Annotated in this window: 62 protein-coding genes, 1 pseudogene and 1 riboswitch (1 of these 64 running past the window's edge); of the genes and pseudogenes, 34 read left to right on the forward strand and 29 right to left on the reverse strand. The window is 59.6% G+C overall.

Annotated features, from left to right (window positions below; translation table 11 throughout):
• Nucleotides 1-1,624 carry the 3' portion of a BatD family protein gene (locus tag CKW30_RS05280; protein ID WP_095180189.1) on the forward strand. The gene continues 8 nt to the left of window position 1, outside the view, so 1,624 of the gene's 1,632 nt are visible here — the last part of the coding sequence; its start codon lies beyond the left edge, outside the window; it ends in the stop codon at nucleotides 1,622-1,624.
• 89 nt (nucleotides 1,625-1,713) lie between these two features.
• On the opposite strand, the gene CKW30_RS05285 is transcribed toward CKW30_RS05280, so the two are convergent.
• From CKW30_RS05285 to CKW30_RS05295, 3 genes are read right to left on the reverse strand one after another with little or no spacing between them, the layout of a single operon-like run.
• Nucleotides 1,714-2,016 carry a hypothetical protein gene (locus CKW30_RS05285; RefSeq protein ID WP_095180190.1) on the reverse strand — a complete coding sequence of 101 codons (303 nt, stop codon included), beginning with the start codon at nucleotides 2,014-2,016 and terminating at the stop codon, nucleotides 1,714-1,716.
• A gap of 59 nt (nucleotides 2,017-2,075) precedes the next feature.
• Nucleotides 2,076-2,495 carry a hypothetical protein gene (locus tag CKW30_RS05290; RefSeq protein WP_143497886.1) on the reverse strand — a complete coding sequence of 140 codons (420 nt, stop codon included), beginning with the start codon at nucleotides 2,493-2,495 and terminating at the stop codon, nucleotides 2,076-2,078.
• Between the two features lie 5 nt (nucleotides 2,496-2,500).
• Nucleotides 2,501-15,424, reverse strand: coding sequence for a hemagglutinin repeat-containing protein (locus CKW30_RS05295; RefSeq protein ID WP_095180192.1), 12,924 nt, complete (start codon nucleotides 15,422-15,424; stop codon nucleotides 2,501-2,503).
• 445 nt (nucleotides 15,425-15,869) lie between these two features.
• On the opposite strand from CKW30_RS05295, the gene CKW30_RS27450 reads away from it, so the two are divergent.
• The 6 genes from CKW30_RS27450 (at nucleotide 15,870) to CKW30_RS05320 (ending at nucleotide 26,133) form a co-directional block, all read left to right on the forward strand.
• Nucleotides 15,870-16,514: a toxin VasX gene (locus tag CKW30_RS27450; RefSeq protein WP_256584161.1), complete on the forward strand. Its 645-nt coding sequence runs from the start codon at nucleotides 15,870-15,872 to the stop codon at nucleotides 16,512-16,514.
• A gap of 48 nt (nucleotides 16,515-16,562) precedes the next feature.
• Nucleotides 16,563-19,460, forward strand: coding sequence for a hypothetical protein (locus CKW30_RS05300; protein WP_256584162.1), 2,898 nt, complete (start codon nucleotides 16,563-16,565; stop codon nucleotides 19,458-19,460).
• Nucleotides 19,450-20,580 (forward strand): hypothetical protein, encoded by a 1,131-nt coding sequence (locus CKW30_RS05305; protein WP_256584163.1) that lies wholly within the window; start codon nucleotides 19,450-19,452, stop codon nucleotides 20,578-20,580. The genes CKW30_RS05300 and CKW30_RS05305 overlap by 11 nt, the downstream gene beginning before the upstream one ends.
• Nucleotides 20,581-20,657: 77 nt before the next feature.
• Nucleotides 20,658-21,902: an exonuclease SbcCD subunit D C-terminal domain-containing protein gene (locus CKW30_RS05310; RefSeq protein WP_095180193.1), complete on the forward strand. Its 1,245-nt coding sequence runs from the start codon at nucleotides 20,658-20,660 to the stop codon at nucleotides 21,900-21,902.
• The gene (locus tag CKW30_RS05315) at nucleotides 21,899-25,540 is read left to right on the forward strand and encodes an AAA family ATPase (protein ID WP_095180194.1); all 3,642 of its coding nucleotides are present in this window, start codon (nucleotides 21,899-21,901) and stop codon (nucleotides 25,538-25,540) included. Before CKW30_RS05310 ends, CKW30_RS05315 begins: the two co-directional genes overlap by 4 nt.
• Nucleotides 25,537-26,133, forward strand: a complete 597-nt coding sequence (locus CKW30_RS05320; protein ID WP_095180195.1) for a glutathione S-transferase — start codon at nucleotides 25,537-25,539, stop codon at nucleotides 26,131-26,133. The genes CKW30_RS05315 and CKW30_RS05320 overlap by 4 nt, the downstream gene beginning before the upstream one ends.
• 109 nt (nucleotides 26,134-26,242) lie before the next feature.
• On the opposite strand, the gene CKW30_RS05325 is transcribed toward CKW30_RS05320, so the two are convergent.
• From CKW30_RS05325 to CKW30_RS05360, 8 genes are all read right to left on the reverse strand, one after another.
• Nucleotides 26,243-26,500 carry a hypothetical protein gene (locus tag CKW30_RS05325; protein WP_056789426.1) on the reverse strand — a complete coding sequence of 86 codons (258 nt, stop codon included), beginning with the start codon at nucleotides 26,498-26,500 and terminating at the stop codon, nucleotides 26,243-26,245.
• On the reverse strand, nucleotides 26,497-26,709 hold the full coding sequence (locus CKW30_RS05330) for a hypothetical protein (RefSeq protein WP_039763920.1): 213 nt from the start codon (nucleotides 26,707-26,709) through the stop codon (nucleotides 26,497-26,499). Before CKW30_RS05330 ends, CKW30_RS05325 begins: the two co-directional genes overlap by 4 nt.
• A gap of 418 nt (nucleotides 26,710-27,127) precedes the next feature.
• Entirely contained in the window at nucleotides 27,128-27,307 is a 180-nt protein-coding gene (locus tag CKW30_RS05335; protein WP_016775003.1) for a hypothetical protein, read from the reverse strand.
• Between the two features lie 156 nt (nucleotides 27,308-27,463).
• Nucleotides 27,464-28,639, reverse strand: coding sequence for a lactonase family protein (locus CKW30_RS05340; protein ID WP_095180196.1), 1,176 nt, complete (start codon nucleotides 28,637-28,639; stop codon nucleotides 27,464-27,466).
• On the reverse strand, nucleotides 28,626-28,937 hold the full coding sequence (locus tag CKW30_RS05345) for a DUF5629 family protein (RefSeq protein WP_056789420.1): 312 nt from the start codon (nucleotides 28,935-28,937) through the stop codon (nucleotides 28,626-28,628). Before CKW30_RS05345 ends, CKW30_RS05340 begins: the two co-directional genes overlap by 14 nt.
• A 206-nt stretch (nucleotides 28,938-29,143) precedes the next feature.
• Nucleotides 29,144-30,724, reverse strand: coding sequence for an aldehyde dehydrogenase (NADP(+)) (locus CKW30_RS05350; protein ID WP_095180197.1), 1,581 nt, complete (start codon nucleotides 30,722-30,724; stop codon nucleotides 29,144-29,146).
• A 9-nt stretch (nucleotides 30,725-30,733) separates the two neighbouring features.
• A complete protein-coding gene (gene araD1 / locus CKW30_RS05355; RefSeq protein WP_095180198.1) occupies nucleotides 30,734-31,726 on the reverse strand; it encodes an AraD1 family protein in 993 nt (330 codons plus the stop codon).
• Nucleotides 31,727-31,870: 144 nt separating this feature from the next.
• Nucleotides 31,871-33,193: an MFS transporter gene (locus tag CKW30_RS05360; RefSeq protein ID WP_095180199.1), complete on the reverse strand. Its 1,323-nt coding sequence runs from the start codon at nucleotides 33,191-33,193 to the stop codon at nucleotides 31,871-31,873.
• A gap of 192 nt (nucleotides 33,194-33,385) precedes the next feature.
• Between CKW30_RS05360 and CKW30_RS05365 the strand changes: the two genes are divergently transcribed.
• Together CKW30_RS05365 and CKW30_RS05370 are read left to right on the forward strand one after the other, a co-directional pair.
• A complete protein-coding gene (locus CKW30_RS05365; protein WP_041480068.1) occupies nucleotides 33,386-35,122 on the forward strand; it encodes an IlvD/Edd family dehydratase in 1,737 nt (578 codons plus the stop codon).
• Between the two features lie 187 nt (nucleotides 35,123-35,309).
• A complete protein-coding gene (locus tag CKW30_RS05370; RefSeq protein ID WP_024013185.1) occupies nucleotides 35,310-36,029 on the forward strand; it encodes a FadR/GntR family transcriptional regulator in 720 nt (239 codons plus the stop codon).
• 264 nt (nucleotides 36,030-36,293) lie between these two features.
• On the opposite strand, the gene CKW30_RS05375 is transcribed toward CKW30_RS05370, so the two are convergent.
• A complete protein-coding gene (locus CKW30_RS05375) occupies nucleotides 36,294-38,678 on the reverse strand; it encodes an RND family transporter (RefSeq protein WP_042606775.1) in 2,385 nt (794 codons plus the stop codon).
• Nucleotides 38,675-39,718 carry a YCF48-related protein gene (locus tag CKW30_RS05380; RefSeq protein ID WP_056789409.1) on the reverse strand — a complete coding sequence of 348 codons (1,044 nt, stop codon included), beginning with the start codon at nucleotides 39,716-39,718 and terminating at the stop codon, nucleotides 38,675-38,677. Before CKW30_RS05380 ends, CKW30_RS05375 begins: the two co-directional genes overlap by 4 nt.
• Before the next feature lie 461 nt (nucleotides 39,719-40,179).
• Between CKW30_RS05380 and CKW30_RS05385 the strand changes: the two genes are divergently transcribed.
• From CKW30_RS05385 to CKW30_RS05415, 7 genes are all read left to right on the forward strand, one after another.
• Nucleotides 40,180-40,770 carry an amino acid synthesis family protein gene (locus CKW30_RS05385; protein WP_007968626.1) on the forward strand — a complete coding sequence of 197 codons (591 nt, stop codon included), beginning with the start codon at nucleotides 40,180-40,182 and terminating at the stop codon, nucleotides 40,768-40,770.
• A 32-nt stretch (nucleotides 40,771-40,802) separates the two neighbouring features.
• Nucleotides 40,803-41,636, forward strand: coding sequence for an alpha/beta fold hydrolase (locus CKW30_RS05390; protein WP_071172700.1), 834 nt, complete (start codon nucleotides 40,803-40,805; stop codon nucleotides 41,634-41,636).
• The gene (locus tag CKW30_RS05395) at nucleotides 41,633-43,114 is read left to right on the forward strand and encodes an aldehyde dehydrogenase (RefSeq protein WP_056789392.1); all 1,482 of its coding nucleotides are present in this window, start codon (nucleotides 41,633-41,635) and stop codon (nucleotides 43,112-43,114) included. Before CKW30_RS05390 ends, CKW30_RS05395 begins: the two co-directional genes overlap by 4 nt.
• A 12-nt stretch (nucleotides 43,115-43,126) precedes the next feature.
• Nucleotides 43,127-43,612: a flavin reductase family protein gene (locus tag CKW30_RS05400; RefSeq protein ID WP_095180200.1), complete on the forward strand. Its 486-nt coding sequence runs from the start codon at nucleotides 43,127-43,129 to the stop codon at nucleotides 43,610-43,612.
• A 131-nt stretch (nucleotides 43,613-43,743) separates the two neighbouring features.
• The gene (locus CKW30_RS05405) at nucleotides 43,744-44,133 is read left to right on the forward strand and encodes a carboxymuconolactone decarboxylase family protein (protein ID WP_024013190.1); all 390 of its coding nucleotides are present in this window, start codon (nucleotides 43,744-43,746) and stop codon (nucleotides 44,131-44,133) included.
• 57 nt (nucleotides 44,134-44,190) lie between these two features.
• Entirely contained in the window at nucleotides 44,191-44,955 is a 765-nt protein-coding gene (locus CKW30_RS05410) for a GntR family transcriptional regulator (protein ID WP_042606770.1), read from the forward strand.
• A 1-nt stretch (nucleotide 44,956) separates the two neighbouring features.
• Entirely contained in the window at nucleotides 44,957-45,520 is a 564-nt protein-coding gene (locus CKW30_RS05415) for an NUDIX hydrolase (protein WP_024013191.1), read from the forward strand.
• A gap of 123 nt (nucleotides 45,521-45,643) precedes the next feature.
• Here CKW30_RS05415 and CKW30_RS05420 read toward each other — a convergent pair whose 3' ends face one another.
• Entirely contained in the window at nucleotides 45,644-45,940 is a 297-nt protein-coding gene (locus tag CKW30_RS05420) for a DUF1330 domain-containing protein (protein WP_095180201.1), read from the reverse strand.
• A 68-nt stretch (nucleotides 45,941-46,008) separates the two neighbouring features.
• Here CKW30_RS05420 and ribBA point away from each other — a divergent pair, with 68 nt between their 5' ends.
• The 5 genes from ribBA (at nucleotide 46,009) to CKW30_RS05445 (ending at nucleotide 51,358) form a co-directional block, all read left to right on the forward strand.
• Nucleotides 46,009-47,118 carry a bifunctional 3,4-dihydroxy-2-butanone-4-phosphate synthase/GTP cyclohydrolase II gene (gene ribBA, locus CKW30_RS05425; RefSeq protein ID WP_095180202.1) on the forward strand — a complete coding sequence of 370 codons (1,110 nt, stop codon included), beginning with the start codon at nucleotides 46,009-46,011 and terminating at the stop codon, nucleotides 47,116-47,118.
• A gap of 321 nt (nucleotides 47,119-47,439) precedes the next feature.
• Nucleotides 47,440-48,465 (forward strand): ABC transporter substrate-binding protein, encoded by a 1,026-nt coding sequence (locus CKW30_RS05430; protein ID WP_016775018.1) that lies wholly within the window; start codon nucleotides 47,440-47,442, stop codon nucleotides 48,463-48,465.
• Nucleotides 48,462-49,370, forward strand: a complete 909-nt coding sequence (locus CKW30_RS05435; RefSeq protein WP_041480060.1) for an ABC transporter permease — start codon at nucleotides 48,462-48,464, stop codon at nucleotides 49,368-49,370. The genes CKW30_RS05430 and CKW30_RS05435 overlap by 4 nt, the downstream gene beginning before the upstream one ends.
• 6 nt (nucleotides 49,371-49,376) lie before the next feature.
• On the forward strand, nucleotides 49,377-50,186 hold the full coding sequence (locus tag CKW30_RS05440) for an ABC transporter permease (RefSeq protein WP_095180203.1): 810 nt from the start codon (nucleotides 49,377-49,379) through the stop codon (nucleotides 50,184-50,186).
• A 17-nt stretch (nucleotides 50,187-50,203) separates the two neighbouring features.
• Nucleotides 50,204-51,358 carry an ABC transporter ATP-binding protein gene (locus tag CKW30_RS05445; RefSeq protein WP_095180204.1) on the forward strand — a complete coding sequence of 385 codons (1,155 nt, stop codon included), beginning with the start codon at nucleotides 50,204-50,206 and terminating at the stop codon, nucleotides 51,356-51,358.
• A 203-nt stretch (nucleotides 51,359-51,561) separates the two neighbouring features.
• On the opposite strand, the gene map is transcribed toward CKW30_RS05445, so the two are convergent.
• Together map and CKW30_RS05455 are read right to left on the reverse strand one after the other, a co-directional pair.
• Nucleotides 51,562-52,353, reverse strand: coding sequence for a type I methionyl aminopeptidase (map, locus tag CKW30_RS05450; RefSeq protein WP_073471133.1), 792 nt, complete (start codon nucleotides 52,351-52,353; stop codon nucleotides 51,562-51,564).
• The gene (locus CKW30_RS05455; protein WP_007918027.1) at nucleotides 52,350-52,577 is read right to left on the reverse strand and encodes a ParD-like family protein; all 228 of its coding nucleotides are present in this window, start codon (nucleotides 52,575-52,577) and stop codon (nucleotides 52,350-52,352) included. The genes map and CKW30_RS05455 overlap by 4 nt, the downstream gene beginning before the upstream one ends.
• A gap of 120 nt (nucleotides 52,578-52,697) precedes the next feature.
• Nucleotides 52,698-52,890: riboswitch (cobalamin riboswitch) on the forward strand.
• A gap of 138 nt (nucleotides 52,891-53,028) precedes the next feature.
• On the opposite strand from CKW30_RS05455, the gene CKW30_RS05460 reads away from it, so the two are divergent.
• From CKW30_RS05460 to CKW30_RS05470, 3 genes are read left to right on the forward strand one after another with little or no spacing between them, the layout of a single operon-like run.
• On the forward strand, nucleotides 53,029-54,042 hold the full coding sequence (locus CKW30_RS05460) for an ABC transporter substrate-binding protein (RefSeq protein WP_095180205.1): 1,014 nt from the start codon (nucleotides 53,029-53,031) through the stop codon (nucleotides 54,040-54,042).
• The gene (locus CKW30_RS05465; protein ID WP_095180206.1) at nucleotides 54,039-55,055 is read left to right on the forward strand and encodes an iron ABC transporter permease; all 1,017 of its coding nucleotides are present in this window, start codon (nucleotides 54,039-54,041) and stop codon (nucleotides 55,053-55,055) included. Before CKW30_RS05460 ends, CKW30_RS05465 begins: the two co-directional genes overlap by 4 nt.
• A complete protein-coding gene (locus tag CKW30_RS05470; RefSeq protein WP_095180207.1) occupies nucleotides 55,052-55,816 on the forward strand; it encodes an ABC transporter ATP-binding protein in 765 nt (254 codons plus the stop codon). Before CKW30_RS05465 ends, CKW30_RS05470 begins: the two co-directional genes overlap by 4 nt.
• Before the next feature lie 211 nt (nucleotides 55,817-56,027).
• Here CKW30_RS05470 and metE read toward each other — a convergent pair whose 3' ends face one another.
• A complete protein-coding gene (gene metE / locus CKW30_RS05475) occupies nucleotides 56,028-58,316 on the reverse strand; it encodes a 5-methyltetrahydropteroyltriglutamate--homocysteine S-methyltransferase (protein ID WP_095180208.1) in 2,289 nt (762 codons plus the stop codon).
• A gap of 364 nt (nucleotides 58,317-58,680) precedes the next feature.
• Here metE and CKW30_RS05480 point away from each other — a divergent pair, with 364 nt between their 5' ends.
• From CKW30_RS05480 to CKW30_RS27270, 3 genes are all read left to right on the forward strand, one after another.
• Nucleotides 58,681-60,057, forward strand: a complete 1,377-nt coding sequence (locus CKW30_RS05480; RefSeq protein WP_095180209.1) for a pyridoxal-phosphate dependent enzyme — start codon at nucleotides 58,681-58,683, stop codon at nucleotides 60,055-60,057.
• Nucleotides 60,054-61,226 carry a cystathionine gamma-synthase gene (locus CKW30_RS05485; RefSeq protein ID WP_095180210.1) on the forward strand — a complete coding sequence of 391 codons (1,173 nt, stop codon included), beginning with the start codon at nucleotides 60,054-60,056 and terminating at the stop codon, nucleotides 61,224-61,226. The genes CKW30_RS05480 and CKW30_RS05485 overlap by 4 nt, the downstream gene beginning before the upstream one ends.
• Before the next feature lie 249 nt (nucleotides 61,227-61,475).
• A complete protein-coding gene (locus CKW30_RS27270; RefSeq protein WP_177434189.1) occupies nucleotides 61,476-62,123 on the forward strand; it encodes a hypothetical protein in 648 nt (215 codons plus the stop codon).
• Nucleotides 62,124-62,173: 50 nt separating this feature from the next.
• On the opposite strand, the gene CKW30_RS05495 is transcribed toward CKW30_RS27270, so the two are convergent.
• Entirely contained in the window at nucleotides 62,174-63,802 is a 1,629-nt protein-coding gene (locus CKW30_RS05495; RefSeq protein ID WP_095180211.1) for a HAMP domain-containing sensor histidine kinase, read from the reverse strand.
• A 113-nt stretch (nucleotides 63,803-63,915) separates the two neighbouring features.
• Between CKW30_RS05495 and CKW30_RS05500 the strand changes: the two genes are divergently transcribed.
• Complete coding sequence (locus CKW30_RS05500; protein WP_095180212.1) at nucleotides 63,916-64,518, forward strand: response regulator transcription factor; 603 nt, start codon at nucleotides 63,916-63,918, stop codon at nucleotides 64,516-64,518.
• 6 nt (nucleotides 64,519-64,524) lie between these two features.
• On the opposite strand, the gene CKW30_RS05505 is transcribed toward CKW30_RS05500, so the two are convergent.
• Nucleotides 64,525-65,523: a bile acid:sodium symporter family protein gene (locus CKW30_RS05505; RefSeq protein WP_041480047.1), complete on the reverse strand. Its 999-nt coding sequence runs from the start codon at nucleotides 65,521-65,523 to the stop codon at nucleotides 64,525-64,527.
• An 82-nt stretch (nucleotides 65,524-65,605) separates the two neighbouring features.
• On the opposite strand from CKW30_RS05505, the gene CKW30_RS05510 reads away from it, so the two are divergent.
• The 3 genes from CKW30_RS05510 to CKW30_RS05520 all read left to right on the forward strand — a co-directional run bounded on the left by CKW30_RS05510 (nucleotide 65,606) and on the right by CKW30_RS05520 (nucleotide 68,271).
• Nucleotides 65,606-66,394 carry a helix-turn-helix domain-containing protein gene (locus CKW30_RS05510; protein ID WP_073471141.1) on the forward strand — a complete coding sequence of 263 codons (789 nt, stop codon included), beginning with the start codon at nucleotides 65,606-65,608 and terminating at the stop codon, nucleotides 66,392-66,394.
• Nucleotides 66,395-66,589: 195 nt separating this feature from the next.
• Nucleotides 66,590-67,054, forward strand: coding sequence for a hypothetical protein (locus CKW30_RS05515; protein ID WP_095180213.1), 465 nt, complete (start codon nucleotides 66,590-66,592; stop codon nucleotides 67,052-67,054).
• A 242-nt stretch (nucleotides 67,055-67,296) separates the two neighbouring features.
• Nucleotides 67,297-68,271: a TerC family protein gene (locus CKW30_RS05520; RefSeq protein ID WP_095180214.1), complete on the forward strand. Its 975-nt coding sequence runs from the start codon at nucleotides 67,297-67,299 to the stop codon at nucleotides 68,269-68,271.
• A 124-nt stretch (nucleotides 68,272-68,395) separates the two neighbouring features.
• Here CKW30_RS05520 and CKW30_RS05525 read toward each other — a convergent pair whose 3' ends face one another.
• Together CKW30_RS05525 and CKW30_RS05530 are read right to left on the reverse strand one after the other, a co-directional pair.
• On the reverse strand, nucleotides 68,396-69,496 hold the full coding sequence (locus tag CKW30_RS05525; RefSeq protein WP_016775035.1) for a polyamine ABC transporter substrate-binding protein: 1,101 nt from the start codon (nucleotides 69,494-69,496) through the stop codon (nucleotides 68,396-68,398).
• 249 nt (nucleotides 69,497-69,745) lie between these two features.
• Complete coding sequence (locus tag CKW30_RS05530; RefSeq protein WP_016775036.1) at nucleotides 69,746-71,152, reverse strand: cytosine permease; 1,407 nt, start codon at nucleotides 71,150-71,152, stop codon at nucleotides 69,746-69,748.
• A 323-nt stretch (nucleotides 71,153-71,475) separates the two neighbouring features.
• Between CKW30_RS05530 and CKW30_RS05535 the strand changes: the two genes are divergently transcribed.
• Entirely contained in the window at nucleotides 71,476-71,961 is a 486-nt protein-coding gene (locus CKW30_RS05535; protein ID WP_016775037.1) for a flavin reductase family protein, read from the forward strand.
• Nucleotides 71,962-72,101: 140 nt separating this feature from the next.
• Here the strand turns inward: CKW30_RS05535 and CKW30_RS27810 are convergent, their stop codons facing one another.
• Nucleotides 72,102-72,869 carry a methyl-accepting chemotaxis protein gene (locus CKW30_RS27810; RefSeq protein ID WP_370593578.1) on the reverse strand — a complete coding sequence of 256 codons (768 nt, stop codon included), beginning with the start codon at nucleotides 72,867-72,869 and terminating at the stop codon, nucleotides 72,102-72,104.
• Nucleotides 72,870-73,007: 138 nt separating this feature from the next.
• A pseudogene (locus CKW30_RS27815) lies at nucleotides 73,008-74,048 on the reverse strand (cache domain-containing protein); the annotation flags it as partial.
• A gap of 203 nt (nucleotides 74,049-74,251) precedes the next feature.
• On the opposite strand from CKW30_RS27815, the gene CKW30_RS05545 reads away from it, so the two are divergent.
• Nucleotides 74,252-75,295: an LLM class flavin-dependent oxidoreductase gene (locus CKW30_RS05545; RefSeq protein ID WP_095180216.1), complete on the forward strand. Its 1,044-nt coding sequence runs from the start codon at nucleotides 74,252-74,254 to the stop codon at nucleotides 75,293-75,295.
• 54 nt (nucleotides 75,296-75,349) lie between these two features.
• Here the strand turns inward: CKW30_RS05545 and CKW30_RS05550 are convergent, their stop codons facing one another.
• Nucleotides 75,350-75,862: a hypothetical protein gene (locus tag CKW30_RS05550; RefSeq protein ID WP_371857529.1), complete on the reverse strand. Its 513-nt coding sequence runs from the start codon at nucleotides 75,860-75,862 to the stop codon at nucleotides 75,350-75,352.
• A gap of 120 nt (nucleotides 75,863-75,982) precedes the next feature.
• Nucleotides 75,983-76,438, reverse strand: a complete 456-nt coding sequence (locus CKW30_RS05555; protein ID WP_159894627.1) for an Imm42 family immunity protein — start codon at nucleotides 76,436-76,438, stop codon at nucleotides 75,983-75,985.
• 351 nt (nucleotides 76,439-76,789) lie between these two features.
• Between CKW30_RS05555 and CKW30_RS05560 the strand changes: the two genes are divergently transcribed.
• A complete protein-coding gene (locus CKW30_RS05560; RefSeq protein WP_095180219.1) occupies nucleotides 76,790-77,209 on the forward strand; it encodes a hypothetical protein in 420 nt (139 codons plus the stop codon).
• A gap of 581 nt (nucleotides 77,210-77,790) precedes the next feature.
• Here the strand turns inward: CKW30_RS05560 and CKW30_RS27455 are convergent.
• The 4 genes from CKW30_RS27455 to CKW30_RS05580 all read right to left on the reverse strand — a co-directional run.
• Entirely contained in the window at nucleotides 77,791-79,185 is a 1,395-nt protein-coding gene (locus CKW30_RS27455; protein WP_256584164.1) for a DUF637 domain-containing protein, read from the reverse strand.
• On the reverse strand, nucleotides 79,106-80,047 hold the full coding sequence (locus CKW30_RS27460) for a hemagglutinin repeat-containing protein (protein ID WP_256584165.1): 942 nt from the start codon (nucleotides 80,045-80,047) through the stop codon (nucleotides 79,106-79,108). Before CKW30_RS27460 ends, CKW30_RS27455 begins: the two co-directional genes overlap by 80 nt.
• Before the next feature lie 139 nt (nucleotides 80,048-80,186).
• Complete coding sequence (locus CKW30_RS05575; RefSeq protein WP_237143779.1) at nucleotides 80,187-80,669, reverse strand: hypothetical protein; 483 nt, start codon at nucleotides 80,667-80,669, stop codon at nucleotides 80,187-80,189.
• Nucleotides 80,670-80,773: 104 nt separating this feature from the next.
• Nucleotides 80,774-83,285, reverse strand: a 2,512-nt coding sequence (locus tag CKW30_RS05580; protein ID WP_177434190.1) for a DUF637 domain-containing protein, incomplete at its 5' end; no start/stop codon positions are given.

Genomic DNA, 83,285 nt, shown 5'->3' on the forward strand with positions numbered 1-83,285 from the left:
CTTCACCGCTCTCTTGCTGCCCCTGCTGATCTGCACGACTACCGCTCAAGCGGCCGTGCTGACCGCCAGCGTGGATCGCAGTCGCCTGAACTCCGGCGAGACGGTCGAGCTCACCCTCGAAACTGACGACGTCACCCAGTTCGGCAAGCCCGATCTTTCGGCGCTTGAAGCGTTGTTCGAAGTGCGCGGCACGCGCCAGGTCAACCAGCTCAACACCCTCAACGGCGACAACCGCGCGACCACACGCTGGATCATCACCCTGCTGCCGAAAGAGAACGGCAGCGTAGTGATTCCGCCGCTGCAACTGGGCGAAGCACAGAGCCAGCCGATCACCGTGCAGGTGATCGCCAGCGACAACCGCGAAGACAACAACAGCCTTGATCCGGTGTTCATCGAAGCCAGCCTCGACCAGACCAGCGTCTACGTGCAGGCCCAGGCCATCCTGACCTTGCGCATCTACCACTCGGTTTCGCTGTACGACGACAGCAGCCTGAGCCCGCTGCAAATCGCCGATGCGCGCATCGAACAACTTGGCGACACGCGCACCTACGAAAAAGACATCAACGGTCTGCGCCACGGCGTGATCGAGATGCGCTACGCGATCTATCCGCAACACAGCGGTCTGCTGACGATCGCCCCGCAGACGTTCAGCGCCACGCTGGTGGATACCGCGCCATCGGCAGACGCCTCGGGGCCGAAGCCCGGCAAACTGATGCGCGTCAGCTCGGCGTCGATTCCGCTGACGGTCAAACCGAAACCGCTGACCTACCCGGTCGATGCACCATGGCTGCCGGCGCGCAACCTCAGCCTCAGCGAAAGCTGGAGCCCGGAACCGGATCACACTCAGGTCGGCGACTCCCTGACCCGCAGCCTGACCCTGAAAGTCGAAGGCCTCGCCAGCTCGCAACTGCCAGCCCTGCCCGCCACCGACGTCAACGGCCTGCGCCGCTACCCCGACCAACCGGTGCTGAGCAACCAGAGCAGCGACCGCGGGATCATCGGCAGCCGCGAAGAACGCGAAGCCCTGGTGCCAAGCCGCAGCGGCGCGATCGACCTGCCAACCGTCGACGTGGTCTGGTGGAACACCTTCGAAGACCACCTCGAACACAGCAGCCTGCCCGCGCGCACCCTGCAAGTGGCGAACAACCCCAGCCTGCAAATCGACACCCCGGCCGGCACCCTGCAACCGAGTACGCCCGACAACGACACTTTGTGGTGGTGGAAACTCAGCACCCTGATCCTCGCCTGCACCACCCTGCTCGGCTTCGGCCTCTGGTGGCGCGCCCGCTGGCAACCGGCAATCCACCGCGCCGCCCAGACCGGTCCGAGCCCACGCACCCTGCTCGACGACATCAAACGCGCCAGCCAAGCCAACGACCCCCACGCCACCCGCCAGGCACTGGACGCCTGGGCGCGACAGCAGCCGGAGACGCTGGCAGACATGGCCGCGCGGTTTGTGCCGTTATCGGACGCGTTGGATGGGCTGAACGGCGCGCTGTACAGCGAGATCGGGCAGCATTGGCAGGGTGAGGATTTGTGGCGGGCGATTCGAACGATTCCAGCCGCCGAGCGCGTGCAGGATCCGGTGGGTGAGAGTGGGTTGCCGCCGCTTTATCCGAAGTAAAAGCAAAAGATCGCAGCCTTTGGCAGATCCCTACGGATTGTGTGTAGGAGCTGCCGAAGGCTGCGATCTTTTGATCGGAAAGTCCGGAATCAATACTCGAATTTCGTTTTGACTTGTTCGCCTTCTCGATAGGAGAGGACGAATGACTTCCATGGCTCGCCACGCTTGACTGCGTTTTCCTGAAGCTGGTCGACCAAACGAAGGATAATCGCCCCGTTAATATCAGTTTCAGCGTTCCAGTCCTCGACGCCGTCTTTCTCAACGCATAGCTCCGTCTCGATGTAGCCCTCCCCCAACTCCACGCCATAACGGAACGCGTCATAGCCATGGACGATGCCGGCTTCGACCACCTGAAAAATCTCTTGGATGATCTTTATGTCTTCGGTAATCACTGTAAAACCTCCGGAGTGCGGTGGAAGTGGAGTTTCCTCAGAGCCATGAAAATGGAGGATTACCTATCGGTACGCAGGTTGATGTACAGGGATTTGATCAATGCGTCCTCACCGTCCTCGATGTCCGGTACATAAAAGCTCATACCAAATTCGCTAACGTCAAACCCGTCATCGTCAATGACAGGTTGAATGCCGTTACTGCGGAACAGGCTCAGTATGCGAGACAATTTTTGTCCCACAAGTTTGTGCCCCATCCAGGTGACGCCGCTTCTTTCGAAAAACTCCGCACCTTTCACAACATCTCGAGGGTCATAAAAGACATGTAAGTCGTATCTTACAAACGCATCCGTCGTATTCAACGAGGCAGCCGTTTTCTTAAACTCCTCAAAATCACCACCCAAAATGCTACGCACCTGCGTTCTGGACAAGGTGCCATTCAGAGGTCCTACCGTTCCAAATACCTGGAATGAAAAATCCACCGTCATTACCTCCTGAAATCGTTCGGATCTAGTTTGGAGGCGTACTCCAACATTTGTCTGATTCCTTCATCGTACTTGTTGCCAAACTGACTTCTGATGTCATTGATATCCATCTGAATAGCATCCATCAGGCGCCCCTCCTCGAGCAGCTCTTGTTGCTTGTCTCGATAAGCCTTGGCCTCTTCGGAACGACCAAAACTCGCGGTCTTTTTGTGATCCTCTGGATCCATCTTGATGGCAGGACCATCACGACTGCTGATTGGCGCACCTTTGTAGCATTTCTGAGCAGGGCAATGGTGTGAATCCAATCCATCATTCACCGGTTTGCTGGTTTCCTTGTGCGGACCGCCCAGTACATCGGCCGGATCTTTTTTTACAACCGCGACGGTTCTGGTGACAGCCTTGATTCCGAGGGACTTGAATTCCCCAAGTACCGCATCGATCAGGAAACGCGTAGCAACTACATACCCATCGCCGTCGTATTTGTACTCCTCATTACCGCCGTTGTGCTCCTGCTTGGCGGTCTCGTGAAGCTTCGTCAGCTCTTCTTCTGACTCACCGAGCAATTTCGCCGCCAGCTTGATCGCGGCCAGATCTTTCAGCTCATCGATTTTGTCGCCATACGCAGCGTTGAGTAGTCCATTGGCGGCCATGCTCAACAGGAACTTCATCGGGCCCATCACCGCTTGTACAGCGATAACGGTGGCCTGAATTTTCTCTGTCGGCATATCCTTGGTCAGATCAATCAAGTCCAGTACTTGATTCAATGCCAGCTGGCCATGAGTAACCAGGCTTGCAGGAACCGGAATAGGCGGCAGCGTCATTGTTCCCGGTTTATCCGGGCCGCTTGATGGGTCAGCCGTCATCTGCGGGCAGGTATTATTTGCGGTACAACTCTCCACCAGCTTTTCGTAATCAGCCGCTTGTTTCGCAAACTCGGACAGCCCTTTCAGGACTGCCTCAGGCAATGATTTTATCTGGGCGGGGTCCAGTCCCTGTCTAACGAAGTTTTTGGTGACTGCCAGTGCACGCTCTTTACCCAGTTCATCGATAAGTGTCGGGGAAACATCATCAATATCGACAAGCTGAGCATTGATCGCCTGGTTCAGGTTCTGCAGGAAACTCGCCCCGGCTTTAGCCTGATCAAGCATGTTCTTTTTGAAATCAACGACGTTATCGCTCCAGCCCTCGACAGTTTTTACCGGATGGGTAACAGCGTCGATTGAGGAACTGCTGGCGTACAACGTCGTTCGATGTTCGTCATCCTTAGTGATCTCATACGCCCTGTTGACGTCGCGATTGAGTCCGGATGTCGAGTCCTGCCCCGTGGCCTTGTCGTTACGCACAACGATCTGACCTTCACCCACGGTGGCGTTCAGCGTCTGCTGACGATCCTTGTCGTACTTGTAACCCTCTACCGCCCAGCTATTTTTATTCTCTCCTTCCATGCCTTTATTCGGCTTGTCAGCCTGGGCGCCGCCGTTATGGTTATAGCTGCCGCTGACATTGAGGTAATAACCATGCTCGTTATCCTTGCCGGTGATGTTGCGATGGCCGAGGGTGTCGGTATCGAGTTTCAGGTTGCGGTTGTCAGCGCTAATGACCGAGCCGTCGAGTTGTGTGTGCTTCTCGGTGTGGATATCGACTTTGCTCTTGCCACTGATCACCGTCTGGTTTTCGACCCAGTTGGTTTTGCCGCTGGTCTCCCCATACCCCAGTGAACCGCTGGCTGTTACACCGATGCTGACTGCAACCGTGAGGCTGGCGTCGAACTCTTTACCTTCGACCTTGCCGGTGTTCGGCACAGACGTCACGGTGAGGTTGCGGCCGACATCGCCGATGACCTCGTCACCTCGAAGAGTGGCGCCGGCGATCGTTGTGTCACGCCCGCTTTCGAAGCCCAGCTTATTGCCGGCATACAGGTAGGCTTCCTGTTGCTTCACACCTTCGCGGTTGAGATCGCCGATGCCCACGTTCCCCGAACCGTAGATACCAAAACCGTCCTGGCCGGCGATGATTCCGCCTTCTGCGCCCCAGCTACGCCGATCATGGGAACTCTCATAGGCATTTTGTGCGGAAAGGATATTCAGATCGTTGGCGGCTTTGAGGGAAATATCCCGCTCCGCGGTGGCACGGGTACCAATCAGCGTCAGGTCGTTTTTCGCATCCAGATTGATACTGCCGCCAGCATTCAGCTGAGTTGCCGTCGAAGTGCCTTGATTCGATTTGTCTTCAGTCCCGGCGTTACTGACACCCACGCCAAGTTTGAAGCCACCGGTGGTGCCACCTTTGACTCCGCCCTTGCTCTGGGTTGAATGCCCATCGCTGCTTTCGGAACCGTGCGCCACATCGAACGTGATGTCTTTGCCTTTGACGTTGATGTCACGCCCGGCATTGAACTGGCTGCCGCTGACGTTGACGTTGTTCCCGGCGTCGAGCGAGACGTCGCCACCCGCTGAAAGCGTCGATGGACGTTGTGTCACCGAGCTCTGCGTGCTGCTGGAGCTGACACTGGAGGCGCCAATGTGGCCGTCGAACTTTGGTCCGCTGAAGAACTGGTCCAGTGTATCGACCGCTTTCAGTACGCTGGATCCTTTGCTGACCCCATCCTCGCCCTTGCCAGTGCCTTTGAGGCCATCAATGGTGTTGCCGATGTTGTAGGCCGTGGTCACGGTGAGGCCGTTACGCTTGATGATGTCACGGATGGTGACTTCGCTTGCCTCCTCCTTGGCATCGATGTTGATGTCGCGATCAGCTTTGAGGTTAATGTTGTTCGCGGCTGACAAATCCGAGCCTTGCTGATTGATGTCGCGACCGGCGTTTACCTTAAGATTCATCCCCGCATCGATGGAGCTGCCCGCTGCGGTGTAGCCCGTGCTGTTAACGCCATGTTGAATGGTTTCACTGCCGGCGAAGGTGGTGAAAGCATTGCTGTCTATGGTCTGTTTTATACCGACGGTCTTATCTGTATCCCAACTAGTGCTGCGGTGATTGTCGATCGACGCGACCACATTGACATCGCGACCGGCATTGAGAGACGCATTGTGGTCCGCGCTGATCCCACTGCCGATGATATTGATGTCTCGGGAAGCATTCAGAATTGCATCGTTGCCTGCGTTGACCTGGCTTCCGATGCTCTCGGAACTGACGACCTCCCGCACACCCTTGTGCGAAGTAGCGAATGTCATATCGGCGCCGAAACCCGGCGTACCGACGGCCCAACCGATAGCATCCTTCAGCGAAAGCCCGACTTTCTTCTTATATTCCTCAGCCCGGCTATACGCTTGGTCATCAGCTGACGACAGAGTGATATCGCCGGCCTTGTCCACAAGGCCGGCATTCAGTTCTGCGTTATTATCCGCGTTGACTTCACTGGCATTCAGCCGAACATCACGCCCGGCTATCACTACCGCATCGTGACCGGCGTTCAACTCACTGCCAACCTGAGTCACCGAGGTTTGCAGATGGCTGCTGCCACTTTTAGACATACCAAACAGGCCAGTCTTGGTTTTTTTGCTGTAACTGCCTGACTCTTCGGTGCCAGAAAGTACCGCGACATCATTGGTCGCACCGATTAGCAAATCGTTGCCGGCGCTCAATTGACTGCCGATGATCGTGACGTTGCGCCCGCCATCGAGGCTGACGCCATCATCTTTACGCTTCGAGACGTTCATCGTCAGGTCACGACCCGCCTCGATTACCGAAGCGACGTTTTCGCTTTCATAGCTTTCCGACTGTGTGGTTTTGCTTCGTCCGAACGAACCCTTCTTTTTTCTGTAATAGTACGAAGAGGTTTCGTCTTTCGCCGATGCTACCGTGATGTCCTGTACCGCATCGAGGCTGACATCGTCCTGCGCCTTTATACGACTGGCAATAACGCCCAAATCATTGCCCGCGTTCAGCGCGATATCGCGTCCGGCGTTCAATACCGACGACTGTTGCGTGATGCTGTGGGTTTCGTTCGCGCGCTTCTTGCTGCGCGAGAAGTAGTCACTCTCGTCGGCGGCCGAAGTAATGACAATGTCATGGCCTGAATCGACGCTGAGATCGCGCTTGGCATCCAGTCGACTGGCCACGATTGCCACGTCGCGATCGGCACTGATCGACAGATCCCGTCCGGACGTCACTTCAGCGCCGTGCTGGGTGATGGTCTGGTTGAGGAAGTTGCTGCCGCGCGAGTCGGTGCGGCGATCCTGGACCGAGGTGATGTTGACGTCGCGTCCGGCATCGAGCGCCATGTCCTGTCCGCTGCTCAGGACACCACCGATGTTGCTGATGTCGCGACCTGCGCCAATGTTGAGATCATTGGCGGCTTCGATCCGCGCGGCGTTGTTCAGTACGTCGCGATGCTGCAGCGTGCCGCCGTAACTGGAATCGTAGCCATACACGTCGCGTTGGTTGATCACATCGCCGCGAGTGGCGGTCAGGCTGACATCGCGCCCGGAAATAATGCCGCCACCGCTGTTGACGATATTGTTGCCGGCCTTGAGCGTCAGACGCTCGCCCGCCTCGATCAATCCTGTATTGGAGAGGTTGTTGCCGGCTTCGGCCGACAGGTTATTGGAGGCGCGAAGCGTGCCGGCGTTGGTCAGGTCCGTACCGGCAATCAGTGTTACGTCGCCGCCCTGGATGAGCGCACCGTTGGGTGCCAGGCGGTTATTGGCCTGGGCCAGATACAGCACCGGCACTAGCACTTTCTCGCCATTCACTTCGTGCTCTTCGAGCCAGACGATGTCGTGGGTCAGGGCTGCCACTTGCTGAGCGGTCAGAGTTACGCCGACTGACAGGTTCAGTTCATTCTTGCTGGCGACGGCGTTATTCATGAGGTACTTGAACATAGCCTCGTCAGAGGTCTGCCCATCGATGAAACGCTGGCCGGTACGGGCGACAACGGCTTGCTGCACCAGGCGCTGTTCGAACAAGCCGTCGCCCAGACGCTTGGCGCTGTTGTCGGGGTCATAGCCGAGTTTATCGAGCAGGTAGTCCGAGCTCATGAACTGCTTGAGCTCAGTGAGCGCCGGGTTGGTCTCGATCAGGTATTTGTGTGGATTGGAACGCACGCTGGTGTCGGGCAGGCCCTGTACCCGCGGCACGTCGAACGAAACGTTGCCACGATTGGGCAGCAACACGCCGACCGGGCCATCCCCGGCGGCCGCGCTGACATTGATCAGCGTCGCCTGATCGTTGAGATTGAGCGATGGCCGGGCCGCCAATGCCAGTTCGCGGTTCTTGATCGATACAGGATCGCTACCGTCGAACTGAATATCCGTGGCCTTCCTCACTGGCATGCCGCCCGCATGACTTAAGGGCGCAACGGCGATGGAGCCGATTGTCCTCGACGGGCCAGATGCTAGTGTCGGATCGCTGCCGCCTTTACCGCTGAGTCGGAACAGACCGTTGTCGCCGGTTGGCAGCGTGAAGCCAGGCAGTGCCAGCGGGTTGACTTGTTGTTGAGCCAGATCTGGTGGCAACTGCGGGTTCAGAAAAACCACGGTAGGTTTGGCGGAGTTTTTCACCCCGGTGTCCGCGGTGCCTTTGACGGTACCGCCGAAGTTTGTGTACGGGTTCAGATTGCCGTTGTTGATCGTGGTTTTAGCGTTGATCTCTACGGCCTGGCCGGCCTGGACGATAGAGGAAACGCTTGAGCCGCCGTTGGTGAAAACGCGGTCGTCTCGTTGCTTTGTACCGGCAAGGATGGGTGACGGCACTGCCACTTCGGCGCCGATACCGAATTTTGTGTTTACGTCAGAGAGCGCCTGTTTATTCAGCGGTTGGTATTCCCAAAAAGATCCTCCTTTGTCGGGCTCGTGCCAACCGTGAATGTAGCTGTATTTGGTTTTTGAATTGCGCTCCGCATATTTTTGCAGATCCTCGGTTATCCAACTTGGTCGCTTGCTGGGCAAACCGCCGAGTTGATAAACACGCATCCGCGTGAAATTACCCGACTGCAGACCAAAGTTATCGAACGTATCGACATCGAGCTTTATGTTCTTGCCGGCCGAGATCAGCGACGCGGTATTGGTGAAAGCTCCAACATTGGCGGTCAGATTACCTGCTACTGAAATCGACGCTTGCGGCCCGGTAATTGTCGATGTCGATTCAAAATTTTCATTAACGTAGAAAGTCGTACCGCTGAAGGTGATGTCCCCGGAAATAAATTTCTCCTCGCCAATCACCCCTTCTGTCTTGTTATTGAAGCTATTGGCCGACAACGAAAAATCACCGTCGACATTGATCGAAGCCGCGAGGTTATTCACGCTGTTCGCACGGCCACCGCTCATGCCGGCAATTGTCAGATTGCCGATGCTGTAAACATCGCCCGTCTGGTTGGTGAAGTCATTAACCAGCAGGTTCATGTTGCCGCCGCTGAACAACAAGCCGTGATCGTTCACCAGACTTGCCGTCTTGACTGTCAGATCCTGAGCGGCTCCCAGCGTACCGGTGTTGCTGACGCTGCCCGCGTTGATCGTCATGCCGTAATTGGAAGTCAGTCTTCCGCCAGTGTTGTTCAGCAACCCGCCAATGTTGAACGTACCCAGGCCGCCACTGCCGATGCTGGCGAGACTGGTCAGGCCCAGTTGCGCAGCATTGAAGGTCATATCCCCCAGACTGCTCACTCGCCCATTACCGCCGTAAGTCCCACTCAACTGAATATCAAGCCCGCCATCACTGGCTATCAACCCCTCGTTCGTCCAGTTCCCGCCACGCCCCACCAATTGATTCGAGGCGAGCAATTGCCCGCTCGCGGTCTGCACGAAATTGCCGACATTCACCGTCAACCGCCCCGCCTGAATCACGCTGCTGTTGGTCCAGCTGTCCGCGTTCAGGGTCAGGCCGCCACGGGTCACCAGTGAGCCGCCGGCGTTCATTACGTTGGTGGTGGAGATGCCGAATTCACCGAGGCCGACATGGGTCACTGTGCCGCCAGCGTTGAGCAAGCTCGGTGCAGCGAGGGAGAAGTCGGTGTTGGCGGTTTCCACCAGGCCGTTGCGGTTGTCGAACTGGCTGCCGATCTGGAAATCGGTTTTGCCGCTGCCGCCGAGGGCGCGCAGTTTGCCGCTCTGGTTGTTGAGGTTGGCGGCGCGAATCGCCAGGGTGCTGGCGCTTTCAATCAGGCCGCCGTTGTTGGCGAGATTACCGCCGAGGCCAATGTCGATGAGGCTGCCGCTGACCTGGCCGGCCGTGTTGTTCATCGAGCCGGCGATGACGTTCACCTGGCCGCGGGCATAGATGCCGCCGCCGCTGTTGTCGAGGGCGTTGCCGCCGGCGTTGAGCAGGATGTCGCCGCTGTTGGCGGCGATGCGCCCGCCGTCGCTGTAGATGCCGCCCAGCGCACGCAGGTCGAGGCGGCTGCCTTCGATCTTGCCTGACTGGCCGTTGCGCAGGACACCGGTCAGACGGGTTTGCAGCAGACCTTTGAGGCTCGACAGCACGCCGCCTCGGCTGTCGAGGCTGGCGGCAGTGAGGTTCAGGTCGCCGTTCTGCGCAATGATCTTGCCGCCCTGGTTGTCGATTGCGCCGTTGCCCGTGTTGATGGTCAGCGCGGTCATGCTTTGCACCGCGCCGCCGGCGTTGTTCAGCGCGGCTGCGGTGAGAGTGGCGTCGGCGGCGCTGCTGGAAATCAGGCCATCGCCGTCGTTGCGCAACAGGCCGCCGGCGGTGAGATTCAGTTGGCTGCTGGCGGCGATGGTGCCGCGCTGGCTGTTGTTCAGATCGCCGCTGGTGAGCAGTCTCAGCAGACTCTGGCTGATCATCTGGCCGCCACGGTTGTCGATGCTGGCCGAACGCGTCAGCACCAGCGGCCCGGTGCTGCCGAGCGCGCCGTTGACGTTTGTCAGCGCGCCGAGCAGGTCGAGTGTGACGCGATCATCGCCGACCAGGCTGCCGCCGTTGTTGTTCAACGCACCGCCGGTGAAGGTCAGGGCGTTTTTCGCATTCAGGTTACCCGAGGCATTGTTCAGGCTCGCCGCCCGGATATCGAGGGCGTCGGTGCTTTTGATCAAACCACCGGAGGTGTTGTTGAGTTCGCCGCCGAGCACAGTCAAGGTCTGCTTGCCGTCGCTGGTCAGCGTGCCGGCGCTGTTGTTGAGGCTGGCGGCCTTGATGTAAAGCTCGCCCTTGCTGCCCACGCCACCCTGGCTGTGGTTGATCAGTGCGCCGCTGAGGTCGATGCTGACATTGCCGAGCTGGCTGGAGATCGCGCCTGCGAGGCTGTTATCGACGCTACCGCCGGACAGAGTCGCGCCGGTCCAGCCAGAGACCAGTCCGCCCTGATTTTTCAGCTCGGCCGCCGTGAGGGTCAGTTGCTGATTGCTGATCAGGTTGCCGCCGCGATTGTCCAGGCTGTTGGCGCTAAGGCTGAAGCTGTTGACGCTGGAAACCTCACCTTTCTGGTTATTCAGGTCACGCAGGGTGGCGATGCTCAGCACGCCTTTGCTGTTGATCACGCCGTTCTGGTTATTGAGGTCACGCAGATGCGCAATGCTCAGCGCGCCTTTGCTGCTGATCACCCCGCCCTGGTTGTTGAGGTCCTGCGCGGTGACGCCGAGGTCGATGGCAAGGCCAGCGGCACCCACCAGCGTGCCCTCCTCATTGTTCAGGCCGGTGCTGTTGAGGGTCAGCTGCTGCGCGGCGCGGATGCTGCCTTTGTTGTGATTGTCGAGCAGACCATAGACGGTCACCGAGATATCGCTGTCACTGAGCAATACGCCGCCATCGCTGTTGTCGAGACTGGCCGCGCGAACCTGCAACGCTGCCGCCGCGATCGTGCCTTTGATCGAGGTCAGGGCCTTGTCGAGGGTCAGGCTCAGTTTCTGATTGCTCAGCACTTGGCCGCCGCTGTTGTCCAGCGATTTGGCGATCAGTTCAAAGGCCTGCTCGCTGGAAATCTCGCCGCCACGGTTGTTCACCTCAGCGAGATTCTTCAGCAGCAACTGCCCCGGCGCATTGATCACCCCGCCCTGGTTGTTCAGCGCACCGCCATGCAGGTCGACGCTGACGCCGGCGTGGCTGCTGAACAGCTTGCCGCCCTGCTGATCGAGGCCCTGAACATCTGCGATCAGCGCATTGCCAGCGCCGAGGCTGCCAGCCGTGTTGGTCACTTTGCCGGCGCTCAACTCAAGCTGATCGGCGGCGTAAATGCTCGCCTGACTGTTATTGAGTTCGCCGGTAGTGATGTGCAGATTGCTTTTGCTGCTGATCACGCCTTTCTGCTGGTTGTCCAGCGCGCTGCTGGTGAGCGTCAACTGGGCATCAGTCAGCAACTGGCCGCCCCGGTTGCTGACCGCACCGCGTGTGTCGACGCTGAGCGCTTTGGCGCTGGACAGCGTACCGCCATCGTTATTGAGGCTTTGCGCATCGATCGCCAGCGCACCTTCGCTGAACAGACTGCCCTGCGCGTTGTTCAGCTCGCCAGAGAGGGTAATCGCGAGGTCTTGTTGCGTGGTCAGGCGAGCGCTGTTTTCCAGACTCTTGCCGACCAGCGTCAGGCCGGTAGCGCCGGACAGCACGCCGTTGTTGCGGTTGATCACCTCGTTGACGGTCAACGCCAGATTGCCGCCCGCCAGCATGTAGCCGCTGTCGCTGTTGTCGAGCCAGGCACCGATCAGGCTCACGCCGGCCTTACTCGACAGTTCACCGCTGCGGTTATCGACACGGTCGACGACCAGTTGCAGCGCTTGGGTCGAACCGACCAGGCCCTCGCGACGGTTATCCAGACGCGCCGCCGTGAGCGTCAGGCCCTCGTCGGCGATGACCACGCCAGCCTGGTTGTCGAACAGATCAGTGACGGTGAAATCGACCGCGCCACGCCCACGAATCTCACCGCCGCTGTTGTCGAGGCTGGCGCTGCGCGCTTGGAGGCCAGCAGAGGCGATCAGGCCTTTCACGTTGCTCAGCGCACGGTCGATGACCAGGGTGAGTTTTTCATTGCTGAGCAGCTTGCCGCCGTCATTGTTCAGGCTTTGCGCGCTCAGATTCCAGGCTTTGGCAGCGGAGATTTCCCCGGCGCTGTTGTTCACATCCTTGAGATTTTTCAGCAGCAGTTGGCCCGGCGTATGAATGTTGCCGCGCTGGTTATCGAGCAGGCCATTGTTGAGGTCCAGGGTCAGATCGCCGTTGCTGAACAGCTCGCCGCCGTCCTGCTGCAGCGAGGTGACGGAAGCCTGCAGGGTTTTCTGGCTGCCGATGATGCCGCCGGAGTTATCCAGGTGCGCGGTGGTCAGCAGCAGCGTGCCGTCCGTGGCGAGGCTGCCGCCCTGCCGGTTCTTGAACTCACCGGTGGTCAGGGTCGAATCGGCCTTGGCACTGAGGATGCCGTCGTCGCTGTTATCGAGACTGCCGCTGGTGAAGGTCAGGCCCTTTTGCGAGGCGATCAGCCCGCCCTGATTCTGCACCCCGGCGACGCTGGTCAGTGCCATCGCTTCCAGGCTCGACAGCTTGCCCAGGCGATTGTCGAGGCTGCCGAGATTCAGGGTCATCTGCCCTTCACTGCTGATCAGGCCTTGCTGGTTGTCGAGGGCATTGTCGAAGGTCAGGTCCAGTGTGTTCTGGCTGACGATCCGCCCCCCCACATTGCTCAAGCCGATACCGCTGAGCGTCGCCGCGCCTTTGCTGAAAATCAGGCCATTGGTGGCGTTGATGATCTGCGCGACTTTCAGGCCCAGCGTGGTGTCGGACAGCACCTTGCCGCCCTCGCTGTTGTCCAGGCGTGCGCCATTGATATGCAGGTCGAGTTGACTGGAAAGCGTACTGGCGCGGTTGTCGATCTGGTCGACATTGACGGTCAGGGTCTGGAGCGACCCGACCAAGCTGTCCTGGCGGCTGTTGAGGGTTTTGCCGGTGAGTTTCAGATTGCCTTCGGCAACCAGTTCGCCCGTTTGCTGAGTCAGATTGTCGATGCTGGCGTCGATATCGCCCTTGCCGGAAATCCGTCCGGCATCGTTGGTGACATCCCGGGCTTTGAGGCTCAACAGTCCGGTCGAGGTCAGCAAGCCGCCGTTGCTGTTGTTCAGTGTGCTGCCTTCGAAGGTCAGCGCTGCCTTGCTCTCGGCGCGGCCCTTGTCGCGGTTATCCAGATTATCGATCAGCAGCGTCGTCGCTTTGTCGGCGCGCAAAACACCCGCACGGTTGTCGGTGGTCGCGCTGCTGACGGTCAGGGTGTCGAGACCGGAAATCTTGCCGGCGCGGTTATCCAGGCGCGTGGCCTGCACGTCCATCGCACCGTTGGCCTGGATCAGGCCCTTGTTCTGGTTGTTCAACTGGTCGCTGATGCGCGTGGTCAGCGTGCCTTCGCTGGTCAGCTGGCCTTGCTGGCTGTTGTCCAGTTGTTGCGCTTTGATCGCTACGGCCTGTTTCGCGCCGATCCGTCCGGTGCGATTGTTGATGGCGCCGAGGGCGGTGATGTCGAGCAAACGGCCAGCGGTGATCAGGCCGGCGACGTTGTCCAGCGAGGTGAGCGTGAGCACTACGTCGCTCTGGCTGCCAAGTTCACCGTTGCTGTTGATCAACTGACCGATGTTGCCGGTGAGTCTGCCATTGCTGGTGAGCGTGCCTTGATTGTTCAGCACCTGATTGGCAGTGAGGGTCAGGCTGTTGTTGCCCAGCACTTTGCCGGCGTTGCGGTTGTCCAGCGTGCCGGCGGTGATGCTCGTGGTCTGGCCACTGAGCAGGCCATTCTGGTTGTTGAGGGTTTGCGCGGCGTTGACGGTCAGGTTGCGGCTGGCGCTGAGGCTCTTGCCACTGTTGTTCAGATTCTGTGCGCGAAGGCTCAAATCACCGTTGCTGTTACGGCTGCCGTCAGCATTGACGCCGGCTTCGATGGCGCCGGCATTAGTCAGTTGCCCACCGGCGCTGAGCACCACGCTGTCGCGGGCGGCCAAGGTCTGGCGGTTGGTCAGGTTGCCTTGGGTCTGTACGTTGAGCGATGTGCCGGCGTAAACCGGAGCTTGCGCGTCGAGGCTGGCGGCTTTGACGTTGACCGCGCCGGTAGCCGAGGTGTCGGCCAGGCTCAGTTGCCCGTTCGCATCAAGCTGAATATCGCCGCCGCTGGCGATCAGTTTGCCGTCGAGTTTCACCCCGACGCCGGCCTCGGTGCCGACCAGTTTGATCGCTCCGGCGTACATGCCGCCGAGGGCCGAGGAGTCGATGGCCAGTTGCGGTTTGGCGCTGCCGTCGTCGGCGCGGGCCGTGGCGTTGAGGGTGTCGGCGTTGACGTCGTTGCGACCGGCGACGATGGTCAGGTTCTGCGCTTGAATCTGCGCATTGATCTTGGCGCTGCGGGTGATGATTTCGAAACGGTCGATATTGGTCGCGTTGATGCCCGCGCCTTCGATAGCCACGCTGCCCTGATCGACCTGAAAGCGATCCAGCCGACCGTTTTCCAGCACTGGTTTACCGGTAGTCAGCGTCACCCGAGGTGCGTTGATGAAACCGCAGCCATTGCAGGTGATGCCATAGGGGTTGGCGACGATGACCCGCGCCGACTGCCCGGCCACTTCGGTGTAGCCGCGCAACTGACTCGGGTTGCCGCTGATGACTTCGTTCAGAATCGCCTGCGCCGAACCGCTGTTCTTCAGATTCGGGTTGCCAATGACGTGGCCGCCCAGTTGCGTGTTCGAAGTTTGAGTCGCGCTGTTGTTGAGGATGACGCCTTGTGCGCCGACGTTGTAATCGTGGAACTGGTTGTGCGACAGGCCACTGGCGTTGGGCGTGGCGATGTTGACGATCGGCACGCCGTTGCCGGCACGGTCCAGCGTGGTATTCGGGTTAGCCACGACGATGCCGTCGGCCTGCGCCCACAGCGGTTGCCAGAACATGACGTTGGCCAGCAGGAACGCCAGTCCGCGCTTGGGCATGCCGAGGAACAACTCACGGTTTTTCACGACCGCACTCGGCTGATCTGCGAGGAAGGCAAACTGGCGAACGTCCATGTGAAGATCCTGCAACGGGCAATAATCGGTCTGATCAGGTGCCATGCTCCGCAGGTAAGCGGCGCGGATGAGCGCAAAGAGTCGCTGGCATCCCTGCAATAGCGCACTAGCATCAAAATAGTGGCGCGATATTAGATGGCCACTATTTTGGCGTCAATTAATGGATGCGTTGAAAAATCGATTTCGATGAGCGGTACGGCTCAAATCCGTAGGCAATGAGCTTGTTAACGGATCTATTTATCAGCGTAGGTTTGCGAGCGCGGGTACGCCTTCAGGGTTACTCACGATTCATCCGAAGCAACCTCTGTAAGATTTCAGACGATCCCTTGTAGGTTTCATCCCGAGTGTTCGATTCCTACGCAAAACACAGAAAGATCTGACTGCTGTCGTTTTCCAGATACACGCACATTTCTCTGTCACAAACAGATACAGGGAAATGTGCTCAATGATGCACCCCGCCAACCTCGCGGCAGCCGCCGCGTCCAAAGCCCCGATCATCGGCCCCGCCGCCTGCCCCTTGCGCAACACCCACGTGCAACTGTTGCCCCTCGCGTACGGCCTTGTCGAAAAATCCTTCGACCCCAGCACCGAACTCACGCTGCCGTACACCCTGACCACGCGCCCCATGGGTATCCGCCGCCTGCGCGATGGCTGGCTGTACATCGTCGACAGCCTCAGCGGTGAGCTCTATGAATACCGCGTGCTGGAAGGTGTCATCAGCGCATTGCTGCATCGCGGCAAAAGCGTCAGCGAGGATCAGCGCAGCGCCATCGAAGAACGTCCGGCGTTGATCTTCTCGCGCAAAAGCACCCTTTACGTGACCTTCGCTGATGTGCAGTTGAGCGCGGCGAAGTGCCGACAGGTGCTGGACAGTGCGCAGGAGCGCGAGCACTTCATGCAGGCGGTCGATCTTGGCCCGGTGCATTGTCTGATCGGCGGCGAGCATCTGCTTACCGTGGCCCAGGCCAAACAGTGGCTGGCGGAAGTGGCCTGCACAGCGAAACCGCTGGCCGAGGCGGACGCCACGCGGATGCCGACGGTGCAGGTCAGCGATGCGCCGGAGCACGAACGCGAACCTTATTTGTGGTAAAACCCGCGACGTTTTCGCGAGGCGCATATCGGCGAATTTCTTGGTCGGGTGCGCGGGCCTTATCAGGACGACACGCTGTTTCTGCTGGTCAACGACGACCTCGGCGTGATGCGCGATCTGGCTGATTATCAGGACCTGGTGGTCGGCTGGGTCGAGCAGTGGAGCAACACCGACAACAACGAGCGCGACTATCTGCTGGCCAGTTACATCGAGTCGCTGAGCCAGCTCGGATCTCAGGACTTCGACACTTTGGCCAAGGCCAGCGACGATCCGCGCGCCCAGGCATTGTTTGCTGAACTGGAGCAATTGCCCGAACCGGATCGGGAAAATACCCGGCAGGCGCTGCTCGAGTATTTGAACAAGGGTGGTGAGCTCGAGCCAGTTGCAGGCGAAGCCACGCCTGAGTTGCAACAGCTTCGCGAAAAGGCACTGGACGAGTCGCTGGCGCTGAACCGTTTCGACGGCGTCGCCCCGGATTTCACCGCACATGCTCGCGTCACCGCCGAGGCAGATCGGCGCTTTTACACCCGTGAATATTTTGTTGAAGTGGCCCCGGCCGACTTCGTCGAGCGCCACCTCAGCACACTGGTCGAGCTCGGCAAAGATCAGAGTCGGCGCATGAAAGACGTGCTCGACGGCCCGCTGCTCAGCGGCAAGCGCGGCATCAACGACCTGATCGACCGCCCGGCGATGGACGAGGTGCTGAACAATCATCGCGACAACCTCGGACGCTGGAATCGCCTGCTCGAACGCATCACCGCCGATCGCGCGCAACTGCTGTGCGCCGGGCGTTTCCATCGCTCGGCGTGGTATTTCGACGGGCAACTGCCAGCGCAGATCGATCAGGCTTTCGCCAGCGAATACGCCTGCCTCAAGGACATCGGCCGCAGCGACGCGGCCAACGAGCAAATGCTCGATTACCTCGAACAACACCCGCAACTGACCCGCCCGTTGTTCTACACCTTGCCGCTGCGCTTGCAGACCGAGCAGGCCGGGCAATATTCAACGCTGTTCAACGCCGGCATGGCGATGTTCAACAACCTGCCGGACTGGCTGGCCAAGTTGCAGAGCATCGAGCAGCCGCAGCTGCCCGCGCTGGACGACCTGCCCGCACACAGCCGAGTCCTCGCCGATGCCGTGCAAGACACCTACAGCCCGGCGCTGAACCTCGGCCTGAGCCGGGCGCTGGAAGGCTTCGATCTTGCCGGCGAGAAAATCCCCGACCTCGACGAACTGTTCCAGCGCTTGCCCAAAGCCCTGCGCCTGCGCGTCTTCGACGCCGCGCGAACCAGCGGCGTGACCTTCACCGTATCCACCCCGGCGGAACAAGCGGCGCTGCAAGCCACGATCAAGGAAGTGCTGCGCGAGCGCGACTACCTGAAAACCCTCAACCGCGAACGCAACCAGCTCACCCACAACAAAAACCGCCAGGGCCACAAAACCGCCCGGGCGGTGGAATTGCAGGAAGAAATCGTCCGCGTGCGCACGCAATTGGCGCTGTTCGAAGGCCGCCTCGCGGCGGCGTTGAGCCCGATTGATGAACTGCCGGATCGCTCGGCCCGGCTGTATGGCGCCACACCGGCGAAAGCGGGCGTGACGGTGGTGTTTCCGCCGGCGCAGCAAGGGGAATTGCGCGGGTTGCTGGAGAATATTCGCGCGGGGGTGGCGGGGGTTTCGAAGGCGAGTCTGGTGCGGACGGAGGGGATGGGGTTGTTGGTGGTGTTGGTGCAGGTGGTGAATTTGGTGGGGGTTTATCGGGAGCTGCGCAGGCAAACCGCGAATAAACGGGTTTGGCAGCCATTCGCCAATGCGATTGTCGCTACTGGGGCTGCAGGATTTACTGCCGCGCAAAGTCTCGGGGATACAGCCTTGAAAAACCGCAGTTCATTTCTGGCGACGAATCTTCAGCAGGCGGCGCTGAAAAACGTGCATGTGCAGTTAGGGAAACTGCATGTGGGATTAGGTTTTTTCACCTATTTGGCAGGGTTGGCATCGTCTGCGAACAGTCTTGTCACGCAGCGCAAAAATTGGGAGCAGGCGATTCGTAGTGGAAGCCATTCGGCGGGTAATGCAGCGGCACTGGGCACCTTGGGTTCCAGCGGAATGACAACCGTCAACGCATATGGTTTGGGTCACACCCTGTACGCAGGTTATACCGTGATTGTGGCGCCAAACGGTGCTGCACGAACTGCCGCGTGGGCCGCTGCGGGTACACGCCTTTCTACGGTGTTCTTCCGTTTCAACTTGGCGGGCGCGCTATTTACGGTCCTGGAGCTCAGCGGCAGTTGGTTGTATAGCCGCTTCAACCTCAGTGCCCACGATAAATGGCTGACAATCACACCATGGAGCAGGGATGGCGAGATGCGTGGTGACCACTCTCTTGATGACTATCAAAGTTACTTGGCTTTTTTAATTCACGCGCCTTACGCGCAACTTGGGAGAAATCCGCATGACTACTGGCTGAAAGATCTGCTGGTCAGAGCCAAGACCAGCGATATTCATCTGGTGCTGCCTCGACTGACGCTGAATGACTTGTTGCCTTCCCTTGGCAGTGAACCAAGCTGCCGGCTAGGTATCGGCGCACACCGCATTTCCAATCCGCTGCACAGTAGAGGAGTTCCACGGGAGCGGAGAGATGTCATCAGCAACGAAATTGTGAATAGCCTGCGCATCGTCAAGTCCAATTCGGAGGGACTCGTGCTCTGTCTTCAATACCCCAAAAATTCCGACTCTGAATTCGTCCCGGCGAAAGAAACACTGGAGTTGGCGGTTTGCATTCAGGCTATGAACAAAAAGGGTGAGTGGCAGTCACGAACCCGAGTAATCCATCTGGATCCTCGTGGAGACGGACACTACGCCGTAGTTGCACCTCAGTTTGTCAAAGAAAAGCCACCACTTGTTAAGGTCGAAATCCAGTATCTGGAGCGAGCCGACCATGCGCAATAGCAACGACAAACAAACACCAAGAGTGGCATTTGTACTGCCGAAACAAGCGGGATTTATTGAGCCGTTTCCGAGTGGAAAAATTACCTATCTCGCGCCCTTGCCATTACCAACACAAACGCCACCCTACGGGCCTCATATAGGGGTACTAAACAGTGTTTACATGGACTTCGGGTTGGGAAACCCGCAGGTATTCATGTGGCAGGTGACTTTAGGAGGACCGTTCAGTGGCACATTCATGATCGCGTTTCTATATCCACTGGTGGGAGGCTTAATTGGGCTCATGTTTGGAGATAACTGGGAGTTCATTAAGGAAATTATTGAGGGTGTTTTTCTTGCCCTTTACAAATTGGCGTTATTAACGGGTTTTATGGCCTTGGGTATCGGCCTGGCCGTCTGGCACCACGTCCACAAAAAACGTCTCTCCCTCATCCCAACCCGCTTCAACCGCCAACGCCGCGAAGTCTGCTTCATGCCCGAAGGCGCCACCGAACCAGTCTTCGTTCCATGGGAATCGCTCAGCGCCTGGATCATCGAAGCCAAAGGCGCCACCCAGTTTGGCATTCACCGCCAATACGGCATGGGCATCGGTTTCTACCAAGGTGAAACCCTCATAAGCCAGGAATTCCAATGCGCCGGCCTGGAGCTTGCGATCAGCCACTGGGAAGCGATTCGCGGCTACATGGAGTACGAGGTCAACGACCTTAAATCGATCCAGGACCTGCAAGACCTGCAAGGCCCGGACGACCCACCCCACGAAGGCCTGCATACATTCCACAATGCCCGCGCGCGGATGCATCAGCAGATCCATGAAGGCCGCCGCTCGCGGTTGTCGGGGTTCTTCTGGTACCTGTATCACGTCATGACCCTATGGACGATTCCCAACCGTCTGCTCGAATGGGAAATTCGTCGGCTGGAAAGAATCGGCAAGCAGGCGCTGCCGGAAGTCATGCGCGAATGGTCCGAGCCATTGCCAAAAGAGCAATGGGCCAAGCCGAGCGAAGAGTTGTTGCGGATGAGCGAGCTGGTGCGGCAGATGCACAGACGCCAGCCGCATCGGCCGATTACCGAAATATTCGCCGCTGCCGGTGCAAGCAGACACACGACAAGGCAAGGGGCGTGATTTGCCAGTAAACTCCCCTCCTCTCGCCGCCCGTTCTTCTTCGCGGCCACCCTCTTGATCAAAATGCGGAGTCCACCTTGCGTTTGTTCCACACCTCCGACTGGCACCTTGGGCAAAACCTGCACGGCCAGGAGCGCGATTTCGAGCACGCGTGTTTTCTCGAATGGCTGCTGCGCCAGTTGCACTTGGCGCAGCCGGATGTGCTGCTGATTGCCGGCGATATCTTCGATACGGTCAATCCGCCAGTCAAAGCTCAGGAACGCCTTTACGACTTCATCGTCAGCGCTCACGAACAGCAGCCGTTGCTGACCATCGTGATGATCGCCGGCAACCATGATTCCGGCTCGCGGATCGAGCTGCCGGCGCCGTTGATGCGGCGTTTGCGCACTCACGCGTTGGGTCGGGTCTTGTGGCTGGATGACGGGCAACTCGATGCCGAGCGCCTGCTGCTGCCGCTGCCGAATGCCCAAGGAGAAATCGCCGCGTGGTGTCTGGCGCTGCCGTTTTTGCGCCCGGCGGAAGTCACTGGCGCGCATCTGGGTGACAACTATCTGCGCGGCATCGGTCAGGTGCATGAATGGCTGATCGCGGCGGCGAATGCCAAGCGTCAACCCGGGCAGGCGTTGATCGCTATCAGCCACGCGCACATGGCCGGGGGCTCTGTGTCGGAGGATTCCGAACGCAGCCTGATCATCGGCAATGCCGAAGCGCTGCCCGCCAGCCTGTTCGGCGAAAGCATCAGTTACGTCGCCCTCGGCCATTTGCACAAGCCGCAGAAGGTCAACGGCGAGGAGCGCATTCGCTACAGCGGCTCGCCGATTCCGCTGTCGTTCTCCGAAATCGGTTATCAGCATCAGATTCTCGATGTGGTCCTGGACGGTGAAACCCTGGTCAGCGTCGAGCCGAAACTGATCCCGCGCTCGGTCAATCTGCAGCGCATCGGCCCGGCGCCGCTGGCCGAGATTCTGCTGCAACTGGCCGACCTGCCGAACATCGATCTGCTCGCCGAAACCCAGCGCCAGCCCTGGCTCGAAGTGCGCGTGCGTCTGGATGAGCCGCAGCCGGATCTGCGCCATCAAGTGGAAACCGCACTGCAAGGCAAAGCCGTGCGACTGGTGCGCATCGCCGCTGAATACGCCGGCAATCGTGGCGCCGATGGCAGCGATGACGGCAGCACACTGATCGAACTCGACCAGCTCACCCCGCAGGAACTGTTCAGCCGCGCCTGGCTCGACAATTACGGCAGCGAGGTCGACGACCAGACGCTCAAGGACTTCGCCGAACTTCTGCAGGACGTGCAACTGGAGGGCGAGCAGCCGTGAAGATTCTCGCCATTCGTTTGAAGAACCTCGCCTCGCTGGCCGGTCCGTTCGAGATCGATTTCACCGCCGAACCGCTGGCCAGCGCTGGTCTTTTTGCGATCACCGGCCCGACCGGCGCTGGCAAGAGCACGCTGCTTGATGCGTTGTGTCTGGCGCTGTTCGGCGCCGTGCCGCGCCTGAACAACACCGGTCGCGATGCGAAAGTCCCCGACGCTGACGGTGAAATCGCCACTGGTGACCCGCGCACCTTGCTGCGACGCGGCACCGGTGAAGGCTATGCCGAAGTGGATTTTGTCGGCGTCGATGGCCGCCGCTATCGCGCGCGCTGGGAAGCCAATCGTGCTCGCGAGAAGGCTGGTGGCAAACTCCAGGCCAGTCGGCAGAGCCTGCGCGACATCGATCAGGATCAACTGCTCGCCAGCCAGAAAGGCGAATACAAAACCCAGCTGGAAGCCGCGCTGGGCCTGAACTTTGAACAGTTCACCCGCGCTGTGCTGCTGGCGCAGAGTGAGTTCAGCGCGTTCCTCAAGGCTGACGACAACGACCGCAGTGAACTGCTGGAAAAACTCACAGACACCGCGCTCTACACCCGCCTCGGCCGCCGCGCTTTCGACAAGACCAAAGAAGCCCGCGAAGCGCACAAGCTGTTGCAGGATCAGGCTACCGGGGTAACGCCTTTGGCGCCGGAAGCGCGCGCCGAACTCGACGAGCGTTTCAACACCGCGCAGCAACATATGAAGGCGCAACAGGCGCAGCTCAAACAGCTTGAGCAACAACACGGTTGGCTGAAGGATTTGCGTCAGTTGCAGGACGCGCAAAAAGCCGCCAGCGAACAACTGCAAACCGCGCAACAGCAATGGCAGGCACTGGCCGGCGAGCGGGTGAAGCTGACGCGTCTGGAACAGCTTGGCCCGCAACGCCATCAGTTCGCGCGCAAGGCCGAGCTTGATGCGCTGCTGACGCCACTGACGACGCAGATTGCCGCGCACACCCAACAACACGCCGCGTTGGGCGAACGCCAGACGCAACTGGCGCAAAACCTCGATACAGCAAAAGTCGCCCTCAGCGAAGCACAACAACGCCAGAGCGAAAACGCGCCGTTGCTGCGTCAGGCATTCGAAGAGCAAAGCACCCTCGCCCGTCTGATCAAGGACACTGCCAGCAGCGCCGAAGCCCGACAAACCGCCGAGCAAGCGTTCAAGGATGGCCAGAGCGCGATTCAGGCCTTGCAGGAAAAACAGGCTGAGGTCGCCGAGCGTTTGCAACGCATCGCCACCGAGCTTGAGCAGAGTGCGCATCTGGCGCCGTTGAGCGATGCCTGGAGCGCCTATCGCGACCGTCTGCAACAGCTGATGCTGATCGGCAACCGCATGAACAAGGGCCAGAGCGAACTGGCGTCCCTCGAACAGAACGCCGCGCGCAGTGCTGAGCAACTGGCCTCGCACAAGCAGCAACTGGAAGTGCTGTTCAAAGAGGCCGGCGCCGAGCCCGACGCGGTTGCGGAACAGATCGGCCTGCTCGGCACTTTGCTGCAGGACAACCGCAAACAGCTGCGCGCAGTTGAAGACCTGTCGCGCCTGTGGGCGTCTCAGCAGGATCTCGACAAGCGCAGCGCCGAGTTGCAACAACGTCAGCTCGACGCGCAGCAGCAACGCGAACGCTTGACCCAGGACGGTGTGAAAACCAAGGCCGAACTGACCGTCGCCGAGCAGACCCTCAATGTCACTCGCGAACTGCTCGAGCGTCAGCGGCTGGCGCGCAGTGCCAGTGTCGAAGAGTTGCGCGCGCAGTTGCAGGACGATCAGCCCTGCCCGGTCTGCGGCAGCAACGAGCATCCCTATCACCAGCCCGAAGCGCTGTTGCAGAGCCTTGGCCGTCACGATGAAAGCGAACAGGCCAACGCCCAGCAAGTGGTCGATCAGCTCAAGGAAAAACTGATCGAGCTGCGCGGCGAAGTCGGTGGCGTGATCGCGCAACAGAAAGAATTGCTCCAGCAACAGGAACAACTGGCGGCGCAACAACAAGCCCTGGCCCCGAGCCTCGACGCGCATCCGCTGGCCGCGCAACTGTTCAATCAGAACGCCGACAAACGCGACGCCTGGCTCAGCCGCCAGACCGAGCAGTTGAACCAGAGCATCACTCAAGACGAACAACGGCAAAGCGCCCTGCTCACCTTGCAACAGGACGCGGCGCGCTTGTCGCAACAATTGCGTCAGGCCGAAGTGGCTCACCAGCAAGCGACGCAACAGCTGAGCCATCAGCAGCATGAACTCAACAGCGACCGTCAGCGTCTTGAAGAAGAACTCGCCGCGTTTGGCCCGCTGCTGCCCGCCGACACGCTTGAGGCCTTGCGCCTTGAGCCGGCGGCAACGTTCATGCAGCTGGATCGGCAGATCGCCGAGCGTCTGGCCCAGCTCGAACAGCAAAAGGAAGAGCTGAGCGAACAGCAGCAACGCCAGCAGACGTTGGAGAAAGAACAGGATCGCCAACAGCTGCGCACTCAGCAACTGCACAGCGCCGAGCAACAATTCACCGCGCTGACCGAGCAGCAGCAAAGCTGTCAGGAAAAACTCGCGCAGTTACTTGGCGAGCACAGCAGCGCCGAGCATTGGCAGCAGCAGCTGGAACACGCGGTGGAACAGGCGCGCGTCGCCGAAACCAGCACCGCTGAGGAGCTGCAAAGCGTGCGCACGCAGCTGGTGCAGACCGCAGCCGAACTCAAGTCTCAGCAGGATCGCCTGCAAGCATTGGAGGCTGAAGAACAGGCACTCGCCGGCAAGATCGCCGATTGGCGCGCCAGCCACCCGGAACTGGATGACAGCGGCCTGGAAAACTTGCTGCGCTTCGACGACGCGCAAGTCGCCGAACTGCGCCAGACCCTTCAGCACAACGAAAAAGCCATCGAACAAGCCCAGGTCTTGTTGCAAGAGCGCGATCAGCGCCTGCTCGATCACCAGGCCCGGCAGGACGGCAAGCTCGAGGCCGCACAACTGGACAGCGCCCTCGCTGAGCTGCAAAACCAGTTCGCCGTCAGCGAACAGCAGTGCGCCGAACTGCGCGCCGAACAGGCGGAAGACCAGCGCCGACAGAACGCCAATCAGGCGTTGGCCCGGCAGATCGCTGACGCCTACGCCGAGTATCAACGCTGGGCGCGACTCAGTGCCTTGATTGGCTCGGCCACCGGTGACACCTTCCGCAAGATCGCCCAGGCGTACAACCTCGACCTGCTGGTGCACCACGCCAACGCGCAGCTGCGCCAACTGGTCAAACGCTATCGCCTCAAACGTGGCGGCAGCATGCTCGGCCTGCTGGTGATGGACACGGAAATGGGCGACGAACTGCGCTCGGTGCATTCGTTGTCGGGCGGCGAGACGTTCCTCGTATCACTCGCCCTTGCGCTGGGTCTGGCCTCGATGGCGTCGAGCACGCTGAAAATCGAATCGCTGTTTATCGACGAAGGTTTCGGCAGCCTTGATCCGGAATCCTTGCAACTGGCCATGGACGCGCTCGATGGCTTGCAGGCACAGGGACGCAAGGTGGCGGTGATTTCCCACGTGCAGGAAATGCACGAGCGGATTCCGGTGCAGATTCAGGTGCGGCGCCAAGGCAATGGTTTGAGCACGCTGGAGGTGAAATGAACACGCTGTATTCCTTCCGCCGCTGCCCTTACGCCATGCGTGCGCGAATGGCGTTGCGTTATGCGGGCGTGCCGGTGGAGATTGTCGAAGTCAGTCTCAAGGACAAACCGGCGCAGATGCTGGCGCTCTCGCCCAAGGGCACCGTGCCGGTGCTGAATGCCGATGGCGTGGTGATCGATGAGAGTCTGCAGATCATGTGCTGGGCGTTGGCGCAGAATGATCCGGATGATTGGTTGCTGGCCGGTGATTCGTTCGCGGCACTGTGGATGGAGAAACTGATTGAAGGCAATGATCAGATTTTCAAATCGGCTTTGAATCGCTACAAGTACGCCGAGCGTTACCCTGAGCAGCCGATGGAAGCTTATCGGGCTGAAGGTGCGTTATTTCTGCAGAAACTGGATGAGCTGCTTGAAGGACGTGAGTACTTGCTGGCCGATCATCCGAGCCTCGCCGACATCGCCCTGCTGCCCTTCGTCCGGCAGTTCGCTCACGTTGATCGCGAGTGGTTCGCGCAGACGCCTTATGTTCGCTTGCAGGTGTGGTTGCAGCGTTTCCTCGAATCCGACCTGTTCACCTCAATCATGAAAAAATAACCCTCTGTCCCTTTGATCGTTCCCACGCTCCGCGTGGGAATCGCTCTGCGTCCCAGTGGAACGCGGAGCGTCCCTTGAGGCATTCCCACGCAGAGCGTGGGAACGATCATTAGGCCAGTGCTTGGCACATGCCCAGCGCCATGCAATCCACTTCAAACGGCCCGAGAAAATCCAGCGCGACCTTGACCGGTGGATTGCCGGCCATCAACCCCAGCGTGTTGGCTCTTTCAATGTTGTGGGCGATGTTGTGGTTGGCCTCTATGGCCCGGGCCAAGCCGCCCACCGAGCCTTGGCCAAATCCCAACAGTGAGGCGCCGTTGGTCATCAGCGCGAGGCTGGCGATGACCCAGAGTCTGTAGCCTTTCATGCGCCGCCGACTCCTGCGAGTTCGGCCCTGTCGACCATCGCGCTTTGCGAGCGCAGTTCGAACTGGATGCCGGGGTGGGCGACGTCGATCGGGGCGTCGAAGCTGTGTTCCATTTGTGCGCCGATGCTGACAAACAGCACCACGGCCAGGTACAGACCGATGGCCAGGTAGGCGCCGCGTTTGGCGGAAGTGAGGATTGCGCTGGCCATGGTGTTCTCCGTGGGCAAAGGTTTCGATGGCCACAGAATCAATCAAAAAAGCCGAAGCAACCACTCAGGGTTTGCAATGGTGAATATCAGCTTCGTTGATTATTTAGCGGCTCTATTTGCCCGCGAGAGAAAACCTATGAGTGGAGAACGCGTACGCGCGTAGGAGCTGCCGAAGGCTGCGATCTTCTGATTGATCGTTCCCACGCTCCGCGTGGGAATGCCTCAAGGGACGCTCCGCGTTCCAATGGGACGCAGAGCGTCCCGGGCTGCGTTCCCACGCAGAGCGTGGGAACGATCAGGTGACGCTCGCGCGTAGGAGCTGCCGAAGGATGCGATCTCTTGTTTGATCGTTCCCACGCTCCACGTGGGAACGATCAAGATCGCAGCCTTCGGCAGCTCCTACAAGGAGACGGGAATTTCAGGCTTGGGTTTTGTGATCCAGCGCGGCGTAGAAGTTGGCGCTTTGTTGCAGGTATTTCTGGGTGTAGCTCTGGGTGTGGGATTTTTTGCTGGCGATTTCGACGTTGGCACCGGCTGGCAATACCACGGTGGCAGAAATGGCGGAAGCGGCGATGACGGAGAAGAGATTGAAATTCATGGCGGTAACCCTCGTGTTCGTTTGCTTGGTTTGCCCGGTCGGGCTGTGAAACAAACGTAACGCTCGAGGGTTGCTCGCTTGAAATCTTTTGTAGCATTAGCCGATATCAGTGCAATTAATACAACGATGCAGGCCCCGCAGACCGGGGCCTGTGGCTTATTGTCGCACTACAAACTTCAGATCGCTTGGCGCGTCCATCGGCAGTTTTTGCACGGTTTTACCGAGCAGACCCGTCTTGGCATCGCGCTCGACGACGACAATCTGGTTGCTCTTCTGGTTGGCGATCAAGACGAATTTACCGCTCGGATCGAGGGCAAACTCGCGCGGGTGATCACCCTCGACCGAGCGCTTTTGCAGCTCTTTGAGCTGACCGGTCGCAGAATCAATGCCGAACACTACGAGCTGATTGGCCGTGCCGCGATTGCTCACGTAGAGAAACTTGCCGTCAGCCGAGGCATGCAGCGCCGCGCCGGCCTTGTCCGAGGTTGGCTGGCCCGCCGCCAGATCGACCAGTTGCGTCTGGGTCAGTACGCCGTCCTTGTAGTCGAACACCGCGACCTGTGCACTCATCTCCATGGTCAGCCAGGCGTGTTTGCCGTCAGCGCTGAACAGCAGATGACGCGGGCCACTGCCGGCCGGCAAGGCTACCGAGGCGGTTTTTGCCGGGGTCAGCGGCAGGTGTGGATTGGCCTTCGGGTCGTACTGATAGATGAAAACCTTGTCCGCGCCCAAATCATTGGAGAACACATAGCGCCCGTCCGGCGACGACACCGTCGAGTGCACATGATTGGAAGCCTGACGCTCAGGGTTGACCCGACTGGCCGGGTGGCCGCTCATCTGCACCACCGGTTTCAACTGGCCGTCGGCATCGACCGGCAATACCGCCAGGGTGCCGCCCGGATCTTGCATCACTGAGTAGTTGCTGACGAACAGGTGTTTGGCATCGGCGCTGAGGCTGGAATGGGTCGGCTCGTTGCCCAGGCTCTGCACCTGATTGATCAGGCTCAGCGCATGGGTCTTCGGGTCAATGGCGAAGCTGCTGACGCGGCCGACCGGATCGGTCTGGCCCGGGCCGTTTTCGTTGACCACGAACAGGCGTTTCTGGTCTTTCGAGAGGGTCAGCCAGGACGGGTTTTCGGTCTTGACCACTTGCAGCGGCTTGGCGTCGATCTGGCCGGTGGCGCTGTCGAACTGCATGCGGTAGATGCCCTGGCTGGAACCGGCGGTGTACGAGCCGACCAGCAACTGCAAGGTGTCGGCGCTGGCGCTGGAAAGCCCCATCGCGCCGACGCTGCCGGCCATCAGCAAAGGCCAGAAATTACGCATCTTCATTATTGTCATCCTCATCGTCGCTGCTGCTGACTACGTCGCCGAGGCACACCAGACGATGCTCGCCCGTGGTCTTGGTGTCGCTGGCGTAACCGACGATCAGCCAGCTCTGCAGCGTCTCATCGAACGTCGCTTGCGCGACCTGCGCCGGGGTGAATTCCCAGTGCTTGGCTGCACGGCCATCAATGCATTCGATGTGCAGGTTATCGTCCTCGTCGAGGGCGAATTCGAAGGCGTGCAGGCCATCGATTTCGACCATATCGCAGTGTTCGAGGGCGTTGAGAAGGGTTTGGGCAGTCATGGCAAACAGTCTTTCTAGGGGGGAAAGGGCCAATGATAGCCCAATGTGATCCAGAGGCCCCTGCTGGAACCTCTGTCTGATCGTTCCCACGCTCCGCGTGGGGATGCCTCAAGGGACGCTCCGCGTTCCAGTGCGACGCAGAGCGTCCCGGGCTGCATTCCCACGCAGAGCGTGGGAACGATCAACACAAAAAATCGCGGTGTTGGCTAGATCGCCTCACGCGATGGCTTGCCATCCACCAGGCGCTGAATCCGCAGCGGGTTGGCGTTTTTCAGTGGTTCGGGCAGCAAGCTGTCCGGGTAGTTCTGGAAGCACACCGGGCGCAGGAAGCGATCGATCGCCAGCGTGCCCACTGACGTGCCGCGCGCATCGGACGTCGCCGGGTACGGGCCGCCATGCACCATCGAATCGCACACTTCGACACCAGTCGGATAACCGTTGAGCAGGATGCGCCCGACTTTCTGTTCCAGCAGCGGCGTCAGTTCGGCGAATTGCTCGAAGTCAGACGGCTCACCAATGATCGTCGCGGTCAGTTGACCGTGCAGGCCGTGCAGCGCTGCGCTCAGTTGTGCCTGATCGGCCACTTCGACGATTACTGTGGTCGGACCGAACACTTCTTCCTGTAGCACTTCGTCGCCGTTGATCAACAGGCTGACATCGGCCTTGAACAACTGCGGCTGCGCCTGATTGCCCTGCTGCGGATTACCGGCCAGATGCTCAATGCCGCTGTGCGCCAGGAGCTTTTCCAGGCCTTTACCGTAGCTGCCGAGGGTGCCGGCGTTGAGCATGGTTTGCGCCGGTTGATCACCGATCGCAGCGGCGACTTGCTCTACAAACGCGCTGAACTGCGCAGAGCGAATACCGATCACCAGACCCGGGTTGGTGCAGAACTGACCGCAACCCTGCACCACCGAAGCGGTGAGGTCGCGCGCGACGGTTTCCGAACGCGCAGCCAGTGCCTGCGGCAGCACGATCACCGGGTTGATGCTCGACATCTCGGCGAACACCGGGATCGGTTGCGGACGTGCAGCGGCCATGTCGCACAAAGCGCGACCGCCCTTCAGCGAACCGGTGAAACCAACGGCCTGAATCGCCGGGTGCTTGACCAGCCATTCGCCGACGCCACCACCGTAGATCATGTTGAACACGCCAGCGGGCATACCGGTTTTTTCTGCGGCACGAATGATCGCGTCGGCGACCAATTCAGCGGTGGCCATGTGGCCGCTGTGGGCCTTGAACACTACCGGGCAACCGGCGGCCAGCGCTGCTGCGGTATCGCCACCGGCAGTGGAGAACGCCAGCGGGAAGTTGCTCGCACCAAACACCGCGACCGGGCCGAGGCCGATGCGGTACTGACGCAGATCCGGACGTGGCAGCGGCTGACGATCCGGCAGTGCCAGATCGATCCGTGCGCCGTAGAAATCACCGCGACGCAGGACTTTGGCGAACAGACGCATCTGCCCGCTGGTGCGACCACGCTCGCCCTGAATGCGTCCGGCCGGCAGCGCGGTTTCGCGGCAGACCACGGCGACGAAATCGTCGCCAAGCGCATCCAGCTCATCCGCGACTGCGTCGAGGAACTGCGCGCGACGTTCGGCGCTGAGGCTGCGATACGTCGGGTAAGCCGCAGCGGCGGCCTTGGCGGCGGCGTCGACTTCTTCGGCCGTGGCCTGAATGAAATCGTGCGGCAGGGCCTCGCCCGTGCTGGCGTCGACCGAGTGCAGTTTGACGCTGCCGGCGGCGCTGCGCTGACCGCCGATGTAGTTGTGACCGAGAATCTGAGTCATGGGATCTCCTTAAAGGGTGCCGATGCTGTCCGGTTCAAAAGCCGCCTGAACCGGTGCGATACCGTTGACCAGCGCAGCGCCGAAGTCGGCCTGGCTGATCTCGAACGTGTCGCCCGGCTGGGTGCGGATGCCGTCGGCAAACGACAGGGTCGCAGTGCCGAAAAAGTGAATATGCACGTCGCCCGGACGCAGGAACTGACTGTATTTGAAGTGGTGGTACTCAAGGTTCGCCAGGCTGTGGCACATGTTGGCCTCGCCACTGAGGAACTCGTTCTGCCAGAGCACTTCGCCGTCACGCAGGATTCGGCTGGTGCCGGCAAGGTGTTGAGGCAATTCACCGGTACGAAGTTCCGGGCCATAACTGCAACTGCGCAATTTCGAGTGCGCCAGGTACAGGTAATTCTTGCGCTCCATGACGTGGTCGGAGAACTCGTTGCCCACCGCGAAACCGAGGCGATACGGCTTGCCATCGTTGCCGATGACATACAGGCCGGCCATCTCTGGCTCTTCACCGGCGTCTTCGGCGAACGGCGGCAGCGGGAACGCCTGCCCCGGACGCACGACAATGCTGCCGTCGCCCTTGTAGAACCACTCCGGTTGCACACCGGCCTGCCCCGCCGCTGGTTTACCGCCCTCCACGCCCCATTTGAAAATGCGCATGGTGTCGGTCATCGCCGCTTCATCGCCGGCCTGCTGGTGCATCTTGTCCCGCGCCGAAGCACTGCCCAGATGGGTCAGACCAGTACCGCTGACCAGCATGTGTGCCGGGTCCGGGTGATCCAGTGGCGGCAGGATGCGCAGGTCTTTGAGCAACTGCGCGTAGTCGTGGCTGGCACCGAGGCCGAGGCTTTGCACTTGCTGCTCAAGGGAGCTACCGGCCTCGATTGCCGCCAGGGCCAGATCACGGAGACTGCGGGCGTCCTCGACTTCGCGGACCTGACCGTTGTCGACCACGCCGACCCGGCGCTCGCCGTTGGGTAATTCGAATTGAACCAGATGCATGATTTTCTCCTGTTCCATCAAAAACGCCGCTATCCCCTGTGGGAGCGAGCCTGCTCGCGAAAGCGGTGTACCGGTCACCAGCAGTGTTGAATGTGATGGCCTCTTCGCGAGCAGGCTCGCTCCCACAGGGGCCAGTGTTGTCAGTCAGATGCGGGTCGCGCCACGGGCGCTGGCGGCGAACTGGTCGACGGGCAGCACATGCTTGCGTTCCAGCACGCGGTAAACGACGCCGGTCAGAATCAGCCCGAACACCATCACGCCCGAGAGGAAGTACAACCCCGAAGCCAGATTGCCGGTGTATTCCTTCAACGCGCCGATCACGAACGGCCCGATATACCCGCCCAGATTGCCCACCGAGTTGATCAAGGCAATCCCCGCCGCGGCACTCGCACCGGCAAAAAAGCGTCCGGGCAAAGTCCAGAACACCGCGGTGCATGAGAACAACGCGAACGCCACCAGACACAGCGCCGCCAGTTGCGCCACCGGCAGCGACAGCCAGGCACTGAGGAACAGGCCCAGCGCACCGAGCACATAGAGCACCGCCAAGTGGCCGTAGCGATCATTCAAGCGGTCGGAACTGCGCGGAATGATCAGCAGGCCGATGATCCCGAAAATGTATGGCACCGAAGAGACGAACCCGGTGACCAGATCGCTGCCGCCGAACTGTTTGATCAACGTCGGCAGCCACAGGCCCAGACCATAAATGCTCAGGGTCACCGGCAGATAGAACAGCGCCAGCAACAACACACGTTTGTCTTTCAGCGCATGCAGCGGATTGCCGTGACGGGTCTGGCCGTATTCCTGCAAGTCCTTTTTCAGTTCGCCGGTCAGCCAGTCTTTTTCCGCCTGATCCATCCACTTCACTTGCTGCGGGCCGTCCGGCAGCCAGCGCAGCACCGGCCAGGTCAGCAGGATCGCCGGGGTGCCGATGACGATGAACAGCCACTGCCAGCCATGCAGACCAAGGATGCCGTCCATGCCCAGCAAACCGCCGGACACGGGACCGGTGATCATCATCGCGATGGGTTGCGAGAGGATGAACAGGCCGAGGATCTTGCCGCGATGGCGCACCGGGAACCATTGGGTGATGTAGTACAGCACACCGGGGAAGAAGCCCGCCTCGGCCGCGCCGAGCAGAAAGCGCATCACGTAGAAGCTGTGCGGCCCTTGCACGAAGGCCATGCCGATGGTGATCGCGCCCCAGGTGATCATGATCCGCGCGAACCAGCGTCGTGCGCCGAAGCGTTCGAGCATCAGGTTGCTGGGAATCTCTAAAAGAAAGTAACCAATGAAGAACAGCCCGGCACCGAGGCCATAGGCGGCGTCGCCGATACCGATGTCCGCGCCCATGTGCAGCTTGGCGAAGCCGACGGCGGAGCGATCCACATAGGCGATCAGGTACAGCAGGATCAGGAAGGGAATCAGTTTCAGTGTGATGCGCCGGACAAGCCGCAATTCCTGGCTCATGAGATCGGTCTCCGATTGTTGTTTTTATAGAACCTCGGGGGACGCCTCTCGCCAAAACAGCCAGGGCCACCCCTCCGTCGAAAACGACTATATAGTAATACTAATTACCCAACAACACTTCCAAAGCGCGGATTTTGAGCTTAGATTAAGCGTCAGCTCGCAAACAATAGTCTTACAATAAGAGAATCGATCATGTCTGATAAGAAACCCACCCTGCGCTCCGCCCAATGGTTTGGCACGGCCGACAAGAACGGCTTCATGTACCGCAGCTGGATGAAGAATCAGGGCATCGCCGACCATCAGTTCCACGGCAAGCCGATCATCGGCATCTGCAATACCTGGTCGGAACTGACCCCGTGCAACGCGCACTTCCGCCAGATCGCGGAGCACGTCAAACGCGGGGTGATCGAGGCTGGTGGTTTTCCGGTGGAGTTTCCGGTGTTCTCCAACGGCGAATCGAACCTGCGCCCGACCGCCATGCTCACCCGCAACCTGGCGAGCATGGACGTTGAAGAAGCGATTCGCGGCAACCCGATCGACGGCGTAGTGCTGCTCACCGGTTGCGACAAAACCACTCCAGCACTGCTGATGGGCGCGGCCAGTTGCGACGTGCCGGCCATCGTCGTCACCGGCGGGCCGATGCTCAACGGCAAGCACAAAGGCAAGGACATCGGTTCCGGCACCGTGGTCTGGCAGCTTAGCGAACAGGTCAAGGCCGGCACCATCACCATCGATGACTTCCTCGCGGCCGAGGGCGGCATGTCGCGTTCGGCGGGCACCTGCAACACCATGGGCACTGCGTCGACCATGGCGTGCATGGCTGAAGCGCTGGGCACTTCGCTGCCGCACAACGCCGCGATTCCGGCCGTAGATGCGCGCCGTTATGTGCTGGCGCACATGTCCGGCATGCGTGCGGTGGAGATGGTGCGTGAAGACCTGAAACTGTCGAAGATCCTCACCAAGGAAGCCTTTGAAAACGCCATTCGCGTCAACGCCGCCATTGGTGGTTCGACCAACGCCGTGATCCACTTGAAAGCCATCGCCGGGCGCATCGGCGTCGAGCTGGACCTGGACGACTGGACGCGCATCGGTCGCGGCATGCCGACCATCGTCGACCTGCAACCGTCCGGGCGTTTCCTGATGGAAGAGTTCTACTACGCCGGTGGTTTGCCAGCGGTGCTGCGTCGCCTCGGCGAAGCCAATCTGATCCCCAACCCGAACGCACTGACCGTCAATGGCAAGTCCATCGGCGAGAACACCAAGGACGCGCCGATCTACGGCGAAGACCAAGTGATCCGCACCCTCGACAATCCGATTCGCGCTGACGGCGGCATCTGTGTGTTGCGCGGCAATCTGGCGCCGTTGGGCGCGGTGCTCAAGCCGTCCGCCGCTAGCGCTGAACTGATGCAGCATCGCGGTCGCGCCGTGGTGTTCGAGAACTTCGACATGTACAAGGCGCGGATCAACGATCCGGAGCTGGACGTCGATAAGGATTCGATTCTGGTGATGAAGAACTGCGGGCCGAAGGGTTATCCGGGCATGGCTGAAGTCGGCAACATGGGCCTGCCGGCCAAGCTGTTGGCGCAAGGCGTGACGGACATGGTGCGCATTTCCGATGCACGGATGAGCGGCACCGCTTACGGCACGGTGGTTCTGCACGTCGCGCCGGAAGCGGCAGCGGGCGGGCCTTTGGCGGCAGTAAAGGAAGGCGACTGGATCGAACTCGATTGCGCCAGCGGCCGTCTGCATCTGGACATTCCGGATGCTGAACTGGCGGCACGCATGGCCGATCTGCAAGCACCGCAGCAGTTGCTGGTGGGCGGTTATCGTCAACTGTACATCGATCACGTCCTGCAGGCGGATCAGGGTTGCGACTTTGACTTCCTGGTTGGTTGCCGAGGTGCCGAGGTTCCGCGCCACTCTCACTAACAGCGCAATTCCCCTGTGGGAGCGAGCCTGCTCGCGAAGAGGGAGTGTCAGTCGACATCTATTTGACTGATATGCCGCCTTCGCGAGCAGGCTCGCTCCCACAGTTGCTTTTGCGTATCGCCTCAAATCTGTGCCGTGCCTGCTATGATGCGCGGCATCTCCATCGCTCAGGATCGCGCCACTCCCCATGGATTACCGCAAACCTTCCGACCGTAAAAGCATGCACTCGCGCATCGTCCAGGAACTGGGCATGCAGATCGTCTCCGGACGCTTTTTGCCCGACGACAAACTGCCCGCCGAAGCCCTGCTTTGCGAGGAGTACGCGGTCAGTCGCCCGGTATTGCGCGAAGCGACGCGGGTGCTGGTGGCCAAGGGTCTGGTGTATTCCAAACCCCGCGTCGGCACCGTGGTCAAGGCGCGCCGCGAATGGCACATGCTCGACCCGGACGTGCTGCACTGGCTGATGCAGAGCAGTCCGCAGAATGAATTCTTCAACGTGCTGACCAGCGTGCGCAGCATCATCGAACCGGCAGCCGCCGCCCTCGCCGCTCAGCATGCAACCGATGCCGACATCGCCGCGATCAACGAAGCCTACCAACGCATGGAAGCCGCGCCGACTCCGGAAGCGCTGTTGCAGCCGGACCTGGACTTCCACAGCCGCATCGCCGACGCGACGCACAACGACCTGCTGGCGAACCTGTGCAACATGTTGGCGGTAGCGATTGCCGAGGCGTTGAAGCATTCCAATCAACGGCCGAATCTGCATGAACTGGCGTTGCCGCGACACAAGGCGATTCTGACCGCGATCGAGAACCGCGATGCCCTGGGTGCCCGGCATGCGACGCTGGTGCAGCTGGATGATGCGCGCAGTGCGTTGAGTGTGGTGCTGGGTGCTGAGCTTTCTTAGGGCTTGAGACCGCTTGCCCTCACCCTAGCCCTCTCCCAGAGGTAGAGGGGACCGATTGGGGAATATTTGAGATTTACGCCGACTTGAACGTTCTGCTGTGAATCCATAACCGACTCGGTATTTCAGGCCGATATATCTAGCCGCACCCCTCGGTCAGTCCCCTCTCCCTCCGGGAGAGGGCTAGGGTGAGGGGCTCTTGATCTTGATTCACAAAAAAAGCCGCAACCCCTCAAGGTTGCGGCTTTGTCGTTTCAGGCCTTCAGATCAGTGGGCAAACAGCGAATTGCCCTTCTGCCCCGCCAGCTTCTCCGGCTTGATCAGGAACTTGGCCAGCGCCGGCAGCAGCCACAGCGCGCCGAACATGTTCCACAGCAGCATGAAGGTCAGCATCAGGCCCATGTCGGCCTGGAACTTGATCGCCGAGAAGATCCAGGTGCACACGCCGATCGCCAGGCACAGGCCGGTGAACAGCACCGCTTTACCGGTCGACTTCAGCGTCTGGTAATAGGCTTCCTGCAACGGCAGCCCGGCACGCAGGAAACTTTCCAGGCGGCTGTAGATGTAGATGCCGTAATCCACGCCAATCCCCACGCCCAACGCCACCACCGGCAGCGTCGCGACTTTCACGCCGATGCCCATGAACGCCATCAGCGCGTTGCCGAGCACCGAGGTGAGCACCAGCGGCAGGACGATGCACAGGGTTGCCGCCCATGAGCGGAAGGTGATCATGCACATCACCGCCACGCAGATGTACACCAGGATCAGAATGGTCAGCTCAGCCTGTTTGATGACTTCGTTGGTGGCCGCTTCGATCCCGGCGTTACCGGCAGCAAGGATGAATTCCAGGCCGTCCTTGTTGTTTTCCTTGGCAAACTCCTGCACCGCTTGCACCGCACGGTCGAGGGTTTCGGCCTTGTGGTCGTTGAGGAACACCAGTACCGGTGCCAGCGAGCAGCTGTTGTTGTACAGGCCATCGGCGCGGGCGATCGAGTTGTTCAGTACGTCCGGGTTGCGCGACAGGGTTTCCCATTTCAGGTTGCCCTCGTTCATGCCCTTGATCATCTGCTTGGACACGGTCACCAGCGAGATCGCCGACTGCACGCCCTCGGTGTTCTGCATCTTCCACATCAGCTGATCGATCGGCGCCATGGCTTCGTAGCGCGAGCAGCCTTCGGCCTTGGTCTTGACCATCACCACCAGCACGTCGGAACTGGTCGAGTAGTTGCTGATGATGAAGTTATTGTCCTTGTTGTAACGCGAGTCCGGACGCAGTTCCGGCGCGCCCTGGTCGAGGTCGCCGATCTTCAGGTTCTGGCTGTACCAGAGGCCGCCGCCGAAGGCGATCAGCGCCAGTGCGACCGAAATCGGCGCGACTTTCGGGCTGGCGAAGTTCGACAGCAGGCGCCAGAACGGGTGCTCGCGGTTGGCGTCCTTCTTGCTCTTGGCAATCGCGCGCTTGCTGATGCCGACATAGGAAATCGCCACCGGCAGCAGGATCAGGTTGGTGAACACGATCACCGCAACACCAATGGACGCGCCGATGGCCAGTTCACGGATCACCCCGATGTCGATGATCAGCAGGGTAATGAAGCCCACCGCATCGGCCAGAATCGCGATCATCCCCGGCAGGAACAACTGGCGGAAGGTGCGCCGAGCAGCGGTCAGCGCGTTGTCAGCCTCGCTGGATTGCAGGGCGATACCGTTGATCTTCTGCACGCCGTGGGAAATGCCGATGGCGAAAATCAGGAACGGCACCAGCATCGAATACGGGTCGAGCCCGAAGCCGAAGAAGTGCATCAACCCGAGCTGCCAGACCACCGCCACCAGCGTCGTGCTCAACACCGCGATGGTGCTGCGCAGGCAGTTAGTGAACCACAGCAGCAGAATCAGGGTGATGACGAAGGCGACACCGAAGAACAGCACCACCATCACCAGACCGTCGATCAGGTCGCCGACCTTCTTGGCGAAACCGACAATATGGATCTTGATGTTGGGGTTCTGCGCTTCGAACTTGTTGCGGATCTTGTCTTCGAGCTCATGGGAGAACTGGCGATAGTCCAGCGCCAGCAACTTGCCCTGATCCTGGGGGTCCGGATAGGCCTCCAGCAGCGGGATGTCGACGATGCTCGACTTGAAGTCGTTGGCCACCAGACGCCCGACCTGGCCGGACTTGAGCACGTTGTTGCGCAGCAGATCGAGGCTGTCCTGGGAACCGTTGTAGCTCTGCGGAATCACTTCACCGCCGGCGAAACCCTCTTCGGTCACTTCGGTCCAGCGTACGCTCGGGCTCCACAGCGATTTGAGCCCGGAACGGTCGACGCCGGAAATGTAGAACACTTCGTCGTTGATCTGGCGCAGGGTCTCCATGTACTCCTTGGAGAAGATGTCACCGTCGGTGGCTTCCACCGAAATACGTACGGTGTTGCCCAAGTTCGCCAGATCGTTGCGGTGCTCCATCATCTTTTCGATGAAGGGATGCTGCAGCGGGATCATTTTTTCAAAACTGGTCGACGGCCGAATCAGCGTGGCCTGCCAGAACAGGAAAATACTCACCACCAGGCAGATCAGGATCACGGCCGGACGGTTGTTGAAGATCAGGCGCTCGAGAACCGTCGCCTTTTCCTGCTGAGGAGTGATCAAGGAAGTCATAGCCCCGCCTTCTTGTTATTGGTCTCGGCACCGTTTGGCTGGGTGATGTGCAAACCACCCTGCCCGGTCAGAATCAGGTTGCCGTTGCCAGCGGCGGTAACCGACGACAGCGAAATGCGATCCGGACGGTTGAACACGCTGAAGGTTTCGCCGTTGTCGCTGCTGCTGATCACCGAACCGCCGTTACCGACGATCACGATCGAGCCGTCTTCGAGCAGCGTGCCGCCAGACAGACCGAACTCCAGCGCACCGCGTGCAGCTTTGAGTTCGACCTGCTCCCAGGTGCTGCCGAAATCAGTGGAGCGATAAAGATTGCCGCGCAAGCCGTACGCCAGCAGGGTCTGCGGCTGCGCCGTGCCGATCACGCCGAACAGCGAACCTTCGTACGGGCCTTCGAGCTTTTCCCAGGTCTGGCCGTCATCGGCGGAGCGGAACATGCTGCCGGACTCGCCGACGATGAACAGCCCGGCGTCTTTCACGGCGGCGATGGCGTTGAGGTGGAACTGGTCTTCGTTGTCGAGGCGATCGCTGACGTCTTCCCAGTGCTTGCCGCCGTCGGAGGTTTCCAGCAGCGTGCCGTAGGCGCCCACGGCAAAGCCGCTGCTGGCGTCCTTGAACCAGACGTCGAGCAGCGGCGATTCGCGTGCGAGGTCTTCGAATTGTTTGGTCCAGGTCAGACCGCCGTCTGCGCTGGCGAGAATCTGTGCGTCGTGGCCCACGGCCCAGCCGTTTTTGTCATCGACGAAATACACGGCAGTGAGCAGTTGCCGGGTCGGCACCTTGGCCTGGGTCCAGGTTTTGCCCTGGTCATCGGAATAGACGATGTGCCCGCGATCGCCGACCGCGACAAGACGCGCGCCAGCGTGGACGACATCAAGAATCAGGCTTTTTGCGGCCTTGGCCGATTCGGTGGCATAGACCACGTCAGCCGGGGCCTCGGCGGCAATCACAGGTGCCGATAACGTGGCAAAGCCCAGCAGCGAGAGTGCTGTGGCCAGCAACGCGGTGTTGCGTAACGCCGGCGGGCGGCAACGACTCATAGACCTTCCCCTATTTATTATTGTTGGGCCATCGGGCCTTCAAGGGCGCCGCAAGGGTGCTCGGCTAGTGGCAGATCAGAAGCATAGTCCTGAAACCCGCAATCCAGAGCCCCTTCGGAAGCTGGCTCATCCTATCGGGCTTTGCAAATGTCTGACAATCGGCGCCGCGTTATCTTTTGTTAACCGAAAGCGGCTCTCTGTAACCCATCATTTTCCCTGTGGGAGCGAGCCTGCTCGCGAATGCGGTGCATCAGTCACCCTGTCTATTGGCTGACCCACCGCTTTCGCGAGCAGGCTCGCTCCCACAGGGTTTGTAGTGATGGTTGGTTTTGCGACAAAGGGTGAATGCGCAGCCATTCGTAGGATGGATGACGCAATTGTTGCGGAGGGGACTTGCAGGATCGGTATTATGGTATACCATCAGACGCACAGACACTCTCAATCCCCCAACGGAGCAGCTCATGAGTTTCGAAATTCGCAAGATCGTCAGCTATGTCGAAGAAACCTTCATTGAAGGCGGCAAGGCTACTGACAAGCCGGTGACCATGGTCGGCCTCGCCGTGGTGATGAAGAACCCGTGGGTGGGCAATGGTTTTGTCGAAGACCTCAAGCCGCAGATCCGCGCCAACTGCTCCGACCTCGGCGCCATGATGGTCGAGCGTCTGGTCGGCATCATTGGTGGCGCCGAGAAGATCGAGGCTTACGGCAAAGCCGCCGTGGTCGGCGCTGACGGCGAGATCGAACACGCCTCCGCCGTGATCCATACGCTGCGCTTCGGCAACCACTATCGCGAAGCGGTGAAAGCCAAGAGCTACCTGAGCTTTACCAACAAGCGCGGCGGTCCGGGTACGTCGATTCAGATCCCGATGATGCACAAGGACGACGAAGGCCTGCGTTCGCACTACATCACTCTGGAAATGCAGATCGAAGACGCGCCGCGTGCCGACGAAATCGTCGTCGTGCTGGGTTGCGCCGACGGTGGCCGCCTGCACCCGCGTATCGGCAACCGCTACATCGATCTGGAAGAACTGGCCGCCGAAAAAGCCCAGTAATCACAACAAGAAAGGCATTGCAGGAGCGCTCCATGATTCGGCTCACCGCTGAACTCACCCCGGCTGGCACCAGTTACCTGGCGACCGGCCAAGGCCAGCCCGTGGTCTTGATCCACGGCGTGGGCCTGAACAAAGAAATGTGGGGCGGGCAGATTGTCGGCCTCGCCAGCCAGTATCAGGTGATCGCCTACGACATGCTCGGCCACGGCGCCAGCCCGCGCCCGGCCAGCGGCACCGACCTGCTCGGTTACGCCGATCAGTTGCTCGAGCTGCTCGATCACCTCAATCTGCCCCAGGCAGCGGTGATCGGTTTCTCCATGGGCGGTCTGGTCGCGCGGGCCTTCGCCCTGCACTACCCGGAGCGCCTGCAAAGCCTGGTGGTGTTGAACAGTGTGTTCAACCGCAGCGAAGAACAGCGTGCCGGTGTCATCGCGCGCACTGCGCAGGCTGCCGAACATGGCCCGGACGCCAACGCCGAAGCCGCCCTGTCACGCTGGTTCAGCCGTGAATATCAGGCGGCCAACCCGGCGCAGATCGCCGCGTTGCGCCAGACCCTGGCCAACAACGATCCGCAGGGTTACCTGACCACTTATGAATTGTTTGCCACCCAGGACATGTATCGCGCCGACGACCTGAGCAGCATTCAGGCGCCGACACTGATCGCCACTGGCGAGCTCGACCCTGGCTCGACGCCGGAAATGGCCGAGCAACTGGCCCGACGCATCCCCGGCGCGAAGGTTGCCGTGCTGCCCGAGCAACGGCATATGATGCCGGTAGAGTCGCCGCGTCTGGTCAATCAGATGCTGCTGGAATTTCTCCAATTCGCACACGCCCGACAAAACCATATAAAGGGGATCGTTGCATGACACTCGCACGCTTCCAGATGTGCATCGGCGGAGACTGGGTCGACGCCCTCTCCGGCAAGACCTTCGAAAGCCTCAACCCGGCCTCCGCGCAAGCCTGGGCGCAATTGCCCGACGCCGATGAAGCGGACGTCGAACGCGCCGTGCAAGCAGCGCAAACTGCTTTTGACAGCCCGGCGTGGCGCGGCCTCACCGCCACTGCGCGCGGCAAACTGCTGCGCCGCCTCGGTGATCTGATCGCAGAAAACAAGGAACACCTGGCGCAGCTGGAAAGCCGCGACAACGGCAAGCTGATCCGCGAAACCCGTGGCCAGGTCAGCTATCTGCCGGAGTTCTTCCACTACACCGCAGGCCTCGCCGACAAGCTTGAAGGCGGCACCCTGCCGCTGGACAAGCCTGACCTGTTTGCCTACACCGTGCACGAAGCCATGGGTGTGGTTGCCGCGATCATTCCATGGAACAGCCCGCTGTACCTGACCGCGATCAAACTGGCCCCGGCCCTCGCCGCCGGCAACACGATTGTGATCAAGCCGTCCGAGCACGCCTCGGCGACCATTCTCGAGCTGGCGCGTCTGGCCCTTGAAGCCGGGATTCCGCCGGGCGTGGTCAACGTCGTCACCGGTTACGGCCCGAGCACCGGCGCCGCCCTCACCCGCCATCCACTGATCCGCAAGATCGCCTTCACCGGCGGCGCGGCGACGGCACGGCATGTGGTGCGCAGCAGCGCCGAGAACTTCGCCAAGCTGTCGCTGGAGCTGGGCGGCAAGTCGCCGAACATCATTTTTGCCGACGCCGATCTCGACAGCGCGATCAACGGCGCGATTGCCGGGATCTACGCAGCGTCCGGGCAGAGTTGCGTGTCCGGTTCGCGCTTGCTGGTGCAGGACGAAATCTACGACGAATTCGTCAATCGTCTGGTCGAGCGCGCCCAGCGCATCCGCATCGGCAACCCACAGGAAGACAACAGTGAAATGGGGCCGATGGCCACCGCGCAGCAACTGGCGGTGGTCGAAGGTCTGGTCGCCGATGCGATCGCCGAAGGCGCGCGTTTGCGCACCGGTGGCAAGCGTCCGGCGGATCTCGGTGAAGGCTGGTTCTACGAGCCGACGCTATTCGAGTGCGACCGCAATTCGATGAAGATCATGCAGGAAGAAGTCTTCGGCCCGGTGGCTTCGGTGATTCGTTTCAAAGACGAAGCCGAAGCGCTGGCGATCGCCAACGACTCGCAGTTCGGCCTCGCCGCCGGCATCTGGACCCGTGACCTCGGCCGCGCCCATCGTCTGGCGCGTGATGTGCGCTCGGGGATTATCTGGGTCAACACTTACCGCGCAGTGTCGGCGATGGCGCCGATCGGCGGCTTCAAGAACAGTGGCTATGGACGCGAAAGCGGCATCGACTCGGTGCTGGCCTACACCGAACTGAAAACGGTGTGGATCAACCTCTCCCAGGCGCCAATGCCTGATCCGTTTGTGATGCGCTAGGAGTCCTGCGAAATGATCGAACCCGGCATTTACAAAGACGTCATGAGCTCGTTTCCGTCCGGCGTCACGGTGGTCACCACCCTCGGCCCGGACGGCGGCATCGTCGGTATCACCGCCAGCGCGTTCAGCGCGCTGTCGATCGACCCGGCGCTAGTGCTGTTCTGCCCCAACTATGCGTCCGACACCTACCCGGTACTGCGCGACAGCAAGAAATTCGCCATCCATTTGCTCTCCGCCGAGCAGACCGCCGAAGCCTACGCGTTCGCCGGCAAGGGCAAGGAAAAGGCCAAGGGCATCGAGTGGCATTTGAGCGAACTCGGTAACCCGATTCTGGCCAAGGCGACGGCGATCATCGAGTGCGAGTTGTGGCGTGAGTACGATGGTGGTGATCACGCGATCATTGTCGGCGCAGTGAAGAACCTGATCCTGCCCGAGCAACCGGTGACGCCGATGATTTATCACAAAGGCAAGCTCGGCCCGTTGCCGACTCTGGCCTGACGAATTCACACAAATCCCTGTAGGAGCTGCCGAAGGCTGCGATCTTTTGATCTTGTTTTCAAAAGTCAAAGTCAAAAGATCGCAGCCTTCGGCAGCTCCTACACGAGGGATCTGTGGTGACTGGAGGAATGATGAGTAACGAAAAGTATGAAAAAGGTCTGCAGATCCGTACGCAGGTATTGGGCGAAGCCTACGTGCAACGCTCGATCGAGAACGCCGACGATTTCACCCGTCCGCTGCAGGAAATGGTCACTGAATACTGCTGGGGCCATGTCTGGGGGCGTGAGGGTCTGTCGCTCAAGGAGCGCAGCATGATCAACCTGGCGATGATCTCGGCGCTCAACCGCCCGCATGAACTCAAGCTGCATGTGCGTGGCGCCTTGCGTAACGGCCTGAGTCGTGAGCAAATACGCGAAATTCTGCTTCAGGTCGGCATTTATTGCGGCGTTCCGGCGGCCGTGGACAGTTTCCGGCTGGCCCGTGAAGCCTTTGCCGAAGCTGACGCCGAGGCCTCCAGTTAACCCTCGGCTGTTTTGATGCCCGTCTGGCATGGACAGCCAAGCTCAAGAGCGGACCCCATGAAACGCCAGCCACTCGACGACAGCTTCAAGGTCAATCGCAACCCCGTTACCCTGCGCGAAATCGTGCTGGACAAACTGCGTAGCGCGATCATGAATTTCCAGCTCATGCCAGGCGATCGCCTGGTCGAACGCGACCTCTGTGATCGCCTCGGTGTCAGCCGCACTTCGGTGCGCGAAGCCTTGCGTCACCTTGAGTCCGAAGGCCTGGTGGAATTCGCCGACGCCAAAGGCCCGCGCGTAGCCATCATCACCCTCGCCGATGCCGTCGATATCTACGAATTGCGTTGCGTGCTCGAAGGCTTGATCGTGCAGTTGTTCACCCTGCGTGCCAAAGCCAAGGACATCAAGGCCCTGGAAAAAGCCCTCGATGACAACCGCAAGGCGTTGAAGGACGGCGAGCTGCAACAGGTGATCGACTCGGTGCAGGGCTTCTACGACGTGCTGCTCGAAGGCTCGGGCAACCATGTCGCCGCCACGCAATTGCGTCAGTTGCAGGCGCGCATCAGCTATCTGCGCGCGACCTCGGTCTCCCAAGAAAACCGACGCGGCGCGAGTAATCACGAGATGGAAAAAATGGTCGAGGCGATCAAGAGCGGCGATCCGCTGGCGGCGCATCAGGCCTGTGTGGATCACGTCCGCGCGGCGGCTGCCGTGGCCCTCGATTACCTCAAGCGCAAACAGGAAGAAACCGGCGTCGCCGTCAAAGGCACTCCGGCGATCACCCTGCCGATCGCGCTGAAAGAACCGCGCATAGGTCAATGACGTGTTCAGCCCGAGCTTTTGCCCGAAATGCGGTGGCCCTGACCTTGGTCAGCAGACGCCGCCGGGCGATACGCACGAGCGCCTGATGTGCCGCGGCTGCGGTTATATCCACTACGTCAATCCGAAGATCATTGCCGGCTGCATCATCGAGCAGGACGGCAAATACCTCTTGTGCCAACGGGCGATCCCCCCGCGCCCTGGCACCTGGACCCTGCCGGCCGGTTTCATGGAAAGCGGTGAGACCACCGAACAGGCGGCGCTGCGCGAAGTCTGGGAAGAAAGCGGCGTGCGCGCGGAAATCGTCTCGCCGTATTCGATCTTCAGCGTGCCGAAGATCAGCGAGGTGTACATCATCTTCCGCGCCATCGCCTTGGAGATCACCGGGCAGTACGGACCGGAGACCATGGATTACAAGTTCTTCGCCCCTGAAGAGATTCCCTGGGAGCAGATCTACTACCCGGCGATCCGGCAGATTCTCGAGCGCTATATCGAAGAGCGCCAGGCTGGGGTTTACGGGATCTACATGGGCAATGATGACAGCGGCAAAATCCATTTCATGCGCTGATCACCACCTATACCCCTGTGGGAGCGAGCCTGCTCGCGAAGGCGTCGTGTCAGTCGATACAAATGTTGAATGATCGAACGCATTCGCGAGCAGGCTCGCTCCCACATAGTTTGGTGGTGTGGCTCAGTTCGGGGCGATGCCTTCTACGATGATGATCTCCGCCCTCGCCCATTCTTCGCGGTAACTTTTCGCCTCCTGATACGCCGCCGAGCGATAGCACGCCACGGCCTGTTCGTAGCTCGCGAACTCGATGATCACGGTGCGCTGTGGCGTCTGCCGCCCTTCCAGCGCTTCGCTGCGCCCGCCTCTGGCGAGAAACTTGCCGCCGAATGCGGCAATCGCCTGCGGGGTGCGCTGGGTGTATTGGCTGTAGTGCTCGGCATCGGCTATATCCACATGTGCAATCCAGTACGCCTTCATAGTGACCTCTTTGTTGATTTTGTATTATGGTATACCAATATATTTCCAACGAACCCTGAGAGTCCAGCATGGCCTTCAACAGCATCGAAGAAATCATCGAAGATTATCGCCTCGGCAAAATGGTCCTGCTGGTCGATGACGAAGACCGCGAGAACGAAGGCGACCTGCTGCTGGCCGCCGACCGTTGCACGCCGGAGGCTATCAGCTTCATGGCCCGCGAAGCACGCGGGCTGATCTGCCTGACCCTCACCGACGAACATTGCCAGCGTCTGGGCCTGGAGCAAATGGTACCCGCCAACGGCAGTGTGTTCAGCACTGCATTTACCGTGTCGATCGAAGCGGCGGTCGGCGTGACGACCGGCATTTCCGCAGCAGATCGCGCGTGCACCGTGGCCGCCGCCGTCGCGCCGAATGCCCGCGCCGAAGACCTGGTGCAGCCCGGCCACATCTTCCCGCTGCGCGCCAAGGAAGGTGGCGTGCTGACCCGTGCCGGGCACACCGAGGCCGGTTGCGATCTGGCGCGCCTGGCCGGTTTCACCCCGGCCTCGGTGATTGTCGAAGTGATGAACGACGACGGCACCATGGCCCGCCGCCCGGATCTGGAGCAGTTCGCACGCAAGCACGGGATCAAGATCGGCACCATTGCTGACCTGATCCACTATCGCCTGAGCACCGAGCACACCATCGAACGCATCGGCGAACGTGAGCTGCCGACGGTGCATGGCACGTTCCGTTTGATCACCTTCGAAGATCGCATCGAAGGTGGCGTGCACATGGCGATGGTCATGGGCGACCTGCGCCGCGATGAGCCGACGCTGGTGCGCGTGCATGTGATCGATCCGCTGCGCGATCTGGTCGGCGCCGAGTACAGCGGGCCGGCGAACTGGACCCTCTGGGCAGCGTTGCAACGGGTCGCGGCGGAAGGTCATGGGGTTGTGGTGGTGCTGGCCAATCATGAATCGTCGCAGGCGTTGCTCGAGCGCGTGCCGCAGTTGACCCAGCCGCCACGGCAGTTCAGCCGTTCGCAATCGCGGATTTATTCCGAGGTCGGGACTGGGGCGCAGATTCTGCAGAACCTCGGGGTGGGCAAGCTGCGCCACCTCGGGCCACCGCTGAAGTATGCGGGGTTGACCGGGTATGACCTTGAGGTGGTTGAGAGCATTCCGTTCACCGAATAACCCGAGCCCAGCACAAACCCCATGTGGGAGCGAGCCTGCTCGCGAAAGCGATGTGTCAGTCGACTTGAATGTTGAATGATCCACCGCTTCGCGAGCAGGCTCGCTCCCACAAGGGTTTTGCATTTCAAATCCATTGTCCTGAACTCATCAAAAAACAGATCCGCCAGATAACCGGTAAGGCAAAGTGCTTGCACAAAGTTTGGAATACCATAATATGATATTCCATAGACCGGACGAACCAAAAAACCGTCCAGCTACTGCTCCCGACAGGCGGGCAACAACGCAAGGCCCGCTCAAAAACACAACAATGAGGGCGTGAACATGGTGTTGAACAAAGCTGCAACCGCGATCTTTTTCGCGGGACTGCTCAGCGTTACCGGCCAGGCTGCAATGGCTGCCGAAAGCGTGAATTTTGTCAGCTGGGGCGGTAGCACCCAGGATGCGCAGAAACAGGCCTGGGCCGATCCGTTCAGCAAGGCCAGCGGCATCACCGTCGTCCAGGACGGCCCCACCGACTACGGCAAACTCAAAGCCATGGTCGAAAGCGGCAACGTGCAGTGGGACGTAGTCGATGTCGAAGCCGACTTCGCTCTGCGCGCCGCTGCCGAAGGCCTGCTCGAACCCCTCGATTTCAAAGTGATCCAGCGCGACAGGATCGACCCGCGCTTCGTCAGCGATCACGGCGTCGGCTCGTTCTTCTTCTCCTTCGTCCTCGGCTACAACGAAGGCAAGCTCGGCGCCAACAAGCCGCAGGACTGGAGCGCGCTGTTCGACACCAAGACCTACCCCGGCAAACGCGCCCTGTACAAATGGCCAAGCCCCGGCGTGCTCGAACTGGCGCTGCTGGCCGACGGCGTTGCGGCTGACAAGCTCTACCCGCTGGATCTGGATCGCGCCTTCAAGAAACTCGACACCATCAAGAAAGACATCGTCTGGTGGGGCGGCGGCGCGCAGTCGCAGCAACTGCTGGCGTCCGGCGAAGCGAGCATGGGCCAGTTCTGGAATGGCCGTGTGCACGCCTTGCAGGAAGACGGCGCGCCAGTGGGCGTGAGCTGGAAACAGAACCTGGTCATGGCCGACATTCTGGTCATTCCCAAAGGCTCGAAAAACAAAGATGCGGCGATGAAGTTCCTCGCCAATGCCAGCAGCGCCAAAGGTCAGGCCGACTTCTCCAACCTGACCGCCTACGCGCCGGTCAACCTCGACAGTGTGGAGCGTCTGGATTCGACGCTGGCCCCCAACCTGCCGACGGCTTACGCCAAGGATCAGATCACCCTTGATTTCGCTTACTGGGCCAAGAACGGTCCGGCTATCGCGACACGGTGGAACGAATGGCTGGTCAAATGAAAATCGCGGCCACTGCGCCTCGTCCCTCCACTGCCACCGGGAGCGCCGCCGGCGCTGCCGGTTCGACTTTCAAGCAACGCTGGCGCGGCGCCGGCAACCTCGTCCCGGCGCTGCTGTTCCTCGGCCTGTTCTTTCTCGCGCCGTTGATTGGCCTGCTGTTGCGCGGTGTGCTGGAACCTGTGCCGGGTCTCGGCAACTACGAACAACTGTTCGCCAATTCGGCCTATGCGCGAGTGCTGCTCAACACCTTTTCGGTGGCCGGGCTGGTGACGCTGTTCAGCCTGCTCTTGGGCTTTCCGCTGGCTTGGGCGATCACCCTGGTGCCGCGCGGCTGGGGGCGCTGGATCCTCAACATCGTGCTGCTGTCGATGTGGACCAGCCTGCTCGCCCGCACCTATTCGTGGCTGGTGTTGCTGCAAGCCTCGGGCGTAATCAACAAGACCTTGATGGCCATGGGCATCATCGATCAACCGCTGGAGATGGTGCACAACCTCACCGGCGTGGTGATCGGCATGAGCTACATCATGATCCCGTTCATCGTACTGCCGTTGCAGGCGACCATGCAGGCCATCGACCCGATGATCCTGCAGGCCGGCTCGATCTGTGGCGCCAGTCCGTGGACCAACTTCTTCCGGGTGTTCCTGCCGCTGTGCCGGCCGGGTCTGGCGTCCGGCGGTTTGATGGTGTTCGTAATGTCGCTCGGTTACTACGTCACCCCCGCGCTGCTCGGCGGGGCGCAGAACATGATGCTGCCGGAGTTCATCATTCAGCAGGTGCAATCGTTCCTCAACTGGGGCCTGGCCAGTGCCGGCGCCGCGTTGCTGATCGCAATCACCCTGGTGCTGTTCTACTTCTACCTGAAGCTTCAACCGGAATCCCCGGTTGGCGCCAGTAACGCGAGGTAAGCCGACATGCTCCTGACCCCCAATGCCATGAGCCGGCGCATGCGTTTCGGCCTCTACGCCACTACCGGGCTGATCGGTCTGTTCCTGCTGTTGCCGATCGTGTTCATCGTGCTGCTGTCGTTCGGCTCCTCGCAGTGGCTGGTGTTCCCGCCACCGGGCTGGACGCTGAAATGGTACGGCCAGTTCTTCTCCAATCCCGACTGGATGAACGCCGCCGCCGCCAGCCTAAAAGTTGCCGTGCTGACCACCATCTGCGCTGTGGCGCTCGGTTTGCCGACCGCGTTTGCGCTGGTGCGCGGACGCTTCCCCGGCCGCGAGATGCTCTACGGCCTGTTCACCCTGCCGATGATCGTGCCGCTGGTGATCATTGCCGTGGCGGTGTACGCGCTCTTTCTCAAGCTCGGCTACACCGGGACGATGTTCGCCTTCGTCGTCAGCCATGTGATCGTCGCGCTGCCGTTCACCATCATCTCGATCATCAACTCGCTGAAGCTGTTCGATCAGTCGATTGAAGACGCGGCGGTAATCTGCGGTGCCTCGCGCCTGCAAGCGGTGTTCAAGGTGACGTTCCCGGCGATCCGTCCGGGCATGGTCGCCGGCGCCCTCTTCGCCTTCCTCGTTTCGTGGGACGAAGTGTTGCTCAGCGTGATGATGGCAAGCCCGACTCTGCAAACCCTTCCCGTGAAAATGTGGACCACCCTGCGCCAGGACCTGACCCCGGTGATCGCCGTCGCTTCGACGCTGCTGATCGGCCTGTCAGTGTTGGTCATGGTGATCGCCGCCGCCCTGCGCCGGCGCAACGAAATCAGCGCCTGAGCGCCCAGGAGTACGACATGAGTGCCGTGATCAAAGACGCATCCCAGCAGAGCGACAAACCCCTGGTCAGCCTGCGCAACCTGAACAAGCACTACGGCGATTTCGCTGCCGTCGACAATATCTCGCTGGACATCAAGGACGGTGAATTCCTCACGTTCCTGGGCTCCAGCGGCTCGGGCAAAAGCACCACGCTGTCGATGCTCGCCGGGTTTGAAACACCGAGCAGCGGCGAGATCCTCGTCAACGGCCAGTCGCTGGTCAACGTGCCGCCGCACAAGCGCGACATCGGCATGGTTTTTCAGCGTTACTCGCTGTTCCCGCATCTGTCGGTACGCGACAACATCGCCTTCCCTCTGGCCATTCGCAAATTGGCTGCGGCCGAGCGCGAAAAGCGTGTCGATGCGATGTTGAAGCTGGTGCAACTCGAACAGTTCGCCCATCGCCGCCCTTCGCAACTGTCCGGTGGTCAGCAACAACGTGTTGCCATTGCCCGGGCGCTGGTTTACGAGCCGCGCATTCTGCTAATGGATGAACCGCTGGGCGCGCTGGACAAGAAGCTGCGCGAGGACTTGCAGGATGAACTGCGCCAACTGCACCGACGCCTGGGTATCACCATCGTGTACGTGACCCACGACCAGGAAGAAGCCATGCGTCTGTCGCAACGCATCGCGATTTTCAGCCACGGCAAAATCGTTGGTCTGGGCAGTGGTTATGACCTTTACCAGAATCCGCCGAATGCATTTGTCGCGTCGTTTCTGGGCAATTCGAACTTCCTCAAGCTCAAGGCGCGAAGCAATGCAGCAGCGCGTTTCGAGGGCCAGTCGTTGTCGATTCGGCTGACGTCCGGGTTGCACACTGATCAGGATGTGCTGCTGATGGTGCGTCCGGAAAAGGCCTTGGCGCTGAGCACGCAGCAGGCGCTGGATGAGCCGCTGGCGGCGGGCTGGAATGAGGTGTCGGCGAACGTTGTGGAGGTGCTGTTTCTCGGTGAAAGCCAGACGTGCAGCGTGGTGACTGCGGGCGGGACGTCGATGACGGTGAAAGCGCTATCGGCAGCGGGCATGCCGCTCAAGGCCGGCGATCCGGTACGGGTGCGCTGGGCGACGGCGGATGCTTGTGTTTATACCGAGTGGACCGAGAGCGACTTGAACAAGGCTGCCGGGGCTCACTGATTGCGCTGAGTCAGTTGGATCTACCCCCTCACCCCAGCCCTCTCCCCCACGGGGGGCGAGGGGGAAAGGGAGCCGATCTTCATGCTGTTCAAAATGTAAGTTCGACTCGGTATCGCACGTCGGCGTATCTCGCAACAACACCTCGGTCAGTCCCCTCTCCCATTGGGAGAGGGCTAGGGTGAGGGCAAGCAGGCGACACGGTATTAGCCAATGGCCCGGTACCCTTCAATCTCATCCGGCCAAGCCGTCAGCACTTCAAACCCGCTCTCCGTCACCGCGACCATATGCTCCCACTGCGCCGACAAGGAGCCATCCTTGGTCAATACGGTCCAGCCATCCGGCATGTTCTTCACATGGCGTTTGCCGGCATTGAGCATCGGTTCCACTGTGAAAATCATTCCGGCCTTGAGCTTCAGCCCTTGATTGGGAAAGCCGTAATGCAGGATCTGCGGTTCGTCGTGATAGACCTTGCCGATGCCGTGGCCGCAGTATTCGCGTACCACGCTAAAGCCCTCCGCCTCGGCCAGGCTCTGGATCGCATAACCGATATCGCCCAGCGTTGCGCCCGGCTTCACTGCACGGATGCCTGCGCACATGGCTTCGTAGGTGGTCTTGATCAGGTGCTGCGCTTCGGGAGTCGCCTCGCCCACCACATACATGCGACTGGTATCGCCGAACCAGCCGTCCTTGATCACCGCGATGTCGAGGTTGACGATGTCGCCGTCTTTCAATGGAGTACCCGATGGAATGCCGTGGCACACCACATCGTTGACCGACGCGCAGACGGTTTTCGGAAAGCCGTGATAACCGACATTGGCTGGCACCGCCTTCTGCACATTGACGATGTAATCGTTGCACAGTCGATCCAGCTCATCGGTGGTCACACCGGCCTTCACATGCGGCACCAGCATTGCCAGCACTTCGGCGGCGAGTTTGCCGGCGGCGCGGGATTTTTCGATGTCGGCCGGGGTGTTGATCTTGATCTGGTTTCTCATGCGCTGACGGCTTCCTGAGTCAGTTGTTGCAGATCCAGCCCACCATTCTGTTCGGCGCGGATCAGCAGGCGGCAAATGGCGCTGTGGTCGAGATTGGGATGCAGCTCGGCGAGCATGCCGATGCGCATCCAGTGCTCGGCCTGCGCGTTGATCGAGCGGCTGAGGGCGTTGCTGGAGATGCGCAGATTCTCGTGCATGTCCTCTGAAATCTTTACGATGCCCATATATGAATCCTATACGATGTGTATATGGATCGTATATTAGCCAGGACATATGACAGATTGCAATGCCAACGGCAAAATCGACGCTGTGGCAGATTCGCCTCCCCCTCCACCGTGCAAATCGACTACCATGCCGCCGCCGGTTTCCACACGGAATTAATAGGGAATCCGAGGTGCTCCACGCATCAATCGGAACTGCCCCCGCAACTGTAGGTGCCGAGCCTGCTCCTCGACTGCCACTGGGTGAATCCCGGGAAGGCCGGAGCGTGGCAATGACGCATCAGTCAGGAGACCTGCCGGCACAGCGACTGACTAACCGGCGGGGTGTCCGGGAAGGACATCGTGCCGTGCGCATTTTCCCCGTGCCGGCCTTGCGCAGTTTCCACGACCGCGCCCGAGGTGTGTTTCCAACCGTACCCGCCCGCTCCCGTACGGTTCCCTTGGAGACTGCCCCATGCTGCTGCCCCGCGTTGCCACCCTGCTCACCACTCTGAGTCTTTGCCCCCTGGCGCAAGCGGCGCCGACTGCGTATCCGCTGACCGTCGAAAACTGTGGCAGCAGCCTGACCTTTCAGCACGCGCCTGCGCGCACGGTGACCATCGGCCAGGCCGGCACGGAAATGCTCTATGCCTTGGGTCTGGGCGACAAAGTCGTTGGCACTTCGCTGTGGTTCAACGACGTGCTGGGCACATACAAAGCGCAGAACGACAGGATCGAGCGCCTTGCCGACAACGAGCCGAGTTTCGAAGCGGTGATCGCCAAACGCCCGGAGCTGGTTGCCGTCGAGCTGGAATGGATGGTCGGCCCGCAAGGCGCGGTCGGCACCCGCGAGCAGTTTCATGAACTGAAGATTCCGACCTATCTGCTGCCCTCCGATTGCGAAGCCAAGGACAACCTCGTCGGTTCGGACGGGACGCGGCTGGCACCGTTTCGCATCGACAGCATCTACAAAAGCGTGAGCCAACTGGCGGCGATTTTCGATGTGCAGGCGCGTGGCGAGCAGCTCAATGAACAGCTCAAAGCCAGCCTCGCGCAATCGATCGCCACCGCGAAAAACCAGCAGCGCAAAGACGTCAGCGCTCTGGTGTGGTTCTCCAGCGCCGAGATGGACATCGAGCCGTTCGTGGCCGGGCACAAAGGCGTTCCCGATTTCATGCTCAGCACCCTCGGCGTGCGCAACGTCGTCGAGTCGGATGAAGAATGGCCGACCGTCGGCTGGGAAACCATCGCCAAGGCCAACCCGACATTTCTGGTCATCGCGCGCATGGATCGTCGACGTTTCCCCGCGGACGACTATCAGAAGAAACTCGCCTTCCTGCGCAGTGATCCGGTGACGCGCAACATGGACGCGGTCAAGCACAACCGCATCATCATCCTAGACGCCATGGCCATGCAGGCCAGCCTGCGCACCTTCGACGGCCTCGAACAACTGGCCAGCGCCATCAACGGCTATGACCTGTCGCAATGAGCAGACGCCTGATCCGTTTGCTGCTGGTGCTGTTGACGCTGTCGGTCGCGCTGATTGGCGGCGTAGCCATTGGTGAGACTCCGATCGAGCCGAGCGTGGTGTTGCAGGTGCTGGCGAACAAGCTGTGGGGCGCCGGTTATGTGCTCGACCCGATCGACGAAGGCATTGTCTGGAACTATCGCCTGACCCGCGCGCTGGTCGCGGCGGCCTGCGGCGCCGGTCTGGCGACATGCGGGGTGATTTTGCAATCGCTGCTGCGCAATCCGTTGGCCGATCCGTATCTGCTGGGGATTTCTGCTGGCGCCTCGACCGGCGCGGTGATGGTCGCCCTGCTCGGCGTCGGTGCCGGGGCGATTTCATTGTCGGTCGGTGCTTTTGCCGGCGCGGTGACCGCTTTCGCACTGGTGATCCTGTTGGCACGGGTCAGCGGCTCGGCCAGCGGCACCGGACAGATCATTCTTGCCGGGATTGCCGGCTCGCAGCTGTTCAACGCCCTCACTGCTTTCCTGATCACCCGCTCGGCCAGCTCCGAACAAGCGCGCGGGATCATGTTCTGGCTGCTCGGCAATCTCGGCGGCGTGCGCTGGCCGTCGGTGTGGCTGGCGGTGCCGGTGGCTGTGTTGGGGTTGGTTGTTTGTCTGTGGCATCGCCGGGCGCTGGATGCGTTCACCTTTGGTGCGGACTCGGCGGCGTCTCTCGGCATTCCAGTGCGACGTGTGCAGATTCTGTTGATTGGCTGCGCCGCGCTGGTGACGGCGGTGATGGTGTCGATTGTCGGCTCGATCGGCTTTGTCGGTCTGGTGATTCCCCATGCCGCGCGGTTGTTGCTCGGCACCGGCCATGCGCGTCTGCTGCCGGCCAGTGCGTTGGGCGGCGCAGTGTTTCTGATCGCCGCCGATGTGCTGTCACGCACCCTGATCAAGGGTCAGGTGATTCCTGTCGGCGTGATTACTGCGCTGGTCGGCGCGCCAGTGTTCGCGCTGATTCTGGTGGGCCGGAGATCGGCGCGATGAACACGGTTCTGAGTTGTGCGGGTGTGGGCTTCAAAGTGCGCGGTGCCGAGTTGCTCAATGGTGTCAGCCTCGATGTCCAGCGCGGCGAGACCCTGGGCATTGTCGGGCCGAACGGTTCGGGTAAATCCACGCTGCTGAAACTGCTCGCCGGGCTGCGTGAACCGAGCGTGGGCCATGTGCAGCTCGACGGTCGGACGCTGGGCAAGATGTCGCGGCGCACTATCGCGCAGACGCTCGCGGTGGTTGAGCAACAGGCCGATACCGACGATGGCATTCGCGTGTTCGACGCGGTGGCGCTGGGGCGCACGCCGTGGTTGTCGGCGCTGCAACCGTGGTCGCCCGCCGATGACGCCATCGTCGAGCAAGCGCTGATTGACGTCGACGCCGTGCACCTGCGCAACCGCCTCTGGCGCAGCCTCTCCGGCGGGGAACGCCAACGCGTGCACATCGCCCGCGCACTGGCGCAGCGCCCGCAGATCCTGCTGCTCGACGAGCCGGCCAACCACCTCGACATCCAGCATCAGTTGAGCATTCTGCACGTGGTGCGCGCACTGCCGGTGACTACGTTGATCGCCCTGCACGATCTCAATCAGGCGCTCAAGTGCGATCGCCTGGCGGTGCTGGAGCGCGGGCGTCTGGTGGCACTGGGCGAGCCGCTGCACGTGCTGACGCCGGAGCGGTTACAGACGACTTTCGGGGTCAGGGCGCACTATCTGACAGACCCGTTCGATGGTGCGCCGATATTGCGCTTCCTTGCTTGATGCATGTGTAGCTGACACACCGCTTTCGCGAGCAGGCTCGCTCCCACAAAGGATTTGTGTGTTGCCGTGAATGACGGGGAGAACGCGAATTCTGTGGGAGCGAGCCTGCTCGCGAAGGCGTCAGGTCATCCAACATTGATGTCGATTGACACACCGCTTTCGCGAGCAGGCTCGCTCCCACAAAGGTTATGTATTCCCGGGCGGTAAAGGGTCAGGCCCACTCTTTGCGCAGTTGCCGCGCGGCGCTGACCATGTGCACCAGCGCCGCTTCGGTCTCTGGCCAGCCTCGGGTCTTCAACCCGCAATCCGGATTGACCCACAGCCGCTCCACCGGAATACGCTGCGCCGCTTTGCGCAGTAAACCGACCATTTCCGACACATCGGGAATCCGTGGCGAGTGAATGTCGTACACGCCGGGGCCGATGTCGTTCGGGTAGGCAAACGCTTCAAACGCTTCGAGCAGTTCCATGTCCGAACGCGAGGTTTCGATGGTGATGACATCGGCGTCCATCGCCGCGATCGACTCGATCACATCGTTGAACTCGCTGTAGCACATGTGCGTGTGGATCTGCGTTTCGTCGCGCACGCCGGAGGCGCACAGGCGGAACGCTTCGCTCGCCCAGTGCAGATACGCCGGCCACTGCGCCCGGCGTAACGGCAAGCCTTCACGGAACGCCGCTTCGTCGATCTGCACGATTTTGATTCCCGCCGCCTCCAGATCATTCACCTCGTCACGAATGGCCAGCGCCAGTTGTTGAGCCTGCACCTCGCGGCTGACGTCTTCGCGCGGGAACGACCACATCAGCATGGTCACCGGGCCGGTCAGCATGCCTTTCAAGACCTTGTCGGTGAGGCCTTGGGCGTAACGGATCCACTCGACCGTCATCGCCTGCGGGCGGCTGAGGTCGCCGAAAATCACCGCTGGCTTGACGCAGCGCGAACCATAGCTCTGCACCCAGCCAAAGCGGGTGAAGGCATAGCCGTCGAGCTGTTCGGCGAAGTATTCGACCATGTCGTTGCGCTCGGCCTCGCCGTGCACCAGCACATCCAGGCCGAGGCGCTCTTGAATTTCCACCGCGTGGCGAATCTCCGTGTGCATCGCATCGGTGTAATCGGCCGCGCTGAGCTTGCCTTGCTTGTAGGCCTGACGCGCCAGACGGATCGCCGCCGTTTGCGGAAACGAACCAATGGTGGTGGTCGGGAATAACGGCAGGTCGAGCTTGCCGCGCTGTTTGGCAATACGCTGGGCAAACGGCGATTGGCGTTGCGCATCCTTGGCAGTGATCGCCGCGACCCGCGCTTGTACCGCCGGTTTGTGAATACGCGGCGAGGCAGCGCGGCTGGTCTGCACCGAACGGCTTTGCGCGAGGGCACGCAGTACCTTCGGCGCTTCCGGTTCGCTGACCGCTTGAGCGAGCACGGCGACCTCTTCGCACTTCTGCACGGCGAACGCCAGCCAGCTTTTCAGTTCGGCATCGAGCTGGTCTTCGCGGCCCAGATCAACCGGGCTGTGCAGCAATGAACAGGACGGTGCTACCCACAAACGATCACCCAGACGCTCATGAGCATGGCGCAGCGTCGCCAGCGCGTTTTGCAGATCGCAGCGCCAGACGTTCCGACCGTTGACCACACCCAGCGACAGCACCTTATAAGCCGGCAGACGATCCAGAATGGTCGGGTACTGATCCGGCGCGCGCACCAGATCGATGTGCAAGCCATCGACCGGCAGGTTCGCCGCCAGACCGAGATTTTCTTCCAGGCCACCGAAGTACGTGGCGAGCAGTTTTTTCAGCGGATCGCGCTGGATCTGGTTGTAGGCGCGCTCGAAGGCATTCTTCCAGTCCTGCGGCAGATCGAGCACCAGAATCGGCTCGTCGATCTGCACCCACTCCACACCCAACGCCGCCAGCCGCGCGAAGATCTGGCCGTACAGCGGCAGCAGGCGGTCAAGCAAATCGAGCTTGTCGAAGTCGACGCCTTTGGTTTTACCCAGCCACAGATAGGTCAGCGGACCGATGATCACCGGTTTGACGTTGTGCCCCAGCACACGGGCCTCTTCGGTTTCCTCAAACAACTGCTCCCAACCCAGCTGAAATTGTTGATCGACGCTGAATTCCGGTACGAGGTAGTGATAGTTGGTGTCGAACCACTTGGTCATTTCCTGAGCGTGGCCTTCGCCGCAGCAAGCATTGCTGACGCCACGGGCCATGCTGAACAGGGTGTGCAGCGTGGCTTTGCCGTCATGGGGGCGGAAGCGCTCGGGGATCACGCCGAACATCAGCGAGTGGGTCAGCACTTGGTCGTACCAGGCGAAATCGCCAACCGGCAGCAAGTCGATGCCGGCGTTTTTCTGCAAGTCCCAATGGACCTTGCGCAGCTCACGCCCGACGTCACGCAGGCCCGCCTCGTTCAGTTCTCCTTTCCAGAACGCCTCTTGCGCTTTCTTCAGTTCGCGGTCGCGACCGATGCGCGGAAATCCAAGGGAATGGGCCAGTGCCATGACAAACAACTCCAGATGCTTATTCGATGGCGGGTATTGTCGGAAACCGGACTTGATGAAACAAACTCAATAAATTCTAGATCATCACAAGTTCTACTCATGCACAGGCGCCCCGTGGGAGCTGCCGAAGGCTGGGATCTTCTGGCCGTAGGGACGCAGAGCGTCCAAGGCTGCATTCCCACGCGGAGCGTGGGAACGATCAGAACACCTCAGGGCAACATGCAAGTTTTCGTTCTATCGTTAGATCCAAATGGCTGGATTTTCCAAGGATTAGAGGTTGCGAGAGAGGATGTCTGCGCCTAAGTTGCACGCGAGTCTTTTCCCCGCGATTGGAACGCGATCAACACCATAAAGAGGTGAAGAAATGTCAAAGGAATCACGCCCTGCCGTGCTTGGGCTGATAGGCAATACTCCGCTGGTGCAGGTCACCCGCTTCGATACCGGACCGTGCACGCTGTTTCTCAAACTCGAATCGCAGAACCCTGGCGGCTCGATCAAGGACCGTATCGGTCTGGCGATGATCGACGCTGCCGAACGTGACGGCCGCCTGCAACCGGGCGGGACGATTGTCGAGGCCACTGCCGGCAATACCGGTCTGGGTCTGGCGCTGGTCGGTCGCGCCAAAGGCTATCGCGTAGTGCTGGTGGTACCGGACAAGATGTCCACCGAGAAAGTCCTGCACTTGAAGGCCATGGGCGCCGAAGTGCACATCACTCGTTCTGACGTCGGCAAGGGCCATCCCGAGTATTACCAGGACGTCGCCGCCCGCTTGGCCAAGGACATTCCCGGCGCGTTTTTCGCCGACCAATTCAACAATCCCGCCAACCCGCTGGCCCATGAATGCAGCACCGCGCCGGAAATCTGGGCGCAGACCGAACATGATCTGGACGCCATCGTCGTCGGCGTCGGATCGGCCGGCACGCTGACCGGGCTGAGTCGTTTCTTCAAGCGCGTGCAGCCGGATCTGGAAATGGTCCTCGCCGATCCGATCGGCTCGGTGATGGCGCAATACAGCCGCGACGGTACCTTGCCGACGCCCGGTTCGTGGGCGGTCGAGGGTATCGGCGAAGACTTCATTCCGTCGATCACCGACCTCTCCAGCGTGCGTCACGCCTACTCGATCAGCGACGCGGAAAGCTTCGATCACGCGCGCCAGTTGCTCAAGGCCGAGGGCATTCTCGGCGGTTCATCGACCGGCACCCTGTTCGCTGCTGCGCTGCGTTATTGCCGCGAACAGACCGAGCCGAAACGCGTGGTCAGCTTCGTCTGCGACACCGGCACGCGGTACCTGTCGAAGGTCTACAACGACCAGTGGATGACCGATCAAGGCCTGTTGCAACGCAAAGGCTACGGCGACTTGCGCGACTTGATCGCACGGCGTTTCGAGGACGGCCGGGTGATCAGCGTCGGCCCTGACGACACCCTGCTCACTGCGTTTCAGCGCATGCGTCTGGCGGATGTTTCGCAACTGCCGGTGCTGGTCGAAGGCAAGCAACTGGTGGGCGTGATCGACGAGTCCGACATCCTCCTCGGCGTCCACGAAGATGCCGCGCGCTTCAGCCAGTCAGTGTCCAGCGTGATGACCGACAAACTGCAAACCCTCGCCCCGGCTGCGACCCTGGCCGAGCTGGAAGCGGTGCTCAGCCGTGGCCTCGTCGCGATCATCGCCGACGCCTCCGGCTTCCATGGCCTGATCACCCGCACCGACATGCTCAACCAATTACGGAGATCCCTTGCATGAGTCAGCACGACGATAAATCCCAAGGCTTCGCCACCCGGGTGATCCACGCCGGGCAAGAGCCTGACCCGACCACCGGCGCGCTGATGCCGCCGATCTATGCCAACTCCACCTACCTGCAAGACAGCCCCGGCGTGCACAAGGGGTTCGACTACGGCCGCTCGCACAACCCGACGCGCTTCGCGCTGGAGCGCTGCGTCGCCGACCTCGAAGGCGGCACCCGCGCGTTCGCCTTCGCCTCGGGGCTGGCGGCGATTTCCACGGTGTTGGAACTGCTCGACGCAGGCTCGCACATCGTTTCCGGCAATGACTTGTACGGCGGCACCTTCCGCCTGTTCGACAAGGTTCGCCAGCGCAGCGCCGGGCACCGTTTCAGCTTCGTCGACCTGACCGATCTGTCGGCGTTCGAAGCCTCGCTGCAGGACGACACGCGCATGGTCATGGTCGAAACCCCGACCAACCCGCTGCTGAGCCTGTCGGACCTGGCCGCCATTGCGCGCATCTGCCGCGCGCGCGGGATCATCTGCGTCGCCGACAACACCTTCGCCAGCCCGTACATCCAGCGCCCGCTGGAGCTGGGCTTCGACATCGTCCTGCACTCGACCACCAAATACCTCAACGGCCACTCCGACGTGATCGGCGGCATTGCCGTGGTCGGACAGAACGACGAGCTGGCGGAAAAACTCGGTTTCCTGCAAAACGCCGTCGGGGCGATTTCCGGGCCGTTCGATGCATTCCTCACCCTGCGCGGGGTGAAGACTTTGGCGCTGCGCATGGAACGTCATTGCAGCAACGCCCTGGATCTGGCGCAGTGGCTGGAACAGCAACCGCAGGTCAAACGCGTCTACTATCCGGGCCTGACCTCGCATCCACAGCATGAACTGGCCAAGCGGCAGATGCGCGGTTTTGGCGGGATGATTTCCGTCGATCTGAACAGCGACCTGGCCGGTGCGCGGCGCTTTCTGGAAAACGTGAAGATCTTTGCGTTGGCCGAAAGCCTCGGTGGCGTGGAAAGCTTGATCGAGCATCCGGCGATCATGACCCACGCGACGATTCCACCGGAGACGCGCGCCAAGCTTGGTATTGGCGATGGCTTGGTGCGGTTGTCGGTCGGAGTTGAAGACGTTGAAGACCTGCGCGCCGATCTGGCTCAGGCACTGGCAAGAATGTAAACAGCTCCACCCAAAGAAGCCCGCGCAATGCGGGCTTCGTCTTTTTTGTCCGTCGATCTTTCTGCCGTGGCAGTTCCCGAGGCCGATCCTATACTCAATCGGCTCGATCAAAATTATCTCGACACCCGCACGCCGTTCGGTGTGCCCGTGCCTTTCGCCAACCAGGTAGAACCCAAGCCAGTGAGTCGTGGCGTCTGTATGCATCGCGCGCGATTGATCGCTGTTTGGCAACGGGTCGTGGAGAAAACCATGAAATACAAGTTGTTGTCAGGCGTGCTTCTTGCGGTAGCGGCCAGCGTTGTGGTGCCGAATGTCTTGGCGGCGCAACCGCAGGCGTTGGCTTCGGATGGGGCTGATCATGTTGGCGCCGGCGCAGTGGCTGCCGATGGCGCCGATCGTGTCGGTGCCGGCGCGGTGGCTGCCGATGGCGCTGATCGTGTCGGTGCCGGCGCGGTGGCTGCCGATGGCGCTGATCGTGTCGGCGCTGGCGCAGTGGCTGCCGATGGCGCTGATCGTGTCGGTGCCGGCGCGGTGGCTGCCGATGGCGCTGATCGTGTCGGCGCTGGCGCAGTGGCTGCCGATGGCGCTGATCGTGTCGGCGCAGGTGCAGTCGCTGCCGATGGTGCTGATCGCGTCGGCGCGGGCGCGGTGGCTGCCGATGGTGCTGATCGTGTCGGCGCCGGCGCAGTGGCTGCCGATGGCGCCGATCGTGTCGGCGCAGGCGCAGTGGCTGCCGATGGCGCTGATCGTGTCGGTGCCGGAGCATTGGCAGCGGATGGGGCCGACCGCACCGGCGTCAACCGAGTGGCCTACTCCCGGGTCGGAGTCGGTTCTGATCGCGTGGCATCGGCGCTGATGACCGGCAGCTATTCCGACCAGTTCAACAGCCCACAATAATCGCCGCGAAATAACGGGCGAGCTCCTGAGCCGCCCGTTTACATTGGCCTTTACAGCATCTGTTCAACCGCTGCGCCTTGTCGATCACGCAGGGCGCGCAACGTCGCGCGTAACTCGGCCGGGCGCACAGGTTTCGACAGAATCGCAATCTGCCGGTCATGCAAGGCAGCCTGAATCTTCTCGACGTCATGCCCGGTGATGATCATCGCCGGCACTGCCCAACCGCGCCGCCTGCGCACTTCGTCAATGCATTCGATGCCAGTGGCGTGAGTGCCCAGGTCATAGTCGGCGACGATGATGTCGCAGTCGGTGACCAGGCCTTCAGCCGACCACTCGGCCTGCACCACGCAGCCCCAGCGTTCGAGCAACGCCGAAGTCGCGAGCAACACGTTGCGGTCATCCTCGACCAGACACACCTTCAGCCCGGTCAACAAACCCACCTGCCGCGCTTCACTGCGAACCACCGGTGACTGCGGCGCGGCCACGATCGGCAACCCCGCAAGCGTCACAGCGGTGCCGCGTCCCAACCGTGAACGCAGAGCAACGTGCACATCGATCAGTTCACCAAGACGCTTGATGATCGACAGGCCCAGCCCGACGCCCTCGACATCTTTGTCGCGCACTTGCCGCACGCGATAAAACTCCTCGAAAACCTTGTGCAAATGCTCTTCGGCAATGCCGTTGCCACGGTCATGGATGACGATGGCCAACCCTGCCCCGCGTTTACGCACGCCAATCAGCACCGGCCGCTGCGCGCCGTATTTGAAGCAGTTGGAGAGCACGTTCTGCACCATGGTCGCGAGCAGCGCCGGGTCGGTTCTGACCCAGTAGTTGCACGGTCGCAGGCGCAGCTCGACCCCCGCCCAACGGGCCGCTTCCTGATGTTGGCAGACGATGTCCGCAAGCCATTCACCAAGATTCAGCGTTTGCATTTTCGCTTCGACCCGACCGTTATCGAGGGTGTAGAGGTCGAGAATCGAGCGGAACAATTGCGAGACGTTGAGCAGTGAGCGGTCGATGTTATCGACCAGCCGCCGCTCGTCATCGCCCAGGCGCGACTCTCGCAGACACGCGGTAAACAGACCGATGGAATGAATCGGCTGACGCAAGTCATGACTGGCCTGCGCCAGAAACCGCGACTTTTCCAGATTAGCCGCCAGCGCTTCTTCCGACGCCTTGCGTGTACGCTCCAACAGCAAGTGCGCATAAAACGGAATCACCGTGCTGGTGATCAGCAGCATCAACACCATGAACGGCTGCGCCTGCCAATACGGCGTCAGGCGATAGACCACCAGCAGCGCCACCAAAGCAAGGCCGGTGGCGATTGCCAGATAGCGCGAGCCGTAGCGCATGCCGTTGCCGAGATTGACCCAGACCATCACCGCATACAACGGCAGCGCCGCTTCGCCGCCGATCACCAGTCCAAAACAGGTGCCGGTGTAATCGTGGACCATGGCAAAAATCCGCCGCGCCGGATAATGCCCGGGCCAACGCGCAATGGCTTGGCGGAACGCGATCGAAGCCAGCAGAAACAAGACAATGTAAGTGATGACCGGAAGATAGGTATCGAAGCGATGGCCCGGCAGAAACCCCAGCACGACCATGTAAACCACCGCAATGGCAGCGATGATGATGCGCAGATTGGCTTGGTCGAGTTCGGTGTTTTTCTCGAACTTCATGGGAAACGTCCTTGTGCAGCGATTGCAGTTTCGGAAGCAGCCTACAGGCAACCTTCGCGTCCAGTGCTAAGGTGCAGGCCTTGAATCACGCCTGACCCAGGGAGGGTCGCATCATGACGTGCCGGATCATCATAGCCGACGATCACCCACTGTTTCGCGAGGCAATGCTGCGCACCGTGCAGCGCTTGCTGCCCGAAGCGAATATCTGTGAGGCCGGCGACTTCGACGCCGTGCTTGAGCTGCTGCCACAGGACAACGAGCCGGACACGCTGATGCTCGATCTGCGTTTTCCCGGGCTGACCTGCATCACTCAACTCGCCGACTTGCGCCGACAGTTGCCGCGCACCACGTTGATCGTGGTGTCGATGGTTGACGATCAGGCGCTGATCAGTGAAGTCATGGCGGCGGGCATTGACGGTTTTATCGGCAAAAACATTGCGCCGGATGAAATCGGCCAGGCGATTCTGGCCATTCGTGAAGGCGAGGTGTTGGTGAAGTCGGCGCCGTCCGGCCTCTTGCCGCTGGAAACCGCAACGACGCTGACGCCGCGTCAGCAGGACGTGCTGCGGTTGATTGCGCAAGGCAAGACCAATAAGGAAATCGCCCGTGAACTGGATATTTCGCCGTTCACGGTGAGGATCCATGTGTCTTCGTTGTTGCGCACGCTGGACGTGCCGACGCGGGCGGCAGCGGCGGTCAAGTATTCGGGGCTGTGAACCCTTTTACGGATCAACCTGCGCCATCAGATCCGGCACCGACTCTGGTCGTTTCGCATAGCGCTGGGCCAATACCGCGCAGACCATCAGCTGAATCTGGTGGAACAGCATCAGCGGTAGAATCAGCACGCCGATGGTGCTGCCAGCAAACAGTACCTGCGCCATCGGCACGCCGGTGGCCAGGCTCTTTTTCGAACCGCAGAACAGAATGGTGATGCGGTCTTCCTGATTGAAGCCGAACGCTTTGCTCAACAGAATTGATGCCACCAGAACCAACGTCAGCAGGATGCAGCAGACCACCACCAGGCCGAGCAACTCGAACAACGGAATCTGCTGCCAGATGCCTTCGTTGACCGCCTCGCTGAATGCGCCGTAGACCACCAGCAGAATCGAGCCCTGATCGACGAATTTCAGCCAGTTCTTGTTGCGCCCTACCCACGCGCCGATCCAGCGTCGGGCGATCTGCCCGGCAATGAATGGCAGGAGCAATTGCACACTGATTTTGACGATGGCATCGAGAGTCGAGCCGCCGTCGCCGTGGACGTTGAGCAGCAGCGTCACCAGCAGCGGTGTAAGGAAAATCCCGAACAGACTGGACGCCGCCGCACTGCAGATCGCCGCCGGAATATTGCCTCGCGCCAGCGAAGTGAACGCGATGGCCGACTGCACCGTGGCGGGCAACGCGCAGAGGTAGAGCATGCCCATGTACAGCTGATCACCGATCAGCGGTGACAACAGTGGTTTGAGCGCCAGACCGAGAATCGGGAAGAGCACGAAGGTCAGCCCGAACACCAGCAGATGCAGACGCCAGTGGCCGGCGCCGGCGATGATCGATTCGCGCGACAGCTTGGCGCCGTGCAGGAAAAACAGCAGGGCGATGGCGATGTTGGTCAGCCAGCCAAAGCCGACGGCGACTTGACCGCTGGCGGGAAGGAAGCTGGCCAGCAAGACGACGCCGATCAAGGTCAGCGTGAAGTTATCGGGCAGAAAACGTGGGCGCGTCATGAGATTCATCCGGGGGTTGCCAGTGCGTGCCGACGACTCTAACGTGACTGGCAATTACCGACTAACGCCGAAGAGCCGCAAGATGCCGCCTAAAGGACATAGCAAAAGCGTGCGCCGCAGTGTTCCCGGGTTGCCCAGCCTGCCGCGCCCCGTGTACGGACGCACCGAATCGCTGCCCAATCGCGCCCTCACCCGCCGCCACAGTCATCCGTGGGTGCAGTTGTCCTACGCGATTCAAGGCGTGCTCGAAGTGCAGACCAGCGCCGGCCGATTCGTCGCGCCGCCGGAGCGTGCGGTGTGGATTCCGGCCGGCGTGCCGCACCGGGTGTTCAGCGCACCGCATACGGAAATGCGCAGCCTGTACATCGACAGCAGCGTCACCGGCTGGGCGGCTGAGCATTGCCATGTGCTCGGCGTCAGCGATTTGCTCAGGGAGTTGATTCGCGCCTTCAGTCAGGTGCCAGTGGAATACGACGAAAGCGGCCCTGACGGACGCTTGGCCGAGGTGATCCTAGATCAATTGGCCGACGCGCCGACCATCGACTTGATGCTGCCGCTGCCGCAAGACCCGCGCCTGAAGCAGATCTATCAGAGCCTGGAGCAACACCCGGAGCAGCAGACCACGCTGAGCCACTGGAGCGAAAAATTCGGTGTCACCGAAAAGACTCTGACGCGGCTGTTTTTGCGCGACACCGGCCTGACCTTCCGCGCCTGGCGCCAGCGCTTGCGCTTGCTCGGCGCCCTGACCCCGCTGGAAAAAGGCGAGCGTGTGACCGACGTTGCGCTGGCTTGTGGATACGACTCGACATCGGCGTTTATCGCAGCGTTTCGTCAGCAGTTTGGCGAGACGCCGGGGGAGTTTTTCCGCTGAGGCATGTGCCAATGGCCTGTTTGTATACGAGGGAACTCATCGCCCGACACTTCGCTACCATATTCATCAAAATTTTGCGCCTGTCAGGTCTGTCAGTAGTTAGCACACAAACCGAAGCGTAAATTGAATCTCCCAACCGGCGGAAAAGCCGGTTTGCCAAAAAAACGGAACGCATTTTTATCAGGAGATTCGATCATGACCGACCTGACCAAGAACAAAAAACTTGGACTCGACAGCGAAGACAAGCCACAGGATCTGCCGCACAAGATCGCCGCAGGCGAGCGCTTCGACGTAACGTTCCCAGAAAATTTTCCGCCCCTTAAAAAGTTTGAAACAACGCATACCTGGTACGCCTCCTTCACAGAAGACTCGCGCAGCATCATTGGGCGCCATCAAACCTCGCAGAACTTCTACCAGTTGACATTACTTACTCCACGGGAGCTTAAAAGCGGCACGTATAAACTCGAGGATTATGGCCCCGGCAAGCATTCAGTTGTTTTTATGGTCTACGGAGTTAGCGTCAAGGGAGGTAATGCTACTTACGATGTAGACGACAGCCGGAAATCAGTTAAAGCAACTCTCGAGTTCGAGATCGTTTATGAATCAACCCCCTACACGGTCACTGCAGATATATTCCTGCTGGCAACGGGAGAGCTTTGATCCATATATCCCCTCGATATCAACCTGAATTCTGTGATGCGGTATCGCTGGAAGTTGGATTCGCCAATCAGCGGTACTTTCGATGCAGGAATGCTCCAATGAAATGCCAAAGTGCCCCGAGGTAGGACACTTCGTTTTTCTCGAACCAACCCTCAGAAATAAACGATTTTTCTTTGCCACAAATGCGTCGCTAGCATGGCCCCCGTCTGATTCAATTCAAACCAAAGACAGGGGAGCGTGCCATGCCTGCCACGAACATCAATATCGGCGAACCCTGGATGTGGGGTGCCTTCATCATCTTCGTTCTGGCCATGCTGGCCCTGGACTTGTTTGTCTTCGGCGGGCGCAAGGCGCACCGGGTTTCGGTGCGGGAAGCGTCGGCCTGGGTGGTTGCCTGGTGCCTGTTGGCGCTGAGTTTTGCCGGGTTGCTCTGGTGGTATCTGCATGGCGAATTCGGCAGTGAAATGGCCCGACAGAAAACCCTGGAATTTCTCACCGGCTATCTGATCGAGCAGTCGCTGTCGATCGACAACATGTTCATCTTCGTGATGATCTTCAGCTACTTCGCCGTGCCACCGGAATTGCAACGACGAGTGCTGCTGTACGGCGTGCTCGGCGCGATTGTGATGCGCGCGATCATGATTTTTGCCGGGGTGTGGCTGGTGTCGCAGTTCGAATGGCTGCTGTATGCCTTCGGTGTGTTCCTGATCATCACCGGGATCAAGATGCTGATCTTCGCTGATCATCAACCGGATCTGGAAAAGAATCCGCTATTGCGCTGGGTTCGCGGGCATATGCGCATCACCAGCGGATTTCACGGCGAGAAGTTTTTCATCCTGCAGAACGGCGTGCGCTGGGCAACACCGATGTTCCTCGTGCTGGTGCTGATCGAGGCCAGCGACCTGATGTTCGCGGTCGACAGCATTCCAGCGATCTTCGCCGTCACCACCGACCCGTTCATTGTTTTCACTTCGAACATCTTCGCGATCATGGGTCTGCGCGCGCTGTACTTCCTGCTGGCGGACATGGCTGATCGCTTTCACCTGCTCAAATACGGGCTGGCGATCGTGCTGGTGTTCATCGGCGGCAAGATGGTGCTGATGCCGTGGTTCCACATGCCGGTGGAATGGTCGCTGGCAATCGTCGGGACGGTGATTCTCGGGTCGGTGCTGTTGAGCCTGGTGGCCAGCCGCAAGGCAGAACGCCGCACCGAATGACACAACCCACCCCCACCTGTGGGAGCGAGCCTGCTCGCGAATACGCCGGATCATTCAACATAGGAGTTGAATGACACACCGCTTTCGCGAGCAGGCTCGCTCCCACATTTGAAGTGCGGTGCTCTTATTTATCGGACTTGATACTCGTCCACACCCGCGTGCGCACCCGCTCCATTTTCTGCGGCAACGGTTGCACCACATACAGGGTTTTCAGCGCTTCGCTGGTCGGGGTCAGGTTGGGGTTGTCGGTGATGTCCTTGTTGACCAGCGGCATCGAGTCCTTGTTGGCATTCGGGTAACCGAGGAAATCACTGATCGGTGCGATCACTTTCGGGTCGAGCAAGTGGTTGAGGAATTCGTGGGCCTCGGCGACGTTCTTCGCGCTCTTCGGAATGGCGAACGTGTCGAACCAGATCGGCGCGCCCTCCTTCGGCAAACGCCAGTCGACCACCACGCCATTGCCCGCCTCTTTGGCGCGATTGCCGAATTGGTAGAAGCTGCCGGAATAACCGATCGCCACGCAGATGTCGCCGTTGGCGATGTCGGTCATGTACTTGGCCGAGTTGAAGTAGGTCACGTACGGGCGAATCTTCATCATCAAGGCCTTGGCCTTTTCATAGTCCGCCGGGTTCTGGCTGTTCGGATCGAGGCCGAGGTAATGCAGGGCCAGCGGCAGGATCTCCGACGGCGAATCGAGCATCGCCACGCCACAGGCCTTGAGCTTTTCCATGTTCTCGGGCTTGAACACCAGATCCCAACTGTCCACCGGCGCGTTGTCGCCCAGGGCGGCCTTGACCTTCGCCGGGTTGAAGCCGATCAGCACGGTGCCGTACATGTATGGCACGCCGTACTGGTTGCCGGGGTCGTTGGCGTCGAGCAATTTGAGCAGGGCCGGATCCTGGTGCTGCCAGTTCGGCAGTTTCGACTTGTCGAGTTTCTGGAACACGCCGGCCTTGATCTGGGTTTCGATGAACTGATTGGACGGCACCACCAGGTCGTAACCGGAGTTGCCGGTGAGCAGTTTCGCTTCCAGGGATTCGTTGGTGTCGAAGGTGTCCCAGGTCACTTTGATCTTGCTTTGCTCGGCGAAGTCCTTGGGCACTGACGGCAGGATGTAATCCGCCCAGTTGTACACCCGCAGTTCGCGCTGCTCGGCCTGGACGGCGCTGGCCAGCAGCGTCAAGCCACACACGGTGGCGCCCAGAATGCGTTTGATCGTGACCATGGTTGTTTCCCCGAATGCGACGTGAGATCGATGGTTTTTATGTTCTGTACACGGCAGTGGCTGTAACGATAGCCAAGGGCAAAAAAGGTCGAGCCTGTTGTTATGGTTTCGATTCTTGCTGACAGCGTAGCGCGATGACAGTAGGCGGCAGGCCAAAAGGGGATCGATATGGCCAATTTGCTTGACCGCCGAGATACGCACACAAAAATGCCCGGCACTGGGCCGGGCATTGCTGTGTTGCCGTTGGGATCAGTCGGTATAGCCGAGCCTGGCCGCCCTGCTCTGCTGCGCCTGACCACGGGTTGCGAGGCAGTAATACAGCGGCACCGTTACCACCAGACCGACCAGCCAGGACAGGTCGGCACCTTCCACCAGATTGGCGTACGGCCCCACGTACAGCGAGGTGTTGGCAAACGGCAGCTGCACGATGATGCCGATGAAATAGGCAATGATCGCGTGCAGGTTGAAGCGCCCGTAAATCCCGCCGTCAGCGCGGAAGATCGAGGCGATGTCGTAGTTACCGCGCTTGATCAGATAGAAATCGATCAGGTTGATCGACGCCCACGGCACCAGCACCAGCAACAACGCGAGAATCAGTCCGATGAATTCGGAAATGAAATCCGCCGAGGCACCGAGGGCGACCACGCAGCATCCGGCCAGGATCACGCTCGAGAGCACCACGCGCACCTTGATGCTCGGCGTCCACTGGCTGGCGAAGGTCTGAATCGAGGTGATGATCGACAACACCGCGCCATACAGATTCAGCGCGTTGTGGCTGATGATGTTGAGCAGAAACAGCACCATCAGAATCGGCCCCAGCCAGCCGGTGGACTGCTTGACCGCTGCCATCGCTTCAGTGCCTTCCGGCGTCGCCAGTACCGCCACCGCGCCAAAACTGAACGACAGAATCGTGCCCAGCGTCGCGCCCAAGTAAGTCGCCCAAAACGGTTTGGCGATACCGATGTCTGCTGGCAGATATCGCGAATAGTCGGAGACGTACGGCGAGAAGCTGATCTGCCAGATGATCCCCAGCGACACCGTCGCCAGCCAGCCGGAGAGATTGAAACTGCCGCGCGTCAGGAAGTCTGCCGGCAAGTCATGGGCGAAAATGTAGATGAATCCGGCGAGCAACGCGCCGCCCATCACCCAGGTGCCGATGCGGTTGAGGGTGTGGATGAAGTTGTAGCCGATCACACCGATCGCCGTGGCGGCCAGCGCGCCGATCAGAATGCTCAGCGGCGCCGGTACTGACGGCGCAATGCCGACAATGGATTTACCGGCCAGCACGATGTTGGAAATGAAGAAACCGATGTAGATGAGCGCCGCGAAGAACACGATCAGCAGTGCGCCATAACGGCCGAACTGACCGCGACTCTGGACCATTTGCGGAATGCCCATGCGCGGGCCTTGGGCCGAGGCCAGCGCAATCACCACGCCGCCGATCATGTGCCCCAGCGCAATCGCCAGCAGCCCCCAGAACAGATTCAGATGGAACACCTGAACCACCATGGCGCCGGTGACGATGGGCAGTGGCGCGATGTTGGTGCTGAACCAAAGAGTGAACAGATCGCGGGCCTTCCCGTGGCGTTCCGCGAGTGGGACGTAATCGACCGTATGATTCTCGATCAACGGATCTTGCCGGGACATCTGGGACATATGCATGAACTCGAGTTTGTCTGTTTTTATCTTTGTATGAAGCCAAACCGGGAGGACTCTTGGGTCGCCCCTCAGATGCAGACCATATTATGGTATTCCAAACTTTGCACAAGCCTGATCCGCTGATTCTGTCGCTCTCTGATCCGCTATCCTCGCTGATCCCACCCCTGACCGGCTAGCTGAAAGCCCCGTAAACACTGACTTTCCGACGAAAGTGGCACGTTTATCGGTTCACCAGAAAAGCTCTTGCAAGTTATGTATTACGGTATACCATCAGACCTACAAACCATAAAAACCGCGTCACACCACCCGAGGACCACCCAATGATCGATGCTGCCATTTACAAACAAGTCATGGGCTCGTTCCCGTCCGGCGTCACCGTCATCACCACGCTGGACGACGACGGCCAGATCGTCGGCCTGACCGCCAGCGCGTTCAGCTCACTGTCGATGGACCCGGCGCTGGTGCTGTTCTGCCCCAACTACAGCTCCGACTCCTATCCCGTGCTGATCAAGAACAAACGCTTTGCGATTCACCTGTTGTCCAGCGTGCAGCAAAGCGAGGCCTATGCCTTCGCGCGCAAAGGCAAGGACAAGGCGCAGGGCATCGAGTGGACGTTGAGCGAACTGGGCAACCCGATCCTCGCCAATGCCACGGCGGTGATCGAGTGCGAGTTGTGGCGTGAATACGAAGGTGGCGACCACGCGATCATGGTCGGCGCGGTGAAGAACCTGATCGTCCCCGAGCAGGTCGCCGGACCGCTGGTGTATTGCCATGGCAAGATGGGTGCGTTGCCGGTTGTGGCGTGATTTCACCAGATCTCGGATATCCCATGTGGGAGCGAGCCTGCTCGCGAATGCGATGGGTCAGTTGTTACATTTTTGACTGACCCGACACCTTCGCGAGCAGGCTCGCTCCCACAGGTTTTGGTGTTGCCTGGGCGACCGTGTCAGGTCCTAAACCGGCTCACCAACTGATTCAACGTCTGCGACAACGCCGTCAGGTTCTGCGCATCCTGGCGAGTTGAATCCGCCAGGCTCGCCACCAACTGCGCATCGCCATGAATCTGGCTGATGTGCCGATTGATGTCCTCTGCCACTTGATGCTGTTCCTCCGCCGCCGTGGCGATCTGCGTGTTCATGTCGCGGATCACGTCGACCGATTCACGGATCAATTCAAAACTCGCTCGCGCCTCGTTGATCGACACCACGGTTTCCTGCGAGACCTCAAGGCTGGCGTGCATCTGCTTGCCCATCTGATGGGTGCGCCGCGCCAGATTGCCGAGCAATGCGTCAATCTCACCGGTGGAGTCGGAAGTGCGTTTGGCCAGCGCGCGAACTTCATCAGCGACCACGGCAAAGCCCCTGCCCTGTTCACCGGCGCGCGCGGCTTCGATGGCGGCGTTGAGCGCGAGCAGATTGGTCTGCTCGGCAATCGAACGGATCGTGCCGAGGATTGACTGAATGTCGTTGCTGTCCTGTTCCAGTTGCTGCATCGACTCGGCACTGTGGCCGATCTCCTGGCTCAAGCGCCCGACGTTGCTCACCGCCGCATCGATCTGCTGCTGCCCGGTGTGAGCCTGACGCTGACCGTTGTCTGCCGAGTCGGCCGCCTGACTGCACGAGCGCGCAACCTCGTTGGAAGTGGCGACCATTTCGTGAAACGCCGTAGAAACCATGTCCACCGCCTCACGCTGACGCGAAGCCACGTCGGCCATTTCCGCCGAGACCTCGGTGGCGCTGCCGGAGCTGCTGTGAATCTGCCCCGCTGCTTGGCCGATGCGCTGAATCAACGTACGAATCGCTTCGAGAAACTGGTTGAACCAGCCCGCCAGTTGCGCGGTTTCGTCCTGCCCACGGACTTCCAGTCGCGCAGTCAGATCGCCCTCGCCTTGCGCGATGCCTTCGAGACCACTGGCGACACCACGAATCGGCTTGACCATCAGTCCGGCAAACCACGCACCGACCATCGCAAACAGCAACGCGCAAACCACAGCGATAGCGCCGATCAGCCAAGTCAAACGCGTCGCCCCGGCCATCACTTCACTGGCTTTCACCAACCCGACAAACCGCCAGCCCAACGCCTGCGACGGCCAGACCAGCGCCATGTAATCCTCCCCGGCCAGTTGCACCTCGACCAGGCCTTTGCCCGCCTCGGCCAGTTGCTGATAACCGTCGCCGAGATCGCTGAGTTTCTTGAAGTTGTGCGCCGGGTCGCTTGGGTCGACCAGCACGGTGTTGTTGGCTTCCATCAACATCAGATAACCGCTCTCGCCGAGGCGGATCTGCTTGACCAGGTCGGTCAATTGCTTGAGCGACACATCGATGTTGACCACGCCGGCATTGCTGCCCAACTGGTTGTTGAAGCTGCGCACGGTGCTCACCAGCACCACGTCATCCGCCGCCCAGTAATAGGCCTCGGAGCGAAGGGTTTTGCCGGGATTGGCCATCGCGGTTTTGTACCAGGGCCGGGTGCGCGGATCGTAGTTCGCCAACTTCGCATCGCCCGGCCAGAACAGATAACCACCCTGCTCGGTGCCGACAGATAGATAGGTGTAAGCCGGGTGCGCCTTGGCCAGACCGTCGAACAGCTTGAACAGCTGTTGATCCTGCGGCCCCAGCGGCACTTGCGCGGCGTCGCTGCTCAGGTAGCGTTTGAGGCTGGTGTCGATGCTCTGCAGTTGCGGATGCTCGGCCAGGTAAGCAACGTTCTGGCTGATGCCCTCGAAAAACAGCTGCATCGCGTTTTCCACCTGACGCACTTCGCGCCCGGTGCTGTCGGTAAAGGTGTCGCGCGCGCCATCGCGGACATTGAGGATGATCAGCGCTGCCACCAGTAACACCGGCAGGCTGGCGATTACCGCAAACGCCAAAGTCAGTTTTTGTTTTATGTTCATTGCTTGCGCCTTCCTTGTTCGAAGTGTCGGTCAGAAATATTTTGCGGATATTCCGTATTATGGTATACCAATATTCAATCAACCGAACAGCCGTCCTCGAAGGCGTGCTTGAATGGTGAGAAGACTCGCGAGCGCAACGCGTTCACGTCAGTTCGACAGGCCCGCACACGACCGGCCAATTACAAAAGACTCGAGGTAGCGTCATGAAATTTTCCCTGTTCGTACACATGGAACGCTGGGACGAAAGCGTCAGCCACCGCCAACTGTTCGAAGACCTGACCGAACTGACCCTGATGGCCGAGGCTGGCGGTTTCAGCACTGTATGGATCGGCGAACACCACGCCATGGAATACACCATCTCCCCAAGCCCGATGCCGCTGCTGGCCTACCTCGCAGCGAAAACCACGACCATCCACCTCGGCGCCGGCACCATCATCGCGCCGTTCTGGCACCCGCTACGCGTCGCCGGCGAATGCGCCCTGCTCGACGTGATCAGCAACGGCCGCATGGAAGTCGGTCTAGCGCGCGGCGCCTATCAAGTTGAATTCGACCGCATGGCCAGCGGCATGCCCGCCTCCAGCGGCGGCCAGGCCCTGCGCGAAATGGTCCCGGTGGTCCGCGCCCTGTGGCAAGGCGACTACGCCCACGACGGCGATATCTGGAAATTCCCCACCTCCACCAGCGTGCCGAAACCGATCCAGAAGCCCAACCCACCCATGTGGATCGCCGCCCGCGACCCCGACTCGCACAACTTCGCCGTCGCCAACGGCTGCAACGTCATGGTCACGCCATTGATGAAAGGCGACGAAGAAGTCCTCGACCTGAAGAACAAATTCCAGACTGCACTGGACAACAACCCAGACGTACCGCGCCCACAATTGATGGTGCTGCGCCACACCCACGTGCACACCGCTGATGACCCGGACGGCTGGCAAGTTGGCGCCAAAGCCATCTCACGTTTCTACCGCACGTTCGATGCCTGGTTCGGCAACAAGCAAACCCCGGTCAATGGCTTCCTCGCGCCGAGTCCGGAAGAGAAGTTTGCCGGACGTCCGGAGTTTGAACTGGAGAGCCTGCACAAGACCGCGATGATCGGCACGCCGGAAGAGATCATTCCGCGGATCAAGTACTACCAGGAACTGGGGGTGGATGAGTTTAGTTTCTGGTGTGATAACAGCTTGCCGCATGAAGAGAAGAAGAAATCGCTGGAGTTGTTTATCAAGCATGTGGTGCCGGCGTTTCGCTGATTACTCGGCGGACGGTCTCTGACCCACTAAAAGGCCCCGGACTTGTCCGGGGCTTTAGTTTTTAGAGATCACGGGAATGCGCTGGCCCGGCTGGGTGACATCGTAAACACGCTGCTCGCAACCCCGCCCAACAAACTGAAACTCCACCAGGTAGACCTTGCTTCGCTCCGGCGTAAAGGTACTGCTCAGCGGCCCGCAGCTATAAGTGTTGCCGGTGCCCATGCCGTTGGAACGCCCCGACACTTCGAAGGGTTCGTCGGCATTGGCTTGCGCTTCCAACTGAGGGAAGTGCTTGAACGTGGCGCTATTGGCCGCTTCGTTAAGCTTGGCGATCCAGCCGAATACCTTACCCCGCTCGGAATCGACCACAGTACCCATCACTTCCATTCGCCGATCAGGATCTGTAGCACGGCGAACCGAGCACTCGACAGGATATGTGTAGCCTGTCGATTTCATGATGACTTTGGCGTGTTGTGCATCTGGCGTTGCCGTTCTTTGCTGAAGTTGGACACCATCCTTCAATAGACTGGGGGAAGAGTCTCTGACGTTGGAATGGCAGCCTGCCATCAGGACAATAAAAAGCAGCAAAAGTCCGGCTTTAATCAACTCTTTCTTACCTTTTCAAAGAGTAGCGGCCAGATTCTTCGAGTTCAACAAACCTGCATCGCTACAACTACCACAAAACATCTACAACTCTTCAATACTTTCAATTACGCCAACCACTGCCCCCCGAGGCAGCAACGCCTCATGGACAAGGTTGCCAAAGTCCTTACTCCAGACCAGTCTGTCTGCATGCGCTGTTTTTTGAAAAAAAATAAACAGACCGGCGTCTCCCAAAAAGGTGCACGTTATATCTTGCACGCCTTCTAAAATGGCGGACTCTCCTTTGAAGAAATAACGATGCGCGGAAGCAAATAATTCTTTTGCAGAAATCGCCGAATCGCCCTCCTCTACATTTTCGAACTCCATTTTTGCGTAGAAGTTCACGGCAGTTTTAAGCTCGACTACATCCACCACATCAAGGAGCCTTTCCCCACAAACAAACAACGAAAACAAGCCATTTGCCCAGAAACAACTTGAATCATTCCAATCCCTCACGACATCAAACTGAATTGAGAATATAAAAGGATCACCGTAAATCACTTCAATCTTACTCCTAGCGTTTTTTGCACCGCCGCCGGTATATAACTAGCCGACAATTGGTTGCCGGCGTCACCCGTACTACCGTTCCAGTGAAACCCACCATTCGTCCCTTCAAATCGGTGGACGTTGCCATTTTGAAAACGGGGGACAGACCACGTTTTACTCCTCCATGTCGCATAGGGTATGGTCCTTGTTCTGCGCGGCCAGCAGGTTCAGGTCATTGCCGGTGTAGACGTCGTTGCCTGCGCAGATCTTACCCGCGATCAAAGTGATGTCACGGCCCGAGCTGGGTTTTACGTCGCCGCCAGCGATTAATTCAAAAGCTTTTTAAACGGTGTGGTTGTACTGCTCATGGAGGCGTTTCTTGCCGTCCTCGCTATGGGTTTCGACGTTGTGCTTATCACCGGCCGAGGACATGTTGATGTCGCGCTTGGCCTCGGCGGTAAGGTTGCCGGTAGCTTCGGCGATGGCGACGACGCTGATGTCGCGACCGGCATCGAGCTTCAGGTCACCATCGCGTTATACGCTCGACGCGAATTGAAAGGTGATCTGTCCCCGTTTATCTCCAGGACAATGTTGCCTATGGAAATCATCTGGGTCTGTCGCAGGGTTTCGTCGGTGTTGCCCCAGACCTTTGGCCGAGACCCACGCGGCGTTGTTATTGGTTTTGGTGTGACTCTCGTCATGCAGATCCTCCACCCCTTCGAAGGTGATGGCGCCGCCGCTATCGAGGACGAAGCCCTTGTCGCTGTCGAGTTTGGCCACCGGTAATGCTGGTCGCCCTAGCTGATCAGCGACAGGTTGCCACCGGTCTCGATTTCGCTGCCGACCATTCCCGAAAGAAGCCACACACCGCACTTCTAGATACGCTGAGCTTTCGACTGCCGAACCTGCCAACTCTTTAGTCAGAGGTAGATTCCAGCTCTTTCAAGCTCGCAGAAAAAAAACCTCATACCTTCTCGTATATTATCTGTGTCCTTTCTTAGAACCACGTTACTTTGCGAAGAGGCATTTAGAACAAAAGTATAAATATCGGACTTCCTTTCACCGTCGATTTTAAATATAAAGAATCCTTCGCATTTTTTTGCTACCAGCTCCATAATCTGAATGAAATCATCCAGATGCACACTATTCATATCTAAAAACCCAAAACGAGCAGCATATTTATCAGAAGGATCACAAGACATCAATCCAGACCTCTCAATGCGTTAGAAATATCTTTAACATCTGTTAATTTCCCTGTAGCAACCTTATCTACGACATTCCATATCACCTGCTTTGGCGGACCATCGACACCGTTTCTTATAATTAGCCGCTCCACAACCTCAACAGCCGTTCGTTTATTCCCATTATCAAACAGATGCCCCCCCTGCGATATCTCTTATAATTGAACCAGCCTTATTAAAGAATCCATCATAATTGCTGGCGTTTGCAATAGCCGTATCCACGCTTCGAAACGATATTGAACCATCAAATTTTGAATTGATGGCGTTTATTTCACCCGCGCTTAGTCCAAATTTGAAACCACCAAGTCCTGCTCCCGATGGAATGCTAGGTGACGAGAGTAGGCCTGGTGTCGAACCTAAGCCGGGAAGAGCTACGTCGTCTACGGCTCCGATATCCGCCGCACCTTTTGCACCAACCAGAACCTCCTCGGTTTTGCCAACCAATTTGCTCCCAGCCCCGATCCCTCCAGTCAGAATCGTCCCAGCGATTTCCGCATGATCACCCAGCATCGTTTTATGGTGAGAGTTCAGCTCGTCCGTGTGGTTCGAGTCTTGGAAGTCCTGAACAATCGCTCGCTCTTCAGCACTTAACCCGCCATTTGCATCGTAGTTTTCAAGCGCCAGGGTCCCTCCTTCAGCGGCGTTCGTCTGACCATTACACTGATCGAAACCCTCGCACTTGAACAGTTCGGATCCACTGGTTTTCGCGCTCAGTTTCGCATAGGTATCCTTCACTTTCTCTCGACAGGCTGCTGGATTTTCGCTAGCTCTACAGCCCTTCAACTCTGTGACGAGATCGTCTACTTGCTGATGATTCAGGAAGTTGTACTGTGTCGCGTTGTTGGCAACCCAAGAAGCGTTTTCCAATGACTCTTGATCAGTATTGCCCAGCGCAGTTGCGGAGAGCACCCCCACTATCTGCGACCCCATGAGCAACAACTCGGGATTGCCCTTGAACCATTTGTTCATCTCACCAACAAGCGCTTCATTCGCACCAGCCGCCAACGCGCCTGTCGCAAAATCCCCACCGGTCATCTCCGACAACAGCCCACCCACCGCCGCATGAATGATGATTTTGCCCGCTGAGCCATCATCCAGAACGCCCTGCGTGAGATCGCCCACCATGTTGAAGCTGAACGCTGCGACGGTATTGAACAGAGCCGTCTTCAGAACGTCACCGGCACTTGCATCGCCGCCGACTGCCTTGGTGATCAGCGCGGAAGTGCCACCCTGGATGATTTGGCTTCCAGCAAATCTGCCGACGCCCTCCCACGTGGCTAACGACGGGCCGAGCAGCTTTCCGGTATTCGGATCGTATTTCATACCCGTCAGCTGGTTCAGGTATTCGGCCATCAATCCGGCTGTCACTCCGGAAATCACATAGCCCTTCAGTGCATCGGATGAAGTAACGTCCGCGAAAACCGCTCCAAGGTTTCCGCCGTTATTGATAAAACTGGTCGTGGCATTTGTGGCTGCACCTGTTGCCACAGCGGCGAGGCCTGCGGCCCAGGCTGTGCCCATGCTCGCGCTTAGCGAAGCGAAGCGAAGCGAACGCAGCAGGCCCGACAAAGGCAGCCATAACGATCGCAATAATCATCTGCGAAGCCGGGCCAAGCCCCGAGTTGCTGTATTTAAACGACTCGTGAATCTCCTTCACGCGCCGCCAATCAACATCTCCCCGAGCCTCCGCATCCTTCAACCACGCCAACTGCGGATCAGCCTTGACCATCGCATCAATGGTCTGGCTGACGGACTCCTGACTCACATCCTTGATATCAATCTTCAGCCCATCGACCGCTTTCAGGACGATGTTGCCCTTGGCGATCATCTGCGTCTGGCGCAGGGTTTCGTCGCTGTTGCCGCGACCCTTGGCCGAGACCCATGCGGCGTTGTTGTTGGTTTTGGTATGGCTCTCGTCATGCAGATCCTTCACCCCTTCGAAGGTGATGGCGCCGCCGCTGTCGAGGAGGATGTCCTTGCCGCTGTCGAGTTTGGCCACCTGGTAATGCTGGTCGCCCAGGCTGACCAGAGACAGGTTGCCGCCGGTCTTGATTTCGCTGCCGACGTGGGTGACCTGGGTGACTTCGTCGCGCTGGAGTTTCAGGTTGCCGAAACCGCCCTTCTCCTTCATGTCGTAGAGCGTATGGTCCTTGTTCTGCGCGGCCAGCAAATTGAGGTCGTTACGGGCGTAGACGTAGGCTTCATTGCCTGCGCTGATTTTGCTCGCGACCAGTGTGGTGTCACGGCCGGAACTGGTTTTTACGTCGCCGCCGGCGATGAACTCAGCTGCTTTCTGAACAGTGTGGTCATCCTGTTCATGGACGCGTTTCTTGCCGTCCTTGCTATGGGTTTCGACGTTGTATTCATCTCCGGCCGAGGACAAATAGATGTTGCGACGGCATCGAGCTGCAGGTCACCGCCGCTTTTACGCTCGACGCGAATTTGAAGGTGGCCTGTCCCCGTTTGTCTCTCGAAAGGTGGTCTGTCCCCATTTATCCGGTCCCCATTTATCCGCTTTTCTTTCAATCGTCGGGAATCTCGATATGAAACGAATCTGCATCAATTTTCAAAGACATCCATCCTGGCCCAGGCAAAACGTTTATTTCACCCTCAAGAAAATACTCACTTGCCGACTTATCGACTTTAGGCCCACTAATAAACTCCTCGACAAACTCATTACCTGAGGAACTCTTTCGATCGAGAGAATATTCATAGATAACTTTTCTCAACACACTCACACCCGAAAAGACCAGCCAGCAGTCACCCACATATTCATGCATTGCGTGCAAACCTTCACTCTTGCTCTCGTATCTGACCCATTCACCACCCTCGCTTCGAGCGTGTAACAAACCATTTACAAGACTCCATTCAACATACTCCACATCTCTAGCGGGATCGTAAATGTAATGAACAGGAAAAATACTTTCGCCCTTAGGACACTCATCTTCATCACACTGTACGATCCGAGCGCCATCCGCCGCTGTTACCAACTTCGTCTTTTTCAAGGCTAGGCCTCTTTCGACATAAAGGCGAACTACTCCATTTTCGAGCTCAAAGCCTCCATATACGCAGTCAAATGTGACGAGGGAATCAAACATCGCTGAAACTATCATTTTATTTTCTCTAGAACGATGGTTTTCATACTATGGAGATCAGTAATCTTACTACCGTCTGTGCGTAGGAACGTGTGCCCCGAGAATCGAGCATCTAGACCTCCATCCTGGATAACCCTGACGCCAACCGACTCAAGATCGGCTGCACTTGGTAGTTTTCCATACGGATTTGCCGAGTTAGTGTTTATGAATATTTTCCCACCGGGCTCAACCACCCGTGTCGCCTCAGGCAAAAAGTCCATCATGGAGAAAGTGCCCCCTGCACCTTTAGGTATGAATGGGTTACTGGCCACGATTTCTCGCACGGAGTTATCTCTGAGAGGTAAGTTCCTGGCGTCGGCACGGACGCCTGATTCGATACTGCCACTAATATCAATATTAAGCGCACCTGGAGTTTGAGCGCTCTTACCTCCAAATAGCTCAATAGTTGGTTTAGGTTGATCAATTGGAGCAACCCATTTGCCACCGACCCACTCGACAGCTTTCCCACCAATGTGAGCAGTCAAGAGTCCGGTAACAGCGTCAAAAGCCATACCACCCAATTCCTGGGCGGAGGCAGTCGCTACTTTATCAAATTCTTTTTCCAGCGTATGCGACGGGATCGGACTGGTAATCCAATCCTTAAACCCCAGAGCTAGCCCGCCAATACCGTTTGCGATTGCACCAATCGTGTCAAAAGGTGATGAGACGGCATTCCAGAAGGATTCCGCTGTTTTGACTGCTCCACCTGGCCATGCAGCAACTATTTCACGAACGCTAGTACCCCCTTCTCTGGCCAGAAATCCCGGATCCAGCGAAGGAGGGTAAACAGTCGTAAGCTCTTTTGGGTCAATGCCTGCAAAATAATTGGCCTTGGCGGCATTGTATTGCTCAAGCGTCCATCCTTCTTGTAGTGCTTGTAGCTGAATCTTGCGCCCGAACTCCTCCATATCACGTTGTCTTTCGGCATCCAATGCCGCTGTTGCCCGGGTGATATTGTCCCGGCACCCTTGAGCGCCCTCTCCCGAACCACAAGCTGCTCGAGCTCTGTCCGCCGCGACAACGTCTCTATGTAACAGCCAGTTGTACTGAGTGGCATTCTTCGCAATATTTGCACCCTGCTGCAGATCACCATCCACCGCTGCGGCAGCAACGAGCCCGGTTAGCTGCGACATCATCAAGTGCAACTGATCATTGCCACCAGCGAACTTCACAAGGACATTCATCGCCGCTTCGTTCAACCCGGCAGCCGCCGCACCAGTAGCAAAATCCCCACCCATCGCCTCGGAAAGCAAGCCCCCCATCAGCGCATGCGCGACAACTTTTACTACGCCACCTTCCGGGAACTTGATCGTTTGATCGCCAACAAAATTGAACCCGGTCGCCATCGCGACACTGCCCGCTTCTCCCAGCAACGCGGAACCAAAGTTGTCACCAAAGCTACCGCCACCAATGGTGGTAGAGATGCCACTGGAAATGACCGCGCGACCCGCAGTTCGGATCGCTACGTCGGTAAAATTACTGCTGGTCAGAATACTTGCGGCTTTGCTGCCCCCCGCTGCAAACCAATTGGCATCGGCATAATCAAGCATGCCTGCGGTGAAGCCAGCGATAGCTGCGTTCTTGAGACTGTCGGCGCTGAATGTTTCCTTGAAAGCAGCGCCGAGGTTCCCTTTGTTGCTGATCGTGCTTGTCACGCCCGTCGTAGCGAGGGTTGTGGCGAATGCGCCGCCGAAGCCACCGCCGACCAAGCCCAGTCCTGCCGGCCCCATCACAAAAGACATCATGATGGCGATGGCAATTTGCGCCGCTGGCCCGACGCCCGAATTCTCGTATTTAAACGACTCGTGAATCTCCTTCACGCGCCGCCAATCAACATCTCCCCGAGCCTCCGCATCCTTCAACCACGCCAGTTGCGGATCAGCCTTGACCATCGCATCAATGGTCTGGCTGACGGACTCCTGACTCACATCCTTGATATCAATCTTCAGCCCATCGACCGCTTTCAGGACGATGTTGCCCTTGGCAATCATCTGCGTCTGGCGCAGGGTTTCGTCGGTGTTGCCGCGACCCTTGGCCGAGACCCATGCGGCGTTGTTGTTGGTTTTGGTATGGCTCTCGTCATGCAGATCCTTCACCCCTTCGAAGGTGATGGCGCCGCCGCTGTCGAGGAGGATGTCCTTGCCGCTGTCGAGTTTGGCCACCTGGTAATGCTGGTCGCCCAGGCTGACCAGAGACAGGTTGCCGCCGGTCTTGATTTCGCTGCCGACGTGGGTGACCTGGGTGACTTCGTCGCGCTGGAGTTTCAGGTTGCCGAAACCGCCCTTCTCCTTCATGTCGTAGAGCGTGTGGTCCTTGTTCTGCGCGGCCAGCAGATTGAGGTCGTTACCGGCGTAGACGTAGGCTTCATTGCCTGCGCTGATTTTGCTCGCGACCAGTGTGGTGTCACGGCCGGAACTGGTTTTTACGTCGCCGCCGGCGATGAACTCAGCTGCTTTCTGAACAGTGTGGTCATCCTGTTCATGGACA

This window comes from Pseudomonas sp. Irchel 3F6, assembly GCF_900187595.1.
Taxonomy (GTDB): domain Bacteria; phylum Pseudomonadota; class Gammaproteobacteria; order Pseudomonadales; family Pseudomonadaceae; genus Aquipseudomonas; species Aquipseudomonas siliginis.

What these genes read in the sequence shown, in the direction of transcription:
- CKW30_RS05295 (WP_095180192.1), bottom strand. Translation starts at nt 15,424, where the DNA reads ATGGACGTTCGCCAGTTTGCCTTCCTCGCAGATCAGCCGAGTGCGGTC.
- CKW30_RS27450 (WP_256584161.1), top strand. Translation starts at nt 15,870, where the DNA reads ATGATGCACCCCGCCAACCTCGCGGCAGCCGCCGCGTCCAAAGCCCCG.
- CKW30_RS05305 (WP_256584163.1), top strand. Translation starts at nt 19,450, where the DNA reads ATGCGCAATAGCAACGACAAACAAACACCAAGAGTGGCATTTGTACTG.
- CKW30_RS05320 (WP_095180195.1), top strand. Translation starts at nt 25,537, where the DNA reads ATGAACACGCTGTATTCCTTCCGCCGCTGCCCTTACGCCATGCGTGCG.
- CKW30_RS05325 (WP_056789426.1), bottom strand. Translation starts at nt 26,500, where the DNA reads ATGAAAGGCTACAGACTCTGGGTCATCGCCAGCCTCGCGCTGATGACC.
- CKW30_RS05330 (WP_039763920.1), bottom strand. Translation starts at nt 26,709, where the DNA reads ATGGCCAGCGCAATCCTCACTTCCGCCAAACGCGGCGCCTACCTGGCC.
- CKW30_RS05335 (WP_016775003.1), bottom strand. Translation starts at nt 27,307, where the DNA reads ATGAATTTCAATCTCTTCTCCGTCATCGCCGCTTCCGCCATTTCTGCC.
- CKW30_RS05340 (WP_095180196.1), bottom strand. Translation starts at nt 28,639, where the DNA reads ATGAAGATGCGTAATTTCTGGCCTTTGCTGATGGCCGGCAGCGTCGGC.
- CKW30_RS05345 (WP_056789420.1), bottom strand. Translation starts at nt 28,937, where the DNA reads ATGACTGCCCAAACCCTTCTCAACGCCCTCGAACACTGCGATATGGTC.
- CKW30_RS05350 (WP_095180197.1), bottom strand. Translation starts at nt 30,724, where the DNA reads ATGACTCAGATTCTCGGTCACAACTACATCGGCGGTCAGCGCAGCGCC.
- araD1 (WP_095180198.1), bottom strand. Translation starts at nt 31,726, where the DNA reads ATGCATCTGGTTCAATTCGAATTACCCAACGGCGAGCGCCGGGTCGGC.
- CKW30_RS05360 (WP_095180199.1), bottom strand. Translation starts at nt 33,193, where the DNA reads ATGAGCCAGGAATTGCGGCTTGTCCGGCGCATCACACTGAAACTGATT.
- CKW30_RS05365 (WP_041480068.1), top strand. Translation starts at nt 33,386, where the DNA reads ATGTCTGATAAGAAACCCACCCTGCGCTCCGCCCAATGGTTTGGCACG.
- CKW30_RS05370 (WP_024013185.1), top strand. Translation starts at nt 35,310, where the DNA reads ATGGATTACCGCAAACCTTCCGACCGTAAAAGCATGCACTCGCGCATC.
- CKW30_RS05375 (WP_042606775.1), bottom strand. Translation starts at nt 38,678, where the DNA reads ATGACTTCCTTGATCACTCCTCAGCAGGAAAAGGCGACGGTTCTCGAG.
- CKW30_RS05380 (WP_056789409.1), bottom strand. Translation starts at nt 39,718, where the DNA reads ATGAGTCGTTGCCGCCCGCCGGCGTTACGCAACACCGCGTTGCTGGCC.
- CKW30_RS05385 (WP_007968626.1), top strand. Translation starts at nt 40,180, where the DNA reads ATGAGTTTCGAAATTCGCAAGATCGTCAGCTATGTCGAAGAAACCTTC.
- CKW30_RS05390 (WP_071172700.1), top strand. Translation starts at nt 40,803, where the DNA reads ATGATTCGGCTCACCGCTGAACTCACCCCGGCTGGCACCAGTTACCTG.
- CKW30_RS05395 (WP_056789392.1), top strand. Translation starts at nt 41,633, where the DNA reads ATGACACTCGCACGCTTCCAGATGTGCATCGGCGGAGACTGGGTCGAC.
- CKW30_RS05400 (WP_095180200.1), top strand. Translation starts at nt 43,127, where the DNA reads ATGATCGAACCCGGCATTTACAAAGACGTCATGAGCTCGTTTCCGTCC.
- CKW30_RS05405 (WP_024013190.1), top strand. Translation starts at nt 43,744, where the DNA reads ATGAGTAACGAAAAGTATGAAAAAGGTCTGCAGATCCGTACGCAGGTA.
- CKW30_RS05410 (WP_042606770.1), top strand. Translation starts at nt 44,191, where the DNA reads ATGAAACGCCAGCCACTCGACGACAGCTTCAAGGTCAATCGCAACCCC.
- CKW30_RS05420 (WP_095180201.1), bottom strand. Translation starts at nt 45,940, where the DNA reads ATGAAGGCGTACTGGATTGCACATGTGGATATAGCCGATGCCGAGCAC.
- ribBA (WP_095180202.1), top strand. Translation starts at nt 46,009, where the DNA reads ATGGCCTTCAACAGCATCGAAGAAATCATCGAAGATTATCGCCTCGGC.
- CKW30_RS05430 (WP_016775018.1), top strand. Translation starts at nt 47,440, where the DNA reads ATGGTGTTGAACAAAGCTGCAACCGCGATCTTTTTCGCGGGACTGCTC.
- CKW30_RS05435 (WP_041480060.1), top strand. Translation starts at nt 48,462, where the DNA reads ATGAAAATCGCGGCCACTGCGCCTCGTCCCTCCACTGCCACCGGGAGC.
- CKW30_RS05440 (WP_095180203.1), top strand. Translation starts at nt 49,377, where the DNA reads ATGCTCCTGACCCCCAATGCCATGAGCCGGCGCATGCGTTTCGGCCTC.
- CKW30_RS05445 (WP_095180204.1), top strand. Translation starts at nt 50,204, where the DNA reads ATGAGTGCCGTGATCAAAGACGCATCCCAGCAGAGCGACAAACCCCTG.
- map (WP_073471133.1), bottom strand. Translation starts at nt 52,353, where the DNA reads ATGAGAAACCAGATCAAGATCAACACCCCGGCCGACATCGAAAAATCC.
- CKW30_RS05455 (WP_007918027.1), bottom strand. Translation starts at nt 52,577, where the DNA reads ATGGGCATCGTAAAGATTTCAGAGGACATGCACGAGAATCTGCGCATC.
- CKW30_RS05460 (WP_095180205.1), top strand. Translation starts at nt 53,029, where the DNA reads ATGCTGCTGCCCCGCGTTGCCACCCTGCTCACCACTCTGAGTCTTTGC.
- CKW30_RS05465 (WP_095180206.1), top strand. Translation starts at nt 54,039, where the DNA reads ATGAGCAGACGCCTGATCCGTTTGCTGCTGGTGCTGTTGACGCTGTCG.
- CKW30_RS05470 (WP_095180207.1), top strand. Translation starts at nt 55,052, where the DNA reads ATGAACACGGTTCTGAGTTGTGCGGGTGTGGGCTTCAAAGTGCGCGGT.
- metE (WP_095180208.1), bottom strand. Translation starts at nt 58,316, where the DNA reads ATGGCACTGGCCCATTCCCTTGGATTTCCGCGCATCGGTCGCGACCGC.
- CKW30_RS05480 (WP_095180209.1), top strand. Translation starts at nt 58,681, where the DNA reads ATGTCAAAGGAATCACGCCCTGCCGTGCTTGGGCTGATAGGCAATACT.
- CKW30_RS05485 (WP_095180210.1), top strand. Translation starts at nt 60,054, where the DNA reads ATGAGTCAGCACGACGATAAATCCCAAGGCTTCGCCACCCGGGTGATC.
- CKW30_RS27270 (WP_177434189.1), top strand. Translation starts at nt 61,476, where the DNA reads ATGAAATACAAGTTGTTGTCAGGCGTGCTTCTTGCGGTAGCGGCCAGC.
- CKW30_RS05495 (WP_095180211.1), bottom strand. Translation starts at nt 63,802, where the DNA reads ATGAAGTTCGAGAAAAACACCGAACTCGACCAAGCCAATCTGCGCATC.
- CKW30_RS05500 (WP_095180212.1), top strand. Translation starts at nt 63,916, where the DNA reads ATGACGTGCCGGATCATCATAGCCGACGATCACCCACTGTTTCGCGAG.
- CKW30_RS05505 (WP_041480047.1), bottom strand. Translation starts at nt 65,523, where the DNA reads ATGACGCGCCCACGTTTTCTGCCCGATAACTTCACGCTGACCTTGATC.
- CKW30_RS05510 (WP_073471141.1), top strand. Translation starts at nt 65,606, where the DNA reads ATGCCGCCTAAAGGACATAGCAAAAGCGTGCGCCGCAGTGTTCCCGGG.
- CKW30_RS05515 (WP_095180213.1), top strand. Translation starts at nt 66,590, where the DNA reads ATGACCGACCTGACCAAGAACAAAAAACTTGGACTCGACAGCGAAGAC.
- CKW30_RS05520 (WP_095180214.1), top strand. Translation starts at nt 67,297, where the DNA reads ATGCCTGCCACGAACATCAATATCGGCGAACCCTGGATGTGGGGTGCC.
- CKW30_RS05525 (WP_016775035.1), bottom strand. Translation starts at nt 69,496, where the DNA reads ATGGTCACGATCAAACGCATTCTGGGCGCCACCGTGTGTGGCTTGACG.
- CKW30_RS05530 (WP_016775036.1), bottom strand. Translation starts at nt 71,152, where the DNA reads ATGTCCCAGATGTCCCGGCAAGATCCGTTGATCGAGAATCATACGGTC.
- CKW30_RS05535 (WP_016775037.1), top strand. Translation starts at nt 71,476, where the DNA reads ATGATCGATGCTGCCATTTACAAACAAGTCATGGGCTCGTTCCCGTCC.
- CKW30_RS27810 (WP_370593578.1), bottom strand. Translation starts at nt 72,869, where the DNA reads ATGGCCGACGTGGCTTCGCGTCAGCGTGAGGCGGTGGACATGGTTTCT.
- CKW30_RS05545 (WP_095180216.1), top strand. Translation starts at nt 74,252, where the DNA reads ATGAAATTTTCCCTGTTCGTACACATGGAACGCTGGGACGAAAGCGTC.
- CKW30_RS05550 (WP_371857529.1), bottom strand. Translation starts at nt 75,862, where the DNA reads ATGGCAGGCTGCCATTCCAACGTCAGAGACTCTTCCCCCAGTCTATTG.
- CKW30_RS05560 (WP_095180219.1), top strand. Translation starts at nt 76,790, where the DNA reads ATGGAGGCGTTTCTTGCCGTCCTCGCTATGGGTTTCGACGTTGTGCTT.
- CKW30_RS27455 (WP_256584164.1), bottom strand. Translation starts at nt 79,185, where the DNA reads ATGGGCACAGCCTGGGCCGCAGGCCTCGCCGCTGTGGCAACAGGTGCA.